The following is a 113,090-nucleotide window of genomic DNA, read 5'->3' on the forward strand; positions in this document are numbered from 1 at the left end:
TGACGCCAGCGAGAAATTTGTGGCGGTCAAAATTTGCAAGGAACTGGGGATTCCACCGGCGGAATTCGAGTTGCAATAAACTGCGGGGCGCGCGCGGCAAAGGTGGGGGGCGCGGCGCCGGAGGTGGATGACACTTGCGCAACTACCGATGTTGCGGGTAAAGTCCTCCGGGAAAACTTCAACATTTACGGATCCGCCACCATGACCGCAAGCCTGAGCAAGACCGTCGCCGCCACACTGTGCATGAGCACGTTGACGGCGGTGGCGGCGCCAATGACATTGGATGACTATCTGGCGCTGAGCGGGCCGCAACCGACCGCCCGCATCGCCTACGGCAGCGCGCCCTCGCAATTCGTCGAGCTGTTCCGGCCCGTCGGCGCCGGCCCCTTCCCCGTCGTGCTGCTGGTACACGGCGGCTGCTGGACCGTGAAATTCGGCGGTATCGAGCAAATGCACAACGTCGCCGGCGCGCTCGCCGCGCAGGGGATTGCCGTCTGGAGCGTCGAATACCGCCGCGTCGACGAGGACGGCGGCGGGTATCCCGGCACCTACCTGGACATGAACATGGCCATCGACAAGCTGGAAGCCGACGCCGCCGCCTACCAGCTCGACACCGCCCGGGTGGTGGCGGTGGGCCACTCGGCCGGCGGCCAGTTGGTGCAATGGATCGCCGGGCGCGGCAAGTTGCCGCCGGCCAGCCCGATGTTTCGGGCCAACTACCTGCCGATCCGCCAGATTATCAGCCTGGGCGGCCTGGCCGACCTGCGCAACGAGCGCGACTTAATCAAGAGCAATTGCGATCGCGATATGGTGCAACTGACCGGCGTCGCCAGCGCCATGCGACCGGACGTGTTTGCCGACACCAACGCCGCCGAGCTGATGCCCAACGGCAGCACCACCCTGCTGATTACGGGGGAACTCGACACCGTGTCGCCGCCGCGCATCGCCCACGACTACGCGCAGCGCGCGCGCAAGGCCGGCGATAAGGTGGCGACGCTGATCTTGCCGGGCGCCAGCCATTACGACGAGGTGGCGGCCAGTTCGCCGTCGTGGAATTTGATTTTGCCGGAAATTCGCAAGGCGCTGGGGTTGGCGCTTTGACGTTCCTCGGGTTAGCCCGCGAGGGCGTGACCGGCAATGTTGGCTTGGAGCGGGGCGGATTATAACCAAGGGCGAGGGCCGGGGTCGGACCCGAAGGTCCGACCCCGCTTCGCGTCAGCGGTGCGCGGCGCGCGCCGGCGCCGCCACCTGGTCGAGTACGTGCTTGGGCACGGCGGCGTAGTGCTTGAACTCCATCGTGTAGGTGGCGCGGCCCTGGGTCAGCGAGCGCAAGGTGGTCGAATAGCCGAACATTTCGGCCAGCGGCACCAGCGCGCGCACGATCCGCCCGGCGCCGCCCGGGATGTCGTCGACGCCCTGCACCATGCCGCGGCGCGTCGTCAGGTCGCCCATCACGTTGCCCATGAACTCCTCCGGCGTTTCCACCTCGACCTGCATCACCGGCTCCAGCAGCACCGGCGCGGCGCGGCGCATGCCATCCTTGAAGGCGATCGAGCCGGCCATGCGGAAGGCGTTTTCGTTCGAGTCGACGTCGTGGTAGGAGCCGAACGTCAGCGTCACCTTGACGTCGACCACCGGGTAGCCGGCCAGCACGCCCGATTTCAGCGTTTCCTGGACGCCCTTGTCGACCGCCGGGATGAACTCCCGCGGCACCACCCCGCCCTTGACCGCGTCGACGAACTGGTAGCCGGTGCCCGCTTCCAGCGGTTCGAGCTTGAGGACGACGTGGCCGTATTGCCCGCGTCCGCCCGACTGTTTGATGAACTTGCCCTCGACCTCGTCGACCGCGCGCGTCAGCGTTTCGCGGTAGGCCACCTGCGGCTTGCCGACGTTGGCCTCGACGCCGAACTCGCGGCGCATCCGGTCGACCAGTATTTCCAGGTGCAATTCGCCCATGCCCGACATGATGGTCTGCCCCGACTCCTCGTCGGTGTGGCCGCGGAACGACGGGTCTTCCTGGGCCAGCCGGTTCAGCGCCATGCCCATCTTCTCCTGGTCCGGCTTGGTCTTCGGCTCGACCGCCTGCGAAATCACCGGTTCCGGAAAAATCATCCTCTCCAATACGATAACGTGGTCGGGCGCGCACAGCGTGTCGCCGGTGGTGACCGCCTTCAGCCCGACGGCCGCGGCGATGTCGCCGGCGTAGACGTCCTTGATCTCCTTGCGCTCGTTGGCGTGCATCTGCAGGATGCGCCCGAGCCGCTCTTTTTGCTGCTTGGTCGGGTTGTACACCATGTCGCCCGAATGCACCGAGCCGGAATAGACGCGGAAAAACGTCAACTGGCCGACAAACGGGTCGCTCATGATCTTGAACGCCAGCGCCGCGAAATGCTCGTCGTCGGCCGGATGGCGCTCGACTTCCTGGTCGTGCTCGTCGTGGCCGACAATCGGCGGCACCTCCAGCGGCGACGGCAGGTACTCAACGACGGCGTCGAGCATCGCCTGCACGCCCTTGTTCTTGAATGCGCTGCCGCACAACATCGGTACGATTTCATTGCGGATCGTGCGCAGGCGCAGGCCGAGCTTGATCTCGGCCTCGCTCAGCGCCTCGCCGTTCAGGTACTTCTCGGTCAGCTCGGGCGTGCCCTCGGCCGCCTGCTCGACCATGTTGTCGCGCCACTGCCGGGCCAGCGGCAGCAGCGCCGGCGGAATTTCCGCGTAGCTAAACTGCACGCCCTGGCTGGCCTCGTCCCAGACGATCGCGCGCATCCGCACCAGGTCGACGACACCCTGGAAATGCTCCTCGACGCCCAGCGGGATCTGGATCGGCACGGCGGTGCCCTTCAAACGCTCGCCGATCTGCTGGCGCACGCGGAAGAAATCGGCGCCGACCCGGTCCATCTTGTTGATAAAGGCCAGCCGCGGCACGCCGTACTTGTTGGCCTGGCGCCATACCGTCTCCGACTGCGGCTGCACGCCGCCGACCGCGTCGTAGACCATCACGGCGCCGTCGAGCACCCGCATCGAGCGCTCCACCTCGATGGTGAAGTCGACGTGGCCGGGCGTGTCGATGATGTTGATGCGGTGCTCGCCCAGGTCGCCGGCCATGCCCTTCCAGAACGCCGTCGTCGCCGCCGACGTGATGGTGATGCCGCGCTCCTGCTCCTGCTCCATCCAGTCCATCGTTGCCGCGCCGTTGTGCACCTCGCCGATTTTGTGGCTGACCCCGGTGTAAAACAGAATGCGCTCGGTGGTGGTGGTTTTGCCGGCGTCGATGTGGGCGCTGATGCCAATGTTGCGGTATCGCTCAATAGGTGTCTTGCGTGTCATCACAATCTCCTTGGAGGCCACGGCACGGATCGGTGTGGTGGTTCTAAAAGTGTAACAGACAACGTTTTACCGGGTTTGGACTGGCGCAGCTTTCCAATTGTTCCGTTGGCGCGACGGCGCACCGCAGAGTTGCGCATTGTTAATTGATATTCCTATATACTTTGGCCGGCATCAAAGCCAATCCGACAAATGACAAACAATGCCCGCCGCCGTGTCTGCGCGGGCGTCGCAGTTCCCCATCCACGCATTGAAAAAGTCTCTATGAAACCGCAGGTAAAAACGCAGATGAAAAGCATCTTGCTGTCGTCGTTGTTGATCTCCCCCGTCCTGGCGCAAGCCGCCGAACTCGAACAGCAAATGCTGCGCTGCGCCGTCATCGGCGACGCCAGCGCCCGTCTGGGCTGCTTCGACGTGCTGGCCAAGACCGCCGCCGCGATCACCGTCGCCACCGGCGTCTCGGTGGCCGAATCGACCGCCGAAGTGGCGCTGGTCGTGCCGGCGGTGGCCACGGCCAAGGCGGCGCCGCCTGAATCGGCGATTTCCCGCACCACCCAGCGCTGGGAACTGGACGACGCATCCAAGCGCGGCGTGTTCGCCTTCCGCCCGCACCGCGACAACTACCTGCTGCTGGCCAACTACAGCAACGCCTCGAACGACGAGCCGTTCAAGGAATTCACGCCCGGCGGCATCAAGTCGCAGCACGTCGAGCTGACCTACCAGCTGAGCTTTAAGATGAAGCTGGCGGAAAAACTGCTCAACACGCCGATCGACATCTGGCTCGGCTACACCCAGCAAAGCTTCTGGCAGGCGTACAACCGCGCCGCCTCCAGCCCGTTCCGCGAAACCAACTACCAGCCTGAGGTCATGGCGGTGCTGCCGATCAACAAGAGCATCGGCGGCGTCGACTTCAAGTACGTCAACCTCGGCATGGTGCACCAGTCGAACGGCCAAACGTCGACGCTGTCGCGCAGCTGGAACCGGATCTACGCCGAGCTAGGCGTGGAGCGCGGCAACTTCGCGCTGGCGACGCGGCTCTGGCGCCGCCTCGACAACAGTAAATCGGACAACGACAACATCGACATCACCGACTTCATGGGCCACGGCGACGTGCGCGCCACCTACCGCAACCTGGGCCATGAATACTCGTTGACGGCGCGCCGCAACTTCCATACCGGCCACGGTTCGATACAGGCCGGCTGGGCCTTCCCGGTGTCGGCCAACCTAAAGGGTTACGCGCAAGTATTCTCCGGCTACGGCCAGAGTCTGATCGACTATAACTACTCGCAGAAGTCGCTGGGCGGCGGGTTCATGCTCGATTTCTAAGGATTTTCGTGGGTCGGGTTAGCCGGAACGGCGTAACCCGACTGGCGTCGGCGGCGGCTCGGCGTCGGATTACGCGTTACGACGATGGCGCGCAGCCCGGACACGGCGTCGACGCCAACGCCGATCAGCAGGAACGGCAGCAGGACTAGCCAGAAGATGGGATAGAGAATGAGGGCCACAGTAAGACAAATGTGCGGGGCAAGCCTTGCTTGCCCCGCTACTGCACGCACTTTATAAAAGCGGGCCGATACGGACAAGCGCCGTGCGACGAACTGCAATATGGCGCGACCAGCGGGCGAAAACCGGGGTTGAACGGTAATGCGGGAAATAAATGCGTATGCCGTCCGGCGCCCGTTATTGTCCCAGGCAAATGATTTTAGTCAGGTATTCATGGGCGTTCGCCTTCTTCTTGCCGGCCCATTCAATGACCTGGTTGGCGTCGGCGATCGTCATCACGGTGGCCTTGTCTTTCGACTTGATGAAGGAAACGCCTTCAAAGGCGCCCTCTTTGCTGCGCATTACCTTGGCAAACACGGGCGGCTTCGATTCCGCGTCGCCGATTTTGTTTTGCTGCACGAGGTAGCGTTGGTCGTTCTGTTCCATATAGCTTTGTAGTCTGAGGTGGTAAAAGACGAAATATACCCCGCCGCAGTCCGTCTGCGTGGGGTTTTTTCATTTTTTACCGGCCTTAAGCGTAGACCGCGGGCCGTTGCGCCGGCTGGTGCGCGGCCTGGTAGACGACGGCCACTTGGATCGCCGCCTCCAGCGAGGGGATCGAACCGCCCGCGCGGTACTGGAAGCTCACCTGCAACACGTCGCCGGCGCAGACCGGGAGCGGCGCGGCCAGCGGCAGGCTCATGTAATGGTTGAGCCAGTCTATTGTCGTCGAGCGCTCCTCCATCACGGCCAGGATGTTCTTGGTGACGAAGCGCAGCGAGTTCAAGGTGCCGCTGCGCTCGATGACGAACTTGCCGTTGAAACTGAAGGTCGAATCGGTCGGCTGGGTGAAGTCGACGATGCCGTACACCGACGGCGGCGCCAGTTCCAGCACGCCGGGGTGCACGGCCGTGGTTTCCTGGAACTGCACGATGGGCGCGTAAAAGCCCTCGAAATCGTATTCCTGCTGCATCGGTTGCACCGCCATGATGACCGCCTCGGGCAGGAACACCGGCAGCGGGCCGCCGAAACGCTGCAGATAGCGGCGTTTGAACGACTCGATCACCTCGACCTGCTTTTCGCGCAGCATGCCGACATGGATCATCTCGCAGATCACGACGTCAACCGGCTCCGGCGGCAAGTACTCGAAGGCGTCGGCGTGCACCACCTCGACCTTCTCGCCGTTCGGGTTGAGGGCGAGCATTTTGCGCGCTTGCTGGACCATGTCCGGGTTGAACTCCACGCACCACACCTTGTCGGCCTTGGCTGCCGCGAACCACGACAGCACGCCGGTGCCGCCGCCCAGTTCCAGCACCTTCATGCCCGGCTTGACGGCGTAATCGATTGCCGACTTGAAGCCGTGCATGCGGTTTTGGTCCATCAACATATTGTGGTGGTAATGGACGGGAATGAATTGTCCCAAGTAGCAGCTTTCGATTTCTCGTTCATTCAACATAGTGATCCTTTGGGATGGTCGGTCCACGGCCGCCGCTGCGGGCCGATCGGTCTTGTCGTTCCAGAACGCGATGAAATCACACGGGCTGCGCGACGGCTTGCGGCAATACAGCCTGCGTCGGTTTGAATGATGACTGCCCATGCTTCTTTCCTTCCGTTAATGTGACGAAACCATTATCGCCAATAGTGATGGGAAGCAAAGCTGTGAGCTGGGCGGCAATTCCGCGCCAGTTCGCGTAATCGGCGCGGGGCAAGGCACTGGGCGGACTATTTTCCGGCCTTGGCCTTCAGGTGGGCGTTGATGATATCGGCGACGTAAACCTTGTCGGTGGCCATGGCAAACTGCACGGCGGTCCAGCCGTGCGCGCTCTTCAGCGTGGCGTCGGCGCCCTCGTCAAGCAATAGTTTGACGGTGTAGTCCTTGCCGTCGCGCGCGGCCACCATCAGCGGCGTGATCTTGGCCGGCGATTCGGCGTCGATATAGGCGTGGCGTTCAAGCAGAACGCGGACGATGGCGTCGTCGCCGATCGAGGCGGCGTAGTGCAAGGCGGTCCAACCGGTCTGGTTGACGTTCGCGCCCTTGGCCAGCAAGGCCATCACGGCCGGCATGTTGCGCTTATAGGCGGCCATCATCAAGGCCGTGTCGCCGTTGCCGGAGCGCGCCTCCAGATTGATGCGCGGCTGCGCCAGCAACAAATTGAACACCTTGTTGGAACCTTCGCGCAACGCCAGCACCATGCCCGGGTCGCCGCGCTGCGGCTCGGTCAGGTTCGGGTCGACGCCGGCCGCCAGCAACTTGCCCATGGTGCGGGCGTCGTCGATCTGCGCCGAACGCGAGAAATCGTAGGCATCGTCGGCCGCGGCCGGCGCGCAGACGCCGGCGCCGAGCGCGGCGGCCAGCGCGAACGCGCCGGCGCGGCGCCGCAGGGAGAAGAGATTTAACATGAGGAAGTCACCGTACCACGTTGAATAGATTGAAGAAATTATCCGTTGTCTGGCGTGCCACGTCGGCCAGCGGAATGCCCTTTAGCGCGGACAGGTATTCGGCGACATGGGCCACGTAGCCTGGCTCGTTGATGCGGCCACGGAACGGCACCGGCGCCAAGTAGGGCGAGTCGGTTTCGATCAAGATGCGCTCCAGCGGCACTTCGCGCGCCACCGCCTGCAAATCCTTGGCGCTCTTGAACGTCACGATGCCCGAAAAAGAGATGTAGAAACCCATGTCGATGGCGGCCCTGGCCACGTCCAGCGATTCGGTGAAGCAATGCATGACGCCGGCGACGCCGCCCGCCTCGGTGCCGGCGCCCTCCTCGCGCATGATGCGGATGGTGTCCTCGCTGGCGGCCCGGGTGTGGATAATCAAAGGCTTACGGGTGATTCTTGATGCTTTGATGTGAGTGCGGAAACGCTCGCGCTGCCACTCCAGGTCGCCGGTCAGGCGGAAATAGTCCAGGCCGGTCTCGCCGATAGCGATAATTTTCGGGTGGTCCGACAGGCGCACCAGCTCGTCGACCGACGGCTCCGGCGTTTCCTCGTAGTCGGGATGGACGCCGACCGAGGCGAAAATATGCGGATACTGTTCGGCCAGCGCTAGCACCTGTGGAAAGTCCGGCAGGTCGACCGACACGCACAAAGCGTGGGTGACCTTGTTCTCGGCCATCTTGGCGAGGATCTCGGGCATGCGAGCGGCCAGCTCGGGGAAATTGATATGGCAATGAGAATCGATATACATGGCGCGATTGTACGCGAGCGGCGCGGCGCTCGCCAGCGCGGGGACCGGACCGCGCCGGCGCCGGTCCAGGGCGCCGCCGGACAGGGCGGCCGCTACAGCGTGTGGGTGGCGCGCGACGAACGCAGCGCGGCGCCGAGGATTTCCTCGATGCGCAGGCGGGCGCGCTGGCCGCTGTCATCGTCGGGAAAGTGCACGCCTATGCCTTGCGCCTTGTTGTTGTTGGCGCCGGGCGGCGTCAACCAGGCGACCTTGCCGGCAATCGGGTATTTGTTGGCGTCGTCCATCAGCGCCAGGATCAGGTAGATCTCGTCGCCGATCTTGTACGGTTTCTGCGTCGGCACGAACATGCCGCCGTACTTGAGGAACGGCATGTAAGCCGCGTACAGGGCGGCCTTTTCCTTGATCGCCAGCGACAGCACCGTCGGCCGGCCTATCGGCACGGCGGTCACGTCAGTTGGGCTGCCTGTCATTCATTTCCTTTCAAGCACAGCAGGCCGTGTAGTCGAGCAGCATGTCCTCGATAAAGAGCTTGGGTGAAAGCGGATGCTCGGCCACCGCGCGCCGTTCATTGGCGCTTTTGATCGCGCCCATCAAACGGCTGACGTGGATTTTCCCGGCCAGCGCCTCCAACTCCCTCTGGTAGCGGGGATAGTAACGGATGTTTCCCGCCAGTTTGTACGAAAAAACGTCGTAAAGCCAGCGTTGCAAACAAGAAACCAAAAGATTGAGCGGCGCCTTCTGCAATTTCTCGGCCGTTTTCAGCGCGCCTTCGACGCTCGGATGGGCCAGCAGTTGCAGCAAGGCCTCGGTTTCCTCGCGGCCGCCGCCGGTGTCGGCCCTGGCTAGTGCCGCCAGCGGCGCCCCGCCCTGCTCGCGCAACCAACTGTCGGCGTCGCCCAAACCCTGCACCTTGAGCCAAGCCAGGGCCTGCGCGTGGCTGGGCATCGGCAGCGCGAACTTGCGGCAGCGCGACAAAATTGTCGGCAGCAAGCGGTCCAGGCTGTTCGACGCCAACAGGAATACGGTCCCCGGCGGCGGCTCTTCCAAGGTTTTCAGCAAGGCGTTCGAGGCCGGCGTGTTGAGCGCCTCGGCCGGATACAGCACCACCACCCGCAAGCCCTGGCGGTGGGTCGAGATGTTCATGAAGTCGGCCAGCGCGCGGATCTGCTCGATCTTGATGTCCTTCGACGGCGTCTTGGTCGACTTGCTTTTCTTGCCGCCGTCGGCCTCCGGGTCGTCGCCGTCGATCTCGTCCTCCAACGCCTCCGGCCGCACGCGGCGGTAGTCCGGATGGTTGTGCTGCAGGAACCAGCCGCAGGAGGCGCATTTGCCGCAGGCGTGGTGGTCGGCGCGCACGTCCTCGCACAGCAAGGACTGGGCGAAACGTTCGATAAAGTCGGACTTGCCGATGCCGGCCGCGCCGTGGAACAGGATCGCGTGCGGCATGCGCGCGCGCAGCTGTTGCAACTGTTGCCAGGCGGCCTCTTGCCAAGGATAAAGTGGACTACTCATATCTATTTTTCTTTTTAAAACAACGGCCTGCAAGGCGTTCTTAATGTGTTACCGGCGCCGTGTTGCGCACGCGCGGTCAATGCCCGGGCGCCGATACAGCGAGCACGGCATGCAATATCGCCGCCAACTGACCTTCGATGGCGGCAATCGACTGGGTCGAGTCGATCACGCGGAAGCGTTGCGGAAACTGCGCGGCGCGCCGCAGGTATTCCTCGCGGGTGGCGCTGAAGAAGTCGGCCTGTTCCTGCTCGAACTTGTCGGGCGAACGGGTGGCGTCGAGCCGGGCCCGCGCCACTTCCAGCGGCACGTCGAACAGCAAGGTCAGATCGGGTTGCAAGGCGGGGTGCACCCATTGCTCCAGCGCCTCCATCTTGCCGCGGTCGAGGCCGCGCCCGCCGCCCTGGTAGGCGAAGCTGGCGTCGGTGAACCGGTCCGAGATCACCCACTCGCCGCGCTGCAGCGCCGGCGCGATCACCTGGGCGATGTGCTCGCGCCGGCTGGCGAACATCAACAGCGCTTCGGTTTCCAAATGCATTTTCTCGTGCAGCAGCAAGTCGCGCAGCTTTTCGCCCAGCGCCGTGCCGCCCGGCTCACGCGTCGTCACCAGCGTGACGCCGCGCAGGCGCAGGAATGCGGCCACGAAACCGATGTGTGTCGATTTGCCTGCGCCGTCGATGCCTTCGAAGCTGATGAAACGCGCAGGGGTAATACTCTGTTGTGTCATGAAACGCAAACGCCTATCGTTGATATTGATTCACTGCCCGGTTGTGGTCGGGCAGGTTGCCGGAAAATTGGCTGGTGCCGTCGCCGCGGGCGACGAAATACAGCGCGTCGGTCTTGGCCGGCGCCAGCGCCGCGGTCAGCGACTGCGCGCCCGGCAAGGCGATCGGCGTCGGCGGCAAACCGGCGCGGGTGTAGGTATTGTACGGGTTGTCGCCTTCCAGGTCGCGCTTGCGGATTTTGCCCTCGTAGCGCTCGCCCATGCCGTAAATGACGGTCGGGTCGGTTTGCAGCAGCATGCCCAGCTTCAAGCGGTTGACGAACACGCCGGCGATCATGGTACGCTCGGACTTTTGCCCGGTTTCCTTCTCGACGATGGAGGCCATCGTCAGCGCCTCGTAGGCGCTCTTGTACGGCAGGGCCGGGTCGCGCTTCTCCCACGCCTCGCGCAGGCGCTCCATCAGCATCGCGTGCGCCTGCTTGAACACCTGCATGTCGCTGGCGCCCTTGGCGAACAGATAGGTATCGGGAAAGAACAAGCCCTCCGGCAATTTGTACTCGGGCGTAATCCTGGCCATCAGCGCCTGGTCGCTCAGTTGCGCGGTGTCGTGCTTCAAGCCCTCGTGGGCCGCCATCGCCAGGCGCATCTGCTTGAAGGTCCAGCCCTCGATGATGGTCAGCGATTCCTGGGCGAATTCGCCGCGCGCCAACTGGTTAATCAGGCGCATCGGCGTGGTGCCCGGCTTCAACTCGTAGGAACCGGCCTTCAGCTTGCCGCTCTTGGCGCTGACGCGCGCCAGCAGGTTGAACAGCAGCGGCTCGATCGGCACCCCGGCCTCGGCGATTTGCTGGCCCGCCGCGTGGGCGCCGCTGCCGGGGGTGATCGTAAACGCAATCGCTGGCTCCTGTTCGGTAATCGGCTGCTGCGCCCAGTAGGCAAAACCGACACCGGCGGCCGCTGCGGCCACCATCGCGCTAAGGAAAACTGTTTTAATGAAAGCCATCTGTTAGATTCAAGTGGTGAATGATGCCGGCGGGCGATTTTGGTGATACTCGGCGCGTTTTTCGCGACATCACTATAATGAGCCCGTAATGATAATGCTTTAATCGTCAAACTATTGGAAATTATGAATAACTGGAATCAATTTTTAGTGCTGCAGGGCGCGCACGGCAGCGACGGGCTGTTTGACGACTTCGGCGCGGCGCTGGGCGCCGCCGATCTGGCCGACGGTTTCGTCGCCCCGATCACCGACCTCGGCCTGATCGGCATCAGCGGCGACGACGCCGCCACCTTCCTGCACAGCCAATTGACCAACGACGTCGAACACCTGGGCGCCGCCGAAGCGCGCCTGGCCGGCTATTGCACGCCCAAGGGTCGCTTATTGGCAACTTTCTTGATGTGGCGCAATGATACGTCGATTTTCCTCGAACTGCCGCGCGATATTCAACCGGCGCTGCAAAAACGCCTGCAATTGTTCGTCATGCGCGCCAAGGCCAAGCTCCACGACGCCAGCGCCGACGCCGCCAACCAGCTTATCCTGGGACTGGGCGGCGCCAAGGCCGAGGCCCTGCTGAAGACCTGGTTCGCGGCCCTGCCGAGCGCGCCCTACGCCAAGCTGGAGCAACAGCCGCACGGCACCCTGATCCGCGTGGCCGACGCCTTCGGCGCGCCGCGCTACCAGTGGCTGCTGTCGGCCGAGAGCGCGCAAGCCGTCTGGCCGGCGCTGGCCGCCGGCTTGGCCAAGGGCGGCAACGACGCTTGGCGCCTGTCCGAAGTGCACGCCGGCGTGCCGCAGATTGGCGCCGCCACGCAGGAAAAATTCGTGCCGCAAATGGTCAACTTCGAACTGCTGGGCGGCGTCAATTTCAAGAAGGGCTGCTACCCGGGCCAGGAAATCGTCGCGCGCAGCCAGTACCTGGGCAAGCTCAAGCGCCGCACCACGCTCGTCAGTATCGCCGACGCCGGCGCCAAGGCCGGCGACGAGGTGTTTGCCGTGGCCGACCCGGAGCAACCGTGCGGCATGGTCGTCAACGCGGCGCCGAACGGCGCCGGCGGCATCGACGCGCTGGTCGAAATGAAACTGGCGGCGATCGAACAAGGCACGGCCGACGCGGGTTCGGTGCGGCACGGCTCGGCCGGCGGCGCGCCGCTGCGCTTCCTGGCGATGCCCTATGTGCTGGACGCGCTCGACCTGTAGCCGCGATGAACGACCTCTACATTTATTACCAGGTACGCGAAGAAGACGCCGCCGCTCTGCTGGGCCTGGTGACGGCGCTGCAAGCGCGGCTGGGCGCGCAACACGGCGTCGCCGCGCAACTCAAGCGCCGACCCGACAGCAAGGACGGCTTGCAAACCTGGATGGAGATCTACGCGGCCACCGCGCCCGGCTTCGCGGCCGCGCTCGACGCCGCGGCGCAGCAAAGCGGCGTGGCCGCCCTGGCCGCGGGCGCGCGCCACACCGAAGTCTTTATGGACCTGAACCCATGTGCCTGATCGTCTTTGCCTGGAAAGTCATCCCCGGCGTGCCGCTGATCGCCGCCGCCAACCGCGACGAGTTCTACGAACGGGCCAGCGCGCCGGCCGGCGTCTGGCCGGAACACCCGAACGTCTACGCCGGGCGCGACCTGCAAGCCGGCGGCAGCTGGATGGGCATCACCCGCGAAGGCGGGGCCGGCTCGCGCTTCGCCGCCATCACCAACATCCGAAGCCCGCAAGACCGGCGCAGCGACGCGCCGTCGCGCGGCGCGCTGGTGGCCGACTACCTGGCCGGCAGCATGACGGCGCAACAATACGTCGCCGACATCGAAGCCGGCGGCGCCGACTACAACGGCTATAACCTGGTGCTGGGCGACCGCGACACCCTGATCTGGTACTCCAACCGCGGCCAGGACGACGCCCGCAACGGCCAACCGCTGGAGGCGGGCATCTACGGCCTGTCGAACGCCCTGCTCGACGCGCCGTGGCCGAAAGTGCTCAAAACCAAAGCCCAATTCGCCAGCCTGCTGTGCCAGGGCGCGCCCGACGAAGCCTATTTCGAAATGCTCGCCGACACGGCGCGCGCGCCCGACCTGCGCTTGCCCGAAACCGGCGTGCCACTCGACCTCGAACGCGTGCTCTCGGCGGTGCGCATCGAAACGCCGGGCTATGGCACGCGCAGCTCGACCGTCGTCAAACTCTACGCCGAGGCGCCCGGCGAATTGCACGAACTCTTCATCCAATAAGCCTCCCGACGCGACCCGGGTTGTTGGCGCGCTTGCCTGCTCGGGATTCATTGAATGCCAGCGCCATTTCAACGTGCGCGATGCCGGCTTCGTCGAATTCGGGGCCGCTGATGGCGAAGCCGTGCGCCTGGTAGAACGGCGCGGCCAGCGTTTGCGCGTTCAGTACGACGCGCACGTCGCCGCGCTCGCGCGCCTTGCCCATCAGCGCTTGCAGCAGCGCGCCGCCGATGCCGCCGCCGCGGCCCGCCTTGCGAACCGCCATGCGGCCGATGTGGCCGTCCGGCAGCAGGCGCCCGGTGCCGACCGGCACGCCGGCGGCGTCGTAGGCGACGGCGTGCAGGCTCAGCGGGTCCATGTCGTCGAGTTCGATTTCGGCGGGCACTTTCTGCTCGTCGACGAAGACTTCAAAGCGGATCAGGCGGGCGTCGGCGCGCAGGGTGTCCCAGTCGCCAAATCGGATGGTGTGCAGGCTGTGCTTGCTCATGTGTCGAATAAATGTCGGGGAAACGCTGATTGTCGCATGCGCGAACTCAAGCTTGGGCCATCTTCATACTCGAACGCAACATTTCGCTGACGTGCGGCGTGGCGCGGTACGGGTCAGGCGGATTTTCCCGCGCGACGATGGCGGCCATCTGCTCTTGCACGCCGCCCAGCGCGTTCGGGTGCGAATAGATGTAGAACTGGCCGTCGCGGATGGCGTCGAAGGTGATGTCGGCCACTTGCGCCGCCGATACCTTGCCCGAGGTCACGGCCTTGGTCGTCACCGCCTGCGAGGCCAGTTGGCTGGCCGTCGGACGCGCCGTCATGCGCACGTCGTCCGGGCGGTTGCGGTGCGACTCGTTGATGCCGGTCGGCACGAAGTATGGGCACAGCACCGAGGTGCCGATCGGCGCCTCGACCAGCTTTAGGTCGTGGTACAGGGTTTCGGCCAGCGACACGACGGCGTGCTTGGAGACGTTGTAGACGCCCATCGCCGGCGCGTTCAGCAGCCCCGCCATCGAGGCGGTGTTGACGATGTGTCCCTCGTAGGCCGGGTCGGCTTTGGCGCATTCAAGCATCAGCTTGGTGAAGATGCGCACGCCGTGGATGACGCCCCAGAGGTTGACGCCCAGCACCCATTCCCAGTCGGCCTCGGAGTTTTCCCAGATCAGCCCGCCCGAGCCGACGCCGGCGTTGTTGAACAGCAGGTGCACGGCGCCGTACTTGGCCATGCTGGCGTCGGCCAGCGCCTGCACCTGCTCGCCCTTGCGCACGTCGCACAGCAGAGCCAGCACGTCGGCGCCGCCCGCCTCGAGTTCGGCCCGGGCCGCGTCGAGCGCGTTTTGCTGTACGTCGGCGAGCACCAGTTTCATGCCCAGGCGCGCCGCGACGTTGGCGAATTCCCGGCCCAGGCCGGCGGCGCCGCCGGTGATCACGACGACTTTGTCTTGGAAGTTGTTCATTTAGCCTAGTTTCACCAGTTGTTTACCGAAGTTTTTACCTTGGAGCAGGCCGATGAAGGCCCCGGGCGCCGCCGCCAGACCGGATGCGATGGTTTCGCGGTAGCGCAGTTTGCCGCCGGCCACCAGCAGGCCCAGCTCGGAGAGCCCCTGCGGCCAGTATTCCATGTGCTCGGTGACGATGAAGCCGCGCAGCGTCAGCCGGCTCGTCAGCAGGAAGCGGAAGTTCTTGATCGACATGTCGGCGCCGTTGTAGCCGGCGATCAGGCCGCACAGCGCGACCCGGCCGAAGGCATTGGTGCGCGGCAGCGCGGCGTCGAAGATCGGCCCGCCGACGTTTTCAAAGATCGCGTCGATGCCGTGCGGCGTCGCCGCGGCCAGGTCGGCGGCGACGTTGCCGGCCTGGTAGTCGATGCAGGCGTCGAAGCCCAGCTCGTCGGCCACGTAGGCGCATTTCTGCGGCCCGCCGGCCACGCCGACCACGCGGCAGCCGCGCAACTTGGCCAGTTGCCCGACCACGCTGCCGACGGCGCCGCTGGCCGCCGTGACCACCACGGTTTCGCCCGCCTTCGGGTGCATGATCTGGTTCAGGCCGTACCACGCGGCCATGCCCGGCATGCCGACCGCGCCCAGGTAGGCCGACAGGGGCACGCGGCTGGTGTCGACCTTGCGCAGCATGGTGCCGTCGGATACCGCCATCTCGGCCCAGCCGAGCACGCCGACGACGGCGTCGCCGACGGCAAATTTCGGGTGGCGCGACGCCACCACCTGGCCGACGGTGCCGCCTATCATCGTTTCGTTGAGCGCCTGCGGGGCGGCGTAGCTTTTCGCCTCGCTCATGCGCCCGCGCATATACGGGTCCAGCGACAAATAGTCGTTGCGCACCAGCACCTGGCCGTCGGCGAGCTCGGGCGCGGCCACCGTTTCAAGGCGGAAGTCGCTGGCCTTGACCTCGCCGCGCGGCCGGGCGGCCAGCACGATGCGTTGGTAACTAGTCATGATGTCTCCTTTCAAACCGCCGAAACGCCGCCGTCAACCGCCAGCGTCTGGCCAGTGATGTGCTTGCCGGCGTCGGAGGCGAACAGCAGCGTGACGCCCTTCAAGTCCTCGTCGTCGCCGATGCGGCGCAGCGGCACGTCCTTCTTCAGCTCGTCGACGCCTATCTTGTCGAGCAAGCCCTTGGTCATCTTGGACGGGAAGAAACCCGGCGCGATGGCGTTGACATTGATGCCATAGGCGCCCCACTCGCCCGCCAGCGTGCGGGTAAAGTTGATCACCGCCGCCTTCGACGTGTTGTAGGCGATGGTTTTCATCGGGCCGGGCGGGTTGCCGGCCAAGCCGGCGATCGAGGCGATGTTGATGATGCGGCCCGACTGGCGCGGAATCATCGAGCGCTTGCCAACCGCCTGCGACACCTGGAAGATGCTGCGGATGTTCAGGTTCATCACCTTGTCCCAGGCCTCCAGCGGATAATCCTCGGCCGGCGCGCCCCAGCTGGCGCCGGCGTTGTTGATCAGGATGTCGATGTGGCCCAGGCGTTCCAGCGCGGCGTCGACCAGTTGAGTGGCGGCCTCGTCCTTCGACAAATCGACGGCGACGGCGTAGGCGCTGACCTTGCGCTCGGCCAGGAAGGCGAGCGCCTCGTCCAGGTCGGCTTGCTTGCGCGCGGCAATGACGACCGTGGCGCCCTGCTCGCCCAGCGCCAGCGCCATTTGCAGGCCCAGCCCGCGCGAGCCGCCGGTGACCAGCGCGGTTTTGCCGACGAGGCTGAATAATTCTTGTGTCGTACGCATAGTGTTTCCTCTATTCTTTTAGATGTCGTAGTCCATGCACTGGCGCGCTTCGCGCACGGCGCCGATGAATGGTTTGATCGCGATATGCGCTGGATGATCCTGATATGCGTCAAGCGCCGCCTTGTTAGCGAATTCCGAGTACAGCACCACGTCGTAGCTCGCCTCCAGGCCCGGCTGGGCCAGCACGGCTTCGAACTTCAGCATGCCCGGCACCAGATTGGCGCAGGAATCGAGCAGCGCCTTCATCTTGACGGCGTTGGTGGCGCGGTCGGCGCCCTCGGCGTGGTCCTTCAACTTCCAGAAAACGATGTGCTTGATCATAATTTTTTTATAAATGAGGTTAAAACCACGCATCTTGCATATCAAGGGTCGTGGTGTCGATGCTTTCGAGTACATCCAACTGCTGCCGCGCCTTCGGCAATTCCCAATGGTAGAAGTAGCGGCAAGCCTGCAATTTGCCGCGATAAAAGTCGGCGTCGGCCGGATTGCCAGCCAGCGCCGCCGGCAGCTTGCTCGCCGCCAACAGCGCCAGTTCCAGCCAGATCCAGGCCACCGTCGTGTGGCCCAGCGCCTCCAGATAGGCGCTGGCGTTGGCCAGCGTCTTGTTCATGTCGCCGGCCGCGTACAAGGCCAGCGTCACCTGTTCGACGCGCACCCAGGTGGCGGCCAGCGCGTCGGCGTAGCCGTTCAGGTCGGACGCGAAGCCGCCATCGTCGACCGCGCGCGCCTTGGCCACGGTCTTGGCCAGCTCCGCGCCGAAGCTCTGGAACAGCGCGCCGTCCTGCAGCGCCACCTTGCGCCCCAATAAGTCGAGCCCGTGGATGCCGTGCGTGCCTTCATGGATCGCATTCAGGCGGTTGTCACGGTAGAACTGCTCGACATTATATTCGCGCGTGTAACCATAGCCGCCATGCACCTGGATCGCCAGGTTGTTTGCCTCCAGACACCACTGCGACGGCCACGACTTGGTGATCGGCGTCAAGAAGTCGAGCAGGCGGTTGGCGTGCTCGCGCGCGGCCGGCGTTTCGGCGCTATTCGCCTCGTCCACCAGGCGGGCGCTATACAGCACCAGCGCCAACCCGCCCTCGACGTAAGACTTCTGCGCCAGCAACATGCGCCGCACATCGGTATGCCCGATGATGGGAATCTGCGGCTGGGCCGGGTCCTTCGCGGCCGGATGGCGTCCCTGCGGCCGGCTGCGGGCGTAATCGAGCGCGTGCAGGTAACCGGTGTAGCCGAGCACGGCCGCCCCCAGGCCGACGGCGATGCGCGCCTCGTTCATCATATGGAACATATTCGCCAGGCCCTGGTGCGGCTGGCCGACCAGGTAGCCGATGGCGCCGGCCTTGCCGTCCGGCTTGAACCTGCCCTCGCCGAAGTTGAGCAGGCAGTTGCTGGTGCCGCGGTGGCCCATCTTGTGGTTCAGCCCCGCCAGCACGACGTCGTTGCGCGCGCCCGGCTCGCCGTCGGCGCCGACCAGGAACTTCGGCACGATGAACAGGGAAATCCCGCGCACGCCGGCGATCAGGCGCCCGTCCGGGCCGGGGATCTTCGCCAGCACCAGGTGGACGATATTGCCGGCGAGATTGTGTTCGCCGGCCGAGATCCACATCTTGTTGCCGGTCAGGCGATACTGGCGCTCGCCGTCGACGCCCTCGACCGGGTCCGGCTCGGCGCGGGTGCTGATGTCGGACAGGCTGGAGCCGGCCTGCGGCTCGGACAGGCACATGGTGCCGAAAAACCTACCCTCGAACATGGGCCGGACGAAACGCCGCACCTGCTCCGCCGTGCCACACTTGAGCAAGGTGTTGGCGTTGCTGACGGTGAGGAAGATATACGAGGCGGTGCCGACGTTGGCCGCCGTGACGTAGGCCGACAGGGTTTTCTCCAACACTGACGGCAATTGCATGCCGTCGTACGCGTAGTCCTGTGCGCTGGCCATCAAGCCGGCGGCGCAGAACGCGTCCAGCGCCAGCTTCACCTCGGGAATCAGTTGCACCTCCAGGCAGCCGTCGCCGGGGACCGCGCGCGGCTCCTGCTGGTCGCTCTTCTTATTGTGCGGCGCGAACAGATCGGTGGCGATCCGCTCGGCCGTGTCGATCGCCGCGTCGAAGCTCTCGCGGTTGTGGTCGGCATAGCGCGGACGCGCCGTCAACGCCGCCACGTCCAGCCATTCATACAGCAGGAAATCGAGATCGCGCCGGGAAAGGATTGTTGATTGCATGGTGTTTGTCTCTGGAATAAAAAACGGGCGCTTACTGTGAGCGCCCGCCGGATGAAACTTAGACTACTTCAAACAGGCCCGCCGCACCCTGTCCGCCGCCGATACACATCGTCACGACGACGTACTTGACGCCGCGGCGCTTGCCCTCGATCAGCGCATGGCCGGCCAGGCGCGCGCCCGACACGCCGTAGGGATGGCCGACGGCGATCGCGCCGCCGTTGACGTTCAAGCGGTCCATCGGGATGCCCAGCGTGTCGGCGCAATACAGCACCTGCACGGCGAAGGCCTCGTTCAACTCCCACAGGCCGATGTCGGCGACCGTCAGGCCGGCCTTTTTTAGCAACTTCGGAATCGCGAAGACCGGGCCGATGCCCATTTCGTCGGGCTCGCAGCCGGCCACGGCGAAACCGCGGAAGATGCCCAGCGGCTGCAAGCCCTTCGCTTCGGCAACCTTGCCGTTCATGACGATGGCCATCGAGGCGCCGTCCGAAAACTGGCTGGCGTTGCCCGCGGAGATGACGCCGCCCGGTACCGCCGAGCGGATTTTCGAGACCGCCTCCAGCGTCGTGTCGGCGCGGATGCCCTCGTCGGCGGAAATAGTCACTTCGCGCGTCAGCAACATGCCCGAGGCCTTGTCGGCGACGCCCATGGTGGTGGTCATGGCGACGATTTCGGCGTCGAAGCGGCCGGCGGCCTGGGCCGCGGCGGCGCGCTGCTGGCTCTGCACGCCGTATTCGTCCTGGCGTTCGCGGCCGATGTGATAGCGCTTGGCGACGGTCTCGGCCGTCTGCAGCATCGGCCAGTAAATCTCCGGCTTGTTCTGCGACAGCCAAACGTCCTTATACATATGCATATTCATCTCCTGCTGCACGCAGGAAATGGATTCGACGCCGCCGGCGGCGTAGATGTCGCCTTCGCCGGCGATGATGCGCTGGGCCGCCAGCGCGATGGCTTGCAAACCCGACGAACAGAAGCGGTTGATGGTCATGCCGCCGGTGGTGACCGGGGCGCCGCCGCGCAGGGCGATCTGCCGCGCGATGTTGCCGCCGGTGGCGCCTTCCGGATTGGCGCAGCCGACCAGCACGTCTTCCACTTCGCCGGCCTCGATGTTGGCGCGCTGGATCGCCGCCTGCAGCACGTGGCCGCCAAGGGTGGCGCCGTGCGTCATATTGAACGCGCCCTTCCAGGACTTGGCCAAACCGGTGCGGGCGGTCGAAACGATGACGGCGTCTATCATGTGAGTCTCCTAAAGGATGGTTTTAAGCTGGCAGGCGGCACTGCGGCACGCTCTGCCAACGGCAAGTTCGTGAATCGATAAAACGAGAATAGCACATTTTAGTACGGTCGTTCGCAAATTTATCACGTCGGCATCAGAAGCCTCCACTTGTCCGCGCGGCGGCACCTTATGTAAGTTTGGCGTAAGCTTGGCGCAAGCATGGCGTAAGTTTTCTCGCTCAGACTCGGTGCAGCTGATGGCGTAATAACAAATCTGCTAAAAGTAGTTCAAATAATTATATTGGAGACAGACATGGCACTATCATCCGGCACCGCGGACACGCGGAAAGTCAGCACCAAGGGCACCCCGATCACCCCCGAGGAGCGCAAGGTCATCTTCGCGTCCTCGCTGGGCACCGTATTCGAGTGGTACGATTTTTACCTGTACGGTTCGCTCGCCTCCATCATCGCCAAACAGTTCTTCGTCGGCGACCCGACCACCACCTTCATTTTCGCGCTGCTGGCCTTTGCCGCCGGCTTCATCGTACGCCCATTCGGCGCGCTGGTGTTCGGCCGCCTCGGCGACATGATCGGGCGCAAGTACACCTTCCTGGTCACCATCGTCATCATGGGCGCGTCGACCTTCATCGTCGGCCTGCTGCCGGGCTACGCCTCGATCGGCATCGCCGCCCCCATCATCCTGGTCACGCTGCGCATCCTGCAAGGGCTGGCGCTGGGCGGCGAATACGGCGGCGCGGCCACCTACGTCGCCGAGCACGCGCCCGAAGGCAAGCGCGGCGCCTTCACCGCCTGGATCCAGACCACGGCGACGCTGGGCTTCTTCCTCTCGCTGATGGTGATCCTGGGCACCCGCCTGGCCGTCGGCGAAGAGGCGTTCTCCGCCTGGGGCTGGCGCGTGCCGTTCCTGGTGTCGGTGCTGCTGCTCGGCATTTCCGTCTGGATCCGCCTGTCGATGAGCGAATCGCCGGCCTTCGCCAAAATGAAAGCCGAGGGCAAAACCTCGAAAGCGCCGCTGAGCGAAGCCTTCGGTAAATGGAAAAACCTGAAGATCGTCATCCTGGCGTTGATCGGCCTGACCGCCGGCCAAGCGGTGGTGTGGTACACCGGCCAGTTCTACGCGCTGTTCTTCATGATCCAGACCCTGAAAGTGGACCTGGCCACGGCCAACATCCTGATCGCCATCGCGCTGCTGCTGGCGACGCCGTTCTTCATCTTCTTCGGCACCCTGTCGGACCGCATCGGCCGCAAATACATCATCCTCGGCGGTTGCCTGGTCGCCGCGCTGACCTACTTCCCGCTGTTCGCCGGCCTGACCCACTACGCCAACCCGGCGTTGGAAACCGCGCTGAAGAACTCGCCGGTGGTGGTCGTCGCCGACCCGGCCTCCTGCCACTTCCAGTTCAACCTGACCGGCACCAAGAAATTCCCATCCTCGTGCGACATCGCCACCCAGGTACTGTCGTCCAGCTCGGTCAACTACACCAAGGAAGACGCACCGGCCGGTAGCGTTGCCAAGATCAAGATCGGCGACAAGGAAATCATTTCCTTCACCGCGAGCATGACACCGGACAACCTGAACTTCGACGCCGCCAGCAAGGCGAAAGAAGCCGACTTCAAGAAAGAAGCCGGCGCCGCCATCAAGGCCGCGGGTTATCCGGCCAAGGCCGATCCTGACCAGATCAACAAGCCGATGGTGGTCTTGCTGCTGTTCATCCTGGTGCTGTACGTAACGATGGTGTACGGCCCGATCGCCGCGATGCTCGTTGAAATGTTCCCGACCCGCATCCGCTACACCTCGATGTCGCTGCCCTACCACATCGGCAACGGCTGGTTCGGCGGCCTGCTGCCGACCACCGCCTTCGCGCTGGTGGCCTTCAAGGGCGACATCTACTACGGCCTGTGGTATCCGATCGTGATCGCCCTGGCGACCGTGGTCATCGGTACCCTGTTCGTCAAGGAAACCAAGGACAACGACATCTACGCCGCCGACTAAGCGGTATGCCAGGCGCGCCGCCCCCGCGGTGCGCCCTTAGTTGTTGCAAGCCGCTAGCGATAGCGGCTTTTTTGATACCCACGGCATGGGCGTCCCGGTGGCGCAAGTCCTCCCGCAAGCCGGCCACAGCGAACCAAGCGGCGCTGTTGCGTCGCCGTGAGGCCGTGTGGCGACAACATGGTGGAATACTCGGGAAGCATCAGCGGTCAGACCACGAATCAGGTTTGGTGCTGACAAATTGCTCGGTCAATTCCCGTATGTCCGGATAGATCCAGTCTGACTCGATGAATTCGTCCGCGTGCGCGCCGATGAAGCGTATCAGTTCGCGGGCCGCGTAGGGCAGGCGCCGGTCTTTGCGCGCCACCAGATACCAATTGCTTTCAAGCGGAAAACCATGCACGTCGAGTAGCGCCAGTCGCTCCCGGCCTTCCTGCAGCGTGTGCGCGGAAATAACCGACAGTCCCAGGCCCGAAGCGACACTCAAGCGTATCGCCTCATTGCTAGCGATCTGCATCGTATTGCCCAACTCCATGCCGTGCCCGCTGAGCCAAGACTCGAACATCATGCGTGTCGCCGAACCAGGCTCGCGCACCAGGAAGCGTTCCTGCCTCAATTCGAAAAAAGGTAACTTTTTTCGCCCTACCGCCCAGTGCCCGGCGGGCGCAATTAGCTGCAGCGGATTTTTCAGTATCCGCGTTGCATGTACCGTTGGTCCGCTTGGCGGATGACTGAAAAGGTAGATGTCGTCCTCCTGGCGCTCAAAGCGCTCTAGTACATTGGCCCGATTCCCTACATTGAGCGTCACACCGACCTGGGGAAATTGTTCGCAAAACGGACCCAACAAACGCGGCAGAACATATTTGGCCGTGGTCACGACACCGATTCGCACATGGCCCAAGTTCCCCCCCCTGGCTTGCTCAAGCACGCCATTGAAGTCATCGAACCGCCCCAGCACATCGCAGGCGGCGCCATACAACTGTTCACCCACATGGGTAGCGACCGTTTTGCCATCGCGACTTTCAACCAGCGGCTCGCCGACCGCTTCCGTCAAGCGCTTCAGTTGTAGCGACACGGTTGGCTGGGTCAGATGCAGAGCCCTTGCAGCGGCCGAAATCGTGCCTAAACGTATGACCTGTACATACACCTGCAGCAGGCGAAAACTAAGGTGGCGGATATTCATAGATAATTCTCTATACCTTTGCATGGATTAATTTATTACCCAATATACCCTGGAGTCCGCCAAAATCGCCACTCTCTCAACAACGAAAGTGCTGCATGCCAGATATCGTGATTGCGTTTTTTGCGCTCGGACTATTCGCGGGGCTGATGAAGTCGGACTTGAAAGTGCCAGCCTCGTTTTACGACACCCTGGCCATTTTGTTGATGCTGGTGCTGGGTCTGAAGGGAGGGATGGCGCTGCACGGTAAGTTTCAATCATCGATGTTGCCCGAGCTGCTCGCAGTTGCGGGACTCGGTGTGCTCCTGCCTATCGTGTGTTACCCGGTGCTGCGCAGAATGGTGCGACTATCGCCAGACAACGCCGCCAGCGTTGCCGCCCATTACGGCTCGGTGAGCGCCGGGACGTTCGCCGTGGTGCTCACCCTGGTCGAGCGTGCCGGTCTACCCGTCAGCCCGCAAACCACGCTGTATCTGGTCATGCTGGAGTTGCCGGCCATCGTCGTGATGCTGCTCTGGCAGCGCCGCACCAGCGGCCAAAACGCGCAAGGCGGCGTACTGCATGAAGCGCTGACAAGCCGCGGTGTGCTGCTGCTAGGTGGCGGCGTATTGATCGGCTATCTGTACGGACCGTCGGGCCTCGAGCCATTGCAGACCGTGCTGATAGGTGGCTTCAAGACGATGCTATCGATCTTCCTGTTGGAGATGGGGCTGTGCACGGCGCGCTTTTGCTCGCCGCTACCGTGGAAGCACTGGCGCCTGATCGTGTTCGCGGCGCTCGCCCCGTTCGCGCTGGCTTGGTCGGGAATTGGATTGGCGTTGCTGTTCAATCTACCGGAGGGCAGCACCCTCGTGCTGGCGGCGCTAGCGGCAAGCGCGTCCTACATCGCGGCACCGGCTGCGATCCGCGCCGCAATTCCCGGGGCAAATGTCGGCCTGGCGATCTTGGCTGCGCTGGGTGTGACGTTCCCCGTCAACGTATTGATCGGCATACCGGTGTATCAACGCTGGGTTCACTATTTTTACTAAAAGGATGACTTCAATGAATGCGACAGTGGCGATTGTTATGGGATCGCGCAGCGATTGGGAAACCATGCGCGTGGGAAGCGAACTGCTGACCGAATTTGGTGTGCCGTGGCGCGCCGAAGTCGGGGCAGAGATGTTAACGTATGAAACCGACGGGCCAAAACCGGCCTTCTAGGCAAACGCTTTCGCCCAGGATGTAAAAAGCCGTTAGCAATAGCGGCTTTTTTCGTTGGCGGGAAGCGCGACTGCGCAGCCTGGTCGCCCTATTCCGGGCGCGCTTGCAGCAGGCCGATGCGCCCGCCCTTGTCGTAGGTAATGTCGACCAGCACGCTCGCCTTCGCATACGCCGCGCGGTAGCGGTACAGGCGGTCTTCGCCGTCAACCTTGCGCTCCAACAATTGCAGCGAATCGAGGGCGCCGTAACCGCGCAGGCTCGCGCCCAGCGCCTTGGCCTCATCCGGAAACATGGCGGCGCGAGCGCGTTCGGTGAACTGCTGCGGCGCAACCTTGCCCTCGGCGGTGTCCAGCAAAACCTGGCGCACCGCTTGCGTCACCTCCGGCTCTTGGTCGGGAATCGGCTTCGGCGGCAGGGGCTGTCCGACCGGCGCCGCCGGCGCGCTAGTCTGCGCCGGCCGTTCGGCCACTGCGCAGCCGGCGTACAAGGTGGCCACCATCACGACGGCGTAGGAAAGACGCATCTGGACCCTCTTCACATAGGTACTGGGCTCCTGATCATATGCCATTTTTTACGCCCGTGTAATACCGCCTGTGCAATGTTGCGTAGTTGTCACATTTTAGAAATATTCGCCAAACCCCAACAGTACCGGCCATATACTTTATTCACGTTGCTTGGTGAATAAGGGGCTACACGGCGCCCCCATGACAGTCAAACGACGCATATCCTAAAAAACGATTTGGAGAGTATATATGCGGCATCACTCACGTTCTATTTTGGCTTCTTTGATTGTCCTCGCTTACGCGGGCTTGGCCCAGGCCGAGAGCATCACCACGGAAAACCTCACGGTGTTCTCGAACACCCGTGCCGGTTCCGCCCAGACGGTATTGCTGCGCCACGCGGGCACCTATGGGCTACCGGCCGACCTGGGTAACCTGGTGTTGACCAAGGTGCAGGAATCGCTGACCGGTAAGCATTACCACTACCAGCAAATGCTGCGCGGCCTGCCGCTCGACCGGGCCGAGATCATCGTCTCGATCCGCAACGACGGCCAGCTGAACAAGATCTTCAACGAAACCAAGCACATTTCGGCGACGGTCGACGCGAACGCCGTCAACCAGCTGTATGTGCAAAGCCAAATCTCCGCCGACAAGGCCTTGGACAAGGGCTGGAACAACATGAAGGTGCAGCATCCGCTGGTGTCCACGCCTAGCGCGGAACTGGTGTGGGTGGCAACCAAGGACGGCGTCCAGCTGGCCCGCAAGGTGCAGATCGAGGCGCAGATGCCGACCGGCGGCTTCGTCCAATACCTGAACGCGCACAACGGCGAGCTGATCGACTCCTACTCGACGTCGCTGCCGCGCACCAATAAAGGCGGCGAGCGCAGCATCGCCGCGCGCGGCCGCCTGGCCGGCACGCAGCTGGACCGCGTCGCCGCAACCCAGGCGGCGCAAGCGCTGCCGGCGGCCAAGGCGCGGTCGCTCTCGGGCGGCAAGGTGGCGGCCGGCACCGCGGCCGTTGCCGTGGCCGCTTCCGGCATCAACGGCATGGGCCTGGTCTTCGATCCGGACCCGCGCACCGCGCTGGCCAACGACGCCCTGACCGACACCTCGCCGGCATCGGCCTTCGACGCCGCCTACTCGAACAAGTCGCTGCCCGACCTGACCGTCAGCGGCGGCGTCTACAAGCTGACCGGCCCCTACGTCAACATCACCAACCTCGAATCGCCGAACACCGCGCCGAGCACCACCACCAACGGCGTCTGGACGGCCAAGCGCGGCAACAACGCCTTCGACGACAGCAACGTTTACTTCCACCTCGATCAAAGCCAGCGCTACATCCAGTCGCTCGGCTTCACTGGCACCAAGGGCATCATCAACCGCCCATTGGACGTCGACACCGACGGCGTCAACGGCGACGACAATTCCCACTACAGCCACGGCGGCAGCAACGACTATCTGGCGTTCGGCCATGGTTGCGTCAACGACTCGGAAGACGCCGACGTGATCCTGCACGAATACGGCCATGGCATCCAGGCCAACATCAACTCGAACTGGAGCGGCGGCGACACCGGCGCCATGGGCGAAGGCTTCGGCGACTACTGGGCCGCGTCATATTCCTACAGCACCGCCAACGGCAAGACCTACCACCCGGAATGGGCGTTCAGCTGGGACGGCCACGGCGCTTGCTGGGGCGGCCGCCTGACCAACCGCACCAACGCGATGTACAACAGCACCAAGACGTACGGCGCGCACGTCAACGTCACCGAAAACGGCGTCACGTTCCAGTCGGACGAGCTGTGGTCGGCGCCGCTGTAGGAGTCGATGGTGTCCTTGATTGCCGCCGGCAAGCCGCGCGCCAACATCGACAAGATCATCCTGGAGGCGCATTTCGGCCTGGGCTCGAACATCAAAATGCCGGCGATGGCCACGGCCATCGTCAACGCCGCGGCCACGCTGTATCCGGGCGACCCGATCTACGCCAACACCTTCCGCGCCAAGTTCGAAGCGCAGAAGATCCTCGGCGTGGTGGTGCCACCCGGCCCAACCCAGCTTGAAGCGGAAAGCAACGACAGCATTGCCACCGCCAATGCCATCGCCACCGCCAATACCACCGTCAGCGGCAACCTGAGCGCGCACGCCGACCTTGATTACTTCAAGATCAGCCTGCCCGCGGGCAAGGCGCTGACGCTGACGCTGACGCCAAACGCCAGCTCGGACTACGATCTGGACCTGGTCAACGGCGCCGGCACCAAGCTCGGTTCCAGCGCCAACGGCACCGGCGCGGCGGACACCGTCACCTACACCAATAGCGGCGCGAGCGCGCTGCTGGTGTACGGCAAAGTGTCGCACTACTCGGGCGGCACCGGCGCCACCAACGGCAAATACACGCTGAAGGCTGCCTGGTAAGCTGAACCGGCCACATCCCTGCGAAAAAGCCCATCTGGACCAGATGGGCTTTTTTACGGGTGCCACGCTGCCGCACCGGCCGATCAAGCGCCGGCGACGCCCTTCTTGCGCTTCAGCGCGCCCTGCATGATGCAGAACAGGCATAGCAAAGCGCCCACGGCGATGCGCGTCCACCATGAGCTGAAGCCGCCGTCGAACATGATCAGGGACTGGATAATGCCCAGTATTAGCACGCCGACCAGCGTGCCGGCGACGTACCCGCTGCCACCGGTCAACAAGGTGCCGCCGATCACCACCGCGGCGATGGCGTCCAGCTCCATCCCCTGCGCATGCAAGCCGTAGCCGGACAACATATAGAACGTCAGCATCACGCCGCACAGCGCGGAGCAAAAACCGCTCAAGGTGTACACCAATATCTTGCTGCGCCCGACCGGCAGGCCCATCAGCGAAGCCGAGCGTTCATTGCCGCCCATGGCGTAAATGGTGCGCCCGAAGCGGCTGTAATGGGCGATGAACACCGCCGCCGCCAGCACCAGCAGCGCGATCACCACGTTAACGGAGATGAAGGCGTCGGCGCCCAGCATGATCTTGTGCTGCGACAGCGCCGTATACAAGGGGTCGGTGATCGAAATCGAGTCGATGCTGAGCACATAGCACAGGCCGCGCGCCAGGAACATGCCGCCCAGCGTGACGATGAACGGTTGCAGCTTGAACACATGGATCAGCACGCCCATCACCAGGCCGAACAGCGTGCCGATGCCCAGCACCAGCGGCGTGGCCGCCCATAGGCTCCAATGGTGTTGCTGCACCAGCATGGCCGACACCATCGTCGTCAGCGCCGCCACCGCGCCAATCGACAAGTCGATGCCGCCGGACAGGATGACGAAGGTCATGCCGACCGCCGCGACGATCAGGAAGGCGTTGTCGATCAGCAGGTTGAGGAACACCTGTAGCGAAAAGAAGCCCTTGTAACTGATCGAGCCGTAGGCGAACATCAGGCAAAACAGACCGCTGGTGACGGCCAGCGGCACGTTGCGGGCATGCAGGGTTGGCAGGCGCATCATGGCTGCACTCCTTTCCGGCGCGCGCGCCGCAGTAAATCGACCACCACGGCGCGGGTGGTGTCGGACTGGATCAGGCACACCGTGAAGACCACCGCCGCCTTGACAACCAGGTTGACCTCCGGCGCCACGCCCATCGAATAGATCGCATACGTCAGCGTCTGGATGATCAGCGCGCCGATCAGGCTGCCGAGCAGGCTGAACTTGCCGCCCGCCAGCGAGGTGCCGCCCAGCGTCACCGCCAGGATGGCGTCCAGTTCCAGCAGCATGCCGGCGTTGTTGCCGTCGGCGCCCTTGACGTTGGAGGCGATGACCAGGCCGGCGATGCCGGCGCACAAGCCGCAAAACGCGTACACGCACAGGATCAGCGCGCGCGCGTTCAGGCCGGCGAACCGCGCCGCCGCCGGATTGATGCCGACCGCCTGGATGAACAGGCCCAGCGCGGTGTGCCGCATCAGCACCAACAACAGCAGAAACACGCCGAGCACGATGAACAGCGCGAACGGCAGCCCGAACAGGAAGCCGCCGCCGATGAAAAAGAACGGTTCGTAATAAATCGTGATGATCTGGCCGTCGCTGATGAGCTGGGCGACGCCGCGCCCGGCCACCATCAGGATCAGCGTGGCGATGATGGCCTGCATGCCGGCGCCGGCCACCAGCACGCCGTTCCACAGGCCGCACAGCAGGGACACGCCGAGCGCCGCCGCCAGCGCCAGCAACAGCGGCGTCTTGCTGGCGTAGACTTGGACGCCGTTCTGCATTTCCAGCGCGCCGCCGATCAGGCTGGCGGCGACGGCGCCGCTGATGGCCACCACCGCGCCGACCGAGATGTCGATGCCGCGGGTGGCGATCACCAGCGTCATGCCCATTGCCACCAGCATCAGCGGCGCGGCGCGGTTCAGAATGTCGACCACGCTGCCGTACAGGTGGCCGGACTTAATTTCCAGGTGGAAGAAGTTGGGGTTGAACGCCACGTTCACCATCGCCAGCAGGAACAGCGTCACGCAGGGCCAGAACAGGCGGTGTCGCAAGGCCGCCGCGGCCAGCGCCTTGACGCCGTTGGCCTCGGCCTGGACCGTGCCGGCGCTCGGCAGGTTCGCCATCATGCCCGTCCTCCCGCGATCAATTGGTAAATGCCCTGCTCGTCCGTGTCGCCGACGTCGAGCTCGGCGATCTTACTGCGGTCGCGCAGCACCGCGACGCGGTCGCTGATGCGCAGTACCTCGCTCATTTCGGACGAAATGAACAGGATCGCCAGGCCTTTCCTGCATTCGGCGGTAATCAATTCCATAATCTCCTGTTTGGCGGCGATGTCGATGCCGCGCGTTGGTTCGTCCAGTATCAGCAGCTTCGGCGCGGTGGCCAGCCAGCGCGCCAGCAGCGCCTTTTGCTGGTTGCCGCCCGACAGCTGCCCGATCGGTTTCTCGGCGTCCGGCGTGCGGATGCCGAGCGCGGCGATGTAGCCGTCGGCCAGCTCCTGTTGCCGCTTCATCGGCAGGTAGCGGAACATGCCGCGCTTGGCCTGCAGCGCCAGGACGATGTTTTCGCGGATGGACAGCTCGGCGATGATGCCGTCGGTCTTGCGCTCCTCCGGGCACAGGGCGATGCCGTGGCGTACCGCGTCGCGCGGCGAGGCGAAGCGCGCGCCGCTGCCGCCGACGTGCAGCCCGCCGGCGTCGGCGCGGTCGATGCCGAACAGCAGGCGGGCGATCTCGCTGCGCCCGGAACCGAGCAAGCCGCCCAGCCCCAGCACCTGGCCGGGGTACAGGTCGAGGTCGAAGGCTTGCACCGAGCCGGTCCGCGCCAGCCCGCGCGCTTGCAGGAATGGCACGGCGGCGGGGCTGGGCGCCGCCCTGGCCGCCCGCGGCGTCTGCGCCAGGTCGCGTCCGACCATCTTGTTGATCAGGGCCAGGCGCGGCAAATCGGCGGCCAGGTATTCACCCTCGCGCGCGCCGTTGCGCAGCACGGTGATGCGGTCGGCCACGGCGTAGGTCTGGTCGAGGAAATGCGTGACGAACAGGATCGCCATGCCCTTGGCGCGCAACTGCCGCATCACGCCGAACAGGCGTTCGACCTCGCCGTCGTCGAGCGACGAGGTCGGCTCGTCGAGGATCAGGATCCGGGCCTCGGCGCTGACGGCGCGGGCGATCGCCACCATTTGCTGGATCGCCACCGGATAGTGCGACAGCGGCTCGCCGACGTCGACGTCGATGTTCAGCGTGTGCAGCGCCAGGCGCGCCTGCCGCTCCAGCGTGCGCCAGTCGATGGCCGCGCCGCGCATCGGAAAGCGGCCGATGTAGATGTTTTCGGCCACCGACAGGTTCGGACACAGGTTGAGTTCCTGGTAGACCGTGCTGATGCCCAGGGCCTGGGCCTGTTGCACCGAGCTTGGGCGGATGGCCTCGCCGTTCAATTCGATGCGGCCGGCGTCCGGCTTTTCGACGCCGGTCAGCACCTTGATCAGGGTCGACTTGCCGGCGCCGTTCTGGCCCATCAGAACGTGGACCTCGCCGGGGAACAGCCGCAGGGCGACGTCGGCCAGGGCGCGCACGCCGGGGTAGGATTTCACGATGCCGCTCACCGCCAGTACAGGCGTAGTGGTGGCGTGAGCCGCGCGTGGCGGAATGGAGTGCATGCTTGCCTTTCAGGGGGGATGGCCGAGCCGCCAGCTCGCGGCCAAGGGGCCGGGATGTCAACTAACCAAGGGCAGACGTGTGGGGTCGGACCCCAAGGGCCTGGCCCCGGCTCTTCGCCGCGGGTGTCAACTTTGCTAGCGGTGCCGTTGTATTAGCCGCGAATCAATACTTGCGATTCGGGAATTCCTTGGCCGCCACTTCCATTGGGAAGATGCCTTCTTCGGTGACGATGCGCTTCGGCACGGACTTGCCGGCCAACACATCGCGGGCGGTCGACATCAATTGCGGGCCCAGCAGCGGGCTGCACTCGACCGTGACGTTCAGTTTGCCGGCGATCATCGCCTCGAACGCGCCCTTAACGCCGTCAATCGACACCACCACGATATCCTTGGCCGGCTTCAGCCCTGCCTCCTCGATCGCCTGGATCGCGCCGATGGCCATGTCGTCGTTGTGCGCGTACAGCACATTGATCTTCTTGCCCTCAGCCTTCAAGAAGGCTTCCATGACTTCCTTGCCCTTGGTGCGGGTGAAGTCGCCGGTCTGCGAGCGGATAATCTTAAAGTTGGCTTGCTTGCCGACGATCTCCTCGAAACCTTTCTTGCGGTCGATCGCCGGCGCCGAGCCAACCGTGCCCTGCAGCTCGACGATATTCACCACGCCGCTGTTGCCCTTGTATTTCTCGACCAGCCAGCGGCCGGCCTTGCGCCCCTCCTCGGTGAAGTCGGAGCCGATCATCGTCACATACAGCGAATCGTCCTTGCTGTCGACGCTGCGGTCGGTCAGGATGACCGGGATCTTGGCCGCCTTGGCCTCCTTCAAGACCGTGTCCCAACCCGACTCCACCACCGGCGAGAAGGCGATCACATCGACTTTTTGGGCAATATAGGAACGGATCGCCTTGATCTGGTTTTCCTGCTTCTGCTGGGCGTCGGAGAACTTCAGCGTGACGCCCTCTTTTTGCGCGGTGCTCTTGATCGACTGCGTGTTGGCGGTGCGCCATTCGCTTTCGGCGCCGACCTGGGCGAAGCCGAGCACGAGCTTCTTATCGGCCGCCAGCGCCGGCGCCATGGCGCCCGCGGCCAACAGCACGGCGAGCAAAATTTTTTTGCCTGGGTTCATTATTTTTGTCTCCATCGTTATCGCCGGCAAATGACGGTGCCGGGAGCCGTTGGCGCCTGGAAAGACGCGCTGAAGTTGTTATATAGCGATAGTAGATGGGCGAACCGATACCAGTCCAATAATAATTAATTGCTAAAAGATGCCCGATTTGACATCGGAAAATAAAGTCAAAATGTTGTCGGAAAGCGACACACTTTGCGAAAACACACTTCTGGGCTACCCTGTGGACCCGCCGACTCCGCGATCCGCCCATGCCCGCCACCCTCGATTACCACGCCATCCTGGCAACCATCCACGCCGACGTGCAGCCGCTGTTGGCGCATGGCAAGGTGGCCTCGTATATACCGCAGTTGTCGACCGTCTCGCCGCGGCACTTCGGCATGGCCGTGTATTGTCTGGACGGCAGCACTTATTGCGTCGGCGACGCCGAACACAAGTTTTCGCTGCAGAGCGTGACGAAGCTGTTCGCGCTGGCGCTGGCGTTCTCGCGCGAAGGCGACGCGATCTGGGCGCGGGTCGGGCGCGAGCCATCCGGCAACCCGTTCAATTCGCTGGTGCAACTGGAGTACGAACGCGGCAAACCGCGCAATCCCTTCATCAACGCCGGCGCGCTGGTCATCAACGACATCCTGTCGAGCCGCTTCGTGCAGTCCGATATCGCCATCCTGCAATTCGCCCGCCTGATCGCCGACCAGCCCCACGTCGACTTCGACCTGCTGGTGGCGCAGTCCGAGCGCGCGACCGCCGACCGCAACTACGCCATCGCCCACCTGATGAAAGACTTCGGCAATCTGCACAATCCGGTCAAGAGCGTGATCGACAGCTATTGCCGCCAGTGCTCGATTACCATGACATGCGCCGAACTGGCCAAGGCCGGCGCCTTCCTGGCTAACCACGGCACGGTGCCGTGGAGCGGGACGCGGATTCTCGACGCCAGTTCCGCCAAACGGCTGAACGCGCTGATGCTCACCTGCGGCACCTATGATGCGGCCGGCGATTTTGCGTATCGGGTGGGCTTGCCGGCGAAAAGCGGCGTCGGCGGCGGGATATTGGCATTGGTGCCGGGGGAACTGGCGGTGGCGGTATGGTCGCCAGGGCTGGACGCCACCGGCAACTCGCTGGCGGGTACCTACGCGCTGGAACGCTTCACCACACTGACGGCCCGCTCCATTTTCTAAACGATGCGGCGCGCCTTGGCGACAGATTAAGGCGTGTTGCGCTGCGCCTCGGGCGCCGGCGGCGTGTCGTCGAAACTATATTCCAGCAACATGTGCGCGGACTGGCCGTCGGCGCCGCTGGAAGTCGAGCGGCCGTGGCCCTTGATGCCGGTCAGTTCGCCGGTGCCGGAACCCGACAGCACGTTCAGCACGCTCTCGGAGCGGCCCGCGTCGATCGAACCCACGTGCTGCAAAATGAAGCCGCCGGTACGGTCGCCGATGCGGCCGGAGAGAAATTCAAGTCCGACGAATTTGGCCAGGGCGGCGCCGGGAGCGTAGGTGATGCACTCGAACCGCGCTTCCGCTTCAATGTCGCCTTCGTACCTGTGATTGACCTGGGATTTGGTGAAGCCGGTGCCGTGGTCGAACTTTTCGTTCATACCGTGGATTCTGATGTTGCCGAGTGCTTGCATATGATCCCCACCGCGTAAAAAGGCCTGTATCAACACGTACGTCAGCGCGAACCCGCCCCCTTGTGGGCGACCGATTCACGGTGAGTTGTTACTGTTTGGGTGTATGGTTGCTGGGCCTGCATTCCACCGCTCACTCCGCTGTGCGATACACGCTCATGAGCGGAACTAGCCATAATCCTGACCGCCGACGATGCCAGTATGTTTGGCATTCGTTTGCAGTCAGGAATTACAGTATTTCAAAGTTGTCATATAATGTCCACTCACAATTTCGCATATACCATGTGGTTTTGTTATAGGGTCAAGCGATCCCTCCCATCCCGCCTCAGCAAGGAGTAAGCAAACGTGCTTCAGTTTCGACAAATCGAGGCATTTCGTTGCCTGATGACATCCGGCACCAGCATCGGCGCCGCCCGCAAGATGAACATTACGCAGCCCGCCGTCAGCCGCCTGATCGCCGACCTGGAAGACACGCTGAGCCTGCGGCTGTTCAACCGCGCCAAGGGGCGTCTGGAGCCGACCACCGCCGGCGTGCGCTTCTACCGCGCCGTGGAGGAGAACTTCCTCGGGCTGGAGCGCCTGAGCCAGGTCGCCGCCAGCATCCGCAACGAGACGCCCGAGGGCATCACGATTGCCTGCCTGCCGGTGCTCTCGACCACGATCCTGCCGCTGATCTTGCGCGAATTCTTGAAGTACCACCCGAACGTGCCGGTAACCGTGGACAGTTGCGGCGGCGCCGAAATCCTGATGCGGCTGCAGGACATGAAGGTCGACATGGCGATCTGCCTGGCGTTCCCGCCGCTGGCCGGCATCGAAGTCGAACCGCTGATGCGGGTAAAAGTGATGTGCGCGATGCCGGAAAACCACAGATTGGCGTCGCAGGAGATCATCAGCCCGCAAGACCTGGAGGGGGAAAACATGATCGGCTGGATTCCGGTGGCGGCCCAGCATTACGGCATGGAGCAAGCCACGCTGAACCAGGCCGGCACCCGCGTGCGCCACGTGATCAAGACCCACACCTCGCACACCCGTTACGCGATGGTGGCCAACGGACTCGGGCTGTCGATCGTGGAACCGTTCGCCGCGAAAATATGGCGCGGCCACGGCGTGGTGGTGCGCCCGTTTTCGGCGAACATCAGTTATGAATACGTGCTCGCTTATCCGGGCGGTAGTATCCGCTCGGAGTTAATGCACGACTTCCGCGACGCCGCCATCGCCGTCGCCAAGCATTATGACTTCGGCTTCGCCTGTTAATTGATCGTTGCGTGAAGTCGGCGGGCCGCCTATGCTGAAATCGGTGGTGTCGATCGCCCCCGGCGCCGCTGAAAAAAGCGCTCCCATAGCAAAAAGCCCGTCTGCGACAAACGGGCTTTTTGCGTTTCCACCGGGCTGGCCGGGATAGTTCTTACTTCTGGACGGAGCCGTTCTTGACTTTCTGGCGGTCCCGCTCATAGTCCTCGTAACTGGTGCGGTTGCGTTGTTTGCACGAATAGCGGTCGGTCTCGCTAAGCAGGCTGTCGCAATACGCGCCGACGCGGTCTTGGTTGATATCGTAAAGCACACTGCAACCTGAGTTAGCTATGACGGCGAAAAATAACAGCAACTTGATGGATTTCTTCATAGCGAACGTAAATTATTGACGGGGTCGGAAAATAAAATAAAGCTGGGTACATGGTAGTGGCAGCTTCGCTCGGGGTATCGGATAAGTATAAACCGGTGAAATTAGTCTACCATGCGCGCCGGCGCTTTTTCAATGTTTAACTAAAACGCTTTGTTTATTTGAATGTTTATTCGCCGCGCAGGGAATCTAGCCAGCGCCGCACCTGTTGCGCGACCCAGGCGCCGTCGTCAAGCGGCAAGTCGTGGCCGGCGCTGGCGTGCAGCCGGCACGGCGCGCCCCAGTGCTCGGCCAGGCGCAGCGAACAGCGCGCGTCGACCAAGCGGTCGTTGCTGCTGGCCAGCACCAGCGTGGCCGCCGCCGGCCGCCGCGGCGGCGCCCGGTAGCGCGCCGCCGACAGCAGTTGGCGCAATGCGTTGGCGCGCGCCACCGGGTAGTCGCGCTGGTAGCCGATCCAGCGCGGCAGCAAGCCGGCGCGGCCGGCGCCGTCGGCGCTGGTCAGGCGCAGGATCAGCCGTTCCTGGCGCGCCGCGCCGCCCAGCAGCGCCAGTGCCGCCAGCGCGCCGTAGTTCTGCCAGCGCAGGCGCCGGTAGAACGGACTGAACGGGCGCATGCTGGTGTTGATCAGGACCAACGCGGCGATTTCGTCCGGATAGCGCGCCGCCCATTCGACCGCCACCATGCCGCCCAGCGACAGCGCCAGCACGTGGTAGGGTGCGGCGCAACCCTGCGCGGCCAGCTCGCCGCGGCAAAACTCGACCATGTCGGCAACCCGCGACGCGCTCGCCATGCGGTGGCGCGTGCCGTTGCCCGGCAAATCGGGCGTGACGATGCGCGCCTGCGGCACAGCCTGCCCGAACTGCGCGGGAAAGGCGTCCCAGTGGCGTTGCTCGCGCATCAGGCCGCGCAGGAATACCCAGGTGCTCATCGCTGGTGCTGGTGGGCGTACCAGCGCGCCATCGCGTCGGCCTCGCGGGCCTGCCGCACCAACCCTTCGGGCAGCCAGCGCCGGTAGCCGCAGGCGGCGCGCGCCAGGAAGTCGAGCCAGACGGTGTGACTGCGCAAGACCCGCTGCAAGCGGTGTTCCGGCTTCGGATTGAACATGCCCAGGCGGCTGAACAACTGGCGCGGATTTTTCTTGACCCACAGCCAGGACCCCATTTCCAGCGTCAGCGGCAGGAACACCCGTTCGCTGTCGCGCACCGCGTTCAGGTACAGGTAGTCCCACAAGTCGCCATGGGTGCGGTACTGCCGGCTTTGCGGCTCGAACACATAGTTATGGTTCGGGTGGCTTTGGCTAAACAACTGCTCCAGCGCGCCGATGTCGGCCAGATGCGCGATCGGCGCGGCCGTGTGGGCGTGCGGAAACCAGATGCGGTCGCGCAAGCCGAAACCGGAGTGGCAGTCGAGCGCCAGGCTGAACTCGCGCGGCAACAGCTCCCGCTCGACGACGCGGCAGACGGCGCGGCTTTCCGCCTCCATCGGCGCGCCGAGCGGCCCGCGATACCACGGCAGGCGCGGGCTGTAGCGTTGCCCGCCGAGTAGGAACGGCACGGTTTCAAGCGAGTCGACCGGGGCGTTGCGCATCAGGTCGACGCCGTGTGGATTGCAGCGGGTCGAGCACCACATGCCGCCGGGATTAATCAGCGGCATGAACACCAGCCGCACCGCCTGCAATTGCTGGTGCAACACGTGGTCCCAGCGCAGCCGCGCCAGCAGGCTTTGCAGGAAGGCCAGCAGCACCTGCGTGCCGATCCGTTCCAGGCCGTGGATGCCGCCGAAAAAGCCGACGGCCGGCACGTCCAGGCTGGGGTTGCCCAGCGCCACCGTGTAGACCGGCAACTCGTGCGCCCCGACCCGCACCGCGCAACTGGTGCTCACCTCCACCTGCGCCCCGCCCTCTTCGATCAGGCGTTCCAGGATGAGTAATTCGGGGAGCTTGGTCTCGATCATGTCGGGCGCGGTGGCGTTGTTTGAACCACCATGGTATCCGCTCGGGGACCCCGCGCGTGCTGTTGCACTAAAAGAAACTCAACGATATCAATCATTGAGTAAAGGATTGTTGGCGGCAAATTCCACCAAATGGTCGAGGAAAGCCCGCACCCGGGCCGGCATGTAGAGCTGCTGCGCCCACACGGCGTAGACGTTGCGCGGCTCCGGCATCCATTGCGGCAACAGGCGCACCAGCGTGCCGGCGACGATGAGGTCGCGGCACTGCAATAGCGGACACAACGTAATGCCGAAGCCGGCCTCGGCCATCTCCACCACCAGCCGCATTTCGTTGACGCGCAGACGGGCCTGCGGCTCGATCACCTCCTCGGCGCCGCTGGCCGGGTTGCGCAGGCGCCAATGGCGCAGCGGCTCGGCCACCAGCAACGCGTGCCCGTGCAGGGCTGCGACGTCGTCCGGCGCGCCGGCCTGCGCCAGATACGCCGGCGACGCCACCAGCACCAGCCCGGCGTTGCCGAGGCGGCGCCGCATCAGCGTCGAATCGTGCAGCGCGCCGATGCGGATGGCCAGGTCGGCGCCGCTGCCGACCAGGTCCTGGATCTGGTTCGACAGTTCCATTTCCAGGTTGATCTCCGGGTACAGGCGCATGAAACTGATCAGCGCCGGCGTCAGCAAACCGCTGGCGAAGTTGACCGGCGCCAGCAGACGGATGTTGCCCGACAGCGCGCCCAGGCTGGCATCGAGGCGCTGCGTGGCCTGGCGCAGCGCATGCACCAGCGGACGACACTGCTCGTAATATTGCCAGCCCTCGGCGGTCGGCTGCATGCGCCGGGCGCTGCGGTTAAGCAACTGGTAGCCCAGCTTGCGTTCCAGCTTTTGCAGGCGCCGGGTGACGGTGGCAGCGGGCACCGCCTCCTTTTCGGCTGCGGCGCTCAGGCTGCCCGCCTCGACAATGGCGACAAACAGGGCTAGATCGTCCAGCATGATGTCATTTGTGGAATTTGAGATTAAAGATATCGCCCTAGTATAGAACTTTGCAATTTGTTAGGCTATGCTTATAACAACTTTTGACCGGGAATGCATCATGTCGGACGCCATACGCCTGCGTATTACCTTTGCGTTTTTTATGTCCTTGCTGATGACGGTGCTGATGAGCATGTGGGTCACCTGGCTCAACATCGGTTTCCATCCCGATTTCCTGGCCCGCTGGCGCCATGCTTTCGTGGCGGCGTGGCCGGTCGCCTTTTTCGCGGTGATGTTGTTCGCGCCCAAGGTGAACGGCTTGAGCCAGCGCCTGCTGCGGCGCTTTCCGCGCCGCGACACCAAGGTGTAAGCGCACGCGGAAGGCCGCGCGGCCTTATACTTGCCATGCCACTATTGAGCGGGGGAATGTCCATGCTTGACCATGTATCCGTGACGGTTGCCGACCTGGACAGGGCCGAACGCTTCTACGACGCCGTCTTCGCCGCGCTCGGCGTCGTCAAGGTCGGCTCGGACCACGCCGCAGCCTGGATCGGCTACGGCGAGCGCTGCGACGCCGACCATCCGCAGCGCAGCTATTTTTCGGTGCGCCACGGCCCGCCGCCGGACGACGCGCCACGGCGGCACTACTGCTTCAAGGCGCCCAGCCGCGCCGCAGTCGAGGCGTTTTGGCGCGCCGGCCTCGCGCACGGCGGCGTCGACAACGGCGCGCCCGGCCTGCGCGACTACCATCCGTCCTACTACGCCGCCTTCCTGCTCGACCCGGACGGCAACCGCATCGAAGCGGTCTGCCACCGCGCGCCCTGAAACGCCAACGGCGTTTTCCGGTGGACGCCGGCGCCGCCAGTGCCTCAACTAGCCTCATTGATTTGCAGGGCGGCCGCTGCGTCAACCCAATCGTGACAGCGGACCAGCCGGCACCGCTTGGCCATATCCGCCATTGTAAATGCAATCGATTTGCGTTAATCTATCGCTATTGCAAGATAACTGCAATAAGAGCAACAGTACCGTGCCGCCGCCCCCGGCGCTGGAGAGTGCATCGCCGCGCTGGTGCGGCCATCAGGAGAACATTATTTATTTGCACCCAATTCAGCGCGCTCTGGCGCTGCTTCCGCTTGCCAGCTGTTCCGTCGCGGCCACCATAACCGCCGCGGCCGCATCGGCGCAACAGGCGCCGCGGCAAGGCGAGCAGGCGGACCAGGTAGTGAACATCACCAGCCAACGGCAACATTACCGCGGCTTGTCGGCAACCGCTGCCACCAAGACCGAGACCTTGCTCAAGGACTTGCCGCAAAGTGTACGCGTGTTGACCGCCGACCTGCTGCAAGACGTCGGCGTCACCAGCCTGGCCGGCGCGCTGGAGCTGGCCAGCGGCATCTCCCGACAAAGCGACCTGGGCGGACTATCGGACAGCTACGCCATGCGCGGCTTCACCGGCGACCCGAATTTCGGCTCCGATTACCTGGTCAACGGCTTTAGCAGCAGCCGCGGCTACAACGGCCTGCGCGACATCGCCGGCACCAACAGCGTCGAGGTGTTGAAGGGGCCGGGCTCAGCCCTGTACGGCCGCGGGGAACCCGGCGGCACCGTCAACATTAGCACCAAGAAACCGCGCTTCGCGCCCGCCCACGCCGCCGAGTTCTCGCTCGGCAGCCAGCGCAGCCGGCGCGGCGCGGTCGACCTGACCGGCCCGCTCGGCGTTACCGTGGCGTTTCGCCTGAACGCGTCGCACCAGCGCGCCGACAGCTTCCGCGACACCCTGCAGAGCGAGCGCAGCTTCGTGTCGCCGTCGCTGCTGTGGCTGATCGGCGAGCACACCACGCTGTCCTATGAAGTCGAGGCGAGCCGGCAGCGCGCGCCGCTCGACCGCGGCGTGCCGGCGGTCAACGGCAGGCTCGGCGCGCTGCCCAATTCGCGCTTCCTGGGCGAGCCGGGCGACGGCGACGTTCGCGTCAGCTCGCTCGGCCAGCAATTGTTCGTGCAACACGAGCTGGGCCAGGACTGGAAGTTGCAAGCTGGCTTGTCCCACCGCGACAGCGAGCTGGCGGGCTTTTCGACCGAGGCCAACAATGTGCTGGCGGACGGCCGCACGCTGCGCCGGCAACGCCGCCACCGCGATTTCTCCGCCACCGACAAGTCGGCGCGCATCGAGTTGCTGGGCACATTCGCCAGCGGCGCGCTGATCCACCACACGCTATTCGGCGTCGACGCGTATCGCTTCGACGACCGCCGCGTCCAGCTGCGCCGCAATCCGTCGGCGGCCAACCCCTACGCGATCGACTTGCTGCAACCGGTCTACGGCGCCGTCGCCGCCGCGCTGGCGCCATCCGTCGACACGCGGGAAAACCAGCGCGCCCGCGGCGTTTACCTGCAAGACCAGGTCGACCTGGGGTCGCAATGGAAGGCGCTGGCCGGCGTACGCTACGATACGTATGAGCAAAGCGTCGCCAACCGCCGCCAGGCCGTCTCGACGACGCAAAGCCTGGGCGCCGCCAGCCCACGCCTGGGCTTGGTCTACCAGCCGGCCCCCAGCGTTTCGCTATACGCCGGCGCGGCCGGCGGCTTTCGTCCGAACAGCGGCGTCAGCGTCGACAACCGCGCCTTCCCGGCCGAACGCAGCAGCTCCTACGAAGCCGGCGCCAAGCTTGAAACGGCCGACGCCAAGCTGAGCGGCACCATGGCGCTGTACCGGATCCGCAAGAAGAACGTGCTGACCACCAACCCGGCCAACACCGACTTCTCCATCCCGGCGGGCCAAGTCGGCAGCAAGGGCGTCGAACTGGACGTCGCGGGCGAAGTGGCGCGCGGCTGGCGCCTGTCCGCCGCCTACGCCTACACCGACGCCAGCGTCACCAAGGGCGACCACGCCATCGTCACAGGCAGCCGCCTGCCCAACGTCGCCAGGCATAGCGCCAGCGTGCTGCTGGTGCCGTCGTTTCGCCTGGGCGCGGGAACGGCGAGCATCGGCGCCGGTTTCAATTACGTCGGCGAGCGCGTCGGCGACGTCGCCGTGTCCAGCGCATTCAGGCTGCCGGCCTACACCACCGCGAGGCTGCTCTCCTCGTATGCGCCGAACCCGCGCCTGCGTATCGCCTTGAACGTCGACAATCTGTTCAATAGAAGCTTTTACGCCAGCTCCTACAGCCAATTGTGGGTGGCGCCCGGCGCAGAGCGCAATGTTACGCTAACGATCAACCAAAAATTCTAGGCGCAACCGGGACGGGCGCAGCGCCATGCAAACAATAAACTACGGCGCGGCGTCGCCGACTACGGCAGCGGCCACGCTGCGCGGGCGCATCGCCGCCATCGACGCCATGCGCGGTTTCGTCATGCTGCTGATGCTGATCGACCACGTGCGCGAGACCTTTTTCCTGCACATGCAGGTCAGCGACCCGATGGACGTCGCGGGCACGCAGCCGGCGCTGTTCTTCACGCGCCTGCTGGCGCATTTCTGCGCGCCGATATTCGTCTTCCTGAGCGGCCTGTCGGCGTGGTTGTACGCCCACCCCGCCGCCGGGCCGCGCAGCGCCACCGCTTTCCTGCTGAAACGCGGCTTGCTGCTGGTGGCGCTGGAACTGGGGCCGGTGAATTTCGCCTGGTCGGGGCAGTTCCCGCCGCACATACTGTACTTGCAGGTCATCTGGGTGATCGGCCTGTCCATGCTCGCGCTGGCGCTGCTGCACCGGCTGCCGCCGGCGTTGCTGGCGGCGCTGGCAGTGTTGATCGTGGCCGCGCACAACGCCCTCGACGGCCACCACTTTGCGCCGGGCGGCGCGGCGCACATGTGTTGGACCGTACTGAAACAGCGCGGCTATCTGCTGGCCGACGGCGCCGTCATGGTAAAAATCAGCTATCCGCTGCTACCGTGGATAGGCGTCATTCTGCTCGGCTACGTCAGCGGCCCGCTGTACGCCCCCGCCGTGCCGGCCCAGCGCAGGCGGGTGGTGTTGCGCGGCGCCGGCGTGGCCGCGTTGCTGGCGCTGGCGCTGCTGCGCGGAAGCAATGTGTACGGCGAGCCCCTGCCCTGGCACCACGGCGCCACCGACTTGCAGACGGTGATGTCGTTTCTTAACTTTACCAAGTACCCGCCTTCGCTGGATTTTGTGCTGATGACACTGGGCGTTGGCCTGCTGGCCTTGGCGTGGCTGGAATCAGCCGAAGGCCGCTACACCCGCGTCATCGCGACCTTCGGCGGCGCGCCGATGTTTTATTATCTGCTGCACCTGTATGTGCTGCTGGCGCTGCGCGTGGGACTGGAAAAATGGCTAGACCTCGGCCCCGGCCAGCGCGCTTCCGCCTCGCACGTCGGGCAATTGTGGCTGATCGCCCTGGCGCTGATACCGCTGCTGTACTATCCATGCCGATGGTTCGCCGGGTACAAGCGCCGCAGCACGCTGGGCTGGGTGCGCTATATGTAGTATCGCTGTATGTGGGCGGAAAACCACGGAGGCTGGCGTTGCTGTACTGCATAATCGCCGCGAGCGTCGCCTGGATTAGAAATTGGCAATCAGATTCGCGCGAAGTGATCGCGATTCGACTGGATGAAAATGCACGTCGAACTTCCCTTCCGCGGCTTCACCCGGCAGTCGCGATGCGTAAGCATAGTCAATCGCCGAATCTCGCCGGTTGGTCAGGTTGTACACTTCAACGGTAAACCGCAGTTTCGGCGAGAACTTGTAGCCAATACGGGCGTTGACGGTGCCGGTCGCTTTTGAGCGCACGCTATCGTCTTCGATCAGCGGCCGAGGGCCAAAGTAGCGCAGTTGCACAGCGCCGAACCACGGACCGAGGTTATCGACAGCGAGCGCGAGCGAAGCCACCCCTTCAATCGAGCCGGGAATATGCTGACCGGCCGGATCGGCATCGCGGTAACGCGTGCGTGCGTATGCAATGTCCGCGTCAACGGTCAGCCATGAAGCGAGCTTATAATAATTGGACAGTTCGAAGCCATTACGCCGGCTAGGTCGGCCGGTGTCCGCGGTTGAGCCGGCATCGCCTGCGAAAAGTAATTCGGAATCGTAGTTGAGCTGATACAGAGCCAAGTTGGTCTGCAAGCCCTTTACAAATTCAGTCCGCGCACCGAGTTCCATGCCGCGCGATTGCACAAGCGGCGCTTCCTGGACCGCCGGGGTGTCCGGATTCTTTGGATCGACGCGAATAGTGGTGCCGCGCGCGTCATTGCTATGAAAGCCGCGGCCGAGGTTGACATAGAATTCCGTCTTTTCCCAAGAGCCTAAAATCAAGCTAAGCTTCGGACTTGCCTGACTGCCGCTCGCCGTGCCGGTATTGATAGCGAGGTTGCTGTCGACAGCATTGCGATAATAATCCCCTCGCACGCCGATAACGCTGCGCAGCCACGGATTCCATTTGACGGCGTTTTGCACGTAAACGCCGGCGCTACGTTCGCGCACATGGTCTTGGCGCGTCGTCGCCAGCCGCACCCGTGCTTGCGTGTCGTACAGGCCATTATGAATATCATCGGCTTGCAATTGCAAGCCCACGGTCGTCTCGGATGGGCGGCCCAATGCCGAATGCCGCCATGAATGGGTGGCATTGAGTCCAAGCGTGCTGCGTCGGTCTGGCTGGCTGAACTGGTCCCCCGTTTCAGGATGGTCCAAAAAGTAGGTGAAATTCGAGTACAGGTCCAGCTGATTATGGATCAGATAAGCGTTAACCCTGGTCGCGTCGCCGTCGCCGGTGCGCACCCACGCACCCGACAGGCTAAAACGCTGCGCTTTGCCACCGTCCGTCGGATCGATGGTATCGAAGCGGCTCTGCAGCAGTCCGCTGTCGATAGCACGTTGCGGTATCTGGTCGGTCGCATTCCAGTGGGCCTTGTAGCCCATCAACGTGACGTTAAAGCCATTCGTCTCGCTTCCTTCGCTATACCGGAGCACGCCGTTGAGTTTCCGGTAGCCGTCCTTGTTGACGAATGGGCCGTCGTTGCGCAAAAGTTCCATCGCATAAAGCAGATTGCCCTTGCCTACACTCGGCGAGTCCGCGATCAATGTGCGCGCATAGCCGTTTTGACCGATGCCGATACTGGCGATTCCTTGTGCCAGGGTATTCGCGTAATTCACACTGACCGCGCCGGCCGAGGCGAAGTCGCCTTGCTCGGCACTGTAGGGCCCCTTCACGTACTCAAGATAAGACGTCAGTTCCGGAATCAAAAAATTAACGTCGGTCCAGCCTTGTCCGTGCGCATGGGTGCGTTGGTTGACCAGCATGCCGTCGACGCTTGTCCGCAAATCGGTGCCATGGTCCAGGTTCAGGCCCCGCAAATAGAACTGGTTCGCCTTGCCTTCGCCACTGTGCTGGCTGACGAGCAGACCTGGCATAACCTCCAATAATTCGCCCGGACGATATACCGTGCGCGCTTCGAGCTGCTTTTGGGTTACCACTCCGGCGCTGGCCGATTCGGCTACGCCAAGCTGGGTCGGACGCGATCCCTCCACAACAACGATAGGCGCGACCAACGCGGTATCGGTCGCTAATACCGGCGCACTGAACAGGAAAGCGAGCGCCATAGCCAATGGCTTGCGCGTAGCGTGAAGAGGCATATCTAATCCAATCGTTAATCAATATGACGAAAAAAAGCATCATACAGATGTAAGTTGTTTACACAACAATGGATTCATCAAAATACAATTTCTTTTCTTGGGGGGGGGGGCGGTGCAGCGACGGCCGCGGATTCGCGCCGCCCGGTGCTCGCCGACGCAGACGGTCGAGAGGGAGAATCGCCGGTCGAATTGGCCGCGTTTAACCGTCCCTTTTCCTCGGATTGTGGCTTATGATTCATATTTGCAACTTAACCAGAAAAACAAGGACGTCCATGACTCTTTCCGAATCCATTCGCACGTGTTTTACGAAATACGCCGACTTCACCGGCCGTGCCTCGCGCTCGGAGTTCTGGTGGTGGTTTTTGTTCACTTTCCTGACGTCGGCGGCCCTGAGCGTGGTCAGCGATAAGTTGTCGGCCGTTTTCTCCATCGCCACGCTGCTGCCAGCGATTGCCGTCGCCGCGCGCCGGCTGCACGACACGGACCACAGCGGCTGGTGGCAATTGCTGTGGTTCCTTCCGATCATCGGCTGGATCGTGTTGCTTGTGTGGTGGGTTCAAGAAGGCAAGGCGTCCGCTCGCTTCGACCGCCCAAGCTAATACCGCCAAACACGGCGGCAACCGGTCGCGCATAACAAAACGGCCCCGCGAATCGCTTCGCGGGGCCGTTTCCATGTGTGCGCCATTAACCGTTGAAGGTTTTGCCTTCGGCGGCCAGTTTCACCAGCAGCGGCGCCGGGGTCCAGGCGTCGCCGTGGCGACCCTTCGCGTATTTCTCCATGGCGCTGAGCACGTTCGGCAAGCCGACGGTGTCGGCGTAGAACATCGGGCCCCCGCGGTACAGCGGGAATCCGTAGCCGGTCAGGTAGACCATGTCGATGTCGGAGGCGCGCAGGGCGATGCCCTCTTCGAGTATCCGCGCCGCCTCGTTGACCAGCGAGTACACCAGCCGCTCGACGATTTCCTGGTCGCTGATCTTACGCCGCTCGACGCCGCTGTCGGCCGAGTGCTTGACGATCATCGCGTTGACGATGTCCGAGGCGTAGGCTTTGCGGTCGCCCGCCTTGTAGTCGTACCAGCCGGCGCCGGTTTTCTGGCCGAAGCGGCCCAGCTCGCACAGCAGGTCGGCGGTTTTCGAGTAGGTGATGCCCGGCGATTCGACGTAGCGGCGCTTGCGGATGTACCAGCCGATGTCGTTGCCGGCCAGGTCGCCCATGCGGAACGGCCCCATTGCGAAGCCGAATTTTTCAAGCGCCTTGTCGACCTGCTCCGGCAGGCAGCCCTCTTCCAGCAGAAAGCCGGCCTGGCGGCTGTATTGCTCGATCATGCGGTTGCCGATGAAGCCGTCGCACACGCCCGAGACGACGCCGGTCTTTTTCAGCTTTTTCGACAGCGCCAGCGTGGTCGCCAGCACGTCCTTGCCGGTGGCGGCGCCGCGCACGATTTCCAGCAACTTCATAACGTTGGCCGGGCTGAAGAAGTGCGTGCCGACGACGTCTTGCGGGCGCTTGGTGAAGTTGGCGATCTGGTTCAGGTCCAGCGTCGAGGTGTTCGACGCCAGGATCGCGCCGGGTTTCATTACTTCATCGAGTTTCTTGAAGACGGCTTCCTTGACACCCATCTCCTCGAACACCGCTTCAACGACGATGTCGGCCTGGCCGATGTCGTGGTACGACAGCGTGCCGCTGATCAGCGCCAGGCGCTGGTCGAACTTCTCCTGCGTCAGCTTGCCTTTTTTCAGGGTGTTTTCGTAGTTCTTGCGGATCGTCGCCAGGCCCTTGTCGAGCGCCTCTTGCTTGGTTTCCAGCAGGATCACCGGAATGCCGGCGTTGACGAAGTTCATCGCGATGCCGCCGCCCATGGTGCCGGCGCCAATGACGGCGGCCTGCTTGATGGCGCGGGTCGGCGTGTCGGCCGCTACGTCCGGCACTTTGCTGGCGACGCGCTCGGCGAAGAAGGCGTGGCGCAGCGCTTTCGACTCGTTCGACTGGATCAGTTGCATGAAGCGCTCGCGCTCGAACTTCAGGCCGTCCTCGAATTTCATCGTCACCGAGGCGGCCACGGTTTCCACGCATTGCAGCGGCGCCGGGAACGGGCCGGACATGGCTTTGACGGTATTGCGCGAGAATTGCAGGAAGGCTTCGTGGTTCGGGTAGTCGACCTTGCGCTCGCGCACCTTCGGCAGCGGGCGCGCGTCGGCGACCTTGTTGGCGAAGGCGATCGCGGCGTCCATCAGGTCGGCGCCGGGGGCGGTCACTTCGTCGAACAGCGCGGTGTTGGACAGTTTTTCCGACGCCACCGGGGTGCCGGAGACGATCATGTTGAGCGCCATTTCCAGGCCCAGCACGCGCGGCAGGCGCTGCGTGCCGCCGGCGCCCGGCAACAGGCCGAGTTTGACTTCCGGCAAAGCCATCTGCGCGCCCGGCGCGGCGACGCGGTAGTTGCAACCGAGCGCCAGCTCCAGGCCGCCGCCCATGCAGACGCTGTGGATCGCCGCCACCACCGGCTTGGTCGCGTCTTCCACGGTGCGGATCAGCGTGTGCAGGCTGGGTTCGGCCAGCGCTTTCGGCGAATTGAATTCCTTGATGTCGGCGCCGCCGGAGAAGGCTTTGCCGGCGCCGGTGATGACGATGGCCTTGACGGCCTGGTCGGCCAGCGCCTTCTTGATGCCGTCGACCGCGGCGGTGCGGGTCGCCAGGCCCAGGCCGTTGACCGGCGGATTGGCTAAGGTAATAACGGCAACGGAGCCGGTGACGTGGTATTCGGCGCTCATGTCTCTTCCTTTTAGTGAAAACTTCAATTCGGTAAACGCAGTGTCTCACTATACCGCAAAAAGCACGGTCGTATTATTTATTTACGGGGGGCGTTAATGTTGATATCCCGCAAATTCAACGGCGGGGATGCGTGCGCTGCGCCCTACACCTCCAGCCACTCCCTGCGCACGCCCGCGTCGGCGCGCAATTGTTCCGGCGTGCCCTCGAACACCATGGCGCCGCGGCCCATCACGTAGACGCGCTGCGAAATGTCCAGCGCGATCGCCAGTTTCTGCTCCACCAGCAAGACCGACACGCCGCGCTCCTTCAGCGCCAGCAGATAGTGCGCCACCAGCGCGACGATCTTCGGCGCCAGCCCCTCGGTCGGCTCGTCGATCATGATCAAATCCGGGTCGCCCATCAGCGTGCGGCACAAGGTCAGCATCTGCTGCTCGCCACCCGATAATACCCCGGCGGCCACCTGGCGCCGTTCCTGCAGGCGCGGGAACATCCGGTACATATCGTCCAGGCTCCAACGCCCCGACTGCACATTCTTCTTGCGCCCTAGAATCAGGTTTTGTTCGACCGTCAGCGTCGGGAAGATGTCGCGATTTTCCGGTACGTAACCCAATCCCCTGTGGGCGATCTGGAACGCCTTCAGGCCGAGGATGTCCTCGCCCTTGAAGCGCACCGCGCCGCTCGCCGTCACCTGCCCCATCGCCGCCTTCACCAGCGTCGAGCGGCCGACGCCGTTGCGTCCCAGCAGGCTGACGATTTCGCCCCGGCCGACCTGCAGGTCGACGCCGTGCAAGACGTGGCTTTTGCCGTAGTAGGCGTGCAAATTTTGAATATCGAGGATCGCGCTCATGCCGCATGCTCCGTGTCGCCGCCCAGGTAGGCGGCCTGCACCGCCGCGTTGGCGCGGATGTTGGCCGGCGTGTCGCAGGCGATCACTTCGCCATACACCAGCACGGCGATTCTGTCGGCCAGGCCGAAGACCACGCTCATGTCGTGCTCGACCATCAGCAGCGTCTTGCCGACGCTGACTTTGCGGATCAGCTCGACGGCGGCGTCGGACTCGGAGCGGCTCATGCCGGCGGTCGGTTCGTCGAGCAGGATGACGTCGGCGCCGCCGGCGATGGTGATGCCGATTTCCAGCGCGCGCTGCTCGGCGTAGGTCAGCACGCCGGCCGGCACGCCGCGCTGGCGTTGCAGGCCGATCTCTTCGAGTACTTGCTCGGCGCGTTCGTGGGCGTCGCGCAGGCCGTTCAAGCGCTGCCAGAACGAATAGCGGTAGCCGAGCGACCACAGTACCGCGCAGCGCAGGTTTTCGTACACCGTCAGCTTGTCGAACAGGTTGCTGATCTGGAAGCTGCGCGCCAGCCCCAGCCGGTTGATTTGATACGTTTTGAGCCGGCTGATGCTGGCGCCGTTGAGCACGATGTCGCCGCCGCTGATCGGAAACCGTCCCGATACCAGGTTGAACAGCGTTGATTTGCCGGCGCCGTTGGGGCCGATCACGGCCACGCGCTCGCCCTTGGCCACGGCCAGGTTAGCGCCGCGGATGATGTCGGATTTGCCGAAACTCTTGCGCACGTCGCGCAATTCCAGTGCGTATGGCGCGCTCATCGGCCTGCCCCTTTCTGTTGCGCCGAAATATCGGCGTTGACGTCGCTCCAGAGCGTGTAAAAACCCGGCTGCAGGCGGCGGTAGCCCAGCACGCCGAACAGCAGCAGGGCGCCGGCGACCAGCCACGGCAGCGCCGCCCGGGTGTCCGGCTGGAAGCCGAACAGCGGCATGACGCTGCCGTTGGCCGATTCCAGCGTCAGGTGGTAGAGCATTTCGATGCCGGCCACCAAGCCGAGCACGCCGGCCAGCGTCACCGCCACCAAGCCCAGCAGGCGCGGCCCGACCAGGCCGAACCGGCCGGCCGAGGCCACCCGCACCAGCATCAGCAGCAGGCTGGCCAGTCCGGCCGGGGCGTAGCGCACCATGACGATGAAAAACAGGCCCAGGTAGAGTTGCCAGGCGTGGCTGAAGTCCGACAGCAGCACCGAGAACAGCACGCCGACGATGGCGCCCAGCAGCGGCCCGAAGAAGAAGCCGATGCCGCCGATGAAGGTGAATAGCAGGATGGCGCCGGAACGCGCCGCGCTGACGTTCTCGGCGCTAACGATCTCGAAGTTGATCGCCGACAGGCCGCCGGCGACGCCGGCGAAGAAGGACGACAGGATCAAGGTCAGGTAACGCACCCACTGGGTGTCGTAACCGATGAAGCCGACCCGCTCGGGATTGTCGCGCACCGCGTTGAGCATGCGCCCCAGCGGCGTGTGCGTGAAGGCGAACATGGCGACGGTGCCCAGGAACAACCAGAACGCGATTAGGTAGTACACCTGGATCTGCGGGCCGTAGCTGATGCCCAGCACCGGCGCGCCGATGACGCGGTTGGTGGTGACGCCGCCCTCGCCGCCGAAAAAGTCGGGGAACATCAGCGAGGCGGCGAACACCAGTTCCACCAGGCCGAGCGTGATCATGGCGAAGGTGGTGCCGGACTTCTTGGTCGTCACGTAGCCGAACAGCATGCCGAAGAACATGCCGGCGACGCCGCCGAGCAGCGGAATCAGGCTGGTCGGCAGGCCCGGGCCGCCGGCCGCCGTCAGGTTCATCGCGTGGATCGCGCAGAACGCGCCGAGCCCGGCGTACACCGCGTGGCCGAACGACAACATGCCGCCCTGCCCCAGCAGCATGTTATAGGACAGGCCGAGTAGCATCATGGTGCCCATCTGGCACAGCAGGGACAGCGCGCCTCCCTTGCTGAACAGCAGCGGCGCCACGGCCAGGGCCAGCGCGTAGCCGCCCCAGACCAGGTAACGCGGCAGGTTCATCGGCGCAAAACTAATCGAGCTGAGCGTTTTCATTCGCGTGTCCCCATCAAACCCTTCGGACGAAATATCAGCACCAGCACCAACAGCAGGTACGGCAGGATGGCGGCGCTTTGGGCGATCGTCACCTTCAGCACCGCGTAGCCGGGCGTGGCCGGACCCGGCGCGGCGCCCAGCAGCTTGAGCAGGCTCAGCAGCGAATAGTCGAGCGCCACGGCGTAGGTTTGCAGCACGCCGATCAGCAGCGAGGCGAGGAAGGCGCCGGCCAGCGACCCCATGCCGCCGACCACCACCACCACGAAAATGATGCTGCCGACCGTGGCCGCCATGGCCGGCTCGGTGACGAAGGCGTTGCCGCCGATGACGCCGGCAAGACCGGCCAGCGCGCAGCCGCCGCCGAACACCCACATGAACAGCCGCGGCACGTTGTGGCCGAGCGCCTCGGCCGCTTCGGGATGCGTCAGCGCCGCCTGGATCACCAGGCCGGCGCGGGTGCGCGTGAGCACCAGCCAGATCGACGCCAACATCGCCAGCGCGACCAGCATCATGAAGCCGCGGTAGATCGGAAAGCTGGTGGAAAACAGCGTGAACAGCGGGCCGTCCAGCTCTTTCGGTATCGGATAGGCAACCGCGGCGCGGCCCCATATCAGTTGCACCAGTTCGACCACCAGATAGGACAGGCCGAAGGTGAATAGCAACTCGGGGATGTGGCCGTACTTGTGCAGCGGGCGCAAGCCGTAGCGTTCGACCAGCGCGCCGAGCAGGCCGACCGCGCACGGGGCCAGCACCAGCGCCGGCCAGAAGCCGATGCTGGCGCTGATAGTATGGGCCAGATACGCGCCCAACATATAGAAGCTGGCGTGGGCGAAGTTAAGCACGCCCATCATGCTGAAAATCAGGGTCAGGCCGGAGGACAGCATGAACAGCAGCAGTCCATAGCTGACCCCGTTGAGCAGGGTAAACAGGATGAATTCCATTGGAAGGCCGATCCGAGTAGAAAATAGATCAATGCGCGAGCGGCTTCGGCGTTGAGGCAATCAAAACCAAGGCGGTCACCCCGGGGGCAAACCGTCGCGCCAAGGCGAGAAGGTCCGACCCCGGCGCTGTGCCTAGGCTTGATTTTCAACGCTGCCGGCGCCCTCGCTTACAGGCTGGGCCGTTTCATCTGGCACGAGGTCGGCTGGTTGGCGACATACGCGTCGATGCGTTTGTCGAGCCGCCAGCCGTAGCCGGTGTTTTCCTGGTCGTACTTGACGTCCTTGCCGTTGGTCTTCATCCAGGTGGCGATGTACAGGTTCTGCTGCAACTGGTGGTCTTGCTTGGCCATCATGACGCCGCCGTTCAGGCTTTGCAACTTCAATCCCTCCAGCGCGAAGGCAACCTTGACGGGGTCGGTCGACTTGCCCTCCTTGATCGCCTTCGACAGCATGGCGACGATGACGTAGGGCTGCGCCGCGTAGAAGTCGTCGTTGTATTTCTTCTTGAACGCCTCGACCACTTCCTTGCCGTTGAAGGTTTCGTTGTTGGCCAGCCAGTTGCCGATGATCTTCACGCGGTCGGCGCCGGCCGCCCCCATCGCCGTCGGCACGCCGGTGGTGGTGGCGTAATACGTGTAAAAGTTGGCCTTCAGGTCGGCGTCCTTGGCGGCGCGGATCAGCAGCGCCAGGTCGGCGCCCCAGTTGCCGGTGATGACGGTGTCGGCGCCGGAGGCTTTGATTTTGGCGATGTACGGGGAAAAGTCCTTCACCTGGCCGATCGGATGCAGGTCGTCGCCGGCGATTTTGATGTCGGGCCGCTTGCGTCCCAGGTATTCCTTGGCGGCGCGGCTGACGGCCTGGCCGAAGGCGTAGTTCTGGCCGATGATGTAGACGCTCTTGATCGACTTGTCGGGCGCCATGAAGCTGGTGAGCGCCTCCATCTTCATGTCGGAGTTGGCGTCGAAGCGGAAATGCCAGAAGCTGCATTTGCCGTTGGTCATGTCGGGATCGATCGCGGCGTAGTTCAGATACACCACTTCCTTGCCGGGGTTGCGCTCGTTGTGCTTGTTGATCGCGTCGAGCAGGGCCAGGCCGACGCCGGAACCGTTGCCCTGCGTGACATAGCGGTAGCCCTGGTCAATGACGGTTTTCAACTGGGTCAGCGACTCCTGCGGGCTGCCCTTGTTGTCGAAACCGGCGACCTGGATCTGGTGCGCGCCGGCCAGCCCGGCGCTGTTGGCCATCTCGGCGCTCAGCTGGAAACTCTTCAGCTGATTTTGCCCGACCGGCGCGAACGGCCCGGACAGTGGATCGATGAAGGCGATTTTCACGGTATCGGCCGAGGCGGTCGGCAGCGCGAACGGCGCCCCGAGAAATGCGAGAGAAACAGCTACTGCGCACGCGCGTTTTGTCATAGTCTCCATCCTTTTTTTTAGTGATCCGCTATCCTGCGGTCGGTACTGCTACTTTTACCTCTACATCGGGTAAAAAGCGTTTGCCTTACGCGGTTGGCAACCGGTGCCCCTTGAATTGCTCGCGCAGTTTGTTTTTCTGGATCTTGCCGGTCGCCCCCATCGGCAAAGCGTCGATGAACAGCACGTCGTCCGGCGTCCACCACTTGGCGATCTTGCCCTCGAAGAAGCGCAGCATCTCCTCGCGGCTCAGTTCCTGGCCGGGGCGCCTGACCACTAATAACAAGGGACGCTCGTCCCATTTCGGATGCGCGACGCCGATGCAGGCCGCCTGCAGCACGGCCGGGTGGCCCATCGCCAGGTTCTCCAGGTCGATGGTGCCGATCCACTCGCCGCCGGACTTGATGACGTCCTTGCTGCGGTCGGTGATGTGCATGTAGCCGTCGGCGTCGATGGTGGCCACGTCGCCGGTCGGGAACCAGCCGTCCTGCAGCACGTCGCCGCCCTCGTCCTTGAAATAGCGCGAAATGATCCACGGCCCCTTGACCAGCAAGTGGCCGTAGCTGACGCCGTCCCACGGCAACTCCTTGCCGTCGTCGTCGACGATTTTCATGTCGACGCCGTAGATCGCGTGGCCCTGCTTCTGCAAAATCTTGCGCTGCTCGTCCTTCGGCAAGGCCAGGTGCTTGACCTGCAAGCCGCCGGCGGTGCCCAGCGGCGACATTTCGGTCATGCCCCAGGCGTGGATAACCTCGATACCGAACTCGTCGATGAGCGTGTCCATCATCGCCGGCGGACAGGCCGCGCCGCCGATGACGGTGCGGCGGAAGGTCGAAAACCTCAACTTGTTTTGCAGCGCGTAGTTCATCAGGCCCAACCAGACGGTCGGCACGCCCGCCGAGAACGTCACCTTCTCGCTCTCGAACAGCTCGTAAAGCGACTTGCCGTCCAGCGCGGCGCCGGGGAATACCATCTTTGCGCCCGACAGCGGCACCGAGTACGGCAAGCCCCAGGCGTTGACGTGGAACATCGGCACCACCGGCAACACGGTGTCGGCCGAGGACACGTTGAGGGCGTTCGGCATCGCCGCGCCGTAGGCGTGCAGCACCGTCGAGCGGTGCGAATACAGCGCGCCCTTCGGATTGCCGGTCGTGCCCGAAGTGTAGCACAGCGTGGCGGCCGAGTTCTCGTCGAACAGCGGCCACTCGTACTGGTCGGAATGGCTGTCGATCAAGTCCTCGTAGCACAACAAATTGGCAATCTTGCTGTCTGCCGGCATGCGGTCGCGGTCGCACATCAAAATGTAATACTTGATGGTCTGGCACTGCGCGGCGATGGCCTCGACCGCCGGCAGGAACGTCAGGTCGAACAGCAGGCACTGGTCTTCGGCGTGGTTGCTGATATAGGCGATCTGCTCCGGGAACAGGCGCGGATTGATCGTGTGCAACACCGCGCCCGAGCCGGACACGGCGTAATAGGCTTCCAGATGGCGGTAGCCGTTCCAGGCCAGCGTGGCGACGCGGTCGCCGATGCGCACGCCCAAGCCTTGCAGCGCGTTGGCCAGCCGGCGCGCGCGCTGGTGGCATTCGCGGTAGGTGTAACGGTGCAGATCGCCTTCGATCCGGCGCGAGACGATCTCGTTGCCGCCATAGTGGCGCGCGACGAATTCGATAATGCTGGAAATGAGCAAAGGCTGGCTCATCATCTGGCCCATCAAGGGGCTTTGTGGATAAGACGACATCTAATCTCCCGCAAGTTTGTCAAATTTAACATTCAGTTTCGTACGACCGTGCTAAAACAGTCAACGCATTTCGATGCTGCGGCGCAGCAAGTCGCATAGCCGCTCGCCGAGTGCCGCGACATCAAGCAAAAACCAGCGCCAAAGAGCCGGGGTCGCGCCCTTGCTTGAATGCAGACGTTCCGGGCGTGTAAAAAATGCGCCCCTATTCACTTATTGTTAGTGAGCATGTTAGTGAGCATTTGTAACGAACACGTCGAAACGCCCTACCCGCGAATAAAATCGCCCGGTGCGGTAAAATCCATCCTACCCCTGCGCCCCATAGGTGCGCAACAACATAGATCGAACGGAATCGCTATTACTGCCGACACTCTCCCACTGGGCAACTCATTTGCCACGTTGCCGCCCGCGTTCTTCACGCGCCTGATGCCGACGCCCCTTCCGGCCCCCTACCTGGTCGCCGTTAGCGCGCCGGCGGCGGCGCTGCTCGGGCTGGACCCGGCCACGCTCGCCAATGAGGATTTCGTCGCCACGCTGACCGGCAACCGCGTGCCGCGCAGCGCGCTGCCGCTGGCGGCGGTGTATTCCGGCCACCAGTTCGGCGTCTGGGCGGGCCAACTCGGCGACGGCCGCGCCATTTTGCTGGGCGACATCGCCACCGCGAACGGCCCGCTTGAATTGCAATTGAAGGGCGCCGGCGCCACGCCGTACTCGCGCATGGGCGACGGCCGCGCCGTGCTGCGCTCGTCGATCCGCGAATTTCTTTGCTCCGAAGCCATGGCCGGGCTCGGCATCCCGACCTCGCGCGCGCTCGCCGTGACCGGCTCCGACCAGGGCGTGATGCGCGAGACGGTTGAAAGCGCCGCCGTGGTGACGCGCATGGCGCCGACCTTCGTGCGCTTCGGCTCCTTCGAGCACTGGTTTTACCACGAGAAACCGGAAGAGTTGAAAATCCTCGCCGACTACGTCATCGACGGCTTCTACCCGGAGCTGCGCCAACAGGCCAATCCCTACCAGGCGCTGCTGGCCGAAGTGTCGCGCCGCACCGCCCACATGATCGCCCACTGGCAGGCGGTCGGCTTCATGCACGGCGTCATGAACACCGACAATATGTCTATCCTCGGCCTGACGCTGGACTACGGCCCGTTCGGCTTCATGGAAGCCTTCGACGCCAAGCACATCTGCAACCACACCGACCAGCAGGGCCGCTACGCGTACGCGATGCAGCCGGAAATCGGCCACTGGAACTGCTACGCGCTGGGCCAGGCGCTGCTGCCGCTGATCGGAGAGGTCGCCGCGGCGCAGCAGGCGCTGGACGTGTACCAGCCAGCCTACGCCGCCAAAATGGACGAGCTGTGGCACGCCAAGCTGGGCCTGCGCAGCGCGCTGGCGGACGACGCCGCGCTGTTCGACGCGCTGTTCGCGCTGATGCAGGCCAACCACGTCGATTTCACGCTGTTCTTCCGCCGCCTGGGCGACCTGCAACTGGAGCAAGCCGGCGCCGACGCGCCGCTGCGCGACCTGTTCATCGACCGGCCCGGCTTCGACGCCTGGGCCGGCCAGTACCGCCAGCGCCTGCGCCAGGAGGACAGCGCCGACGGCGCGCGCCGGACGGCGATGAACCTGGTCAATCCAAAGTACGTATTACGCAATTATCTGGCGCAGGTGGCCATTGAAAAAGCGCAGCAAAAGGACTTTACTGAAGTGACGCGCCTGCTGTCAGTACTGGAGCGCCCGTTCGACGAGCAGCCTGAACACGAGCAATACGCCGCGCTGCCGCCGGACTGGGCCAGCCATCTTGAAGTTAGTTGTTCCTCCTGAGACCGATATTATGACGACCAATAAAGTACGGAAAACCGACGCCGAATGGCGCGCCATGCTCGATTCGATGCAATACGAGGTGACGCGCCACGCCGCCACCGAGCGCGCCTTCACCGGCACGTACTGGGACCACCACGAGCACGGCATTTATACCTGCGTCTGCTGCAACACGCCGCTGTTCGCCTCCGACGCCAAGTTCGACTCCGGTTGCGGCTGGCCCAGTTATTTCAAGGCGCTAGATCCGGCCAACGTCACCGAAATTGTCGACCGCAGCCATGGTATGCTGCGCACCGAAATCGTTTGCGCGGTGTGCGACGCCCATTTGGGCCACGTGTTCCCGGACGGCCCGGCGCCGACCGGGCTGCGCTATTGCATTAATTCGGCGTCGCTGCGCTTTGACCCCCAACCTGTTTAAAAGAATACGATGAAATTTCTGTTCGATTACTTCCCGCTCTTCCTGTTTTTCGGCGCTTATAAATGGGCCGGCGGCAACGAAGAGGCCGCGCACGCGCTGGTATCCCAATATCTGTCCGGTATTATCTCGGGCGGCGTGGTCGCGCCGGCGCAGGCGCCGATTATGCTCGCCACGCTGGTCGGCATTCTCGCCACGTTTATGCAGGTCGCCTATTTGCTGGCGCGCAAGCAACCGGTTCCCGGCATGCTGTGGTTGTCGCTGTTCGTCTTCGTGGTGTTTGGCGGCGCCGGCATTTATTTCCATGACGACAGTTTTATCAAATGGAAGCCGACGCTGATCTACTGGCTGTTCGGTCTCGCCCTGGTGGTCGGCCAAGTGTTCTTCAACAAGAACCTGATGCGCAAAACGATGGAAACGCAGATCAAGCTGCCCGACGCGATTTGGCAGAAACTGTTGATGGTCTGGGCGGTGTTTTTCATTGCCATCGGCGCGCTCAACCTGTTTGTCGCCTTTGTCGTCTTCAAGGACGACCTGAGCGCCTGGGTGAGTTTCAAAGCTTTCGGCACCACCGGCATCTTCTTCGTCTTTATCATCGCCCAGACCTTGTTCCTGTCCAAGTACATCCAGGAGGAGGACGCATGAGCGCCGCCGACGACCGCCTCGAACGCATCCGCGCGCGCATTGACACGGCGCTGGCGCCGCTGGAATGCGTGCTGGAGGACGATTCGGCCAGCCACGCCGGGCACGCCGGGGCCGCTTCCGGCGGCGGGCATTACAATTTACGCATTGTTTCAGCTCAATTTGAGGGGGTCAGACTCGTCATGCGCCATCGACTCGTGTATGATTCCGTGCACGATATGATGCATGTGGAGATTCACGCATTGTCGATAATCGCCTTGGCGCCATCCGAAGTCTGAGCGACCATGGTTGGAATTGAGCTGTGTCAATATTATTGATACATTGAACGAAACAGACGCTGGACGATTGAATTTTTTTTCAACGCACTCTTTCACGAACTTTTCCCTAACAGGATTTAATAATGACTTTTAAGCCAGCCCGCTTGCTGATCGCACTTCTCGCCGTTGTCGCCGTACCTGTTCTGGCGCAAAACATTGCTGTGGTTAACGGCAAGCCTATCCCGTCGTCGCGCGTTGACGCGGTCGTTAAGCAAGTTGTGGCGCAAGGCCAGCAAGCTGATTCGCCGCAATTGCGCGAGTTGATCAAGAAAGACTTGATCGGCCGCGAAGTGCTGATGCAGGAATCGGAAAAGCAAGGCTTCGGCAAAGACGCCGCCGTCAAGCAACAGATCGAGAACGCGCGCCAAGCCATCATCATCAACGCCCTGGTCGGTGATTTCGTCAAAAAGAATCCGGTCAGCGACGCTGAAGTAAAGGCCGAATACGATCGTTTCGTGGCCCAGTCCGGCGACAAGGAATACCATGTGCGCCACATCCTGACGGCCACCGAAGCCGAAGCGAAAGACGTCATCGCCAAACTGAAGGGCGGCGCCAAGTTTGAAGAGCTGGCCAAAGCGTCGAAAGACACCGGCTCGGCCAGCAATGGCGGCGACCTCGACTGGGCAGCCCCGTCGTCGTTCCCGAAAGTGTTCTCGGACGCCTTCGTCGGCCTGCAAAAAGGCCAGGTTACCGATACCCCGGTGCAAACGCCGAACGGTTTCCACGTGATCAAACTGGACGACACCCGCGCCGCGAAATTGCCGACGCTGGAAGAAGTCAAGCCACAGATCACCGAAGCGCTGCAACAGAAGAAGCTGCAAGCGTTCCAGGAAGAAATGGTCAAGAAAGCCAAAGTGCAGTAAAGATGTGCCCGTCCGGCGCCCGACGCGGCGCCGGCATACTGTTGCGTGTGTAAGAATCTGTACTGCCCGGCAGGGCGATCTCTTGTTTTTTTAAGGATGTGATGATGATTTTGAAACCAGCCCGCCTGTTGTTAGCCCTACTCGCCATTGTAGCAATCCCCGCTTTTGCGCAAAACGTCGCCACCGTCAACGGCAAGGCCATTCCGGCCGCCCGCGTCGATCAATTGGTCAAGCAAGTTGTCGCCCAGGGTAAGCAAACCGATTCGCCGCAATTGCGCGAAGCCATCAAGCGCGACCTGATCGGCCGCGAAGTGCTGATCCAGGAAGCCGACAAACAAGGCTACGGTACCCGCCCTGAAGTCAAGGCGCAGCTTGAAAACACCCGCCAGAGCATCATCATCAACGCGATGCTGGCCGACCACGTCAAGAAGAACCCGGTCAAAGACGCCGACATCAAGGCTGAGTACGACAAGTACAAGTCCCAGGTTGGCGACAAGGAATACCACGCCCGCCACATCCTGGTCGCGACCGAAGCGGAAGCCAAAGACTTGATCACCAAGCTGAAAGCCGGCGGCAAGTTCGAAGAACTGGCCAAGGTATCGAAAGACGGTTCTGCCGCCAACGGCGGCGACCTGGACTGGGCCAACCCGGGTTCCTTCGTCAAACCCTTCTCGGACGCCATGGTGGCCCTGAAAAAAGGCGAGTTCACCCAGACCCCGGTGCAGACGCAGTTCGGTTTCCACGTCATCAAACTGGAAGACTCCCGCCCGGCCAAAGTGCCGTCGTTGGAAGAAGTCAAAGGCCAGATCGGCGAAGCGCTGCAACAGAAGAAGGTTGCCGCTTTGCGCGAAGATTTGCTGAAAAAAGCAAAAATCCAGTAATCATTACTGGAATCGAAAAAGCGTCCCTCGGGACGCTTTTTTTTCGTGCGCCAGCACCCCCCGCCGCCGCGCCAATCGTGATCGGATAGACAATATGGACAGCACGTTTTTGCCAGCGCTGCAAGCGGCCCTGGCGGCGGTGGCCGACGTCGGGCGCGCCGCGCCGATGCGCGCCTACATGCGCGAGCAGTTCGACTTCCTCGGCGTGCCCACGCCACAGCGGCGCGTGGCCGCGCGGTCCCTGCTGCGCGCGCTCAAGCCCGCCGACGCCGACACCCTGTTCGCGTACGCCGGCGCACTGTGGGAACTGCCGCAGCGCGAGTACCATTACGTCGCCATCGACCTGTTGGCGATGCATTGGAAAACGCTGGGCGCGCAGCACATCGGCGACCTGCTTGCGCTGGCCCAGCGGCGCCCGTGGTGGGACAGCGTCGACGGCCTGGCGGCGATCGTCGGCGACGTGCTGCTGGCCGAAAAACGCCACGGGCGCGACGCCCACGCGTGCATGGACGCCGCGCTGGCGCATCCGAGCCTGTGGGTACGGCGCATCGCCATGCTGCACCAGCTCGGCTGGCACGAGGCCACCGACGCCCAGCGGCTCTTCGCCTACGCGCTGGCGCTGGCGCCGGAAAAGGAATTCTTCATTCAAAAAGCGGTCGGCTGGGCCTTGCGCGACCATGCCTGGCACGACCCGCAAGCGGTGCGCCGCTTCCTCGACGCAGCGCACGGGCGCTTGGCGGCGCTGAGCTATCGCGAAGCGGAAAAACACCTCACGCGGCATAGGGAATTGCCCGCATGACGTCTTGGCGTTAGCGGACCGCCGGCAACGGCCCTGGTTCGGGGACAAGGCTGAGCCAGATCAATCGGAAGCAAATAATCATTCTTTTCTTGAGATCGCTTGTGGCGCTCCACTACTCAACGGCATATTTTGGACCTCCTATACCGACAACCGAGGAGCGGCCATGGCCACGAGCAAGAACGAGGAGTCACGAAACGACGGGCGCACGATTGCGCTCGAGGTCAGGGCGGAATGCGCCGAACGCCCGGACGACCTGCCCACCGTCGTCGCCTATGCCTTCAGCCAAGGCGGCGCGCTGCTCGACATGCAGACGCTCGACCAGGAGGGGCGCGCCAAGTTCACCATCCCCGTCGGCAACGAAGCGCAATCGGTGCGCGTGGTGCTCGGCCCCGAGGTGGACAAGGAATTCGTCGAGGCCGGCGAGTTGCTGCGCCGCGGCGGCATCGACCGGCATGTGGCGGTGCGGCCGAACCTGGAGCGCCTGGCGCCGCTGATCTTCCAGGTCGGGCCGGAAATCTGGCGCCGTTGGATAGGCCGGCTCTGCGTCGTCAACGGTACTGTGCTCAAACGCGTGGTCTCGGGAGGTGTGCTGCTGCGGCTGCCGGTGTGCAACGCCGCCGTCGACATCTTCGAAATCGACCCGTGGCCGCTTATCATCGCCGAACTGCCGGAACTCGACCTCGACCGCCTGCGCGACGTCGTCGACGGTCCGTGGCCGCCGCTCCACTAGCCGATCCCGCCGCGTCCGCCCGAGCCCTTTCCCTTCGACGTCATCGACAATCCGGCCTCGCCGGTCGGTTTGCATCCGCAACCGTTGCCGCCGCGCCAGCTTCAAGCGCGCGTCCCGGAGCACGCCTGGCAGCAAGCCGCGCAGGCCGGCGGGCGACTCGGCGCACTGGCGCTGCCGGCCTCCCTGGTACTGGCGGCGCGGGCCTCGCGGCCGATTTTCGAGCGCGCCATCCTCAGCCACCTCGACCTGCTGCGCCCGCTACTGTGCTGGCTGTTCCCGTTCCCGGTCCACAAAACCAGGCTAACGACGGTGACGACCGACGAATGCGGCCGTTTTCACGCCTTGATCTGGCGCTCGATCGTCAACTTCGACCAGCCCGACCTGTATTTCATCGCGCGCCAGCGCATCTGGCCCGGTTTCTGGGTGACGATTTACGAACCGAAACCGGTGATTTGCTACACTTGGTGGAACTATGTGTGCGGCAGCGAAGTCGTCCTCGTCACCGCGCACCCGCTGGCGCACGCCTGCCCGCCCTGCCCGCCCATCGTCGCACCCAACAACTGGGTACTGTTCATGGCCATCGGCAATACCTCGGTGTGGCGCATCCACGGCGCCAACGACAGCACCCGCGTCGGCGCGCCGGGCCACGACCCCGCCAAGCTCGGCCTGCTGGACGGCGGCGCGCCGTGGGGCGGCACGCTGCGGCCGCGGCTGGAATTCGACACCTCCCTGCGCAGCGACCTGGGCGTGTTCTACTACCGCGTGTCGTACAAGCGCGCCACCGAGGTCGAGACGGAGTGGCGCCCCAGCACCGAGGCCGTCAGCCGCCACTACGCGCACGAGGTGGGCGGCGACCTGATCCTCGAACAATACCCGCTCGGCCCGCAGAGCGTCGGCACCAGCGCGCACCTGTATAAAATCCCGCCGGGCTTGCCACCGCTGGGACAGTGGTCGATTCCGAACGCCGTGCTCGACACGCAAAACGCGGTCATTCCCACCACCGCGGTGGCGCCCGGCGTGCCGTTCGACGACAACGGCGTCGCGCTGGGCGCCGACCAGGGCGGCCCCTGGCAGATCAAGGTGGAACTGTTCGACGCCGCCGGCAACCTGGTCGATCCCGAGGCGCTGGGCATTAAATGGCGGGTTCCCGCCAGCGATACGCTGACCGGGACGATCCAGACGCGCGACGCCGCGCTGCTGGGGCTGGTGGACGCGGCCAACAACCGCATGCTGCTGACGATACGGCTGGACAACAACCGCAGCTACGCCCGCATCGACGCGCCCAGCGTGGGCGGCAGCACGGCGACGGACGAATGCGGCGTGATGAACTACGCCGCGCTGGCGCAGACGGTCGAGGTACCCTTCTACGGCTTGCAGATCAACCGTTACGCGACCTACTCGTTCTACGTGCAGCGCGGCGCGGTCACGCCACCCGAGTACAGCCTGGCGGGGACGGCGGCGTCCGGCATCGCCGGCATGCCCGGCGCGATACCGCCGTCGCCGCCGGCCGATGCGCTGCCAACGGTGGGCACGTTGCTCGACACCTGCACCTTGGCCGGCTTCACCGAGCAGCTGTACGTCGCGCACACGGGCACCGACGGCTGGTCGCGCCTGAGCGGCTACGACAGCAGCGCGGCGCGCGCCTTCGTGCTGGCGCCCGAAACGGCAATTCAGGCCAGCTTCTTGGTTTAACGGCATAAAAAAACCGGGGACAGACCACGATTTTCGAGCAGCTATTGCTCGGAAATCGTGGTCTGTCCCCGGTTCGGGATGGAGCGCCCGCTTGCCCGGGCGCTGTCAACTAGTTAGCCCACCCACTTGCGGGCGTTGCGGAACATGCGCATCCACGGCGAATCCTCGCCCCACGATTCCGGGTGCCACGATTGCTGTACGCTGCGGAACACGCGCTCGGCGTGCGGCATCAGCACGGTGAAGCGGCCGTCCGGCGTGGTCACCGAGGTCAGGCCGTCCGGCGAGCCGTTCGGGTTGTACGGATACGCTTCGGTGGCATGGCCGCGGTTGTCGACGAAGCGCATGGCCTTCGTGACGTCGCCGATGTTGCCGGTCTGCGAGAAGTCGGCGTACCCTTCGCCGTGGGCGATGGCAATCGCCGTTTGCGTGCCGGCCATGCCCTGGAAGAAGATCGACGGCGAATCCAGCACTTCGACCATGGCGAAACGGCCTTCGAATTTCTCCGACTTGTTGCGCGTAAACTTGGGCCAGGCGTGCGCGCCGGGGATGATAGCCTTCAGGTTGCTCATCATCTGGCAGCCGTTGCAAATACCCAGGCCGAAGCTGTCGCTGCGCGAGAAGAAGCGCGCGAACTGCTCGGCCAGGCTGGCGTTGAACAGTATGGTCTTGGCCCAGCCCTCGCCGGCGCCCAGCACGTCGCCGTACGAGAAGCCGCCGACGGCGATGACGCCCTGGAAGTCGTCGAGGCGGACGCGGCCGGCGATCAGGTCGCTCATGTGCACGTCGACGGCGCTAAAGCCGGCCTGGTGCATCACGTACGCCGTTTCAATGTGCGAGTTCACGCCCTGCTCGCGCAGGATGGCCACGCGCGGGCGCACGCCGGTGGCGATGAACGGCGCGGCGACGTTTTCCGCCGGGTCGAACGTGAGCACCGGCGTCATGCCCGGGTCGGCCAGGTCGAACGCGCGGTCGTATTCGGCGTCGGCGCAGGCCGGGTTGTCGCGCAGGCGGGCGATGCGCCAGCTGGTTTCGCTCCACAGGCGTTGCAGCGCGGAACGCGGGTGCGAGTAGATCAGCTTGGCGTCGCGGGTGAATTCAATCACGTCGCGCTCGTTCGGCTTGCCGATGATGTGGCTGCAGGCGCCCAGGTCGAAGCTGCGCAAGACGTCCATGACCAGCGACTTCTCGTCGGCGCGCACTTGGATGACGGCGCCCAGCTCTTCGTTGAACAGCGCGCGCAGGGTCAGTTCGTTGCGCCGCTCGGCCACCTGGCCGGCCCAGTTCTTGGCGTCGCCCCAGTCGCTGGCGTGCTCGCCTTCCAAGGTCAGCATGTCGAGGTTGATCGACAGGCCGCTGTGGCCGGCGAAGGCCATTTCGGCCAGCGTGGCGAACAGGCCGCCGTCGGAACGGTCGTGGTAGGCCAGCAGCTTGCCGTCGCTATTGAGTTGCTGGATCGCCGCGAAGAAGCCCTTCAGGTCGGCGGCGCTGTCGACGTCCGGCGTCTCGTTGCCGAGTTGGCCGGTCACTTGCGCCAGCGCCGAGGCGCCCAGGCGGTTCTTGCCGCGGCCCAGGTCGATGACGATGATGGCGCTGTCGCCGGCGTCGGTCTTGATTTGCGGCGTCAGCGATTTGCGCACGTCGGTCACCGGCGCGAACGCCGAGACGATCAGCGACACCGGCGACACCACGGCCTTGCTTTCCTCGTCGTCGCGCCAGGTGGTGCGCATCGACAGCGAATCCTTGCCGACCGGGATGCTGATGCCCAGCGCCGGGCACAGTTCCATGCCGATCGCCTTGACGGTGTCGTACAGCGCCGCGTCCTGGCCCGGCTGGCCGCAGGCGGCCATCCAGTTGGCCGACAGTTTCAGATCCGAAATGTCGCCGATCGCCGCGGCGGCGATGTTGGTGATCGCCTCGCCGACGGCCATGCGGCCCGACGCCGGCGCGTCGATGACGGCCAGCGGCGTGCGCTCGCCCATGGCCATCGCTTCGCCCAGGTAGCCTTCAAAACTCATCGCCGTGACGGCGCAGTCGGCCACCGGCACTTGCCACGGGCCGACCATCTGGTCGCGCACGGTCATGCCGCCCACCGAGCGGTCGCCAATGGTGATCAGGAAGGACTTGTCGGCCACCGTCGGCAGCAGCAGCACGCGCTGCGCCACGTCGGCCAGGTCCAGGCCGGTCAAGTCGATGGCCGGGAACGCGTGGTGGACGTGGTGCACGTCGCGCAACATCTTCGGCGGTTTGCCCAGCAGTACGTCCATCGGCATGTCGACCGGCTCGTTGCCCAGGTCGGTGTCGATCAGCTTCAGCTGGCGCTCTTCGGTGGCGACGCCGACGGCGGCGAACAGGCAGCGTTCGCGCTCGCACAGGGCCTTGAACAGCGGCAGGCTCTCCGGCGCGATCGCCAGCACGTAGCGTTCCTGCGATTCATTGCTCCAGATTTCCTTCGGCGCCATGCCGCTTTCTTCCAGCGGGATCTTGCGCAGGTCGAAAATCGCGCCGCGCTTGGCGTCGTTGGTGATTTCCGGGAAGGCGTTCGAGAGGCCGCCGGCGCCCACGTCGTGGATCGAAATGATCGGGTTGTCGGCGCCCATCTGCCAGCAGGCGTTGATGACTTCCTGCGCGCGCCGCTCCATTTCCGGGTTGCCGCGCTGGACCGAGTCGAAGTCCAGGTCGGCGGTGTTGGTGCCGGTGGCCATCGACGAGGCGGCGCTGCCGCCCATGCCGATGCGCATGCCCGGACCGCCCAGTTGCACCAGCAGGCTGCCGACCGGGATGTCGTTCTTGTGGGTGTGCTGGGCCGAAATGTTGCCGATGCCGCCGGCAATCATGATCGGCTTGTGGTAGCCGTACACGGTGTCGCTGGCGCCGGCGAACTGGCGGCCGATGTTTTGCTCGTAGGTGCGGAAATAGCCGCCCAGCACCGGACGGCCGAATTCGTTGGAGAACGCGGCGCCGCCCAGCGGGCCTTCGATCATGATCTGCAAGGCCGAGGCGATGCGGTCCGGCTTGCCGTAGCGCACCGAGGTGTCGCGGCCGGCTTGCGGCGCGGTCACGCTGGCGGCGTTTTCCCATGGCTGGACGGCGCCCGGCAGCATCAGGTTGGAGACGGTGAAACCGGTCAGACCGGCCTTCGGCTTGGCGCCGCGGCCGGTCGCGCCCTCGTCGCGGATTTCGCCGCCGGCGCCGGTGGAGGCGCCCGGGAACGGCGAAATCGCGGTCGGGTGGTTATGCGTCTCGACCTTCATCAAGGTGTGCGTCAGTTCGGTCGAGGCCGCGTATTCGTGGCCGCCGGCCTCGCCGCGCGGGTAGAAGCGCGACACGCTCGCCCCTTCCATGATCGACGAGTTGTCGCTGTAGGCGACGACGGTGCCCTTCGGCTGCAATTCGTGGGTGTTCTTGATCATGCCGAACAGCGACTTCGGCTGCGCCACGCCGTCGATGGTCCAGTCGGCGTTGAAGATCTTGTGGCGGCAATGCTCGCTGTTGGCCTGCGCGAACATCATCAGCTCGACGTCGGTCGGGTTGCGCTTGGCCTTGGTGAAGGCGGCGTCGAGGTAGTCGATCTCGTCGTCCGACATGGCCAGGCCGAGCTCGGTGTTGGCTTTTTCCAGCGCGGCCTTGCCGGCGCCGAGCACGTCGATCGATTCCAGCGGGCGCGCTGCGAGCGTGCGGAACAGATTGGCCGCCTCGTCCGGATGGCGCAGCACCGATTCGGTCATGCGGTCGTGCAGCAGCGCGGCGACGTCCTGCGCCTGGCTGTCCGACAGCTTCTTGGCGGCGCCGATGCTGCTGCCCAAAATGCCCGATTTCAGGTTGACGCGATAGGCGACGCCGCGCTCGACGCGCTTGATGTGCGCCATGCCGCAGTTGTGCGCGATGTCGGTGGCCTTCGAGGCCCACGGCGAAATCGTGCCGAAGCGCGGGATCACGAAGAACTCTTCGCACACGCCGTCGGCGTGCTCGGCCTCGGCCGGCGAGCCGTAGGTCAGCAGCGCCCCGAGGCGGCTGCTGTCGTCGGCCGACAGGGGCGCGGCGGCATCGATGAAATGGACATAGCGCGCCTGCACCGACGTAATGGCGGGCCACACGGCCTGCAATTGGGTTAACAGGCGTTGGCTACGGAATACGGACAGGGCATTGGAACCCGGCAGAATCAACATGGTTGGAAGGTGGTTGATGCAGCGTGGCTGCGGGTTAAAGGTAGGTGTGGCACGAGACGGTGGAGCTGGAATTCCTTTGCGCGCATTATACCCGTTTCGCCCCCCCGTTAGCAGGTCGGCGGCGCCCTATCCGGGGCTTGATCTGCGTTCAAAGCAACATTATTTGCTTTGTTTGGCGGAAATCGGCATCGGCACCGCCAAAATGGTGCGTTTTTTGGCATCTTTGCAGTATCCTCGTTGGACAATGCCCGCCTAGCGCCCCGACCGAGCCGGCTCGCAGATTCCACAGAGAACCACGAGAGATGCACGATGAAAGAATATAGCGACTTATCGGTTCTGATCGTCGACCCCAACCCCAGCATGCGGGGCAATCTGCACAACATGCTGAACCAGTCGTCGATCACCAAAATCGACTACGCGGTCAGCGCCGGCACGGCCATCCGCCAGCTCGGCAAGAAATCCTTCGACATCATCCTGTGCGAATACGACCTGGGCACCGGCAGCGACGGCCAGGACGGCCAGCAACTGCTGGAAGACCTGCGCCACCACAAACTGATCGGCGTGTGGACCATTTTCATCATGCTGACCTCGGAAGGCGTCTACGGCAAGGTGATGAGCGCGGCCGAGCTGACGCCGACCGACTACATCTTAAAACCCTTCACCGTCGACGTGCTGAGCGGGCGCATCGGCCGCGCCATCGACCGCCGCGCGATCTTCCTGCCGGTTTACCAGTTGATCGGCCAGGGCAATCTGCGCGAGGCGATCAAGGCTTGCGGCGCCGCCGAAAGCAAGCACGTGCGCCACGCCGGCGACTTCCTGCGCCTGCGCGCCGAACTGCACCTGGACCTGGGCGAGCTGGACCTGGCCGAACAACTCTACCAGGAGGCGCTGGCGCTGAAACCGCTGGATTGGGCCAACCTCGGCCTGGCCAGGACCCTGTTCGGGCAGCAGCGCTACGATGACGCGCACGAGGCGCTGCTGAAACTGATCGAGCAGAATCCGCGCCTGATGTCGGCCTACGACCTGCTGGCCAAGACCCAGCAGGCGCTGGGCCAGGCGGCGCAGGCGAAGAAAACGCTGGAAGACGCGGTGGCGCTGTCGCCGCACATGGTGCGCCGCCTGCGCCACCTGGGCGAGGTGGCGCTGACGGCGGACGACATCGTCGCCGCCGAGCGCGCCTTCAAGCAAGTCGTGGCGAAGGCCAAGTATTCCGAATTCCGCGACCCGGAGGACCACGTCAACCTGGTCAAGGCGTTGGTTAAAAAGGGCGACGGCGGCCAGGCCAGCGGCGTGGTGCGCGACCTCGAACGCTCGATGCGCGGCAGCCCCAACGTCGAAGCCTGCCGGGCCATTTCGGCGGCGCTGGTGCAGGAACTGGCCGGCAACGTCAGCGCCGCCGCCAACGAACTGAATTTGGCGGTGACGGCGCTGGCCGCCAGCAAGGGCTTGTCGACCCAGTTGAAAATCGGCCTGGTGCACAGCTGCCTGAACAACAAACTCGACAAGGCCGCCTCCGACGTCATGCTCGGCCTGATGAACGACCCGGACAGCGACGTGACGATGGAACAGGCGATCGACGAATTCGAGAAGGCCGGCCGGCACGACATGGCGCAAAGCGTCGGCGCCCATATCAGCCAACAGGTCGAGGAACTGATGAGCGACGCGGCCGACCAGGCCAGCCACGGCGAGCTGAAGGCGGCGGTGCTGGCGCTGCGCCAGGCGCTGCGGCGCACCCCGAGCAATCTGCAATTGCTGCTGCAGTCGGTGGAAGCGATCCTGCGCCAGCTCAACACGCTGGGCTGGGAACCGCCGCTGGCCGAGCAGGCCCAGCACCAGATGCACAGCATCCGCAAGCTCGACGCCAGTCACCCGATGCTGGCCTCGCTGCACGACCAGTACGCGGCGACCCAGCGCAAATACGGTATCGCCAACTAGCGTGGCGTAGGTCGGATGCGCGGGACGCGTAATCCGACCGACGAAAACCGCGCCAACTTTACCGATCGTCCCGTCAATTGATCGCGCGCAAGCCCAACGCGCGTCCCCCTCCCTCCCCCCGGAACGTTCTAGCCGCGAAGGCAGTCCTAATAAACAGACCAGCACCGCCACCCGGCTGGTGCCTACTTTGCACTCGCGCGCCCGCAGACGACGACTGCAATCCTACAGGGGGCAACATGAAAGAGAAACAAGCCAAAGAACCCGCGTCCATGAACGGCGGTTCGGCTTCCCAGCACAACACGCGGAGCGAACCCGATTCGCGCACCGGTCCGCGCGCGCGCGACACCGAGAAGGCCACCGCATATACGATGCCGAACGACGCCGCCGCCGACCTGTCCGGCCTCGACGAGCGCGGCATGCCCGGCCTGACCGGCTCGGCTGGCTTGGCGGGCCGCGGCGCCCGCGACGCGATGCCCGACGGCGCCATGGTCGACCTATCGGCCGCCGGCAAAGCCACCGACATGCCCGGCGCCGACATGGGCGTCGGCGGCGGCGGCAATTTCGGCGCCGGCGGTGGCGGCAATTTCGGCGCCGGCGGTGGCGGCAATTTCGGCGCCGGCGGTGGCGGTGGCGGTGGCGGTTATCGGCCGCCGCCAGTGCGCAAGTGCGGCACGATGGACGTCCACCGCCGCCTGTTATCGACGGTGCCCTCCTACGCCCGCATCCGCGCCGAGATAGAAAACCACGCACGCCTGTATGAACTCGGCGCCGGCGCCACCGAACGCAGCGGCGTGACGCGCATTCCCGTGGTGGTGCACGTGGTGTGGAACAGCGCCGCCCAGAACGTCAGCGACGCGCAGATCGCCAGCCAGATGGACGTGCTCAACCGCGACTTCCGCCGCACCAACCCGGACGCCAACTCGACGCCGGCGCCCTACCTGCCGCTGGCCACCGACTCGCGCATCGAATTTTTCCTCGCCAACACCGACCCCAACGGCGCGCCTAGCGGCGGCGTCGAACGGCGCCAAACCAGCGTCGCGGCGTTCATTGACGACGACGCCGTCAAATCCTTCGCCACCGGTGGCCTGAACGCCTGGCCGCAGGAACGCTACCTGAACATGTGGGTGTGTCCGCTCGGCAGCGGCCTGCTCGGCTACGCCCAGTTCCCCGGCGGCCCCGGCGCCACCGACGGCGTCGTGATCCAGCAATCGGCGTTCGGCACCACCGGCACGGCGGCGCCGCCGTTCAACCTGGGCCGCACCGCCACGCACGAAATCGGCCACTGGCTGAACCTGAACCACATCTGGGGCGACGACGGCACCGGCTGCAGCGGCACCGACAACGTCGCCGACACGCCCAACCAGGCCGGCTACAACACCGGCGCACCGAGTTTTCCGCACGTTAGTTGCGGCAACGCCCCGCACGGCGACATGTTCATGAACTATATGGACTACACCGACGACCGCGCCATGTTCATGTTCACCGCCGGCCAAGTGGCGCGCATGCAAGCCTGCCTCGACGGCGTACGCGGCACCCTCGGCGCCGGCGCCGGCATGAGACGGCCGAGTTCGTCGCCGGTGGTGGCGTGGGACGCGAACCGGATCGACACCTTCGTGCTCGGCACCGACCGCGCGCTGTACCACAAATGGTGGGACGGCGGCGCCTGGGGTCCGGCGACGACCGGCTACGACTACATGGGCGGCGTCTGCACCAGCGTGCCGCAAGCGGTGGCCTGGGGCCCGAACCGCCTCGACGTCTTCGTCACCGGCACCGACAGCGCGCTGTACCATAAATGGTGGGACGGCGGCGCGTGGGGGCCGGCGCCGACCGGCTACGAATACATGGGCGGCGTCTGCCTGGGCGAACCGCGCATCGTCTCGTGGGGCGCCAACCGGCTCGACGTCTTCGTCATCGGCAGCAACCACGCGCTGTATCACAAGTGGTGGGACGGCGCCAATTGGGGGCCGTCGCTGACCGACTACGAATACATGGGCGGCGTCTGCCTGGGACAACCCGAAGTCGTCTCGTGGGGCGCGAACCGGCTCGACGTCTTCGTCATCGGCGCCGACCGCGCGCTGTACCATAAGTGGTGGGACGGCGCCAACTGGGGGCCGTCGCTGGAAGGCTACGAACGCCTGGGCGGCGTCTGCACCTGCGCGCCGCGCGCGGTGGCATGGGGTCCGAACCGCCTCGACGTCTTCGTCACCGGCACCGAAGGCGCGCTGTACCACAAGTGGTGGGACGGTGCGAACTGGGGTCCGTCGCCGGAAGGCTTCGAGTACATGGGCGGCGTCTGCGTCGGTCAGCCGGAAGCGGTATCGTGGGGCGCGAACCGGCTCGACCTGTTCGTCATCGGCACCAACAGCGCGCTCTACCATAAATGGTGGGATGGCGGCGCATGGGGGCCGGCGCTGACCGGCTACGAGTACATGGGCGGCATTATCACCTCGGCGCCGCGGGTGGTGGCGTGGGGCGCGAACCGCCTCGACGTCTTCGCCACCGGCACCGATAGCGCGCTTTACCACAAGTGGTGGGATGGCGGGGCTTGGGGGCCGTCGCTCACCGGCTACGAGTACATGGGCGGCATCATCACCGCGTTCCGGCAAGCCCCCCGCGTCCAGCAAGAGGCGCCCGCGCAGCAAGCCGTGGCGCCGACACACGCGGTTCAACGCGAGCAGCGGGCGCCGGGCGCCGGCATGCTAGCATGAGGACATGCAGATGAACCAAGACAGCGCAGCGCCCAGCGGCAGTTGGACCCATTCGTTCGAGGAGGACGAAGGCGGCGTTCATCTATACCGGCCGACCCGGTCGTTCCCGTTCCCGCCCAGCAGGCGCGGGCGCGAAACGCTGGAATTCGGCGCCGCCGGCCGGATGCTCACCGGCGTCCCCGGCCCGGACGACCGGCGCGTTCTGACCGACGCCGGCCTGACCCCGCTGGGCATGAACCGCTTCCGCCTGGAGGGCGGGATCATGCCGGGCAAGGTCATTGAAATCGTCGAAGCCCAGCCGGATCGACTCAAGGTCAGATACCTTTAAGCTGTAGGTCGGGTTGGCGCGCAAAGCGCGCGTAACCCGACCGGCGTCGGCGGCGGCCAGGCGTCAAATGACGCACGCTACCCCACCCCGGATTCTCCCTACGGGATGCTATCCCGCGGCACTCACACCACCATCCCCGCGTGCGCGGCGACCACCTGCAGAACCCCGTCTGCCGAACGCGCCCACATGCGCGTAAAGCGGAAGTCGCCATTGGCCGGCTGGCCGGCATAGGTGCCGGACACCTTCATCCGCACCGACACCACCGCAACCCCGCCATGCAACTGCACATGCTGCTCCGACGGCGTCAGCTCGTGCAGCTTGAGCAAACCGGATTCATGGGCGGCAAGATCCTCGCCTTTCCCAAACAACTGGCCCAGGTGGTTGGTAAAAAGCAAGCCCGGCGCCAGCAAGGCATCCAAGGCAACGATATCCGACGCCAGCATGGCCAGGCGCAACCACTCCTCGACGTCCAGAATCTGATCATTTACCGTCATCATTATCCACCTTACATTGAGCCTGCGAAACCGCCCGGCCGAAATGCGACGCCACCCAATCCCTGGCGACCAGCCACAGCGCCGGTGCGCCCCGTTCGATCACCGGCCCGTATCGCTCCAGCACCTGCTGATACTGCACGCCGCTCTCGGCCCAGGTGCCGCCATCGGTAAACACATTGATCAACAGCGGCTGAAAGCGGTCCAACGCCTTGGCGAACTGCGCGTCGCCGGTCTCGCCCGCCTCGAATTCCCCCCACAGGTTCTGCAATTGCTCGCCCTGCCCGGCGGGAAGCAAGCCGAAGAAGCGATCCGCGGCCAGCTTTTCGCGCGCCTCCTGGCTACCGTCCAGCACGCCATGAATCGGCGTATCGCCGGCATCGACTTCAACTATATCGTGCAGCAACAGCATCTTCACCACGCGGCCGACGTCGACATGCGCGGCGGCGTGCTCCTCCAGCACCCAGGCATACAGCGCCAGATGCCACGAGTGCTCGGCCGAGTTTTCTTTCCTGCTCCGGTCGAGCAGCGGCGACTGCCGCACGACACTTTTCAGCCGATCAATCTCACGCAAAAAACTCAGTTGCTGAACCAGTCTATGTGATTCCACACGCCATCCTTAGCAATACTATCAAATAGTTACAATGCCCACATGCCTGGGGCCGGTCCCGCTAAAAGAAGGGCGTCGGCGCTAGACTCGAAGATCCTTGCGAAGAAAAACCGTCGCCTGAGGATTGTCGTTGTAGCGCTCACATGCTTGGTATCCGCGTCCCGCGTAGATGCGCAGCGCGCCCGTCAGATCGTCTTTGCTGTCCAGATATAACCACTGCACGGCGGCGGCCACGGCGTGTTCCTCCATCGCATCGAGCAAGGATTCGGCCAGGCCCCTGCCGCGGAACTGCGGGCGCACGTAAAGACGTTTGCACTCCGCCGCCAGGGCGATCGACGCAAGAGGCCGAAGCACCACGCAACCGGCCGGGATGTCCCCCACGTACGCAATCCACAATGCCGACGACGCATCGTTCAGAAATGCCTCAATTTCCTGCTGGGTATCGCGCTTCGTCACGCCGACCGCCGCGTAATACTCGCTGAGCAAAAGCTGCGCGTCGGGCAAGCGCGAGATAGCCGCGCGGGCTATGTTGACCGGAGATGGGTGTGTACTCATCAGATCAGGCCGGCTTAGGAATCTCAAGGCCCCGCTTCACCGCCGGACGCGCCAGGAACGCTGCAAGCACCCTTGTCACCTGGGGGAAGTCCGCCATACCAACCAACTCGCCCGCCTCGTAAAAGCCAATCAAATTGCGTATCCATGGGAAGGTGGCAATGTCGGCGATGGTATAGCGGTCGCCCATAATCCAGTCGCGGCCGGTGAGCCGTTGCTCCAGCACGCCGAGCAAGCGCTGCGCCTCCGCGACGTAGCGGTCGCGGGGGCGCTTGTCTTCGTAGTCCTTGCCGGCGAATTTGTTGAAGAAGCCCAGCTGGCCGAACATCGGCCCGATACCGCCCATCTGGAACATCAGCCACTGGATGGTTTCGTAGCGCCCGGCCGCGTCCTGCGGAATACATTTTCCGGTTTTGTCGGCGAGATACAGCAAAATTGCGCCGGATTCGAACAGCGGCAGCGGCTTGCCGTCGGGACCGTCGGGATCGATGATGGCGGGGATTTTATTGTTGGGGTTCAGCGATAAAAACTCGGCGGAGGTTTGGTCGTTGGTGCCGAAATTGACGTGGTGGGGTTCGTAGGACAGCCCCGTTTCTTCCAGCATGATCGAGACTTTGACGCCGTTCGGCGTAGGCAGCGAATACAATTGCAGCCGCTCTGGATGGGCTGCGGGCCATTTCGTCGTGATGGGAAAGATGGACAGGTCGGTCATGGTGCTTCCTCTCGTATGTGTCATGGCGAAGCAAATTCTGCCACAGTTGGGAAAGCGCTGCAGGAAGCGGCGGCGCCCGATGGCGTTCGCTTAGCGTGCCGTAGGTCGGACTGGCGGGACGCGTAATCCGACGATGTTCGCCGACGCGCGACGCGCCGCTCCGGGCCAACGTTGCCGGGTTACGCCCTTTGGGCTAACCCGAACTCCGAAAACCGCGTTAGCCAGGCGGACCGTAACCGCCGCCGCCCGGCGTTTCGACGACGAACACGTCGCCCGCCCGCATCTCGGTCTTGCCGATGTGCGCCAGTTGCTCGACGCTGCCGTCGGCGCGCCGCACGCTGTTGCGCCCCAGCGCCCCGCACGCGCCGCCGGCCATGCCGAACGGCGCGTGGATGCGGTTGTTCGACAGGATCGCCGCCGTCATCGGCTCCAGGAAGCGCACCTCGCGCACGCCGCCGTTGCCGCCATGCCAGCGCCCGGCGCCGCCCGAGCCGGGCCGGATCTCGTAGCTGTCGAGCCGCACCGGGAAGCGCCATTCCAGAATTTCCGGGTCGGTCAGGCGCGAGTTGGTCATATTGGTTTGCACCACGTCGGTGCCGTCAAAGCCCGGCCCGGCGCCGGAGCCGCCGGCGATGGTCTCGTAGTACTGGTACTTGGCGTTGCCAAAGGTAAAGTTGTTCATCGTCCCCTGCGCCGCCGCCATCACGCCCAGCGCGCCGTACAGCGCGCTGGTGATGCAGGTCGAGGTTTCAACGTTGCCCGACACCACGGACGCCGGATAGCGCGGGTTCAGCATCGAGCCGTGCGGGATAATGACCTTGAGCGGCTTCAGACAGCCGGCGTTGAGCGGAATCTCGTCGTCGACCAAGGTGCGGAACACGTACAGCACCGCCGCCATGCACACCGCCGACGGCGCGTTGAAGTTGTTGGGCAACTGCGCCGAGGTGCCGCTGAAGTCGATCTCGGCGCTGCGGCTGGCCGCGTCGACGCGGATCGCCACCTGGATCTGCGCGCCGTTGTCCAATTGCACCGTGTAGGCGCCGTCCTTGAGCGCGCCGATCACCCGCCGCACCGCCTCCTCGGCGTTGTCCTGCACGTGGCCCATGTAGGCCCGCACCACGTCGAGGCCGAAGTGCGCGACCATCTTGCGCAACTCGTCGGCGCCCTTCTGGTTGGCCGCTACCTGCGCGCGCAGGTCGGCCATGTTCTGGTCGGGGTTGCGCGCCGGATAGCGCGCCGCCGCCAGCATGGCGCGCGCCTCGGCGTCGCGCAGGTGGCCGCCGCCTTGGCGGCCGTCGACCAGCTTGAAGTTGTCGATCAGTACGCCCTCCTCCTCGATGCTGCGCGAGTCGGGCGGCATCGAACCGGGCGTGGTGCCGCCGATGTCGGCGTGGTGGCCGCGCGAGCCGACGTAGAACAGGATCGCCGCGCCCGCCTCGTCGAACACCGGCGAGATCACCGTCACGTCGGGCAGGTGGGTGCCGCCGTGGTAGGGGTCGTTGAGCATGAAAACGTCGCCCGGATGCATGCGCCCGGCGTTCTCGAGCATCACCGTCTTGATGCTTTCGCCCATAGAACCGAGGTGCACCGGCATGTGCGGCGCGTTGGCGATCAAGTTGCCGTCGGCGTCGAAAATGGCGCAGCTGAAATCGAGCCGCTCCTTGATGTTGACCGAATACGCGGTGTTTTGCAGCCGCAGCCCCATCTGCTCGGCGATCGACATGAACAGGTTGTTGAAAATCTCCAGCATGACGGGGTCGGCGCCGGTGCCGATGGCGCGCCGGGCCGGCAGCGCCTCGACCCGCGTCAGCACCAGGTGCGCGTGCGGCGTGACGCGGGCCAGCCAGCCCGGCTCGACCACGGTGGTGGCGTTGGTCTCGGCGATGATGGCCGGTCCGGCGATGGCGTCGCCGGGGCGCAGCGCCACGCGCTGGTACAGCGCGGTGTCGCGCCAGCGGCCGCCGGAATACATAGGGACGGTCTGCAGCGGGGCGATAGCCAGCGGCGCGGTACCCACCGGCACGCTTTCCAGCGGCGCCGGCGCGTCGGACTTGCCGATCGCCTCGACCGAGACCGCCTCCACAATCAGCGCCTTGCCCGGCATCAGGAAGGAAAAACGCTTCTTATAGCCGGCCTCGAACTGCGCCTGCATCGCCTCGTTGCCGTCGAACAGCACGATCAGCGCCGAGTCGGTGCCCTCGTAGCGCAGGTGCACGCGCCGGATCAGCGCGATGCGCGCCGCCGCCACGCCCTGCGCCAGCAGGTCGGCGCGGGCTTGGGCGCCCAGCGCGTCCAGACGGCGCGCCAGCTCGGCCGGGGCGCCGGCGTCCAGCCGCGCCTCGACGGCCGCCTCGCGCATTGCGCTCTGGTCGGCCAGACCCATGCCGTAGGCCGACATCACGCCGGCCAGCGTGTGGATGAACACGCTTTTCATGCCCAACGCGTCGGCCACCAGGCAGGCGTGCTGCCCGCCCGCGCCGCCGAAGCTGGTGAGCGTGTATTCGGTGACGTCGTGACCGCGCTGCACCGAAATGTACTTGATGGCGTTGGCGATGTTGCCGACCGCGATGTCGAGATAGCCTTCGGCAACCTGCTCGGGCGTCGTCGGCTGGCCGGTCGCGGCGCCGATCTCGGCCGCCAAGGCGGCAAATTGCGCGAACACGGTGTCGGCGTCGAGCGCCTCGCCGGCGCCGGCGCCGAACAGTTTCGGGAAATGCGCCGGCTGGATCTTGCCGAGCATGACGTTGCAGTCGGTCACAGCCAGCGGACCGCCGCGGCGGTAACTGGCCGGGCCGGGATTGGCGCCGGCGCTGTCCGGGCCGACGCGGTAGCGGGCGCCGTCGAAGTGCAGGATCGAGCCGCCGCCGGCGGCCACGGTGTGGATGCTCATCATCGGCGCGCGCACGCGCACGCCGGCGATCTGGGTGTCGAAGACGCGCTCGAACTCGCCGGAAAAATGCGACACGTCGGTCGAGGTGCCGCCCATGTCGAAGCCGATCACCCGTTCGAAGCCGGCCAGCTGGCTGGCTGGCGCGCACCATGCCGACGACGCCGCCGGCCGGCCCGCTGAGGATGCTGTCCTTGCCCTGGAAGGCGCGCGCGTCGCTCAGGCCGCCGTTCGACTGCATGAATTGCAGGTGGACGCCGGGCATCTCGGCGGCCAGCTGGTCGACGTAGCGCCGCAGGATCGGCGACAGGTAGGCGTCGACGACGGTGGTATCGCCGCGCGCCACCAGCTTCATCATCGGACTGACCCGGTGCGACACCGACACTTGGGTGTAGCCGATTTCGCGGGCGATCTCGGCGACCCGCGCCTCGTGCGCGCTGTAGCGGTAGCCGTGCATGAAAACGATCGCCAGCGAACGCAGGCCCTGCGCGTACAGCGCCTGCAACGCGGCGCGGGCGGCGGCCCCGTCCAGCCCGCGCACCAGCTCGCCGTGCGCGCCGACGCGCTCGTCGATCTCGACGACGTGGCTGTACAGCAGCTCGGGCAGCACGATCTGCCGGTCGAACAGCCGCGGCCGGTTCTGGTAGGCGATGCGCAGCGCGTCGCGGAAGCCGCGCGTGATGGCCAGCGCGGTCGGCTCGCCCTTGCGTTCGAGCAAAGCGTTGGTGGCCACCGTGGTGCCCATCTTGACGGCCCCGATGCGCGCCACCGGGATGGGCGCGCCGGCCGCCACGTGCAGCAGGTGGCGGATGCCGGCCACGGCGGCGTCGCGGTACCGCTCCGGATTCTCGGACAGCAGCTTGTGGGTCACCAGCGTGCCGTCGGGACGGCGCGCCACGATGTCGGTGAAAGTGCCGCCCCGGTCGATCCAGAATTGCCAATCCATATTGTGCGTCCGCCAAGTTGGAAACGCCCATTGTAGCCGGGCCGTCAACATTGCGCGCACGCCCCTTGCGCGGCAAGGCAATCCCCACTATGTTGGCTACATCTTTCCATTCGAATACGGATACCAGCCCATGAACCCACTCTATACCAGAGCCGAAATCCGCGCCGCCGAAATGGCCGCGGCGCAGCAGTTAGCACCCGGCACGCTGATGCAACGCGCCGGCCTGGCCGGCGCCAACGTAGCGCGCGCGCTGTTGCCCGCTGCGCCGGCGCAGTACAAAGTGCTGGTATTGGCCGGTCCCGGCAACAACGGCGGCGACGCGCTGGAGACGGCGGCCCACTTGGCGGACGCCGGCCTGCAAGTCTCGGTCTGGTTGCTGCCCGACACCGGCGCGCCGTCGGAGGAACGGCGCCACGCGCTGCAGCGCGCCCGCGCCAGCGACGCCACCTTCATCGAAGCCACTCCGGCGGCGCTGGCCCGCGCCGATTGGAACCTGGTCGTCGACGGCCTGTTCGGTATCGGCTTGCGGCGCCCGCTCGACGGCGTGGCGCTGGCCGCCGTCGAGCAGCTGAACCGGCAACACTGCCCGGTACTGGCGCTGGACGTGCCCAGCGGCCTCGACGCCGACACCGGCGCCGTGGTCGGTCCGGACGCGGTTGCGGTGCGCGCCAGCCACACCGTCACCTTCATTGGCGACAAGCCCGGCCTGCACACCGGCGACGGCCGCGACCACGCCGGCGCCGTACAAGTGGCGCCGCTGGACATCGACGCGCGGCACCTTGCGCCTGCCCGCGCGCGCCTGAACGACGCCAGCCATTTCGCCCAGCACCTGCGGGCGCGGCGGCAAAACACCCATAAAGGCAGTTACGGCAGCGTCGCCGTCGTCGGTGGCGCACACGGCATGACCGGCGCGCCCATCCTGGCGGCGCGCAGCGCGCTGTTCGGCGGCGCCGGCCGGGTCTACCTGGCCTTCCCGGACGAGGCCCCGGCCTATGACAGCGGCCAGCCCGAACTGATGTGCCGGCTGGCCGGCGACTTCGACTTCGACACGGCCGTCTTGGTGGCCGGCCCCGGCCTGGGTACCTCGCACCGCGCATATGCGCTGCTGCAGCGCGCCATCGATAGCAGTAGCGCGCTGGTGCTCGACGCCGACGCGCTGAACCTGATGGCGGCCGAGCCGGAGCTGCAAAGCGCGCTGTCGCTGCGCCCCGGCGGCGCGCTGCTGACGCCGCACCCTCTGGAGGCGGCGCGCCTGCTCGGCGTCACCATCGCCGAGGTGCAGGGCGACCGGCTGGCGGCGGCGCGCCAGCTGGCCGCGCAGATGCAGGTGACGGTGATATTGAAGGGATCGGGTACGGTGGTGGCGGCGGCCGACGGCGCCGTCGTCGTCAACACCACCGGCAACCCGGGGCTGGCCACGGCCGGTACCGGCGACGTGCTGTCGGGCCTGTGCGGCAGTCTGCTGGCGCAGGGCTGGCCGCAGTGGCAGGCGGCACTGGCGGCGGTGTGGTTGCACGGCGCGGCGGCAGACGCCCTGGTGGCCGCAGGCGTCGGCCCCATCGGCCTGACGGCCAGCGAGCTGCTGCCGGCGATCCGCGGCGCCATCAACCGCATGGCCCGGAGCGGAACATAAAAACGCCGCAAAAGCCAAAAAAAACACAGTCAAAGAGCCGGGGTTACGCCCCTGGTTTCCTTAACTTTCGCAGCGCCTCCATATCACCGCTACACCAGGCGGCCCGCCGCAATCGTAATGGTGCGCCCGCAACGCGCCGCGATCGACGGGTCATGCGTCACCAGCACCAGTGTCGAACCATGCTCTCGGTTGAGCTGGAACATCAATTGGATCACCGCCTCGCCGGTGGCCGCGTCCAGGCTGCCGGTGGGTTCGTCGGCGAACAGCAGCGGCGGCTCGGTGACGAACGCCCGCGCCAGCGCGACGCGCTGCTGCTCGCCGCCCGACAAATACTTCGGATAATGCTTGAGCCGGCTGCCCAGCTTGACCCGCTCCAGCATCGCCGCCGCCTTCTCCCTGGCGTCGGCCTCGCCGCGCAACTCCAGCGGCAGCATGACGTTTTCCAGCGCCGTCAAATGGGCCAGCAACTGGAACGACTGAAACACGAAACCCAGCTTGGCCATGCGCAGGCCGGCGCGGCCGTCCTCGTCGAGCGCGAAGATATCGCTGCCGTCGAGCACCACCTTGCCGGCCGACGGCGTGTCCAGCCCGGCCAACAAACCAAGCAAGGTCGACTTGCCCGAACCGGAGGCGCCGACAATAGCAAGCGTCTCCGCCCGTTGCACGGTAAAATCAACACTATGCAGTATCGTCAGCTCACCGTCGGCGTCCGGCACGCGCTTGGTCAGACCGCTCACCTGGATCGCGGCCGGCAACGCGGCACGCTCCAGGCGGGTGACGGCGGCGCCAGGGCCGGACGCGGCAGCCGCCGCTTCATTGGGAACAAAATTCGGGGAAGTCGCTTTTGGAAAATCGGGCATGCTGATCTATCTTAAAAAAATTCGTGAACACCTTGGTGGCCGTGGCGGTCAGTTGAAACCGCATCGGCGCCTGTTGCTGTCGCTGCCTGTGGCCGCCCTGCTGTTTGTCGCAGGCACGACGCGCGCCTATTCTGCACCAAAAACGGTGCTGGTGCTGGGCGATAGTTTATCGGCTGAATACGGCCTGAGCCGAGGCAGCGGCTGGGTCGCCCTGCTGGAGCAGCGCCTGGCTGCGCAAAAACTCGGCGCGGCCATCGTCAACGCCAGCGTCAGCGGCGAAACCACCAGCGGCGGGCGCACGCGCCTGCCGGCGCTGCTGAAACGGCACCGCCCCGACATCGTCGTCATCGAACTGGGCGCCAACGACGGCCTGCGCGGCCTGCCGGTGGCGGCCGCCGAGGCCAACCTGCAAGCGATGAGCGCCGAGGCCAAGGGCGCCGGCGCCGAGGTGCTGCTGGTGGGCATGCGCCTGCCGCCCAACTACGGCAGCGCCTACGCCGACAAATTCTTCGCCATGTACGGCAAACTGTCGAGGCAACTGAAGGCGCCGCTGGTGCCGTTTATGCTCGACGGCGTCGCCGACAAGACGCAACTGTTCCAGGCCGACCGGTTGCACCCGACCGCCGAGGCCCACCCCATCATCCTGGCCAATATCTGGCCACAACTGCTGCCATTGCTGAAAGCCCGATGAAATACCCGGCCCTGCTTAATTTTGAAGAAGTCCTGTCCCAGCTCGACAGCTACGACGCCATCATCGACGCGCGCAGCCCGTCCGAGTACGCGCTCGACCATCTGCCCGGCGCCATCAACTGCCCGGTGCTCGACGACGCCCAGCGCATCGAAGTGGGCACGCTGTACAAACAGGCCAACGCCTTCGAGGCGAAGAAAGTCGGCGCGGCGATGGTTGCCAAAAACATCGGCCTGCACATTGACACGTTGTGGCTCGACAAGCCGCGCGACTGGAAGCCGCTGATCTACTGCTGGCGCGGCGGCAACCGCAGCGGCGCGATGGCGCACATCCTGGCGAAAATCGGCTGGCCGGTGATCCAGCTCGAAGGCGGCTACAAAGCCTACCGCAACCACATCAACGCCGCGCTGGCGCAGGAACCGGCGGTCGGCCTGAAGGTGATCTGCGGCACCACCGGCAGCGGCAAGAGCCGCCTGCTGGAGATCATGCACGCCAACGGCGCCCAGGTGCTCGACCTGGAACAACTGGCGGCGCACCGGGGCTCGGTGCTGGGCACCCTGCCAAGCCAGCCGCAGCCGTCGCAAAAGGCGTTCGAAAGCGCGATCTGGAAGCGACTGCGCCAGTTCGACCCGGCCCGGCCGGTGTTCGTCGAATCGGAGAGCAAAAAGGTCGGCAACCTGCGCGTGCCCGACGCTCTGATCGACAAGATGCGCGCCGCGCCCTGCATCTCGCTGACGCTGTCGCGGCCGAACCGGGTGCGCCTGCTGATGGAGGACTACGCCCATTTCACGCTCGACCCGGCACACTTGAATGCCCAGCTCGACTGCCTGCTGAGCCTGTACGGCCGCGAGAAAATCGCCCGCTGGCACGCGATGTCCAACGCCGGCCAGATGGCGGAACTGGTCGACGAATTGCTGGTGCAGCACTACGACCCCGCCTACACCCGTTCGATCGGCCGCAACTTCGCCCAATACGCCGAGGCCGAGGTACTGGCGCTGGACGGCATTGGCGAGGCGTCGTTCCTGGCCGCCGCCAGCCACCTGAACGCGGAAAAATAGCAGTCGAGCTCGATGTTAAGTGGCGCGGCCGGATATCAGAATCAGGGTTTTGACGTCGTCTTCGCTGGCGATGGTTCTTTGTATGATGTCGCCTCGGTAGACTGGCGAATTGATATTTGTGCTGTAGTACGACATCAAGCCAATTTCGCCGGACGGCGGATACGGCGGCGCGTTCGCATGCGCGCAACCGAGGATGGATGAAGTTCCGCCATGGCCCCATGACCACGCTATTCCGAATGCGCTGGTCAGGAAGCCGTGGCCGATTTCGTGCGCGGCGGTCATGCTGAATATGGCGTCGGAATCGCTGCCGCAACTGTGGTCGTAGTACAAATTGCCGGTAAATACAGGGTAGGGATTGCGCGACCGACTGCTGAGATTACCCAACAGCCGAATGCCGGGATTGGCAAAGGTGATCGGCATGCCCTGCGCCGATTCCCGCACCGTGACCTTGACGCTCCATTCGAGTCCGTTCAAGCGCACGGATCTGCTCCAGTAATCGACCATTCCCTGGTTCGCCAAACGCGCGTATACATCGAACTGCGCCCGGGTTATGCGGCTCGCCAAGCCGCTGATCCGACTGGCAAACGACGGTGTCCGATAGTCCATCAGCACGCGGATATGGATTTCCCTTTTTTCGCGGTCTATGCTGGCGCTTGCATAGCCAAGCGGATTTTTCCGCCCGCGCAGTATTTGTTCGCAAGGGAAGGCGCTAATTGGATGAAGCTTTGGCGTCATCGGCTGTACGGTTTAATTCATTCAACATCGCTGAAGGTCGCATACGCCTCATGGCGGTTCTTACAGTATACGTGGAGACAACTCGATCCAATAAAAAAAGCCGCTCGAGAGCGGCTTTTTTTTAATATGGCGACGACTTACTTCGCATCGGCATCCGGCTTAACGTCGGTGCTGGCCAGGGTAATTGGCTTGAGCACTTTGACCTTGGCTTTTTCTTTCAGCACTTCAACGTAGTTGAACATTTCTTGCTGGGCCAGGATGTTGGCGATCTGGTCTTTTTCCGACTGGCGGCGCGCGGCGTCCGGCGTGGCCGATTGCTGCACTTTGCCAATACGGTAGATGCCATAACCCATGCCTGGAACGTCCACGCCGACATAGGCTGGCAGCTTGCTGACATCGGCTTTCATCACTTGCGCCATCGCCAGGCGGTTGATACCGTCGGCTTTGCTGCGCGACACCAGTTTGGCGGCGCCGAAGCCGGTCGCCTCGCCCGAGGCCTTCAGGGCCGCCAGTTTGCTATCGCCGGCATTCTTGGCCAGCTTCACGGCTTCTTCCTGGGTAACGCGCTGACGGATCATGGCGTCGACTTCGGCCAGCGGACGCTTGCTCGCAGGCTTGAATTCGACCACGCGGCCGGCGATCAGGGTGTTCGGTGCAACTTCCACGGCTTCGGTGTTGCGTTTGTTTTTCAGCACGTCGTCGGTGAAGATGGCCTTCAGGAACTTGGCGTTGTTAAACGGCGCCGCGCCCAGCGCCGGCGATGGCACGCGCGACAGGTTGGCAACGGTTTCGACTTTCAACTTGAGCTTGTCGACCAGCGGTTTCAGGCTGTCCGATTGCTCGTAGACGGTGTTGGTGAACTGTTCGGCCAGCTCCGAATATTTCTTGGCCGATTTTTGTTTCTTCAGGTCGGCCAGGATCTCGCCTTTGACCTGGTCCAGCGGGCGCACTTGGGCCGGCTTGAGCGCGGTCACGGTCAGGATGTGGAAACCGAATTCGGAGGTGACGACGTCGCTGATTTCGCCCTGCTTCAGTTTGTAAGCGGCCTCTTCCACCGCTTTTGGCAGCGCGCCTTTTTCCACGATGTCCAGGTCGCCGCCCAATTCGGCCGAGACCGGATCTTGCGACTGGGCCTTGGCAATCTTGGCGAAATCGCCCGGGGCCTTGCGCACCTCGGCCAGCACTGCTTCGGCCTTGGCTTTGGCGGCGGCTTTCTCGGCGGCGCTGGCGTCTTTCTTCAGCGCGATCAGGATGTGGCTGGCGCGGCGGCTTTCGTCGGCCGTGTAGCGCTTGGCGTTCTGCGCGTAGTACGCGGCGACTTCGGCGTCGCTGACGCTGACCTGGTCGGCCACCGCGGAGCTGTCGAACAGCACGTATTCAATTTTGACTTGCTCAGGGATTTCGAAAAACTTGCTGTTCTTGTCGTAGAAAGCCTTGACCATCTGGTCGCTCACTTTCACCTGCGGCAGGAACTCGGCGGCCGGCAGCAACAGCTCCTGCACTTCGCGTTCCTGGTCATTGATGTCTGACAGACGGCTCGCCAGCGTGTTCGGGGCGAACGCGGTGCCCTGGATCGCGCCGCTCAATTGCTGCGCGGCCAGGTCGATGCGCAGTCGCGCGTCGTACATTTCCGGGGTCATGCCCTGGGCCGCCAGAATCGCCTTGTAGCGCTCCAAGTCGAAGCTGCCATCCGGCAGCGTCAAGCCTGGGGTTTCCATGATGACTTTTTTGATCGCGGCATCGCTGACACTCAAATGGCCGCGCTTGACTTCGGCGCCGACGGCGCGCTCGGCGATCATATTGTCGAGGATGGCTTGCTTGGCTTCCGGCGTATCGAACATTTTCTGGTCGAATTGCGCGCCCAGCATTTGGCGGTAGCGTTCGATTTGCTGGCGCTGCGCCTCTTCCCACTGCTGCTGCGTGATCGGCTGGCCGCCGACCTTGGCGATGGTGGTGGCGTCGTCGCCAAAGCTTTGATAACCGCTGACACCAACGAATACAAACGACGGAACGATGATCAACATCAGGATAATTTGCATCCAGCGTTGATGGGTACGAATAAATTCAAACATGGTCAGCCAATTCGGATTTGAGTGGATTACGATGGACTTGCGCATATAAAAAGAGGCGAACTCTCGTTCGCCTCTTTTTGTTCCGGCGGAGTGGATTGGACTTTATTCGCAGCCCACTTCCCCTTTAAATTCAATGACTTGGCGACAAAACCGGACGAAGAATCCGTCGACCAAATCAATACCACTGGATTCTACCTCGACGCTAGCGCTATAGCAAGGGTAAATCATGGCGAAACGGCGGGGTTGAACTCGGTTTTCGGCTATGGCGGACGGGGCTGGAAGATTGGCGGGGCGACGGAATAATCCGGCCGCGCCGCACCAACCGGGAATTGCCCGTCGCGCGCCGGCGATGAGTGGAATGGGGAAAAGAAAATGCGAACGGAAAAAGAAAAACCCCCGTAACTCACTGAGCAACGAGGGTATCTTTATTCTGGCGGAGTGGACGGGACTCGAACCCGCGACCCCCGACGTGACAGGCCGGTATTCTAACCAACTGAACTACCACTCCAGGTACTTACAAGATTATGGCGGAGCGAACGGGACTCGAACCCGCGACCTCCGACGTGACAGGCCGGCATTCTAACCAACTGAACTACCGCTCCAGCTCTTGCAAATGTTTGTATTTTTTGGCGGAGTGAACGGGACTCGAACCCGCGACCTCCGACGTGACAGGCCGGCATTCTAACCAACTGAACTACCACTCCGAAAAAATACAAGGTACTACGATCTGGCCGGTACTACCACCAGACCTTTTCAGTGACTGTCACCTCACCGAAGTCCGTTAGTTTACTGCATCTTTCAAAGCTTTACCAGCTTTAAATTTAGGAACTTTTGCAGCCTCGATCGTGATGGCTTCTTTGGTGCGCGGATTGCGACCGGTACGCTCGGCACGCTCGCTCACCGAGAAAGTGCCAAAACCGACCAACGTTACGCTGTCGCTCTTTTGCAAGGTCTCCGTTACGCCACCAATGACCGCATCGAGTGCGCGCGCCGCGGCCGCTTTCGAGATGTCGGCTTTTTCAGCAATGTGGTCGATCAATTCAGTCTTATTCACTAGCGGTCCCCGTTACAAAGGTATATATCGTCTTCGCCGCGGATTGATTGTGTCAACCCGCCGCAATCTTGCGGAAGAAAATTCTGCAGGGCGTATTAAACAAGCCGGGCTGTTTTGTGTCAAGCGTTTGGCCCGCAGAATGCCGTTTGAATAGCAAACAAGCGCTATAAAAGCGCTTGTTTGGGTGCTAAGCGCTAAAAACGCTTAATGTTTGACGACCTCGCCGGCGACGTCGGGCTTGGCCGCGGCGGCGGCAACCGCCTCCACCGCGGGCACTTCAACCAGCGCCTCCGGCGCGCGTTCCAGCGCGATTTCCAGGACTTTGTCGATCCAACGCACCGGCACGATTTCCAGTTTGTTCTTCACGTTGTCCGGGATCTCAGCCAGATCCTTGACGTTCTGCTCGGGAATCAGCACCGTCTTGATACCGCCGCGATGCGCCGCCAACAGCTTCTCTTTCAGGCCGCCGATCGGCAACACTTCGCCGCGCAGGGTGATCTCGCCAGTCATCGCCACGTCCGCCCGCACCGGAATGCCGGTGAACACCGACACCAGGGCCAGCGTCATCGCCACGCCGGCCGAAGGACCGTCCTTCGGCGTCGCGCCTTCCGGCACGTGGATGTGGATGTCGCTCTTCTCGAACACCTCGGGTTTGATGCCGAGGCGGGCGGCGCGGCTGCGCACGACGGTGCGGGCCGCTTCGATCGATTCCTTCATCACGTCGCCCAGCGTGCCGGTGCGGATGATGCCGCCCTTGCCCGGCATCGTCACCGCCTCGATCGTCAGCAAATCGCCGCCGACTTCGGTCCAGGCCAGACCGACCACCTGCCCGACCTGGTTTTCCTTCTCGGCCACGCCGAAGTCATACCGGCGCACGCCGAGGAACTTGTCGAGGTTTTTCGAATTGACGATGACCTTTTTCTCGGTCTTTTTCAGCAACAGCATCTTGACCACCTTGCGGCAGATCTTCGACACTTCGCGTTCCAGCGAACGCACACCGGCTTCGCGGGTGTAGTAGCGGATGATATCGCGCAGCGCCGATTCGGCGACCGTGATTTCCTCTTCCTTCAAGCCGTTGTTCTTGATCTGCTTCGGCAGCAAATAACGCTGCGCGATGCTGGTCTTCTCGTCCTCGGTGTAACCCGACAGGCGGATCACTTCCATCCGGTCCAGCAGCGCCGGCGGAATGTTGTACGAGTTCGAGGTGGCCACGAACATCACGTCGGACAAGTCGAAATCGACTTCGATGTAATGGTCGGAGAACGTGTGGTTCTGTTCCGGATCGAGCACCTCCAGCAACGCCGACGACGGATCGCCGCGGAAGTCCGCGCCCATCTTGTCGACTTCGTCGAGCAGGAACAAGGGATTGCGCACGCCGACCTTGGCCAGCGATTGCAGGATCTTGCCCGGCATCGAACCGATGTAGGTGCGGCGGTGGCCGCGGATCTCGGCCTCGTCGCGCACGCCGCCCAGCGCCATGCGCACGAACTTGCGGTTGGTGGCGCGGGCGATCGACTGCCCCAGCGAGGTCTTGCCGACGCCCGGGGGACCGACGAAGCACAGGATCGGCGCTTTCAGCTTGTCGACGCGTTGTTGCACCGCGAGGTATTCCAGAATGCGTTCTTTAACCTTGTCGAGACCGTAGTGGTCGCCTTCCAGCACCTTCTCGGCGTTGGCCAGGTCGTTGTTGACCTTGGACTTCTTCTTCCACGGCAGGTTGACCAGGGTGTCGATGTAGTTGCGCACCACGGTGGCTTCCGCCGACATCGGCGACATCAGCTTGAGCTTTTTGAGTTCGTTGGTGGCCTTGTCGAGCGCTTCCTTCGGCATTTTGGCCGAGACGACTTTCTTCTCCAGCTCGTCGAGGTCGGCGCCATCCTCGCCCTCGCCCAATTCCTTCTGGATCGCCTTGACTTGCTCGTTCAGGTAGTACTCGCGCTGCGATTTCTCCATCTGGCGCTTGACGCGGCCGCGGATGCGCTTTTCCACCTGCAGGATATCGAGTTCGCCTTCCAATTGACCGAGCAGGTGCTCGAGCCGCTTGGCGACGCCGAAAATCTCCAGGATCACTTGTTTCTGTTCCAGCTTGAGCGGCAGATGCGCGGCAACGGTGTCGGCCAGGCGGCCGGCGTCGTCGATGCCCGACAGCGACGCCAGGATCTCAGGCGGAATTTTTTTGTTCAGTTTGACGTACTGGTCGAACTGCTGGACGATGGCGCGGCGCATCGCCTCCACTTCCGAATCGTCGCCCGGCTCGGACTCGAGCGGCGTCAGGTCGGCGATGAAATGCGTGGGCGCGTCGCTGATGTGGTTGATGCGGGCGCGCTGGGCGCCTTCGACCAGCACCTTGACGGTGCCGTCGGGCAGCTTGAGCATCTGCAAGATATTGGCGACGCAACCGATCTGGTAGATATCGGACGCGGACGGTTCGTCCTTGGCGGCGGCTTTTTGCGCGGCAAGCATGATACTTTTGCCCTGCTCCATCGCAGCCTCAAGCGCCTTGATCGACTTTGGGCGGCCGACGAACAGCGGTATCACCATATGCGGGAAAACTACAACATCCCGCAGCGGCAATAACGGCAATTGAGTTTGCTCTGTTAATTTGGAAGTTGTCATGGCGTACCTTATAGAAAGCGTATTGATGATGTTGGCGCTCGCTGCCGAAACACAAGACCGGCGAGAAGAAATAATTCCGGAAAATAACAATATTCTATCGTTTTATCCGGAAAACATCGCCATAACTCTAATCGATGCACAAATCCCAATAAAAAAGCCACACGCAGCATGTCGCGGCGAGTGGCTTTTCGAGTGAAGCCCGACATCTATCATTGATTTAAATTGTACCGCCTTGCATTAGGGATGGAAATCTCTTTTGTGCAATAGTGTGGCGGCTTTCTTTAATTTTCTCCGGATGCTTTTGCTTGCTCTTGGTAAATCAATAAAGGTTTCGCGCCACTAGTGATCGTATTTTCATCAATAACGACCTTGACGACGTTTTGCTCATTCGGCAATTCGTACATCACGTCCAGCAAGGCGTGCTCGAGGATCGAACGCAGGCCGCGCGCGCCGGTCTTGCGGGCCAGCGCTTTTTTGGCGATGGCGTGCAAGGCGGCCGGGCGAATTTCCAGTTCCGCGCCTTCCATCTCCAGCAGTTTCGAATACTGCTTGATCAGGGCGTTCTTCGGCTCGATCAGGATCTGGATCAGCGCCTCCTCGGTCAATTCGGCCAGGGTGGCGACGACCGGCAGGCGGCCGACCAGTTCCGGGATCAGACCGAACTTGATCAGATCTTCCGGCTCCGCCTCCAACAACACTTCGTTGCTGGCGCGCTGGGTCTGGCTCTTGACGATGGCCGAGAAGCCGATGCCGCTCTTCTCCGAACGGTTCGAGATGATCTTCACCAAGCCGTCAAAGGCGCCGCCGCAGATGAACATGATGTTGGTCGTGTCGATCTGCACGAAGTCCTGGTTCGGATGCTTGCGCCCGCCTTGTGGCGGCACCGACGCCATCGTACCCTCGATGAGTTTGAGCAGGGCTTGCTGCACGCCCTCGCCCGAAACGTCGCGGGTGATCGACGGATTGTCCGACTTGCGCGAAATCTTGTCGATTTCATCGATGTAGACGATGCCGCGCTGGGCCTTCTCGACATCATAGTTGCAGCTTTGCAGCAGCTTCTGGATGATGTTTTCGACGTCCTCGCCGACATAGCCGGCTTCGGTCAGCGTGGTGGCGTCGGCAATGACGAACGGCACGTTGAGCATGCGCGCCAGCGTCTGGGCCAGCAGGGTCTTGCCCGAACCGGTAGGACCAACCAGCAAGATGTTGCTCTTGGCCAGTTCGACGTCGTCCTTCTTGCCCAGATGCTTGAGGCGCTTGTAGTGGTTGTACACCGCCACCGACAGGATGCGCTTGGCAGTCTGCTGGCCGATCACGTACTGGTCCAGCAACGCGGCAATTTCTTGCGGCGTCGGCAGGTCGGACTTGGCGCCGGTGACCGACTCGATGCTCGACGTTTCATCGCGGATGATGTCGTTGCACAGGTCGATACATTCATCGCAAATAAACACGGACGGGCCGGCGATGAGTTTTTTCACCTCGTGCTGGCTTTTGCCGCAGAACGAGCAATACAGTAGTTTTTCGCCGCTAGAGGATTTTTTGTCTGACATAAGGCATTTTGGTTGGAACTACATTAACAATATTGCAAACTCGCTGACAGGGAGCTGCCCTTAAAGCGTTAGCGTACGGAAAAACCGCACACATACTCCATGCTACCCGAAATAAAAAAGAAACGCCCGAACGTTTCAGCGCCCGGGCGTTTTTTAGCAATACCGGTTGGGGCACATCAAGCGCGGCTGGTCAACACTTTGTCGATCAAACCATACTCGGCGGACTCGTCGGCCGACATGAAGCGGTCGCGGTCGGTGTCCTTGGCGATCTGCTCGACCGACTGGCCGGTGCGTTCCGCCAGGATACCGTTAAGACGGGAGCGCAGATACAAGATCTCGCGCGCCTGGATTTCAATATCCGACGCCTGGCCTTGCGAGCCACCCGACGGCTGGTGAATCATAATGCGCGAGTTCGGCAACGAGAAACGCTTACCCTTCGCGCCCGCGGCCAGCAGGAAGGCGCCCATCGAGGCGGCCATGCCGGTGCACAGGGTCGAGACGTCCGGCTTGATGAACTGCATCGTGTCGAAAATCGCCATACCGGCCGATACCGAACCACCAGGCGAGTTGATGTAGAGCGAAATATCCTTGTCCGGATTTTCGCTTTCCAGGAACAGCAACTGGGCCACGATCAAGTTCGCCATCTGGTCGTTGACGGGGCCGACCATGAAAATCACCCGCTCTTTCAGCAAGCGCGAGTAAATGTCATAGGAGCGCTCGCCACGGCCGCTCTGCTCCACCACCATTGGCACGAGGCCAAGCATTTCAGTGTCCAGCGCTGGATTTCGGTTCATACCTGTCATGTTCTTTCCTTGTGAAGCAGCTTGGAGGCGCCGCCGCCGTCCGGTTGCCCGGTTGGCGGCGGCGCCCTGCCGGTTTACGCTTGTTGTGCGTTGCTTCCCATCAGTTCGTCGAAGGCAACCGCTTTCGACGACACTTTCGACAGGCCCAGCACGTAGTTGACGACGTTTTCTTCCAATACAAGGGCTTCGACTTCAGCCAGACGTTGACGGTCGCTGTAGTAGTACTTCAGCACTTCGCGCGGGTCTTCGTAGCTTTGGGCGAAGTCTTCGACCTGGGCCTTGACTTGCTCAGGCGTCGCCTGCAGCTTGTTGGTGCCGACCAGTTGCGACAGGATCAGGCCCAGGCGCACGCGGCGCTCGGCTTTTTCAGCGAACATCTCCGCTGGGAATGGCACGTCCTTGACGTTCATGCCGCGCTGCGCCATGTCTTGACGGGTCATTTCGGCCAGGCGCTCGGAGTCTTGGGCGATCAGCGTTTTCGGCACGTCCAGCTCGGCCACTTTGACCAGCGCGTCCATCACGCTTTCCTTGTTGCGCGCCTTGACGCGGCCGGCTACTTCGCGTTCCAGGTTGACTTTGATGTCTTCGCGCATTTTGGCCAGGTCGCCGTCGGCAACACCCAGCGATTTGGCGAATTCAGCATCGACTTGCGGCAGGTGCGCCCATTCCAGCTTGGTCAGGGTGATGGTGAACGAGGCCGTTTTGCCGGCGACGTCTTTACCGTGGTAATCCTCCGGGAACGACAGCGGGAAGGTTTTCGCTTCGCCGACTTTCAAACCGATGGTTGCCGCTTCGAACTCAGGCAACATGCGGCCTTCGCCCAGCACGAACGAGTAGCCGTCGGCTTTGCCGCCCGGGAACTCGACGTCGTCGATCGAGCCGACGAAATCAACGGTGACCTTGTCGCCGTTTTGCGCGCTCAGGTCGGCGCCGCCGTCGCCGTGTTCACCAGCCTCACCTTTGGTGTGGTAGTGCACGCGCTGCTTGCGCAGGATGTCGATGGTCTTGTCGATTTCCGCTTCCGACACTTCGGCCTTGACGGTTTCGATTTCCACGCCGCTCAGGTCGCCGATGACGACTTCCGGATAGACTTCGAAGGTTGCGTCGAACGCCAGCACGCCGTCGGCGGCTTCTTCCTTCGGTTCGATTTTCGGGTAGCCGGCCACGCGCAGCTGGTTTTCGTTGGCGGCGTCGTTGAACGCGCGGCCGACTTTGTCATTCAGCACTTCGGTTTCGATTTGATAACCGTATTGTGCCGCGACCATTTTTAAAGGAACTTTGCCCGGACGGAAGCCCGGTGCCTTAGCCGTACGGGCTTGCACTTTCAGGCGCTTCTCAACTTCCGTGCGGACGTCCGTCAGCGGGAAGGAGATCGTGATACGACGTTCGAGTTTGCCCAAGGTTTCGACTGCAGTTGCCATGTAAAAATCGTCCAAAAAATAAAATACGTTGGTGCGAAGAAGGCGATGCGCCGACATCACAAGATGCCCGCCACCGCCCGCTCGCATATTCATCTGTAACTCGTTGACGAGCAAAGGTCTTATGGTGATAGCTCCCCCGCTTTCCGGAGTTTCCCAACTATCGTCCAAACTACCCCTCTGACCGCAACAGCGTAACAGGGCTCCGACCAATCAAGCTTGCTACGAGGAAAAGTCGCAGGCTGACCAAAATTCGGTAAAGCGTGGCATTATAGCAAAGCCGCTAGGGAATGTGGCCAACATTGCGTACGGATCTCCTTGCGGCGCCATAGGGCAATGCCGGTTTCGGCCGAGCCGCTTTTGCGCAGCGCCGAAACGGGCGCCGCCGCCCGTTGCAACGCACAGTATATGCCATCCGGGGTCGCGCTTGAAGCAGAACAGCGCAAGAAAACACGGGGGCATAGCCGCCGGCGAAAAACGATTTGGTGTAATTTATATCGAGTCGCGCGGCTACGCGACTGATAGGCACCCGGCACCGGTGGAACGCCCGGACGAGGCAATGAGAAAAATACAACGAAGAAAAACCACCAGCGCGACAATAAGGCACTGCATGGTGCGGATGGGGAGACTCGAACTCCCAAGCCGAAGCACTGGCTTCTAAGACCAGCGTGTCTACCAATTCCACCACATCCGCTTCCCTGCTCCACGATTCTAACAACTCGCGGCCGTTCTGGCTACCACGGGCCAATTACTGCTAGGCAATCGTCCTGCGGGAACGCGGCATTCTACTGGATTCCCAGCAGGAATGCGGCGTTTTTTTGCGCTGACATTGGCGCGCGGCCGAAAAGAAACCGGCGGCGGTCCGCCGGGGGCGGACCCAGAGGGCCAGCCCCCCCCCCGCTTTTACGCCGCCGGGATGTTGCTTACCGCCGCGGCGGCTTTCGCGGCGGGCTTTTTGACGCGGAACCAGGCCGCGTACAGCGCCGGCAGGAACAGCAGCGTCAGCGCCGTGGCCAGGATCAGGCCGCCCATGATGGCGACCGCCAGCGGTCCCCAAAACACCGAACGCGACAGCGGTATCATCGCCAGCGCGGCCGCCGCCGCCGTCAGCACGATAGGCCGGCAGCGCCGCACCGCCGATTCGACGATGGCGTCCCACGGCTCGGCGCCGCCGGCGATGTCTTGCTCGATCTGGTCGACCAGGATCACCGAGTTGCGGATGATCATGCCGAACAGCGCGATCACGCCCAGGTTGGCGACGAAGCCCAGCGGGCGGCCCAGCAGCAACAGCGCGGCGGCCGCGCCGGCCACGCCCAGCGGACCGGTCAGGAACACCAGCAGCGAGCGCGAGAAGCTATGCAGCTGTAACATTAGCAAGGTGAAGATAATGAAGATCGCCAATGGCAGGTTGGCCGCGATCGATGCCTCGGCCGCGCCGCTGTCGGCCGCCGCCCCCTTGACGGTGATACGGTAGCCGGCCGGCAGCTTGGCGCGCAGCGCGTCGAGCTTGGCGTTGACCTGGCCCGACACGGTCGGCCCCTGGATGCCGTCGACGACATCGGACTGTACCGTAATGGCCCACTCGCGCCCTTCGCGCCAGACCACGCCCGGCTCCCAGACGAAATGGGCGCGCGCCACCTGCGCGACCGTCACCGATTTGCCGCTGGCGGTGGGAATATTGGTGTCGTTTAACACCGAGATCGTCGAGCGCTCCTGCAGCGGCTGGCGCACCTGAATGTCGATCAGCTTGTTGTCCTCGCGGAACTGGCCGATGGTGGTGCCGGACAGGATGGTGTTGGCCGCCCGCATCACCGTTTGCGAGGTGATGCCGAGCGCGCGTATCTTGTCCTGGTCCAGGTCCAGGCGCAAGACCTTGATCGACTCGTTCCAGTTGTCGTTCACGCCCAGGGTGTTGAGGTTCCCGCGCATGACGTCCTTGACCTCGTCGGCGATCGCGCGCACCTTGGCCACCTCGGTGCCGGTGACGCGAAATTGCACCGGATACGGCACCGGCGGCCCGTTCGGCAACAGTTTGACGCGGCCGCGCACTTCCGGAAAATCTTCCTTGAAGACCGCGACGATCTTCTCGCGCAGCGCGGCGCGCGTCGCCAAGTCCTTCGGCAACACCACGATCTGCGACACGTTCGACTGCGGGAAGATCTGGTCCAGCGGCAGGTAGAAACGCGGGCTGCCGGTGCCGACGTAGCTGGTGACGCTGACGACGCCGTCGAGCTTGCGCACGAAGGTCTCGAATTTCTTTACCTGGGCTTCGTTGGCGGCAAAGGTGGTGCCCTCCGGCGTCCACATCTCCACCATCAGCTCGGGCCGGCTGGAATCGGGAAAGAATTGCTTTTCGATGAAATTGAAGCCGTAAATGCCCAGCGCGAAGATAGCTAGGGTCGCCGCGATGGTGCTCTTGCGCCAGTCCACGCACCAGTTGACGGTGGCGCGGAAGCGCCGGAAGCCGGGCGTGTCGAACAGCTCGTGGTGGCCGTCGGAGTGCGGCTTGACCTTCAGCAGCACGTAGCCGATGTAGGGCGTAAACACCACCGCCACCACCCAGGAAATGATCAGCGCCAGCGCGTTCACCGAAAACAGCGAAAACGTGTATTCGCCGGCGGCCGACTTGGCCAGGCCGATCGGCAGGAAGCCCGCCACCGTGATCAGGGTGCCGGTCAGCATCGGCATGGCCGTCGACGTGTAGGCGTAGGTGGCGGCGTCGAAGCGCGAGAAGCCCTCTTCCATTTTGCGCACCATCATTTCGACGGCGATGATGGCGTCGTCCACCAGCAGGCCCAGGGCGATGATCAGCGCGCCCAGCGAAATCTTGTGCAAGTCGATGTCGAGCATGCGCATGAACAGGAAAGTCACCGCCAGCACCAGCGGAATGGTCAGCGCCACCACCAGGCCCGGCCGCACGTCCAGGCGGAACGGCTTGGTGTGCAGGCCCAGCGCCAGGAAGCTGACGGCCAGTACGATCAGGATCGCTTCGATCAAGGTGCGGATGAATTCGCCCACCGAAGCGGTGACCGCCTCCGGCTGGTTCGACACGCGCGCCAGCTCGATGCCGACCGGCAGCTGGCCGCGCAGGCGCTCGACGGTCTTTTCCATGTGCTTGCCCATCTCGATGATGTTGCCGCCCTTTTCCATCGAGACGCCCAGGCCGATCACTTCCTTGCCGTTGAAGCGCATCTTGTCCTGCGGCGGGTCGCGGTATTCGCGCTTGACGACGGCGAAGTCGCCCAGGCGGAATGTGGCGCCGCCGGCGCGCAGCTCCAATGCTTCGAAGTCCTTGGTCGACTTCAGCGCGCCGCTGACGCGCACCTGCAAATTGTCGGTCGGCGTCACCAGCACGCCGGTGGCCTCGACCGAGTTCTGCGTGGCGATCTGGTTGACGATGGCCTCGAACGGCACGCCCAGTTGCGCGAATTTCTTGTGCGAAAACTCGATGATGACTTTTTCATCCTGCACGCCGAACAGTTCGACCTTGGCCACCAGCGGCACGTTGAGCAGTTGCTGGCGCACGAAGTCGGCGTAATCCTTCATCTCGGCATACGTAAAACCGTCGCCGGAGAGCGCGAAGATCGAACCATAGGTGTCGCCGAACTCGTCGTTGAAAAAGGGGCCGACGACGCCGGCCGGCAGCGTGCCGCGGATGTCGCCGATTTTCTTGCGCACCTGGTACCAGGCGGCGGCGGTGTCCTTGGGCGGCGCCGACTCGCGCAGCTTGAGGATGATCAGGGTTTCGCCCGGCTTCGAATAGCTGCTGATCTCGTCGATGAACGGGGTTTCCTGCAACTTGCGCTCCAACTTGTCGGTGACTTGGTCGGCCATCTGCAAGGCGGTCGCGCCCGGCCAGTTGGCGCGGATCACCATCGCGCGGAAGGTGAACGGCGGGTCCTCGTCCTGCCCCAGGCTGGCGTAGCTGAGCATGCCGCCGATCAACAGCACGGCGATCAGATAGCGCGTCAGGGGAATGTGTTCCAACGCCCAGCGCGAGAGGTTGAAGCCGCCCTTCATTGCATGGCCCCGGTGGCCGGCGCCGCGGCCTTGGTCGGCAGGTCGTCGCCGAGGATTTTGACCTTCTGGCCCGGCTTCAGCAAGTTCACGCCGGCCGTGACGACGGTCTGTCCGGCCTTGACCCCGCTGGTGAGCAACAAGTCGTTGCCGGCCGCGCCGCCGATAGTGACGGGCACCAATTTGACCACACCCTGCTCGACCACCCACACCGAGGTGGCGGCCTTCTCATAGAACAGCGCCGTCAGCGGCACCTTGAGTTGCGGCACCGCCGTCTTCGAGGCGAACTGCACCATCGCCGTCATGCCCAGGCGCGCCTGCGCCATGCTGTCGGGAATCGCCACCTTCACCGTGTAGGTGCGCGTGGCCGGGTCGGCCATCGGCGCAATCTCGCGGATCTTGCCGGGCACGGCCTGGCCCGGCTTGGCCCAGAGCCGCACCTGCACGTCGGAAACGTGGCGCAGCGTTTCGACCTTGTCTTCGGGAATGCCGATGACCACTTCCTTCTCGCCGGACTTGGCGATACGCACCACCGGCGCGCCGGCCGCCACTACCTGCCCCGCTTCGGCGTCGACCGCCGTCACCACGCCGTCGATATCCGACACCAGGCTGGTGTAGGCGGCCTGGTTCGACTGGCCGCGATAGGCCGCCTGGGCCGAATCGACGCCGGCCTGGGCCGCCTTGAAGGCCGACTGTTTGGTGTCGAGCACGGCCTGGCTGACGAAATTCTTCTCGCGCAACTCCTGATAACGCTTCAGTTCGGCGCGCGACAGGTCGCGGCTGGTCTCGGCGCCGCGCAAGCCGGCCAGCGCCTGCGCCTGCGCCAGTTGCAAGTCCTGCGCATCGAGCTGCATCAGCACCTGGCCTTGCTTGACGACGGCGCCGGCGTCGACCTTGCGCGCGACGATCTTGCCACCGACCCGGAACCCCAGCCGCGACTCCACCCGCGCCCGCACCTCGCCGGAAAATTCGGCGTTGACATCGACGCTATTACTCTCCAGTACCAAGGCCCGCACCGGACGGATATCCTGGGTTTTTTCGGCGGGTTTCGAGCAGGCGCTCAACAAGAAGGCGGTGGCGAGTAGCGAAGCAAGCGGAAGCGGCGTAATTTGACGCGGGGATTTCAGGGCGAACACGTTATTTTCCTTTACTATGCGGGCTGTTCGATTTATGCACGGCAACATAAAAATCATGCCGGACGTGCAATACGGGGAACTGGTAGCGATATCAAGATGTTACTATTCTTCCGAGTTAAAAAGTAAATGACTTTCCGTTAAGTAATTATAGACGGGACTAAATTGTTTGCAAATGACTTTCGCGTCAATAATTTAAATAAGTGTTTTTCATGCCAGTAGACCATTACGAAAATTTCCCCGTAGCCTCCGTGCTACTGCCGCGCCGCCTGGTGCCGGCGGTCGAAGCCATCTATGCCTTCGCCCGCAGCGCCGACGACCTGGCCGACGAGGGCGACGCCACGCCGGCCGAGCGCCTGGCCGCGCTGCAAGCCTACGAAGCGGCGCTGGACCGCATCCACCGCAAGGAGAGCGGCGCCGACCCGATGTTCGAACGCCTGGCCCAGGTGATCGCCAAGCACGAGTTGCCGCTGAAGCCGTTCTACGACCTGCTGTCCGCCTTCAAACAAGACGTCGTCGTGACGCGTTACGCCGACTTCGCCACCCTGCTCGACTATTGCCGGCGCTCGGCCAACCCGGTCGGCGCGCTGATGCTCAATCTGTACAAGGCGGCCGACGAGGATAATCTGCGCGATTCCGACGCCATATGTTCGGCCCTGCAATTAATTAACTTTTTGCAAGATGTGGCAATCGACCAACAAAAAGAACGCATCTACCTGCCGCTGGAAGACCTGACCCGTTTCGCCGTGTCGCCGGCGGCGCTGGAGCGGGCCGAGTCGCACGGCAAGTGGAGCGCGTTGATGCGCTTCGAGGTGGCACGGGCGCGCGCGCTGCTACTCAGCGGCGCGCCGCTGGCGCTGCGCCTGCGCGGGCGCATCGGCTGGGAACTGCGGCTGGTGGTCCAGGGCGGCCTGCGCATCCTGGAAGCGATCGAAACGGTCAATTACGACGTGTTCCGGCGCCGGCCGGCATTGCAAAAGCGCGATTGGCTGGTCATTTGCTGGCGCGCGCTGCGCATGCGCGCTAAAAAAGCGCGTTGACGCCTTCGCCGAGGGCGCTTCGGCTATAGAATAGCGGCTTCGAACGCAACCCATGCAATTTTGACTATGTCTCCCGACGAATACTGCCAACAAAAAGCCGCCCAGAGCGGCTCCAGTTTTTACTACAGCTTCCTGTTCCTGCCGCCGGAGCGGCGCCGCGCCATCACGGCGCTGTACGCGTTCTGCCGCGAAGTCGACGACACCGTCGACGAATGCACCGACGAGGCGATCGCGCGCACCAAGCTGGCCTGGTGGCGCAAGGAAGTGCGGGCCATGTTCGAGGGCAAGCCGGCGCATCCGGTGATGCGCGCGCTGGCACCGCACCTGGCGGTCTACAAGCTGGAGGAAAAATACCTGCAGGCCATCATCGACGGCATGGAAATGGACTTGAACCAGACCCGCTACCTCGACTACCAGGCAATGACGCGCTACTGCTGGCACGTGGCCAGCGTGGTCGGCATCCTGTCGGCCAGCATCTTCGGCGCGACCAAGCCGGAAACGCTGCTGTACGCGGAAAAACTCGGCCACGCCTTCCAGCTCACCAACATCATCCGCGACGTCGGCGAAGACGCGCGCAAGGGCCGCATCTACCTGCCGGTCAACGAATTGCAGCGGTTCAACGTCACGGCGGCCGACCTGCTCAACGCCCGCCACAGCGAGAACTTCGACAACCTGATGCGCTTCCAGGTGGCGCGCGCGCAAAGCGCCTACGACGAGGCGTTCGCGCTGCTGCCGGCCGAGGACCGCCGCGCCCAGCGCCCCGGCCTGATCATGGCGGCGATCTACCGCACCCTGCTGACCGAGGTCGAGCGCGACGGCTACCACGTGCTCAAGCAACGCATCTCGCTGACGCCGATCCGCAAACTGTGGCTGGCGTGGAAAACCTACGTACGTGGCTAACAACAAGCCAGCGGCAGCGCCGAAACGGATGGCGGTGGTGGGCGGCGGCTGGGCCGGCTGCGCCGCGGCGGTTGAACTCAGCCGCGCCGGCCACGACGTCACGCTGTTCGAGGCGGCGCGCACGCTGGGCGGCCGCGCCCGCCGCGTCGAATTCGACGGCGGCGTCGTCGACAACGGCCAGCACATCCTGCTGGGCGCCTACGGCGCCACGCTGCGGCTGCTGCAACTGGTCGGCGTCGAGGCGCGGCAAGCGCTGCTGAACCTGCCGCTGCAAATGCGCTATCCGCCCGGCTGCGGCGGCATGGACTTCGTCGCGCCGCGCTGGCCGGCGCCGCTGCACCTGGCCGCCGCGCTGCTGCGCGCCGACGGCCTGGCGCGCGCCGACAAAATGGCGCTGGCGCGCTTCTCCAGCACCGCGCGCTGGATGGGCTGGCAACTGCACAGCGACTGCAGCGTCAGCGAACTGCTGGAACGCTTCGACCAGAGCGCGCGCCTGATCCAACTGATGTGGCGCCCGCTGTGCCTGGCGGCGCTGAACACCCCGCCCGAGCGCGCCTCCGCGAAAATCTTCCTCAACGTGCTGCGCGACAGCCTGGGCGCGCGGCGGCGCGCCTCCGACATGCTGCTGCCGAAAGTTGACCTGAGCGCGCTGTTTCCCGACGCCGCCGCCGCGTTCGTCCGGCGCCACGGCGGCGCGGTCCACTGCGGCGCCAGCGTTACCGGCCTGCGCCGGCAAGCCGACGGCGGCTGGCAACTCGACGCCCGCGGCGAAGCGAGCGGCGGCGCCTTCGACGGCGTCATCCTGGCGACCCCGGCGGCGCAGACCGCGGCCCTGCTGGAGCAACTGCAAAACCCGGCAATGTCGGCCATCGCCAGCCAACTGGCGGCATTCGAATTCGAAGCTATCAGCACCTGCTACTTGCAGTACCCGCCCGGCACGCGCCTGGAACGGGCGTTCTTCGCCCTGATCGACGCGCCGCAAGCCGGCCACTGGGGCCAATTCGTCTTCGACCGCGGCCAACTCGACCCGGCCCAATCCGGCATGCTGGCAGTCGTCATCAGCGCGTCGGCCGAGGCCGCCGCGCAGGGACAGGCGGCGCTGGCCAAGGCCGTCGCCCGGCAACTGGCCGACGTCTTCCGCCGGCCCGAGCTGGCCGAACCGGCGTGGAGCCGCGTCATCACCGACAAGCGCGCCACTTACGCCTGTAGCCCCGGCCTGGCGCGGCCCGACAACGCCACCGGCCTGCCCGGCCTGGCCCTGGCCGGCGACTACACCCACAGCGACTACCCGGCGACCATCGAATCGGCGGTGCGCAGCGGCGTCCTGGCCGCCGCCCTCTGACCGTCTCCACTGTCGATATTGTCACTTCGTCATAAGCGCGCCGTATATCCCGGCAGGCTGTCGTCTGCGCCGCGAATATCGCAGCTTGTCGCATGTGGCTGGCTACGGCGACGCTGTTGGCCTACAGTAACAGCATCGACGCCCGTTTGAATCTGTGAGTATGAAATGAGCAAATTAGACTATATCGACGCGCTGCGGCGCGCGCTGGCGGGCCTGCCGGCCGAAACGCTCGCCAAGACGCTGGCGTATTACGAACAGCGGTTTATCGACGGCCTGGCCGCCGGCCGCAGCGAGGCGGAAATCGCCGCCGACTTGGGCGAGCCGAAGAAGATCGCCGTGACGCTGCGCGCCAGTACGCATCTGAGCGCTTTCGAGCGAACCCGGAATCCCGCCAATTTCGCGCGCCTGGTGGTGTCCGCGCTGGGGCTGGCCATTTTCAATCTGTTCATGGTGCTGCCGGCGATGGTGTATTCGGCATTGTTGGCGGCCATGTATGTGGCGGCGCTGGCGTTTTATGTGGGCGGCATCGCGATCACCGCCAGCGGCTTGTCGGGCGCCAATGAGCTGGTGCTGGACGGTCCGCTGCGCCACTTTATGCTGAAGGGCGACGAGCGCGGCGAGCCGGCGCAGACGCGGATTTCGATCGGAGGGTCGACTATCCAGGTCATCCAGGAGCCGGCCAGCGGCGCCAGGCACGACGGCGACAAAGGCGAGTCCGAGGCCGAGGACGAGGCCGGCGACGCGCCCTCGTCCTCGCGCGTCATGCGCCGCGCCGAGGCCCTCGCCGGCGGCGGCCTGCATATATCCACCGACCTCGACCATGACTCGCGCAGCGTCCAGACCATGTTCGGAATGGCAATGGTGCTGTGTGGCATCGTTTTCTTCTTGCTCAGCCTGGTCGTGACGAAGTACACGCTGTTCGGCATCAAGCGTTATATCGAAATGAATTTCACGCTGTTGAAGGGGCGCTAAGGCAGCCGCCTCACCCCGGAACACACCAGAAACTGGCGGATACACGCCAGCGATAAGCATATTTATGGCGGACGCACCGCCGGGAACAGGAGCCACACCATGCGAACACTCATTAAAGTCGGCGTCAGCCTGTTGCTGCTGGCCTTTGCGCTGATCGGCGTGTCATACACGATGCTGCGGGCGCAGGGGCTGAGCAACCCCGGCAGCGCGGCGGGCCGGGCCGTGCGCAGCGAGGCGCGCACGATAGGCAAGAACATCCACACCATTGAAGTAAGCGGCCCGATCGATCTGACGGTGCGGCAAGGGCTGGCGCCGTCGCTGCTGGTGCGGGGCGAGCAGCGTCTGCTGGCCAACGTCGAGACCAGCGAGCGCGGCGCCACGCTGCACATCGGACCGAAGGGGATGCTGTTGCATCACCGCCAGCCGCTGCAAGTCGAGCTGGTGTTACCTGCGCTACAACAACTTGACATGCACGGCAGCGGCGACAGCACCGTGAACGGTTTCAGCGGCGAGCGCTTCGAGCTGCGCGTACACGGCAGCGGCAACGTCACCTTCAACGGCCGCTTCAAGCATGTGCTGGCGGGGATGAACGGCAGCGGCGACTTGAATCTGAACGGCGGCAACAGCGGCAGCGTGACGGTCAACCTGGCCGGCTCCGGCGCGATCACGACCAGCGGCAGTTGCAACTTGCTGCGCGCCGAGCTGAGCGGCTCGGGCGACCTCGACGCCGAGCACTTGGCGGCCGACCGGGTCGAGGTGTCGTTGCAGGGTTCGGGCGCGGCCGTGGTGTTCGCCAGGGACGCGGCCGACCTGACGCTGCGCGGCAGCGGCAATATCAAAGTCTACGGCAATCCGCCGCAACGCCGCTCAAGCAGCAACGGTTCCGGCGACATCGAATGGGAGTAAACCGCCGGCCCGCGCCTCAGCCTTAGCGGCCCAGCCAGTTCAACGCGCTGGCGCCGGCGGCCCGGCCGCTGGCCAGGCAGGCCGTCAGCAGGTAGCCGCCGGTCGGCGCTTCCCAGTCCAGCATTTCGCCGGCGGCGAACACGCCCGGCATGGCCTTGAGCATCAACGCGTCCACCCCGTCGAAACGGACCCCGCCGGCGCTGCTGATGGCCTCGTCAATCGGCCGGGGCCGGCGCAAACGCAGCGGCAACATCTTGATCGCCCGCGCCAGCCGCCACGGATCGGCGAATTCGTCGGCGCCTAGGCATTCGCGCAACAGGCCCGACTTGACCCCCTTGATTCCCAGCCGGCTCTGCAAGTGGCTCGACATCGAGCGCGCGCCGCGCGGCCGGCCGACCTCGTCGACGACCCGCTCCAGCGTCCAGTCCGGCACCAGGTCGAGATGGATCAGCGCGCCGCCGTCGGCGTCGATCTGGTCGCGCAGCGCGGCCGACAACGCATAAATCAGACTGCCCTCGACGCCGCCGGACGTCACCACGAACTGGCCCTGCCGGCGCAGCGGCTGGCCGCCGGCGTCGGTCGAGGTGATCGCCACCGTGGCCAAGGGGTGGCCGGCGTAGCGGCTGCTGAAGTGCTCGCTCCAATCGACGTCGAAGCCGCAGTTGGCCGGCCGCAGCGGCGCCACCGGCACGCCCTGTCGCTCCAGCAGCGGCAACCAGGCGCCGTCCGACCCTAGCCTGGCCCAACTAGCGCCGCCCAGCGCCAGGATAACGGCGTCGGCCGGCGCCGCCAGCTCGCCGCCGGGCGTGGCGAACAGCAGCTCGGCGTCGCGCCAGCCGGTCCAGCGGTGGCGCATGTGGAACGCCACGCCGCTCTCGCGCAGCCGGTGCAGCCAGGCGCGCAGCAGCGGCGCCGCCTTCATGTCGGTCGGGAACACCCGCCCGGAGGTGCCGACGAAGGTGTCCACGCCCAGGCCGTGCACCCAGGCGCGCACGCTGTCGGGGCCGAAGCCGTCCAGCAGCGGGCGCAACGCGACGCTTTGTTTGCCGTAGCGCCCGACAAAATCGGCGTAGGGCTCGGCGTGGGTGATATTCATGCCGCCCCGCCCCGCCAACAGGAATTTGCGGCCGACCGACGGCATCGCGTCGTAGACGTCGACGCGCGCGCCGCCCTGCGCCAGGGTTTGCGCCGCCATCAGGCCGGCTGGGCCGCCGCCGATGACGGCGACGCGTGGTGGGGTGTGGCTGCTAGTTGACATCGATTCTATTCATGGAGTTGGTGCATACTGCAACTAGGAATGGCCGATCACCGCGACGCGACGCGGGTAAGCCGTCAACGTTGGCCTGGAGCGGCGCGTCGCGCCTCAGCCAACATTGTCGGATTACGCTACGCTAATCCGACCTACGGAATGTAGCGGCATTTTCGATGCCATAAAAAATATGCCCCCGCTCCCGCCGCATCAGCCGCCGGTGACCGGCGGAAAGAACGCCACTTCGCAGGCCTCCGACAGTGTCGCCTCGGGCTGGCACATGATCTGATTGCAGGCCATGCGCAGCGAGCGGCCCTCGGCCAGCGCTTCGGTCCAGGCGCCGCCGCGGGCAAGCAGGAAGGCGCGCAGCTCGCCGACCGTCGTCACGTGCGCCGGCAAGGCCAGCGCTTCCTGGGATGTGCCGAGAATCTCGCGCACGCTGGCAAAAAAACGCAGCGTAATGTTCATAGTGTGATCGACCGACTTGATTAGTGCAGCAATTCGCTGAATGGGATGAAGCGGACGGTGTCGCCCGGCGCGATGGTTTGCCCCGGCGGGTTGTCGACCACGCCGTCGCCCCACAAGGTCGAGGTCAACACGCCCGAGCTTTGGTTGGCGAACAGGTCCAGGCCGCCGCCGGCGTTCATGCGCGCGCGCAGGAACTCGTTGCGCCGGTCCGCCTTCGGCCAGTGGAAGTCGGCGCGCAGCGTGTAGCCCTTCGGCGCCAGCGCGGCCGGGTCGCCGACGCCTTGCAGGCGCAGGATGAACGGCCGCACGAACATCAGGAAGGTGATGAAGCTCGACACCGGATTGCCCGGCAAACCGATGAAGAAGGCGTCCTTGACCTCGCCGAAGGCCAGCGGCTTGCCGGGCTTGATGGCGATCTGCCACATGTTCAGACGCCCTTCCGCCTCGACCGCCGGCTTGACGTGGTCCTCGTCGCCGACCGACACGCCGCCCGAGGTGATGATCAGGTCGTGCGCCTGGGCCGCCTCGCGCAGCACCGCGCGGGTGGCGTCTAGCGAATCGGGGACGATGCCGTAGTCGCTGATCTGGCAACCGAGGTTTTCCAGCAGCGCGCGCAAGGTGAAGCGGTTCGAATTGTAGATCGCGCCCGGCGCCAGCGGCTGGCCCGGCATGGTCAGCTCGTCGCCGGTGAAAAACACCGCCACGCGCAGTTTGCGCCAAACCGGCAGTTCGGCCAGGCCGACCGACGCCGCCAGCCCCAGCTCCTGGCTGCGCAGGCGCGTGCCGGCCGGCAAAATTACGCTGCCGGCGGTGATGTCCTCGCCGGCGCGGCGTATCCACTCGCCCGGCGCCGGCGCGTGCCGCACCGTGACTACGCCGTCGAGCAACTCGCATTGCTCCTGCATGACGACGGCGTCGGCGCCTTCCGGAATCAGCGCGCCGGTGAAAATGCGCGCCGCCGTACCCGGCTGCAAGGGCTCGCCGACGTGGCCGGCCGCGATCCGTTGCGACACCGGCAAGGCCGCCGCCGCGCCGGCGCAATCGGCCGCGCGCACCGCGTAGCCATCCATTTGCGTGTTGTCCCGCGCCGGGACGTTCATGTCCGAGCTCTGCGCCCGCGCCAGCACGCGGCCGTTGGCCGCCAGCGTCGGCACGGAGTCGACCGCGGCGACCGGGCGCGCCGCGCCCAGCAACAGGTCCAGCGCGGCTTGCGCCGTCAGCATCGGTTTTGGCTTATATTCGCTCATCGGCGGCTTACAGGCCAGTATTGGCGGCGATATAAGCCTGCATGGCGGCCACGTCGGTGCCCATCACGACGAATTTCTGTGGCAAGTCCTCGATATTTTCGAAGCCTCCCGGACGCTCGGCGTCGACGCCCAGCGCGTCGAGGATGGTTTCGTTGAACTTGGCGGCCAGCGCCGTTTCCAGCACGATCATCGGCACGCCCGGCTCCAGATGCTCGCGCGCCACCTTGATACCGTCGGCGGTATGGGTGTCGATGACGATGCCGTAGTCGTCGGCGACGTCGCGGATGGTGTCGAGGCGGTCCTTGTGGGTCGACTTGCCGGACTGGAAGCCGTACTTGGCCACCAGCGTGAACTCGTCGCCGTCGCTGCCCGGCTTGCCGGACAGGTCGAAGCCGCCGGCCGTTTCCACCTTGTGGAACAGCGCGCGCACGCGGTCGCCGTCGCGGCCCACCAAGTCGTAAATGAAACGTTCGAAGTTCGACGCCTTCGAAATGTCCATCGACGGGCTGCTGGTGTGGTAAGTCTCGGCCGACTTGCGCACGCGGTAGACGCCGGTGCGGAAGAACTCGTCGAGCACGTCGTTTTCATTGGTGGCGGCGACCAACTTGGCGATCGGCAAGCCCATCATGCGGGCGATGTGGCCGGCGCAGATATTGCCGAAGTTACCCGACGGCACCGTGAACGACACCTTCTGGGCGTTGTCGGTGGTGGCCGCGAGGTAGCCGCGGAAGTAATACACGACCTGCGCGACGACGCGCGCCCAGTTGATCGAATTGACGGTACCAATCTTTTGCGCGGCCTTGAACGGCAAGTCGTTCGAGACGGCCTTGACCATGTCCTGGCAATCGTCGAAGACGCCCTCGACGGCGATATTGAAAATATTCTTGTCCTGCAGGCTGAACATCTGCGCGCTCTGGAAGGCGCTCATCTTCTTATGCGGCGACAACATGAAGACGCGGATGCCCTTCTTGCCGCGCATCGCATACTCGGCGGCGCTGCCGGTGTCGCCCGAGGTCGCGCCGAAGATATTCAGCTCGGCCTTGGTCTTGGCCAGCGTGTACTCGAACAGATTGCCGAGCAACTGCATCGCCATATCCTTGAACGCCAGCGTCGGGCCGTTCGACAGCCCCTGCAGCAACAACGTGGTGGCGCCGCCCTTGGCCAGGTTTTCTTCGAGCACCCGCAGCGGCGTGATATCGGCGGCCTTCTCGCCGTCGCGCGCGTTGCGGTACACCGCCTTCGTATACGTCTTCGCCGTCAGCGCCTTCAAATCGGCGTCCGGAATATCGGTCGCGAACTTGCGCAAAATCTCATAGGCCAGCTCGGCGTAGGACAGCTTGCGCCAGGCGTCGAGTTCGGCGCCCGTCACCTGCGGATACTCGGCCGGCAAATACAGGCCGCCGTCGGGGGCCAGGCCACCCAACAGGATGTCGGAAAATTGTTGCGGAGCGGAAGAAGCAGGCGCTTGGGCGGCGCGGGTAGACACGTATTGCATAAAGTAGAAAAGTCCGGTTGGGCTAACGGCTAAGAAGCATCGAGTGCAATTGAACGCTTATTATAATGCGGCCCGCCCATCCTTGCGAACTCCCAAGTCAATGCGTTGTTTAGCAGGCGGCGTGGTTGACGGTGATGACGTGGATGGCCAGCCCGCCCAGCGAGGTTTCCTTGTATTTGTCTTGCATGTCGGCGCCGGTCTGGCGCATCGTTTCGATGACTTCGTCGAGGCTGACGAAGTGGGTGCCGTCGCCTTTCAGCGCCAGCGAGGCGGCGGTGATGGCTTTGACGGCGCCCATGCCGTTGCGCTCGATGCAGGGGATTTGCACCAGGCCGCCGATCGGGTCGCAGGTCATGCCCAGGTGGTGTTCGATGCCGATCTCGGCGGCGTTTTCGATTTGTTCGTTGCTGCCGCCGAGCGCGGCCACCAGGCCGGCCGCCGCCATCGCGCAGGCCACGCCGACTTCGCCCTGGCAGCCGATTTCGGCGCCGGAGATCGAGGCGTTGCGCTTGCACAGCATGCCGATCGCCGCCGACGTCAGCATGAAGTCGCGCACCCCGGTCACCGGGTCGCTCGGATGGCAGTCTTCGGCGTAATAGCGCAGCACCGCCGGGATGATGCCGGCCGCGCCGTTGGTCGGCGCCGTGACGACCCGCCCGCCGGCGGCGTTTTCCTCGTTGACGGCCATCGCGTACAGGCTCACCTGGTGGATCGCGTCGTGCGGCAGGTCGTTGGCGCGGTTGTCCGACGCCTTCGCTTCCTGCGCCATGGTCCACAACTTGGCCGCGCGCCGTTTGACGTTCAGGCCGCCCGGCAGTTGGCCGCCGGTTTCCAGGCCGTGGGCGATGCAGTCGCGCATCACGTGCCAGATCTTGTCGATGCCGGCGTTCAATTCGTCGTTGCCCAGGCGCACGCACTCATTGGCGCGCAGCATCTGCGGGATCGACAGGCCGCTGGCCTTGCCGTGCGCCAGCAACTGGTCCATCGTGTCGAACGGGTAGACGACCGTCGAGGCCGGGGCGTCGCCCGCCTGTCCCGACTGCTGCTTGGCCTGGGCCTCGCCGGCGGCGTGGATGAAGCCGCCGCCGACCGAGTAGAACACCCGGTCGATGCGGCCGCCGTCGGCCAGCATCAGCGTGAAGCGCATGCCGTTCGGGTGCTCCGGCAGCGATTCGCTTTTGTGCCAGATCAAGCCGGTCGCGGCCGTAAACGGCACCGCGTGGCTGCCCAGCAGTTTGATTTCGCGCGCCGCTTCGACGCCGGCCAGCTTGCCGTCGACGTCGCCGGGCGCGACGCCCTGCGGGGTTTCGCCCATCAGGCCGAGGATGACGGCCTTGTCGGTGGCGTGGCCGACGCCGGTCAGCGCCAGCGAGCCGTACAGGGCCGCTTCGACGCCGACGGCATTATCCAGTGAACCGCATTCGATCAAGAAACGCCGCGCCGCCACCATCGGCCCCACGGTGTGGGAACTCGACGGCCCGATGCCGATTTTAAATAGATCAAATACGCTCATGTCCATTGGATAGTCTCTTTATATATAGTTATCGTGGGTGGATCAGCCGCCGGTTCAGGCCGCTTCGGCCATCGCCTTACCGACGTTCACGTCGATGTGCGCGAGCATGTCGGTGACCAGGTGGTCCAGGCCGATTTGCGCCTTCCAGCCCCAGTCGGCCGTCGCCTGCGCGTCGTCCAGGCTTTGCGGCCAGCTGTCGGCGATGGCCTGGCGGCTGTCCGGCTTGTAGCCGATGGCGAAGTTCGGCACCCGCTGCACGATGGCCTTGGCCAGTTGCTCCGGGTTGAACGACAAACCGGCCACATTATATGCCGAACGAATCTTGATTTGGGCCGCCGGCGCGTCCATTAATTCGATCGTCGCGCGGATCGCGTCGGCCATGTAGATCATCGGCAGCGCGGTCTGCGGGGCGAGGAAACACTCGTAGCGTTCGCCGCGCAGCGCCGCGTGGAAAATCGCGATGGCGTAGTCGGTGGTGCCGCCGCCCGGTGGCGATTTATAGCTGATGATGCCGGGGTAGCGGATGCTGCGCACGTCGACGCCGTATTTGCTGAAGTAGTATTCGCACAGGCGCTCGCCGGCCAGTTTGCTGATGCCGTAAATCGTGGTCGGGTCCATCACCGTCATTTGCGGCGTGTTCACCGGCGGCGTGTTCGGCCCGAAGGCGGCGATCGACGACGGCCAGAAGATGCGCAGCGGCTTGCCGGCCTCGCCGCGTTCGCGCGCCACTTCGAGGATGTTGAGCAAGCCGTCCATGTTCAGCGTCCATGCCTTCAGCGGCGCCTGTTCGCCGGTGGCCGACAGCAGCGCCGCCAGCTGGTAGACCTGGGTGATGCCCTCCCGCTCGACCAGCGCGGCCAGGCCGGCCCGGTCCAGCACGTCGAGGCGGGTGTAGCGCGCCGCGTTGTAGACGTTGGCGGCGCCGATGTCGCCCGCGACGACGTTCTGCGCGCCGTGCCGCGCGGCCAGCGCGCCCACCAGTTCGCTGCCGATTTGACCGTTGGCGCCGATGACTAAGATGCGTTCCATTTTTATTTTTCCTGATTCGATTTTATTGGGTCTTCAGCAGGCCGAGCTCACGCCCCGCCTGTTCGAACGCGGCCAGCACGGTGACCAGTTGCTCGCGGCTGTGGGCGGCCGACAGCTGCACGCGCACGCGCGCCTGGCCCATCGGCACCACCGGGTAGAAGAAACCGGTGAGCAGCACGCCGAGTTCGTACATTCGGGCGGCGAATTTTTGCGCAACCGGCGCGTCGAACAGCATCACCGGCACCACCGGGTGGGTGCCCGGCTTGATGGTGAAGCCGATACGCTCGATTTCTGCGCGGAAGAAGGCGGTGTTCTCGTGCAGGCGGTCGCGCAGCTCGGTCGACTTCGACAGGCGTTCGAGCACCGACAGCGAGGCGCCGGCGATCGACGGCGCCAGCGTGTTCGAGAACAGGTAGGGACGCGACTTTTGGCGCAGCATGTCGATCACTTCCTTGCGCGCCGAGGTGAAGCCGCCCATCGCCCCGCCCAGCGCCTTGCCGAGCGTGCCGGTGATGATGTCGATGCGGCCCAGCACGTTGTGGTGCTCGTGGGTGCCGCGGCCGGTGGCGCCCATGAAGCCGGAGGCGTGGCATTCGTCAATCATCACCAGGGCGTCGTACTGGTCGGCCAGGTCGCAGATCTTGTCGAGCTGGGCGATGGTGCCGTCCATCGAGAACACGCCGTCGGTGACGATGACCTTGTGGCGCTTGCCGGCGGCGACGGCGGCCTGCAGCTGCACTTCCAGGTCGGCCATGTCGTTGTGCAGGTAGCGATAGCGGCCGGCCTTGCACAGGCGGATGCCGTCGATGATCGAGGCGTGGTTCAGGGCGTCGGAGATGATCGCGTCCTGTTCGTCGAAGAGCGGCTCGAACAGGCCGCCGTTGGCGTCGAAGGCGGCGGCGTACAGGATCGTGTCTTCGGTGCCGAGGAAGCTGGAGATGGCTTGTTCGAGTTGTTTGTGGACGGTCTGGGTGCCGCAGATGAAGCGCACCGACGACAGGCCGTAGCCGTATTGTTCGGTCGCCGCGATCGACGCCTGCTGGGTTTGCAGGTCGCCGGACAGGCCCAGGTAGTTATTGGCGCACATATTGATCAGGGTACGGCCGTCGTCACACACCACTTCGGCGCCCTGGCGCGAGGCGATCACGCGCTCCGGCTTGTACAAGCCCTGCTCGCGCAACTGGTCCAGGCTTTGCTGCAGGCCGCTGAAGAAAACGCTCTTGGTTTGCTCGCTCATGTTTTGTCCCTTTGTGTATTGGTGTGGCGGCCGCTTGACCGATTGTCGCACTATGTTGTACCGTACCTGCGCCTGGAGATGTTTTCAGAGTTTACACTCTTTTCCAACAGCACCCTCGAATTCCGTTATGTCGAACTCAAATTCAATATAATGGATATTACCCAAGCCTATTGAACTTTGCAAGCCTCTCCCAGATGAAAACACCCGTTTCGACCAATTCTCCGCCCGAAGTCGGCGCCACGCTGCAAAAACTGCGCCTCGCGCGCGGCCTGACACTGGAGGATTTGTCGCGCATCGCGGGGGTGTCGAAGTCGATGCTGTCGCAGATCGAGCGGGAGAAGGCCAACCCCACCATCGCCATCACCTGGCGCCTGGCGAACGCGCTGGGGGTGGCGATCGGCGAGCTGCTGTCGAGCACGGTAAAAAGTGTCGAGACCATCCGCGTGCTCGACGCGCACGAGACGCCGACGCTGCCGGGCGACCACGCCGGCTATGTGCTGCGCATTCTCGGGCCGATGGAACTGGCCGGGAAGTACGAGTGGTACGAGTTGACGCTGGCGCCCGGCGGCGAACTGGTGTCGCAGCCGCACGACCCCGGCACCACCGAGCATTTGACGCTGCTGCACGGTTCGATGGAGATCGAAGTCGGCGCGGCCAAGCGCAAGGTCAAGATCGGCGGCACCGCGCGCTACCCGGCCGACCAGCAGCACGCCATCCGCAACACCGGCAAAACCGAGGGCAAGGCGCTGTTGGTGGTGATTCACCGTTAAGGCGTGGTAGCTCGGGTTAGCCCAACGGGCGTAACCCGACTGGCGCCGGCGGCGGCTTAGCGCAGCGTCGCCCGCATCAGGCGCGTGACGCCGCCCAGCCGCAAGCCATCCTGGCGCCCGGACAGGTAGCGTTCGCTCAACTGCGGCGCGCTGAACGCCTCCACATCGGCAAAGCCGATCTTCCCCAGCATGTCCGCCAGCTGCGCCGGGTCGAAATAGCTGTTCCACGGTTCGCCGCGTTCGGCCGCTTTCGCCGACATCATTTGCAGCGCGGTGCGTTCGGCCGGCGCGAGCAGCTCCGGGTCGGCGCCGTAATCGAACACCACGCCGCTACCCGCCGCGCAGGAGGCGATGTAGCGCAGCGTCTCGTACACTTCCTCCTGCTCCAGGTACATCGTCACGCCCAGCCACGAGAAGAACGCCGGCTGGTCGGAGCGGAAGCCGGCTTCGGCCAGGCCGGCGGCCAGCGTCGAGCGTTTGAAATCGAGCGGCACGTAGCTCAGCGCGGCGGGTTCGGCGATGCCGGCCGCGGCCAGGCGCTCGCGCTTCCACCGCTGCGTCGCCGCCAGGTCGACCTCGAAGATGCGGCTGTCCGCCAGCGCCGCGCCGCGGCAGGCGTAGGTATCGAGGCCGGCGCCCAGCACCACGTACTGGCGCGCGCCGTCGCGCTGCGCGACGGCCCAGGCGTCCTCGGCGAGCCGGCTGCGCACCGCCAGCGTGGCGCGCAGCGCCGTCGACATCGGGTCGGTGTAGCGGCCGATGCTGGCGCGCACGGCGGCCTCCTCCACCGGCCCCAAAATGGTCAGCGCCAGCGGATCGTCGAACACCAGCGGCGCGTCCAGCAACTGGTGCGCGGCGCGCAGCACCGCCACCATGTAGGCGCTCGGCTTCGGCCCGGCCACCGCCTCGTCCGGCGGCCGGTGCAGCTGCATGATGGCTTGTTGCACGAAGGCGATCAGGCGGGCGTCGACGCCGACGCCGCTCGACAGGTCCGGTTCGGCGTGGAAGGCGGCGCGCACCTTCAACTCCAGGGCGGCGTCGTCGCCGGCGTAGGATAGC

Annotated in this window: 98 protein-coding genes, 4 tRNA genes and 1 pseudogene (2 of these 103 cut by a window edge); 40 read left to right on the plus strand and 63 right to left on the minus strand. The window is 64.1% G+C overall.

The window, feature by feature from the left end; translation table 11 throughout:
- Both ACFDR9_RS00400 and ACFDR9_RS00405 read left to right on the plus strand, forming a co-directional pair.
- Positions 1–79 carry the 3' portion of a tellurite resistance TerB family protein gene (locus tag ACFDR9_RS00400; RefSeq protein ID WP_409029691.1) on the plus strand. Its footprint begins 377 nt before the window's first position, so the window shows 79 of its 456 coding nt (coding positions 378–456); its start codon lies off the left edge, out of view; its stop codon occupies positions 77–79.
- A gap of 122 nt (positions 80–201) precedes the next feature.
- The gene (locus ACFDR9_RS00405; protein WP_409029692.1) at positions 202–1,101 is read left to right on the plus strand and encodes an alpha/beta hydrolase; all 900 of its coding nucleotides are present in this window, start codon (positions 202–204) and stop codon (positions 1,099–1,101) included.
- 114 nt (positions 1,102–1,215) lie between these two features.
- Here ACFDR9_RS00405 and fusA read toward each other — a convergent pair whose 3' ends face one another.
- Complete coding sequence (fusA, locus tag ACFDR9_RS00410; RefSeq protein ID WP_409029693.1) at positions 1,216–3,330, minus strand: elongation factor G; 2,115 nt, start codon at positions 3,328–3,330, stop codon at positions 1,216–1,218.
- 285 nt (positions 3,331–3,615) lie between these two features.
- Between fusA and ACFDR9_RS00415 the strand changes: the two genes are divergently transcribed.
- Positions 3,616–4,653, plus strand: coding sequence for a phospholipase A (locus tag ACFDR9_RS00415; RefSeq protein WP_051068359.1), 1,038 nt, complete (start codon positions 3,616–3,618; stop codon positions 4,651–4,653).
- 354 nt (positions 4,654–5,007) lie between these two features.
- On the opposite strand, the gene ACFDR9_RS00420 is transcribed toward ACFDR9_RS00415, so the two are convergent.
- The 8 genes from ACFDR9_RS00420 to mltG form a co-directional block, all read right to left on the minus strand.
- The gene (locus ACFDR9_RS00420) at positions 5,008–5,256 is read right to left on the minus strand and encodes a hypothetical protein (RefSeq protein WP_017875586.1); all 249 of its coding nucleotides are present in this window, start codon (positions 5,254–5,256) and stop codon (positions 5,008–5,010) included.
- Between the two features lie 85 nt (positions 5,257–5,341).
- A complete protein-coding gene (locus tag ACFDR9_RS00425; protein ID WP_409029694.1) occupies positions 5,342–6,265 on the minus strand; it encodes a methyltransferase domain-containing protein in 924 nt (307 codons plus the stop codon).
- Between the two features lie 266 nt (positions 6,266–6,531).
- The gene (locus ACFDR9_RS00430; RefSeq protein ID WP_409029695.1) at positions 6,532–7,209 is read right to left on the minus strand and encodes an ankyrin repeat domain-containing protein; all 678 of its coding nucleotides are present in this window, start codon (positions 7,207–7,209) and stop codon (positions 6,532–6,534) included.
- Between the two features lie 7 nt (positions 7,210–7,216).
- Complete coding sequence (locus ACFDR9_RS00435) at positions 7,217–7,996, minus strand: TatD family hydrolase (protein ID WP_409029696.1); 780 nt, start codon at positions 7,994–7,996, stop codon at positions 7,217–7,219.
- A 92-nt stretch (positions 7,997–8,088) separates the two neighbouring features.
- Positions 8,089–8,466, minus strand: coding sequence for a PilZ domain-containing protein (locus tag ACFDR9_RS00440; RefSeq protein ID WP_026132620.1), 378 nt, complete (start codon positions 8,464–8,466; stop codon positions 8,089–8,091).
- A gap of 10 nt (positions 8,467–8,476) precedes the next feature.
- Positions 8,477–9,508, minus strand: a complete 1,032-nt coding sequence (locus ACFDR9_RS00445) for a DNA polymerase III subunit delta' (RefSeq protein ID WP_409029697.1) — start codon at positions 9,506–9,508, stop codon at positions 8,477–8,479.
- Positions 9,509–9,584: 76 nt separating this feature from the next.
- A complete protein-coding gene (gene tmk, locus ACFDR9_RS00450; RefSeq protein WP_409029698.1) occupies positions 9,585–10,232 on the minus strand; it encodes a dTMP kinase in 648 nt (215 codons plus the stop codon).
- Between the two features lie 13 nt (positions 10,233–10,245).
- Complete coding sequence (gene mltG, locus ACFDR9_RS00455) at positions 10,246–11,232, minus strand: endolytic transglycosylase MltG (protein ID WP_409029699.1); 987 nt, start codon at positions 11,230–11,232, stop codon at positions 10,246–10,248.
- A 123-nt stretch (positions 11,233–11,355) separates the two neighbouring features.
- Here mltG and ACFDR9_RS00460 point away from each other — a divergent pair, with 123 nt between their 5' ends.
- Genes ACFDR9_RS00460 through ACFDR9_RS00470 form a run of 3 tightly spaced genes read left to right on the plus strand, consistent with a single transcriptional unit; the run spans position 11,356 to position 13,450 of the window.
- Positions 11,356–12,426 (plus strand): YgfZ/GcvT domain-containing protein, encoded by a 1,071-nt coding sequence (locus tag ACFDR9_RS00460; RefSeq protein WP_409029700.1) that lies wholly within the window; start codon positions 11,356–11,358, stop codon positions 12,424–12,426.
- Positions 12,427–12,431: 5 nt separating this feature from the next.
- Positions 12,432–12,722, plus strand: coding sequence for a DUF4936 family protein (locus ACFDR9_RS00465; RefSeq protein WP_409029701.1), 291 nt, complete (start codon positions 12,432–12,434; stop codon positions 12,720–12,722).
- On the plus strand, positions 12,713–13,450 hold the full coding sequence (locus tag ACFDR9_RS00470) for an NRDE family protein (protein ID WP_017875596.1): 738 nt from the start codon (positions 12,713–12,715) through the stop codon (positions 13,448–13,450). The genes ACFDR9_RS00465 and ACFDR9_RS00470 overlap by 10 nt, the downstream gene beginning before the upstream one ends.
- On the opposite strand, the gene ACFDR9_RS00475 is transcribed toward ACFDR9_RS00470, so the two are convergent.
- From ACFDR9_RS00475 to ACFDR9_RS00505, 7 genes are read right to left on the minus strand one after another with little or no spacing between them, the layout of a single operon-like run.
- Positions 13,440–13,934 (minus strand): GNAT family N-acetyltransferase, encoded by a 495-nt coding sequence (locus tag ACFDR9_RS00475; protein ID WP_409029702.1) that lies wholly within the window; start codon positions 13,932–13,934, stop codon positions 13,440–13,442. The two genes, ACFDR9_RS00470 and ACFDR9_RS00475, sit on opposite strands and share 11 nt — an antisense overlap.
- Before the next feature lie 46 nt (positions 13,935–13,980).
- Positions 13,981–14,892 (minus strand): SDR family oxidoreductase, encoded by a 912-nt coding sequence (locus ACFDR9_RS00480; RefSeq protein WP_409029703.1) that lies wholly within the window; start codon positions 14,890–14,892, stop codon positions 13,981–13,983.
- Entirely contained in the window at positions 14,893–15,888 is a 996-nt protein-coding gene (locus ACFDR9_RS00485) for an NADP-dependent oxidoreductase (RefSeq protein ID WP_409029704.1), read from the minus strand. It lies immediately after the preceding gene.
- An 11-nt stretch (positions 15,889–15,899) separates the two neighbouring features.
- Positions 15,900–16,682: an SDR family oxidoreductase gene (locus tag ACFDR9_RS00490; protein ID WP_409029705.1), complete on the minus strand. Its 783-nt coding sequence runs from the start codon at positions 16,680–16,682 to the stop codon at positions 15,900–15,902.
- Positions 16,683–16,700: 18 nt separating this feature from the next.
- Positions 16,701–17,003 carry a Dabb family protein gene (locus ACFDR9_RS00495; RefSeq protein ID WP_017875601.1) on the minus strand — a complete coding sequence of 101 codons (303 nt, stop codon included), beginning with the start codon at positions 17,001–17,003 and terminating at the stop codon, positions 16,701–16,703.
- Positions 17,004–17,022: 19 nt separating this feature from the next.
- Positions 17,023–18,906 (minus strand): acyl-CoA dehydrogenase, encoded by a 1,884-nt coding sequence (locus ACFDR9_RS00500; RefSeq protein ID WP_409029706.1) that lies wholly within the window; start codon positions 18,904–18,906, stop codon positions 17,023–17,025.
- Positions 18,907–18,964: 58 nt separating this feature from the next.
- Positions 18,965–20,143: an acetyl-CoA C-acyltransferase gene (locus ACFDR9_RS00505; protein ID WP_409029707.1), complete on the minus strand. Its 1,179-nt coding sequence runs from the start codon at positions 20,141–20,143 to the stop codon at positions 18,965–18,967.
- A gap of 291 nt (positions 20,144–20,434) precedes the next feature.
- Between ACFDR9_RS00505 and ACFDR9_RS00510 the strand changes: the two genes are divergently transcribed.
- Positions 20,435–22,135 carry an MFS transporter gene (locus ACFDR9_RS00510; protein WP_409029708.1) on the plus strand — a complete coding sequence of 567 codons (1,701 nt, stop codon included), beginning with the start codon at positions 20,435–20,437 and terminating at the stop codon, positions 22,133–22,135.
- 199 nt (positions 22,136–22,334) lie between these two features.
- Here ACFDR9_RS00510 and ACFDR9_RS00515 read toward each other — a convergent pair whose 3' ends face one another.
- A complete protein-coding gene (locus ACFDR9_RS00515) occupies positions 22,335–23,315 on the minus strand; it encodes a LysR family transcriptional regulator (RefSeq protein WP_409029709.1) in 981 nt (326 codons plus the stop codon).
- Positions 23,316–23,410: 95 nt separating this feature from the next.
- Here ACFDR9_RS00515 and ACFDR9_RS00520 point away from each other — a divergent pair, with 95 nt between their 5' ends.
- Entirely contained in the window at positions 23,411–24,340 is a 930-nt protein-coding gene (locus tag ACFDR9_RS00520; protein WP_409029710.1) for a sodium-dependent bicarbonate transport family permease, read from the plus strand.
- 13 nt (positions 24,341–24,353) lie between these two features.
- Positions 24,354–24,512, plus strand: coding sequence for an AIR carboxylase family protein (locus tag ACFDR9_RS00525; RefSeq protein ID WP_198291996.1), 159 nt, complete (start codon positions 24,354–24,356; stop codon positions 24,510–24,512).
- Between the two features lie 88 nt (positions 24,513–24,600).
- Here the strand turns inward: ACFDR9_RS00525 and ACFDR9_RS00530 are convergent, their stop codons facing one another.
- Positions 24,601–25,035, minus strand: coding sequence for a hypothetical protein (locus ACFDR9_RS00530; protein WP_409029711.1), 435 nt, complete (start codon positions 25,033–25,035; stop codon positions 24,601–24,603).
- Between the two features lie 262 nt (positions 25,036–25,297).
- Between ACFDR9_RS00530 and ACFDR9_RS00535 the strand changes: the two genes are divergently transcribed.
- Together ACFDR9_RS00535 and ACFDR9_RS00540 are read left to right on the plus strand one after the other, a co-directional pair.
- On the plus strand, positions 25,298–26,830 hold the full coding sequence (locus tag ACFDR9_RS00535) for a hypothetical protein (protein WP_409029712.1): 1,533 nt from the start codon (positions 25,298–25,300) through the stop codon (positions 26,828–26,830).
- A gap of 6 nt (positions 26,831–26,836) precedes the next feature.
- A complete protein-coding gene (locus ACFDR9_RS00540) occupies positions 26,837–27,421 on the plus strand; it encodes a hypothetical protein (protein WP_409029713.1) in 585 nt (194 codons plus the stop codon).
- An 83-nt stretch (positions 27,422–27,504) separates the two neighbouring features.
- Here the strand turns inward: ACFDR9_RS00540 and yjfF are convergent, their stop codons facing one another.
- The 4 genes from yjfF to ACFDR9_RS00560 all read right to left on the minus strand — a co-directional run bounded on the left by yjfF (position 27,505) and on the right by ACFDR9_RS00560 (position 32,237).
- Positions 27,505–28,485, minus strand: a complete 981-nt coding sequence (yjfF, locus tag ACFDR9_RS00545; RefSeq protein ID WP_017875610.1) for a galactofuranose ABC transporter, permease protein YjfF — start codon at positions 28,483–28,485, stop codon at positions 27,505–27,507.
- A complete protein-coding gene (locus tag ACFDR9_RS00550; protein ID WP_409029714.1) occupies positions 28,482–29,588 on the minus strand; it encodes an ABC transporter permease in 1,107 nt (368 codons plus the stop codon). The genes yjfF and ACFDR9_RS00550 overlap by 4 nt, the downstream gene beginning before the upstream one ends.
- Complete coding sequence (locus ACFDR9_RS00555) at positions 29,585–31,117, minus strand: sugar ABC transporter ATP-binding protein (RefSeq protein ID WP_409029715.1); 1,533 nt, start codon at positions 31,115–31,117, stop codon at positions 29,585–29,587. The genes ACFDR9_RS00550 and ACFDR9_RS00555 overlap by 4 nt, the downstream gene beginning before the upstream one ends.
- A gap of 163 nt (positions 31,118–31,280) precedes the next feature.
- On the minus strand, positions 31,281–32,237 hold the full coding sequence (locus tag ACFDR9_RS00560; protein ID WP_017875613.1) for a substrate-binding domain-containing protein: 957 nt from the start codon (positions 32,235–32,237) through the stop codon (positions 31,281–31,283).
- Positions 32,238–32,488: 251 nt separating this feature from the next.
- Here ACFDR9_RS00560 and ACFDR9_RS00565 point away from each other — a divergent pair, with 251 nt between their 5' ends.
- Positions 32,489–33,415 (plus strand): glutaminase, encoded by a 927-nt coding sequence (locus ACFDR9_RS00565; protein WP_017875614.1) that lies wholly within the window; start codon positions 32,489–32,491, stop codon positions 33,413–33,415.
- Positions 33,416–33,441: 26 nt separating this feature from the next.
- Here the strand turns inward: ACFDR9_RS00565 and ACFDR9_RS00570 are convergent, their stop codons facing one another.
- Entirely contained in the window at positions 33,442–33,834 is a 393-nt protein-coding gene (locus ACFDR9_RS00570) for a DUF3224 domain-containing protein (protein WP_409029716.1), read from the minus strand.
- Positions 33,835–34,209: 375 nt separating this feature from the next.
- On the opposite strand from ACFDR9_RS00570, the gene ACFDR9_RS00575 reads away from it, so the two are divergent.
- A complete protein-coding gene (locus tag ACFDR9_RS00575; RefSeq protein WP_026132626.1) occupies positions 34,210–35,118 on the plus strand; it encodes a LysR substrate-binding domain-containing protein in 909 nt (302 codons plus the stop codon).
- Between the two features lie 151 nt (positions 35,119–35,269).
- Here ACFDR9_RS00575 and ACFDR9_RS00580 read toward each other — a convergent pair whose 3' ends face one another.
- From ACFDR9_RS00580 to ACFDR9_RS00595, 4 genes are all read right to left on the minus strand, one after another.
- Positions 35,270–35,425: a hypothetical protein gene (locus tag ACFDR9_RS00580; protein ID WP_409029717.1), complete on the minus strand. Its 156-nt coding sequence runs from the start codon at positions 35,423–35,425 to the stop codon at positions 35,270–35,272.
- Positions 35,426–35,651: 226 nt separating this feature from the next.
- Complete coding sequence (locus ACFDR9_RS00585; protein ID WP_409029718.1) at positions 35,652–36,410, minus strand: alpha/beta fold hydrolase; 759 nt, start codon at positions 36,408–36,410, stop codon at positions 35,652–35,654.
- Positions 36,407–37,435: a M14 family zinc carboxypeptidase gene (locus ACFDR9_RS00590; RefSeq protein WP_017875619.1), complete on the minus strand. Its 1,029-nt coding sequence runs from the start codon at positions 37,433–37,435 to the stop codon at positions 36,407–36,409. The genes ACFDR9_RS00585 and ACFDR9_RS00590 overlap by 4 nt, the downstream gene beginning before the upstream one ends.
- 87 nt (positions 37,436–37,522) lie before the next feature.
- Complete coding sequence (locus ACFDR9_RS00595) at positions 37,523–38,416, minus strand: LysR family transcriptional regulator (protein ID WP_409029719.1); 894 nt, start codon at positions 38,414–38,416, stop codon at positions 37,523–37,525.
- Between the two features lie 100 nt (positions 38,417–38,516).
- Between ACFDR9_RS00595 and ACFDR9_RS00600 the strand changes: the two genes are divergently transcribed.
- The 4 genes from ACFDR9_RS00600 to ACFDR9_RS00615 all read left to right on the plus strand — a co-directional run bounded on the left by ACFDR9_RS00600 (position 38,517) and on the right by ACFDR9_RS00615 (position 42,831).
- On the plus strand, positions 38,517–38,765 hold the full coding sequence (locus ACFDR9_RS00600) for a DUF2798 domain-containing protein (protein ID WP_017875621.1): 249 nt from the start codon (positions 38,517–38,519) through the stop codon (positions 38,763–38,765).
- A gap of 56 nt (positions 38,766–38,821) precedes the next feature.
- Entirely contained in the window at positions 38,822–39,220 is a 399-nt protein-coding gene (locus ACFDR9_RS00605; protein ID WP_409029720.1) for a VOC family protein, read from the plus strand.
- 397 nt (positions 39,221–39,617) lie between these two features.
- Entirely contained in the window at positions 39,618–41,621 is a 2,004-nt protein-coding gene (locus ACFDR9_RS00610; protein ID WP_409029721.1) for a TonB-dependent siderophore receptor, read from the plus strand.
- A 25-nt stretch (positions 41,622–41,646) separates the two neighbouring features.
- Entirely contained in the window at positions 41,647–42,831 is a 1,185-nt protein-coding gene (locus ACFDR9_RS00615; protein ID WP_409029722.1) for a DUF1624 domain-containing protein, read from the plus strand.
- A gap of 75 nt (positions 42,832–42,906) precedes the next feature.
- On the opposite strand, the gene ACFDR9_RS00620 is transcribed toward ACFDR9_RS00615, so the two are convergent.
- Positions 42,907–44,973 (minus strand): TonB-dependent receptor, encoded by a 2,067-nt coding sequence (locus ACFDR9_RS00620; protein ID WP_409029723.1) that lies wholly within the window; start codon positions 44,971–44,973, stop codon positions 42,907–42,909.
- A 272-nt stretch (positions 44,974–45,245) separates the two neighbouring features.
- On the opposite strand from ACFDR9_RS00620, the gene ACFDR9_RS00625 reads away from it, so the two are divergent.
- Entirely contained in the window at positions 45,246–45,572 is a 327-nt protein-coding gene (locus ACFDR9_RS00625) for a DUF805 domain-containing protein (RefSeq protein WP_017875630.1), read from the plus strand.
- Positions 45,573–45,657: 85 nt separating this feature from the next.
- Here ACFDR9_RS00625 and ACFDR9_RS00630 read toward each other — a convergent pair whose 3' ends face one another.
- From ACFDR9_RS00630 to ACFDR9_RS00660, 7 genes are all read right to left on the minus strand, one after another.
- Positions 45,658–47,745, minus strand: a complete 2,088-nt coding sequence (locus ACFDR9_RS00630; protein ID WP_409029724.1) for a 3-hydroxyacyl-CoA dehydrogenase NAD-binding domain-containing protein — start codon at positions 47,743–47,745, stop codon at positions 45,658–45,660.
- 143 nt (positions 47,746–47,888) lie between these two features.
- Positions 47,889–48,593 carry an ABC transporter ATP-binding protein gene (locus tag ACFDR9_RS00635; RefSeq protein ID WP_409029725.1) on the minus strand — a complete coding sequence of 235 codons (705 nt, stop codon included), beginning with the start codon at positions 48,591–48,593 and terminating at the stop codon, positions 47,889–47,891.
- The gene (locus ACFDR9_RS00640; RefSeq protein ID WP_409029726.1) at positions 48,590–49,354 is read right to left on the minus strand and encodes an ABC transporter ATP-binding protein; all 765 of its coding nucleotides are present in this window, start codon (positions 49,352–49,354) and stop codon (positions 48,590–48,592) included. The genes ACFDR9_RS00635 and ACFDR9_RS00640 overlap by 4 nt, the downstream gene beginning before the upstream one ends.
- Positions 49,351–50,643, minus strand: coding sequence for a branched-chain amino acid ABC transporter permease (locus tag ACFDR9_RS00645; RefSeq protein WP_409029727.1), 1,293 nt, complete (start codon positions 50,641–50,643; stop codon positions 49,351–49,353). The genes ACFDR9_RS00640 and ACFDR9_RS00645 overlap by 4 nt, the downstream gene beginning before the upstream one ends.
- A complete protein-coding gene (locus ACFDR9_RS00650; RefSeq protein ID WP_409029728.1) occupies positions 50,640–51,584 on the minus strand; it encodes a branched-chain amino acid ABC transporter permease in 945 nt (314 codons plus the stop codon). The genes ACFDR9_RS00645 and ACFDR9_RS00650 overlap by 4 nt, the downstream gene beginning before the upstream one ends.
- A 167-nt stretch (positions 51,585–51,751) precedes the next feature.
- Entirely contained in the window at positions 51,752–52,999 is a 1,248-nt protein-coding gene (locus tag ACFDR9_RS00655; protein ID WP_409029729.1) for a branched-chain amino acid ABC transporter substrate-binding protein, read from the minus strand.
- An 85-nt stretch (positions 53,000–53,084) separates the two neighbouring features.
- A complete protein-coding gene (locus tag ACFDR9_RS00660) occupies positions 53,085–54,737 on the minus strand; it encodes a 3-(methylthio)propionyl-CoA ligase (protein ID WP_026132631.1) in 1,653 nt (550 codons plus the stop codon).
- 375 nt (positions 54,738–55,112) lie between these two features.
- On the opposite strand from ACFDR9_RS00660, the gene ACFDR9_RS00665 reads away from it, so the two are divergent.
- From ACFDR9_RS00665 to ACFDR9_RS00705, 9 genes are all read left to right on the plus strand, one after another.
- Complete coding sequence (locus ACFDR9_RS00665) at positions 55,113–56,555, plus strand: protein adenylyltransferase SelO (protein WP_409029812.1); 1,443 nt, start codon at positions 55,113–55,115, stop codon at positions 56,553–56,555.
- A gap of 10 nt (positions 56,556–56,565) precedes the next feature.
- Positions 56,566–56,970: a peptide-methionine (R)-S-oxide reductase MsrB gene (msrB, locus tag ACFDR9_RS00670; protein ID WP_017875639.1), complete on the plus strand. Its 405-nt coding sequence runs from the start codon at positions 56,566–56,568 to the stop codon at positions 56,968–56,970.
- Between the two features lie 9 nt (positions 56,971–56,979).
- Complete coding sequence (locus tag ACFDR9_RS00675) at positions 56,980–57,612, plus strand: septation protein A (RefSeq protein WP_017875640.1); 633 nt, start codon at positions 56,980–56,982, stop codon at positions 57,610–57,612.
- Positions 57,609–57,887 (plus strand): BolA family transcriptional regulator, encoded by a 279-nt coding sequence (locus ACFDR9_RS00680; RefSeq protein ID WP_017875641.1) that lies wholly within the window; start codon positions 57,609–57,611, stop codon positions 57,885–57,887. Before ACFDR9_RS00675 ends, ACFDR9_RS00680 begins: the two co-directional genes overlap by 4 nt.
- 122 nt (positions 57,888–58,009) lie before the next feature.
- The gene (locus ACFDR9_RS00685; RefSeq protein ID WP_026132633.1) at positions 58,010–58,789 is read left to right on the plus strand and encodes a peptidyl-prolyl cis-trans isomerase; all 780 of its coding nucleotides are present in this window, start codon (positions 58,010–58,012) and stop codon (positions 58,787–58,789) included.
- Positions 58,790–58,893: 104 nt separating this feature from the next.
- Complete coding sequence (locus ACFDR9_RS00690; protein ID WP_026132634.1) at positions 58,894–59,670, plus strand: peptidyl-prolyl cis-trans isomerase; 777 nt, start codon at positions 58,894–58,896, stop codon at positions 59,668–59,670.
- A 94-nt stretch (positions 59,671–59,764) separates the two neighbouring features.
- Positions 59,765–60,469, plus strand: a complete 705-nt coding sequence (locus ACFDR9_RS00695; RefSeq protein WP_017875644.1) for a DNA alkylation repair protein — start codon at positions 59,765–59,767, stop codon at positions 60,467–60,469.
- A gap of 163 nt (positions 60,470–60,632) precedes the next feature.
- Positions 60,633–61,199, plus strand: coding sequence for a hypothetical protein (locus tag ACFDR9_RS00700; RefSeq protein ID WP_017875645.1), 567 nt, complete (start codon positions 60,633–60,635; stop codon positions 61,197–61,199).
- A 69-nt stretch (positions 61,200–61,268) separates the two neighbouring features.
- Positions 61,269–62,891, plus strand: a complete 1,623-nt coding sequence (locus ACFDR9_RS00705; RefSeq protein WP_409029730.1) for a hypothetical protein — start codon at positions 61,269–61,271, stop codon at positions 62,889–62,891.
- 113 nt (positions 62,892–63,004) lie between these two features.
- On the opposite strand, the gene purL is transcribed toward ACFDR9_RS00705, so the two are convergent.
- On the minus strand, positions 63,005–67,057 hold the full coding sequence (purL, locus tag ACFDR9_RS00710) for a phosphoribosylformylglycinamidine synthase (RefSeq protein ID WP_409029731.1): 4,053 nt from the start codon (positions 67,055–67,057) through the stop codon (positions 63,005–63,007).
- A gap of 309 nt (positions 67,058–67,366) precedes the next feature.
- On the opposite strand from purL, the gene ACFDR9_RS00715 reads away from it, so the two are divergent.
- From ACFDR9_RS00715 to ACFDR9_RS00725, 3 genes are all read left to right on the plus strand, one after another.
- A complete protein-coding gene (locus ACFDR9_RS00715) occupies positions 67,367–68,992 on the plus strand; it encodes a tetratricopeptide repeat protein (RefSeq protein WP_409029732.1) in 1,626 nt (541 codons plus the stop codon).
- Between the two features lie 236 nt (positions 68,993–69,228).
- Positions 69,229–71,700 (plus strand): M43 family zinc metalloprotease, encoded by a 2,472-nt coding sequence (locus tag ACFDR9_RS00720; protein ID WP_409029733.1) that lies wholly within the window; start codon positions 69,229–69,231, stop codon positions 71,698–71,700.
- 10 nt (positions 71,701–71,710) lie between these two features.
- Complete coding sequence (locus ACFDR9_RS00725) at positions 71,711–72,028, plus strand: hypothetical protein (RefSeq protein WP_409029734.1); 318 nt, start codon at positions 71,711–71,713, stop codon at positions 72,026–72,028.
- A 122-nt stretch (positions 72,029–72,150) separates the two neighbouring features.
- Here ACFDR9_RS00725 and ACFDR9_RS00730 read toward each other — a convergent pair whose 3' ends face one another.
- The 5 genes and pseudogenes from ACFDR9_RS00730 to ACFDR9_RS00750 form a co-directional block, all read right to left on the minus strand.
- Positions 72,151–72,525: a nuclear transport factor 2 family protein gene (locus ACFDR9_RS00730; RefSeq protein WP_409029735.1), complete on the minus strand. Its 375-nt coding sequence runs from the start codon at positions 72,523–72,525 to the stop codon at positions 72,151–72,153.
- Complete coding sequence (locus ACFDR9_RS00735; RefSeq protein ID WP_409029736.1) at positions 72,509–73,129, minus strand: HD domain-containing protein; 621 nt, start codon at positions 73,127–73,129, stop codon at positions 72,509–72,511. Before ACFDR9_RS00735 ends, ACFDR9_RS00730 begins: the two co-directional genes overlap by 17 nt.
- Before the next feature lie 81 nt (positions 73,130–73,210).
- Complete coding sequence (locus ACFDR9_RS00740) at positions 73,211–73,684, minus strand: GNAT family N-acetyltransferase (RefSeq protein ID WP_409029737.1); 474 nt, start codon at positions 73,682–73,684, stop codon at positions 73,211–73,213.
- Positions 73,685–73,688: 4 nt separating this feature from the next.
- Entirely contained in the window at positions 73,689–74,393 is a 705-nt protein-coding gene (locus tag ACFDR9_RS00745; protein ID WP_409029738.1) for a glutathione binding-like protein, read from the minus strand.
- A 217-nt stretch (positions 74,394–74,610) separates the two neighbouring features.
- A pseudogene (locus ACFDR9_RS00750) lies at positions 74,611–78,226 on the minus strand (hydantoinase B/oxoprolinase family protein).
- Positions 78,227–78,356: 130 nt separating this feature from the next.
- Here ACFDR9_RS00750 and ACFDR9_RS00755 point away from each other — a divergent pair.
- Entirely contained in the window at positions 78,357–79,859 is a 1,503-nt protein-coding gene (locus ACFDR9_RS00755; RefSeq protein ID WP_409029739.1) for an NAD(P)H-hydrate dehydratase, read from the plus strand.
- 89 nt (positions 79,860–79,948) lie between these two features.
- Here ACFDR9_RS00755 and ACFDR9_RS00760 read toward each other — a convergent pair whose 3' ends face one another.
- Complete coding sequence (locus ACFDR9_RS00760; protein WP_327075837.1) at positions 79,949–80,719, minus strand: ABC transporter ATP-binding protein; 771 nt, start codon at positions 80,717–80,719, stop codon at positions 79,949–79,951.
- 52 nt (positions 80,720–80,771) lie between these two features.
- Here ACFDR9_RS00760 and ACFDR9_RS00765 point away from each other — a divergent pair, with 52 nt between their 5' ends.
- Together ACFDR9_RS00765 and mnmH are read left to right on the plus strand one after the other, a co-directional pair.
- Positions 80,772–81,410, plus strand: coding sequence for an arylesterase (locus ACFDR9_RS00765; protein ID WP_017875659.1), 639 nt, complete (start codon positions 80,772–80,774; stop codon positions 81,408–81,410).
- Complete coding sequence (mnmH, locus tag ACFDR9_RS00770) at positions 81,407–82,465, plus strand: tRNA 2-selenouridine(34) synthase MnmH (RefSeq protein ID WP_409029740.1); 1,059 nt, start codon at positions 81,407–81,409, stop codon at positions 82,463–82,465. Before ACFDR9_RS00765 ends, mnmH begins: the two co-directional genes overlap by 4 nt.
- 15 nt (positions 82,466–82,480) lie before the next feature.
- On the opposite strand, the gene ACFDR9_RS00775 is transcribed toward mnmH, so the two are convergent.
- The 7 genes from ACFDR9_RS00775 to lon all read right to left on the minus strand — a co-directional run bounded on the left by ACFDR9_RS00775 (position 82,481) and on the right by lon (position 88,942).
- The gene (locus ACFDR9_RS00775; protein WP_409029741.1) at positions 82,481–83,200 is read right to left on the minus strand and encodes a hypothetical protein; all 720 of its coding nucleotides are present in this window, start codon (positions 83,198–83,200) and stop codon (positions 82,481–82,483) included.
- A 137-nt stretch (positions 83,201–83,337) separates the two neighbouring features.
- The gene (locus ACFDR9_RS00780) at positions 83,338–85,272 is read right to left on the minus strand and encodes a SurA N-terminal domain-containing protein (RefSeq protein ID WP_409029742.1); all 1,935 of its coding nucleotides are present in this window, start codon (positions 85,270–85,272) and stop codon (positions 83,338–83,340) included.
- A 431-nt stretch (positions 85,273–85,703) separates the two neighbouring features.
- Positions 85,704–85,780, minus strand: a tRNA-Asp gene (locus ACFDR9_RS00785).
- A gap of 17 nt (positions 85,781–85,797) precedes the next feature.
- Positions 85,798–85,874, minus strand: a tRNA-Asp gene (locus ACFDR9_RS00790).
- 25 nt (positions 85,875–85,899) lie between these two features.
- Positions 85,900–85,976, minus strand: a tRNA-Asp gene (locus ACFDR9_RS00795).
- Between the two features lie 77 nt (positions 85,977–86,053).
- Positions 86,054–86,326, minus strand: coding sequence for an HU family DNA-binding protein (locus ACFDR9_RS00800; protein WP_017875663.1), 273 nt, complete (start codon positions 86,324–86,326; stop codon positions 86,054–86,056).
- 204 nt (positions 86,327–86,530) lie between these two features.
- Positions 86,531–88,942, minus strand: a complete 2,412-nt coding sequence (gene lon / locus ACFDR9_RS00805; protein ID WP_026132637.1) for an endopeptidase La — start codon at positions 88,940–88,942, stop codon at positions 86,531–86,533.
- Here lon and ACFDR9_RS00810 point away from each other — a divergent pair.
- A complete protein-coding gene (locus ACFDR9_RS00810; RefSeq protein WP_409029743.1) occupies positions 88,941–89,138 on the plus strand; it encodes a hypothetical protein in 198 nt (65 codons plus the stop codon). The genes lon and ACFDR9_RS00810 overlap by 2 nt on opposite strands.
- A gap of 85 nt (positions 89,139–89,223) precedes the next feature.
- Here ACFDR9_RS00810 and clpX read toward each other — a convergent pair whose 3' ends face one another.
- From clpX to ACFDR9_RS00840, 6 genes are all read right to left on the minus strand, one after another.
- Positions 89,224–90,492: an ATP-dependent Clp protease ATP-binding subunit ClpX gene (gene clpX, locus ACFDR9_RS00815; RefSeq protein WP_017875665.1), complete on the minus strand. Its 1,269-nt coding sequence runs from the start codon at positions 90,490–90,492 to the stop codon at positions 89,224–89,226.
- A gap of 176 nt (positions 90,493–90,668) precedes the next feature.
- On the minus strand, positions 90,669–91,286 hold the full coding sequence (gene clpP / locus ACFDR9_RS00820; protein WP_409029744.1) for an ATP-dependent Clp endopeptidase proteolytic subunit ClpP: 618 nt from the start codon (positions 91,284–91,286) through the stop codon (positions 90,669–90,671).
- An 83-nt stretch (positions 91,287–91,369) separates the two neighbouring features.
- The gene (gene tig, locus ACFDR9_RS00825; protein WP_026132639.1) at positions 91,370–92,716 is read right to left on the minus strand and encodes a trigger factor; all 1,347 of its coding nucleotides are present in this window, start codon (positions 92,714–92,716) and stop codon (positions 91,370–91,372) included.
- A 608-nt stretch (positions 92,717–93,324) separates the two neighbouring features.
- Positions 93,325–93,407: transfer RNA gene (locus tag ACFDR9_RS00830), tRNA-Leu, on the minus strand.
- Between the two features lie 209 nt (positions 93,408–93,616).
- Positions 93,617–96,733, minus strand: a complete 3,117-nt coding sequence (locus ACFDR9_RS00835) for an efflux RND transporter permease subunit (RefSeq protein ID WP_409029745.1) — start codon at positions 96,731–96,733, stop codon at positions 93,617–93,619.
- Complete coding sequence (locus ACFDR9_RS00840; RefSeq protein WP_409029746.1) at positions 96,730–97,866, minus strand: efflux RND transporter periplasmic adaptor subunit; 1,137 nt, start codon at positions 97,864–97,866, stop codon at positions 96,730–96,732. The genes ACFDR9_RS00835 and ACFDR9_RS00840 overlap by 4 nt, the downstream gene beginning before the upstream one ends.
- A gap of 209 nt (positions 97,867–98,075) precedes the next feature.
- On the opposite strand from ACFDR9_RS00840, the gene hpnC reads away from it, so the two are divergent.
- The 5 genes from hpnC (at position 98,076) to ACFDR9_RS00865 (ending at position 103,023) form a co-directional block, all read left to right on the plus strand.
- Positions 98,076–98,903, plus strand: a complete 828-nt coding sequence (hpnC, locus tag ACFDR9_RS00845) for a squalene synthase HpnC (protein WP_409029747.1) — start codon at positions 98,076–98,078, stop codon at positions 98,901–98,903.
- 66 nt (positions 98,904–98,969) lie between these two features.
- Complete coding sequence (hpnD, locus tag ACFDR9_RS00850) at positions 98,970–99,803, plus strand: presqualene diphosphate synthase HpnD (RefSeq protein WP_409029748.1); 834 nt, start codon at positions 98,970–98,972, stop codon at positions 99,801–99,803.
- Positions 99,804–99,831: 28 nt separating this feature from the next.
- Positions 99,832–101,145: a hydroxysqualene dehydroxylase HpnE gene (gene hpnE / locus ACFDR9_RS00855; RefSeq protein WP_409029813.1), complete on the plus strand. Its 1,314-nt coding sequence runs from the start codon at positions 99,832–99,834 to the stop codon at positions 101,143–101,145.
- A 165-nt stretch (positions 101,146–101,310) separates the two neighbouring features.
- Positions 101,311–102,117 (plus strand): DUF1700 domain-containing protein, encoded by an 807-nt coding sequence (locus ACFDR9_RS00860; protein ID WP_409029749.1) that lies wholly within the window; start codon positions 101,311–101,313, stop codon positions 102,115–102,117.
- Positions 102,118–102,216: 99 nt separating this feature from the next.
- Positions 102,217–103,023, plus strand: coding sequence for a head GIN domain-containing protein (locus tag ACFDR9_RS00865; protein WP_017875674.1), 807 nt, complete (start codon positions 102,217–102,219; stop codon positions 103,021–103,023).
- A 22-nt stretch (positions 103,024–103,045) separates the two neighbouring features.
- Here ACFDR9_RS00865 and ACFDR9_RS00870 read toward each other — a convergent pair whose 3' ends face one another.
- From ACFDR9_RS00870 to kbl, 7 genes are all read right to left on the minus strand, one after another.
- Positions 103,046–104,281, minus strand: a complete 1,236-nt coding sequence (locus ACFDR9_RS00870) for a TIGR03862 family flavoprotein (RefSeq protein WP_409029750.1) — start codon at positions 104,279–104,281, stop codon at positions 103,046–103,048.
- Between the two features lie 201 nt (positions 104,282–104,482).
- Entirely contained in the window at positions 104,483–104,740 is a 258-nt protein-coding gene (moaD, locus tag ACFDR9_RS00875; RefSeq protein ID WP_017875677.1) for a molybdopterin converting factor subunit 1, read from the minus strand.
- 20 nt (positions 104,741–104,760) lie between these two features.
- The gene (gene glp, locus ACFDR9_RS00880; RefSeq protein WP_409029751.1) at positions 104,761–105,987 is read right to left on the minus strand and encodes a gephyrin-like molybdotransferase Glp; all 1,227 of its coding nucleotides are present in this window, start codon (positions 105,985–105,987) and stop codon (positions 104,761–104,763) included.
- Between the two features lie 7 nt (positions 105,988–105,994).
- Positions 105,995–107,482, minus strand: coding sequence for a threonine synthase (gene thrC, locus ACFDR9_RS00885; RefSeq protein WP_409029752.1), 1,488 nt, complete (start codon positions 107,480–107,482; stop codon positions 105,995–105,997).
- Positions 107,483–107,591: 109 nt separating this feature from the next.
- Positions 107,592–109,001, minus strand: a complete 1,410-nt coding sequence (locus ACFDR9_RS00890) for an L-serine ammonia-lyase (protein ID WP_026132645.1) — start codon at positions 108,999–109,001, stop codon at positions 107,592–107,594.
- 48 nt (positions 109,002–109,049) lie between these two features.
- Positions 109,050–110,024 (minus strand): NAD-dependent epimerase/dehydratase family protein, encoded by a 975-nt coding sequence (locus ACFDR9_RS00895; protein ID WP_409029753.1) that lies wholly within the window; start codon positions 110,022–110,024, stop codon positions 109,050–109,052.
- A gap of 22 nt (positions 110,025–110,046) precedes the next feature.
- On the minus strand, positions 110,047–111,261 hold the full coding sequence (kbl, locus tag ACFDR9_RS00900; protein WP_409029754.1) for a glycine C-acetyltransferase: 1,215 nt from the start codon (positions 111,259–111,261) through the stop codon (positions 110,047–110,049).
- 194 nt (positions 111,262–111,455) lie between these two features.
- Between kbl and ACFDR9_RS00905 the strand changes: the two genes are divergently transcribed.
- Complete coding sequence (locus ACFDR9_RS00905; protein WP_409029755.1) at positions 111,456–112,031, plus strand: helix-turn-helix domain-containing protein; 576 nt, start codon at positions 111,456–111,458, stop codon at positions 112,029–112,031.
- 56 nt (positions 112,032–112,087) lie between these two features.
- Here the strand turns inward: ACFDR9_RS00905 and ACFDR9_RS00910 are convergent, their stop codons facing one another.
- A protein-coding gene (locus tag ACFDR9_RS00910) for an SAM-dependent methyltransferase (RefSeq protein ID WP_409029756.1) crosses the window boundary here: on the minus strand, positions 112,088–113,090 show its 3' portion. The gene runs 887 nt beyond the window's last position; the window shows 1,003 of its 1,890 coding nt (coding positions 888–1,890); its start codon lies beyond the right edge, outside the window; it ends in the stop codon at positions 112,088–112,090.

This window comes from Janthinobacterium sp. CG_23.3 (assembly GCF_046115965.1).
In the GTDB taxonomy this organism is placed as follows: domain Bacteria; phylum Pseudomonadota; class Gammaproteobacteria; order Burkholderiales; family Burkholderiaceae_D; genus Janthinobacterium.

What these genes read in the sequence shown, in the direction of transcription:
- ACFDR9_RS00480 (WP_409029703.1), bottom strand. Translation starts at nt 14,892, where the DNA reads ATGAACAACTTCCAAGACAAAGTCGTCGTGATCACCGGCGGCGCCGCC.
- ACFDR9_RS00520 (WP_409029710.1), top strand. Translation starts at nt 23,411, where the DNA reads ATGCCAGATATCGTGATTGCGTTTTTTGCGCTCGGACTATTCGCGGGG.
- ACFDR9_RS00865 (WP_017875674.1), top strand. Translation starts at nt 102,217, where the DNA reads ATGCGAACACTCATTAAAGTCGGCGTCAGCCTGTTGCTGCTGGCCTTT.
- ACFDR9_RS00490 (WP_409029705.1), bottom strand. Translation starts at nt 16,682, where the DNA reads ATGCGTACGACACAAGAATTATTCAGCCTCGTCGGCAAAACCGCGCTG.
- ACFDR9_RS00550 (WP_409029714.1), bottom strand. Translation starts at nt 29,588, where the DNA reads ATGATGGCGAACCTGCCGAGCGCCGGCACGGTCCAGGCCGAGGCCAAC.
- ACFDR9_RS00905 (WP_409029755.1), top strand. Translation starts at nt 111,456, where the DNA reads ATGAAAACACCCGTTTCGACCAATTCTCCGCCCGAAGTCGGCGCCACG.
- ACFDR9_RS00585 (WP_409029718.1), bottom strand. Translation starts at nt 36,410, where the DNA reads ATGAGCACCTGGGTATTCCTGCGCGGCCTGATGCGCGAGCAACGCCAC.
- ACFDR9_RS00720 (WP_409029733.1), top strand. Translation starts at nt 69,229, where the DNA reads ATGAAAGAGAAACAAGCCAAAGAACCCGCGTCCATGAACGGCGGTTCG.
- msrB (WP_017875639.1), top strand. Translation starts at nt 56,566, where the DNA reads ATGACGACCAATAAAGTACGGAAAACCGACGCCGAATGGCGCGCCATG.
- fusA (WP_409029693.1), bottom strand. Translation starts at nt 3,330, where the DNA reads ATGACACGCAAGACACCTATTGAGCGATACCGCAACATTGGCATCAGC.
- ACFDR9_RS00595 (WP_409029719.1), bottom strand. Translation starts at nt 38,416, where the DNA reads ATGCTGGACGATCTAGCCCTGTTTGTCGCCATTGTCGAGGCGGGCAGC.
- ACFDR9_RS00530 (WP_409029711.1), bottom strand. Translation starts at nt 25,035, where the DNA reads ATGCGTCTTTCCTACGCCGTCGTGATGGTGGCCACCTTGTACGCCGGC.
- ACFDR9_RS00685 (WP_026132633.1), top strand. Translation starts at nt 58,010, where the DNA reads ATGACTTTTAAGCCAGCCCGCTTGCTGATCGCACTTCTCGCCGTTGTC.
- ACFDR9_RS00515 (WP_409029709.1), bottom strand. Translation starts at nt 23,315, where the DNA reads ATGAATATCCGCCACCTTAGTTTTCGCCTGCTGCAGGTGTATGTACAG.
- ACFDR9_RS00675 (WP_017875640.1), top strand. Translation starts at nt 56,980, where the DNA reads ATGAAATTTCTGTTCGATTACTTCCCGCTCTTCCTGTTTTTCGGCGCT.
- ACFDR9_RS00510 (WP_409029708.1), top strand. Translation starts at nt 20,435, where the DNA reads ATGGCACTATCATCCGGCACCGCGGACACGCGGAAAGTCAGCACCAAG.
- ACFDR9_RS00570 (WP_409029716.1), bottom strand. Translation starts at nt 33,834, where the DNA reads ATGAACGAAAAGTTCGACCACGGCACCGGCTTCACCAAATCCCAGGTC.
- ACFDR9_RS00590 (WP_017875619.1), bottom strand. Translation starts at nt 37,435, where the DNA reads ATGATCGAGACCAAGCTCCCCGAATTACTCATCCTGGAACGCCTGATC.
- ACFDR9_RS00615 (WP_409029722.1), top strand. Translation starts at nt 41,647, where the DNA reads ATGCAAACAATAAACTACGGCGCGGCGTCGCCGACTACGGCAGCGGCC.
- ACFDR9_RS00495 (WP_017875601.1), bottom strand. Translation starts at nt 17,003, where the DNA reads ATGATCAAGCACATCGTTTTCTGGAAGTTGAAGGACCACGCCGAGGGC.
- ACFDR9_RS00700 (WP_017875645.1), top strand. Translation starts at nt 60,633, where the DNA reads ATGGCCACGAGCAAGAACGAGGAGTCACGAAACGACGGGCGCACGATT.
- ACFDR9_RS00890 (WP_026132645.1), bottom strand. Translation starts at nt 109,001, where the DNA reads ATGGACATGAGCGTATTTGATCTATTTAAAATCGGCATCGGGCCGTCG.
- ACFDR9_RS00630 (WP_409029724.1), bottom strand. Translation starts at nt 47,745, where the DNA reads ATGAGCGCCGAATACCACGTCACCGGCTCCGTTGCCGTTATTACCTTA.
- ACFDR9_RS00695 (WP_017875644.1), top strand. Translation starts at nt 59,765, where the DNA reads ATGGACAGCACGTTTTTGCCAGCGCTGCAAGCGGCCCTGGCGGCGGTG.
- mltG (WP_409029699.1), bottom strand. Translation starts at nt 11,232, where the DNA reads ATGGCTTTCATTAAAACAGTTTTCCTTAGCGCGATGGTGGCCGCAGCG.
- ACFDR9_RS00835 (WP_409029745.1), bottom strand. Translation starts at nt 96,733, where the DNA reads ATGAAGGGCGGCTTCAACCTCTCGCGCTGGGCGTTGGAACACATTCCC.
- ACFDR9_RS00565 (WP_017875614.1), top strand. Translation starts at nt 32,489, where the DNA reads ATGCCCGCCACCCTCGATTACCACGCCATCCTGGCAACCATCCACGCC.
- ACFDR9_RS00635 (WP_409029725.1), bottom strand. Translation starts at nt 48,593, where the DNA reads ATGAGCGCGATCCTCGATATTCAAAATTTGCACGCCTACTACGGCAAA.
- ACFDR9_RS00445 (WP_409029697.1), bottom strand. Translation starts at nt 9,508, where the DNA reads ATGAGTAGTCCACTTTATCCTTGGCAAGAGGCCGCCTGGCAACAGTTG.
- ACFDR9_RS00870 (WP_409029750.1), bottom strand. Translation starts at nt 104,281, where the DNA reads ATGTCAACTAGCAGCCACACCCCACCACGCGTCGCCGTCATCGGCGGC.
- ACFDR9_RS00730 (WP_409029735.1), bottom strand. Translation starts at nt 72,525, where the DNA reads ATGATGACGGTAAATGATCAGATTCTGGACGTCGAGGAGTGGTTGCGC.
- ACFDR9_RS00560 (WP_017875613.1), bottom strand. Translation starts at nt 32,237, where the DNA reads ATGAACCCAGGCAAAAAAATTTTGCTCGCCGTGCTGTTGGCCGCGGGC.
- glp (WP_409029751.1), bottom strand. Translation starts at nt 105,987, where the DNA reads ATGAGCGAATATAAGCCAAAACCGATGCTGACGGCGCAAGCCGCGCTG.
- ACFDR9_RS00430 (WP_409029695.1), bottom strand. Translation starts at nt 7,209, where the DNA reads ATGTTAAATCTCTTCTCCCTGCGGCGCCGCGCCGGCGCGTTCGCGCTG.
- ACFDR9_RS00640 (WP_409029726.1), bottom strand. Translation starts at nt 49,354, where the DNA reads ATGAGCGCGCCATACGCACTGGAATTGCGCGACGTGCGCAAGAGTTTC.
- hpnE (WP_409029813.1), top strand. Translation starts at nt 99,832, where the DNA reads ATGGCGGTGGTGGGCGGCGGCTGGGCCGGCTGCGCCGCGGCGGTTGAA.
- ACFDR9_RS00780 (WP_409029742.1), bottom strand. Translation starts at nt 85,272, where the DNA reads ATGTTTGAATTTATTCGTACCCATCAACGCTGGATGCAAATTATCCTG.
- ACFDR9_RS00470 (WP_017875596.1), top strand. Translation starts at nt 12,713, where the DNA reads ATGTGCCTGATCGTCTTTGCCTGGAAAGTCATCCCCGGCGTGCCGCTG.
- ACFDR9_RS00650 (WP_409029728.1), bottom strand. Translation starts at nt 51,584, where the DNA reads ATGGAATTCATCCTGTTTACCCTGCTCAACGGGGTCAGCTATGGACTG.
- ACFDR9_RS00425 (WP_409029694.1), bottom strand. Translation starts at nt 6,265, where the DNA reads ATGTTGAATGAACGAGAAATCGAAAGCTGCTACTTGGGACAATTCATT.
- ACFDR9_RS00525 (WP_198291996.1), top strand. Translation starts at nt 24,354, where the DNA reads ATGAATGCGACAGTGGCGATTGTTATGGGATCGCGCAGCGATTGGGAA.
- ACFDR9_RS00420 (WP_017875586.1), bottom strand. Translation starts at nt 5,256, where the DNA reads ATGGAACAGAACGACCAACGCTACCTCGTGCAGCAAAACAAAATCGGC.
- ACFDR9_RS00680 (WP_017875641.1), top strand. Translation starts at nt 57,609, where the DNA reads ATGAGCGCCGCCGACGACCGCCTCGAACGCATCCGCGCGCGCATTGAC.
- ACFDR9_RS00505 (WP_409029707.1), bottom strand. Translation starts at nt 20,143, where the DNA reads ATGATAGACGCCGTCATCGTTTCGACCGCCCGCACCGGTTTGGCCAAG.
- ACFDR9_RS00660 (WP_026132631.1), bottom strand. Translation starts at nt 54,737, where the DNA reads ATGTCGTCTTATCCACAAAGCCCCTTGATGGGCCAGATGATGAGCCAG.
- kbl (WP_409029754.1), bottom strand. Translation starts at nt 111,261, where the DNA reads ATGAGCGAGCAAACCAAGAGCGTTTTCTTCAGCGGCCTGCAGCAAAGC.
- ACFDR9_RS00760 (WP_327075837.1), bottom strand. Translation starts at nt 80,719, where the DNA reads ATGCCCGATTTTCCAAAAGCGACTTCCCCGAATTTTGTTCCCAATGAA.
- thrC (WP_409029752.1), bottom strand. Translation starts at nt 107,482, where the DNA reads ATGCAATACGTGTCTACCCGCGCCGCCCAAGCGCCTGCTTCTTCCGCT.
- ACFDR9_RS00475 (WP_409029702.1), bottom strand. Translation starts at nt 13,934, where the DNA reads ATGAGCAAGCACAGCCTGCACACCATCCGATTTGGCGACTGGGACACC.
- ACFDR9_RS00755 (WP_409029739.1), top strand. Translation starts at nt 78,357, where the DNA reads ATGAACCCACTCTATACCAGAGCCGAAATCCGCGCCGCCGAAATGGCC.
- hpnD (WP_409029748.1), top strand. Translation starts at nt 98,970, where the DNA reads ATGTCTCCCGACGAATACTGCCAACAAAAAGCCGCCCAGAGCGGCTCC.
- ACFDR9_RS00485 (WP_409029704.1), bottom strand. Translation starts at nt 15,888, where the DNA reads ATGACTAGTTACCAACGCATCGTGCTGGCCGCCCGGCCGCGCGGCGAG.
- tmk (WP_409029698.1), bottom strand. Translation starts at nt 10,232, where the DNA reads ATGACACAACAGAGTATTACCCCTGCGCGTTTCATCAGCTTCGAAGGC.
- mnmH (WP_409029740.1), top strand. Translation starts at nt 81,407, where the DNA reads ATGAAATACCCGGCCCTGCTTAATTTTGAAGAAGTCCTGTCCCAGCTC.
- ACFDR9_RS00715 (WP_409029732.1), top strand. Translation starts at nt 67,367, where the DNA reads ATGAAAGAATATAGCGACTTATCGGTTCTGATCGTCGACCCCAACCCC.
- ACFDR9_RS00690 (WP_026132634.1), top strand. Translation starts at nt 58,894, where the DNA reads ATGATTTTGAAACCAGCCCGCCTGTTGTTAGCCCTACTCGCCATTGTA.
- ACFDR9_RS00620 (WP_409029723.1), bottom strand. Translation starts at nt 44,973, where the DNA reads ATGCCTCTTCACGCTACGCGCAAGCCATTGGCTATGGCGCTCGCTTTC.
- ACFDR9_RS00435 (WP_409029696.1), bottom strand. Translation starts at nt 7,996, where the DNA reads ATGTATATCGATTCTCATTGCCATATCAATTTCCCCGAGCTGGCCGCT.
- moaD (WP_017875677.1), bottom strand. Translation starts at nt 104,740, where the DNA reads ATGAACATTACGCTGCGTTTTTTTGCCAGCGTGCGCGAGATTCTCGGC.
- purL (WP_409029731.1), bottom strand. Translation starts at nt 67,057, where the DNA reads ATGTTGATTCTGCCGGGTTCCAATGCCCTGTCCGTATTCCGTAGCCAA.
- clpP (WP_409029744.1), bottom strand. Translation starts at nt 91,286, where the DNA reads ATGAACCGAAATCCAGCGCTGGACACTGAAATGCTTGGCCTCGTGCCA.
- ACFDR9_RS00625 (WP_017875630.1), top strand. Translation starts at nt 45,246, where the DNA reads ATGACTCTTTCCGAATCCATTCGCACGTGTTTTACGAAATACGCCGAC.
- clpX (WP_017875665.1), bottom strand. Translation starts at nt 90,492, where the DNA reads ATGTCAGACAAAAAATCCTCTAGCGGCGAAAAACTACTGTATTGCTCG.
- ACFDR9_RS00745 (WP_409029738.1), bottom strand. Translation starts at nt 74,393, where the DNA reads ATGACCGACCTGTCCATCTTTCCCATCACGACGAAATGGCCCGCAGCC.
- yjfF (WP_017875610.1), bottom strand. Translation starts at nt 28,485, where the DNA reads ATGATGCGCCTGCCAACCCTGCATGCCCGCAACGTGCCGCTGGCCGTC.
- ACFDR9_RS00465 (WP_409029701.1), top strand. Translation starts at nt 12,432, where the DNA reads ATGAACGACCTCTACATTTATTACCAGGTACGCGAAGAAGACGCCGCC.
- ACFDR9_RS00860 (WP_409029749.1), top strand. Translation starts at nt 101,311, where the DNA reads ATGAGCAAATTAGACTATATCGACGCGCTGCGGCGCGCGCTGGCGGGC.
- hpnC (WP_409029747.1), top strand. Translation starts at nt 98,076, where the DNA reads ATGCCAGTAGACCATTACGAAAATTTCCCCGTAGCCTCCGTGCTACTG.
- ACFDR9_RS00415 (WP_051068359.1), top strand. Translation starts at nt 3,616, where the DNA reads ATGAAAAGCATCTTGCTGTCGTCGTTGTTGATCTCCCCCGTCCTGGCG.
- ACFDR9_RS00655 (WP_409029729.1), bottom strand. Translation starts at nt 52,999, where the DNA reads ATGACAAAACGCGCGTGCGCAGTAGCTGTTTCTCTCGCATTTCTCGGG.
- ACFDR9_RS00555 (WP_409029715.1), bottom strand. Translation starts at nt 31,117, where the DNA reads ATGCACTCCATTCCGCCACGCGCGGCTCACGCCACCACTACGCCTGTA.
- ACFDR9_RS00605 (WP_409029720.1), top strand. Translation starts at nt 38,822, where the DNA reads ATGTCCATGCTTGACCATGTATCCGTGACGGTTGCCGACCTGGACAGG.
- ACFDR9_RS00725 (WP_409029734.1), top strand. Translation starts at nt 71,711, where the DNA reads ATGAACCAAGACAGCGCAGCGCCCAGCGGCAGTTGGACCCATTCGTTC.
- ACFDR9_RS00440 (WP_026132620.1), bottom strand. Translation starts at nt 8,466, where the DNA reads ATGACAGGCAGCCCAACTGACGTGACCGCCGTGCCGATAGGCCGGCCG.
- ACFDR9_RS00895 (WP_409029753.1), bottom strand. Translation starts at nt 110,024, where the DNA reads ATGGAACGCATCTTAGTCATCGGCGCCAACGGTCAAATCGGCAGCGAA.
- ACFDR9_RS00810 (WP_409029743.1), top strand. Translation starts at nt 88,941, where the DNA reads ATGGCGTACCTTATAGAAAGCGTATTGATGATGTTGGCGCTCGCTGCC.
- tig (WP_026132639.1), bottom strand. Translation starts at nt 92,716, where the DNA reads ATGGCAACTGCAGTCGAAACCTTGGGCAAACTCGAACGTCGTATCACG.
- ACFDR9_RS00540 (WP_409029713.1), top strand. Translation starts at nt 26,837, where the DNA reads ATGGTGTCCTTGATTGCCGCCGGCAAGCCGCGCGCCAACATCGACAAG.
- ACFDR9_RS00645 (WP_409029727.1), bottom strand. Translation starts at nt 50,643, where the DNA reads ATGAAAACGCTCAGCTCGATTAGTTTTGCGCCGATGAACCTGCCGCGT.
- ACFDR9_RS00775 (WP_409029741.1), bottom strand. Translation starts at nt 83,200, where the DNA reads ATGACGCCAAAGCTTCATCCAATTAGCGCCTTCCCTTGCGAACAAATA.
- ACFDR9_RS00405 (WP_409029692.1), top strand. Translation starts at nt 202, where the DNA reads ATGACCGCAAGCCTGAGCAAGACCGTCGCCGCCACACTGTGCATGAGC.
- ACFDR9_RS00600 (WP_017875621.1), top strand. Translation starts at nt 38,517, where the DNA reads ATGTCGGACGCCATACGCCTGCGTATTACCTTTGCGTTTTTTATGTCC.
- ACFDR9_RS00500 (WP_409029706.1), bottom strand. Translation starts at nt 18,906, where the DNA reads ATGCAATCAACAATCCTTTCCCGGCGCGATCTCGATTTCCTGCTGTAT.
- ACFDR9_RS00460 (WP_409029700.1), top strand. Translation starts at nt 11,356, where the DNA reads ATGAATAACTGGAATCAATTTTTAGTGCTGCAGGGCGCGCACGGCAGC.
- ACFDR9_RS00740 (WP_409029737.1), bottom strand. Translation starts at nt 73,684, where the DNA reads ATGAGTACACACCCATCTCCGGTCAACATAGCCCGCGCGGCTATCTCG.
- lon (WP_026132637.1), bottom strand. Translation starts at nt 88,942, where the DNA reads ATGACAACTTCCAAATTAACAGAGCAAACTCAATTGCCGTTATTGCCG.